We start from the raw sequence: 115,343 nt of genomic DNA, 5'->3' as shown, positions 1-115,343 counted from the left end.
CACTACGGCTACGCCCTGCCCCGCAAGGACGCCGGTACCCCCTACCCCGACGAGACCCGCGCCGTACTGCGTCACGACGGCAAGGTCCTCGCCGAAGGCCCCCGGGCGTGGGGCGTCTTCCCCGCGGGCGGGGACGACGGCCGTTACCAGTTGGACCTCGACGTGCAGCGCACCAGCCCCGAGGGCACCCTCTCGCGGGCCACCAGCACCCGCTGGTCGTTCACCGGCCCTCGCCCGGCCGAGGGCAAGCAGTCCCTGCTTCCCCTCCTCCAGCTCGACTACGACGTGGCCACCGACCTCCGGGGCTCCGCCCCCGGCTCCGGGTCCTTCGTCTTCGGAGTGAGCGCCCGCCACCAGGACGGTCTGACGGGCCGTTCCGTGAAGGGCATGGAGGTGTCCGTCTCGTACGACGACGGCGGGCACTGGCAGGCGGCGAAGACCTCCGGACGGGGCGACGGCGCCTACCGCGTCCGGGTCACCCACCCCTCGACCGCCCGCACCAGCGGGTACGTCACGCTGCGGGTCCGCGCCTGGGACGACGCGGGCAATGAGGTGAGGCAGGAGATCGAGCGGGCGTACGCGCTGAGGTAGTACGCGAGGTCCGGAAGCCGCGACCACCCCCCGGCCGCGGCTTCCGTACGTCCTAGACAGCCGTACGTCCTAAGGCAGCCGTACGTCCTAAGGCAGTGCCGGTCGCGCTACGACAGCCAGTCGCGCCGCGCCGCCTGCCACACCAGCTGCGTACGCGACGTCGCGCCCGCCCGCTGCATCAGTGCGGTGATCCGGCGCTGCACCGTGCGGTGACTGACACCCAGCTGGCTGGCGATCGACTTGTCCGCCACGCCCGCGACGACCAGCGAGAGCAGATAGCGTTCGTCGTCAGCGAGACGGGCGCCCGGTCCCATGCCGCCGGCGAAGTCGGCCAGTACGCCCTCCTCGGTGACGTGCAGCGGGGTCCCCGCCGCCCACTGGATGTCGAACAGGGCGACGAGGGCGTCCAGGAGACTGCTGCTGCGGATGACGGCGGCGGTCGGCTCGCCCCGGGCGGCGGTCGCGCCGCCCGGCATCAGCGGGCAGACGGCGACGGAACTGTCCACGATCACCATGCGCACGGGCAGTGTGCTGGTGGCGCGGGCCGCTTCACCGGCGCGGATGCCCTGGGCAACGTTGTCGACCATGCCGGGTTGCTCCAGGCAGGCCCGTTCGTAGATCGCCTCGTAGCGGATGCCCTGAGCGAGCAGCTCGAACTCCTCGTCGTTGTCCTGGGCGCGCAGTGCCACCGGATCGGCTTTGCAGAACCACCGCAGGTCACTGCGGGCCCCGTAGGCGAGTTGGCGCAACTGCTGGCGGATGGCGCCGCTGCCAGTGATCACCTCGACCAGTTGCCCGGCGTCATGGCGCCGACCGTCCGCCCGGTACTCCTCGGCGAGCTGTTCCATTCCGCGCCGCGCCCACTCCAGCGCTTCCTGGCCGCGCGCCAGCAGGGGCTGCAGCGCCACGTCCGGCGGGACGGGTACGTACCGCATGCCGCCGTCGCCCGGCAGCCGTCCGACCAGACCTTTGTCGTGCAGGGAGGACAGAAGCAACGCCGCCTCGCGTTCCCGGATGTGGAGCCGTTGGACGATCTCGTCCACGCCCGCACCCCGTACTTCCACCAAGAGGCGGTAGACCCGCTCCTCCGCCGCCCCGACCCCTGCTATCTCCAGCACGCGCCTTCTCCTCGCCACGGCCCACCCCGAGCGGACGCCCACTGTGCCACCCATGATCGAACAGGATGCCTACCAAACGATCAGAAGACCACCACGGTTCGGACGGGAGTTCTCCCGAACCGCCACACGGGTCACCCTTGTTGGGGTCTGCGGTGGCCCGTCCTGCCTCGACTGTGAGCGGAGAACGGGCTTACAGGTGAGGGGAGTTAGTGGCGGAAGGTGGGGGGTGGACTTACTAGGACGTCCAACTATATCGTCGTGGGACAAGGTCCGCGGTGCAGGGAAGCCGGTGTGAATCCGGCACGGTCCCGCCACTGTGACCGGGGAGTGTGCTGTCACCACTCGCCACTGACGAGGCCCTGAGGGGCCGGTCGGGAAGGCGGGCGGCACGCGGAGATCCGGGAGTCAGGATACCGGCCGCGGAACGTTCCGTGTTTTCCACGAGGATGGAGCAGACACGCATGGCACCGGTTTGTACCCACGACCCTGGTGATCCGGCGGGGCGCACTCAACTCACCCTGCGCTCATAGGACTTCGAAACCCGTACGAGGGACCCGCCCGCGCCTCCCCGCGCGCGCATCGCCCCGTACGCGGTCCCGTCGTCCCCTGTCCCACGGCGTCCACCGGCACCGCACGCACCCGTGCGCCCGTCGGCGGTCCGCCGTGCCCTCCCCCGGATCTCACCTGACGAGAGCAGGCACTCCATGGTCCGAGAACTCACCCACTTCGTCGGCGGCAAGCACACCGTCGGCACCTCCGGCCTCTTCGGCGACGTGTACGACCCCAACGACGGCACGGTGCAGGCGCGCGTGCCCCTCGCGGGCCGCGCCGACACCGAGGCCGCCATCACCGATGCCGTCAACGCCCAGCACGAATGGGCCGGTTGGAACCCCCAGCGGCGCGCCCGCGTCCTGCTGCGCTTCCTCCAGCTCGTCGAAGAGGAGCGCGACTCCCTCGCCCGGCTGCTGTCGTCCGAGCACGGCAAGACCGTCGCCGACGCGCACGGTGACCTCCAACGCGGCCTGGAGGTAGTGGAGTTCGCAGCCGGGATTCCCCATCTCCTCAAGGGTGAGTTCACCGACAACGCGGGCACCGGCATCGACGTCCACTCGCTGCGCTCCCCGATCGGCGTCGTCGCCGGAATCACCCCCTTCAACTTCCCCGCGATGATCCCGCTGTGGAAGGCCGCACCCGCCCTCGCCTGCGGAAACGCCTTCATCCTCAAACCCTCGGAGCGGGACCCCTCCGTACCCCTGCGGCTTGCGGAACTCTTCCTGGAGGCCGGGCTGCCGCCCGGTGTCCTCAACGTGGTCAACGGCGGCAAGGAAGCCGTCGACACCCTCCTGGAAGATCCTCGCGTCGGCGCGCTCGGCTTCGTCGGCTCCACCCCGGTCGCCGCGCACCTGTACGCCACCGCGGCCGCCCACGGCAAGCGCGCCCAGTGCTTCGGCGGTGCCAAGAACCACATGATCGTGATGCCGGACGCCGACCTCGACCAGGCCGTCGACGCCCTCGTCGGCGCGGGTTACGGATCGGCGGGGGAGCGCTGCATGGCGATCTCCGTGGCCGTGCCGGTCGGCGAGGAGACCGCGGACCGGCTCGTCGCGGCGCTCAAGGAACGTGTCGGAGCCCTCCGGATCGGACGCTCCGACGATCCCGAGGCCGACTTCGGGCCCCTCGTCAGCAAGGACGCGCAGGAGTGGGTGCGCCGCTATGTCGACATCGGGGTCGTGGAAGGGGCGGAACTCGTCGTCGACGGACGGGACTTCATGCTCCCGGGACACGAGAACGGCTTCTTCGCCGGAGCCTCCCTCTTCGACCGGGTCTCCCCGAAGATGCGCATCTACCGGGAGGAGATCTTCGGGCCCGTGCTCTGCGTCGTACGCGCCGAGAACTACGAGGAGGCGCTGCGGCTGCCCAGCGAGCACCCGTACGGAAACGGTGTCGCCATCTTCACCCGCGACGGCGACACCGCCCGCGACTTCACCCGCCGCGTCAACACCGGCATGGTCGGCGTCAACGTGCCCATCCCGGTGCCCGTCGCCTATCACACCTTCGGCGGCTGGAAGCGGTCCGGCTTCGGCGACCTCAATCAGCACGGGCCCGACGCCATCCGCTTCTACACCCGTACGAAGACCGTCACCTCGCGCTGGCCCTCCGGGGCCAAGGAGGGCGCGAGCTTCACGATCCCGACCATGGGATGAGCGCCATGACGACCTCAGCCGTACTGTCGGAGGACCAACAGGCCCTCGTGGAGACGACGTTGGACTTCGCCCAGGACCAGCTGGCCCCGTACGCCGTCCGCTGGGACCAGGACAAGCACTTCCCCGTCGACGTGCTGCGCAAGGCCGCAGGGCTCGGGCTCGGCGGGGTGTACGTCCGCGAGGACGTCGGCGGCAGCGGCCTCGGCCGCTCCGACGGAGTCCTGATCTTCGAGGCACTGGCCTCCGGCTGCCCGTCCGTCGCGGGCTACCTCTCCATCCACAACATGGTCGCCTGGATGATTGACGCGTACGGCTCCGGGGAACAGCGAGCACGTCTGCTGCCCCGGCTGTGCTCCATGGAGGACCTCGGCAGCTACTGCCTCACCGAACCGGGCGCGGGCTCCGACGCCGCTGCCCTCACCACCCGCGCGGAGCGCGACGGCGACGACTTCGTCCTCACCGGGGTGAAGCAGTTCATCTCCGGGGCGGGCGTATCGCAGGTGTACGTCGTGATGGCGCGCACCGGCGGCGAAGGGGCGGGCGGCATCTCCGCGTTCCTCGTCGACAAGGACGACCCCGGACTCTCCTTCGGGCCGAACGAGACGAAGATGGGCTGGAACGCGCAGCCCACCCGCCAAGTCGTCCTGGACGGCGTGCGCGTCCGCGCCGACCGGTTGCTCGGGCGCGTCGGCGACGGCTTCCGCATCGCCATGAACGCCCTGAACGGCGGGCGGCTCGGCATCGCCGCCTGCTCGCTGGGCGGTGCCCGCAGTGCCCTCCACCAGAGCCTCACGTACCTCGCCGACCGGAAAGCCTTCGGAGGGCGGCTGCTCGACTCCTCCGCGCTCCAGTTCCGGCTGGCGGACATGGCGACGGAACTCGCCGCCGCCCGCTCGCTGGTGCAGCAGGCGGCCGGGGCGACGGACCGGGGCGACCCGGCGGCCCCACAGCTCTGCGCGATGGCGAAACGCTTCGCCACCGACACCGGATACTCCGTCGCCGACCGCGCCCTGCAACTGCACGGCGGCTACGGCTACGTGACCGAGTACGGCGTCGAGAAGATCGTCCGTGACCTCCGGGTCCACCAGATCCTGGAAGGAACCAACGAGATCATGCGCGTCATCGTGGCCCGCGGGCTGACGGAGGCGTTCCGGTGAGCCCGGTAAGCCGGGCGGCGAGCCCCGTGGACGCCTCCGGGGACGCTGTTCTGTGCGGTCGGGAGGGGCGGGCGGCCACCTTGGTACTCAACCGCCCCCGCGCCCTGAACGCCCTGAACCACGAGATGGTACGGGCCCTCGACGCGGCGCTGACCGCAGGGGAGCGCGATCCGGCCGTCGAGACGGTGGTGCTCACGGGGGCGGGGGAGCGGGGGCTGTGCGCGGGAGGAGACATCCGCAGCATCTATGAGGACGCACGTTCCGGGGATTCCCGGGGGTCTGAGGGGGCCGGGGCGAGTGCGTCGGGCGGTACGCCGGGAAGTGCCTCTGCCGCCTTCTGGCGGGACGAGTACCGGCTCAACTCCCGGATCGCGCGCTACCCGAAGCCGTACGTCGCCCTGATGGACGGCATCGTGATGGGCGGCGGCGTTGGCGTGAGTGCGCACGGAAGTGTCCGTATCGTTTCGGAACGCTCTCGCATCGCCATGCCGGAGACCGGGATCGGCTTCGTGCCCGACGTCGGCGGCACCTACCTGCTCGCCCTGGCACCCGGCGAGCTGGGCACGCATGTGGCGCTCGCCGGGGTCCAACTGGGCGCGCGGGACGCTCTGTTGTGCGGTCTCGCCGACCACTTCGTACCGCAGGCGGATCTGCCTCGGCTGCGGCAGGACCTGGCGCTGCGGCCGGTCCGTAACGTCCTCACGTCCTTCGTCCGACAGGCACCACCCGGCGAACTCGCCGAGCACCAGCACTGGATCGACGCCTGCTACAGCGCCGACACCGTCGAGGAGATCGTGTCCCGGCTGCGCGCCCACGGCTCGCGGGCGGCGGCGGAGGCCGCGGACACGCTCGCCACCAAGTCGCCCACCGCCCTGAAGGTGACGCTCACGGCCCTGCGCGGGGCGCGTGAACTGGGCCCCCTGGAAAGGGTCCTGGAGCAGGAGTACCGGGTCTCCTGCGCCGCTCTGACGTCGTACGACCTCGTGGAGGGCATCCGCGCGCAGGTGATCGACAAGGACCGTCGCCCGCGCTGGCGGCCCGCGTCACTGAGCGAGGTCACGCAGGCGGACGTCGCGCGCTACTTCGCACCGCCGCCCGGCGGCGACCTCTCCCTGTCCTCGTCCTCCGACTCGGCCTCGCAGGAGGTGCCCTGGTGAGCACTGTCGCCTTCATCGGGCTCGGCCACATGGGCGGCCCGATGGCCGCCAACCTCGTCAGGGCGGGCCACCGGGTCCTCGGCCACGACCTGCTCCCCGACCTGCTCGCCACGGCCGCCGCAACCGGAGTGGAACCGGCCGCATCGGCGGCCGAGGCCGCCGCGGCGGCGGACGTGGTGATCACGATGCTCCCTGCCGGGCGGCACGTCCTGGCCCTCTACCGCGAGCAGGGACTGCTGGCCGCCGCCCGTCCTGGCACCCTGTTCGTCGACTGCTCGACCATCGACGTCGCCGACGCCCGTACGGCCCACGAGGCCGCGGGAGCCGCCGGGATGCGGTCCCTGGACGCCCCGGTGTCCGGGGGAGTGGTGGGCGCGGAGGCGGCCACGCTGACCTTCATGGCGGGCGGTGACACGCCGGAGTTCACCGAGGCGGAGCCGCTGCTGGCGGCCATGGGGCGCAAGGCGGTGCACTGCGGGAAGCCGGGTGCCGGTCAGGCCGCGAAGATCTGCAACAACATGATCCTGGGCGTCTCGATGATCGCCGTCAGCGAGGCGTTCGTCCTCGCCGAGAGCCTCGGCCTGTCGCACCAGGCCCTGTACGACGTGGCTTCCACGGCGTCCGGCCAGTGCTGGGCGCTCACCGCGAACTGCCCGGTGCCGGGACCCGTGCCGGGCAGTCCTGCCAACCGCGACCACCGGCCGGGCTTCGCCGCACCGCTGATGGCCAAGGACCTGGGGCTGGCGGCGAACGCGGCGCGGGCGGGCGGTGTCGACGCGGAACTGGGCCTTCGTGCAGCCGAGTTGTACGCCGCCTACGCCCAGGGGACAGGTGCCGAGAAGGACTTCTCCGGGATCGTCTCGGCGGTCAGGGAACGGTCAGCAGTGAGTGCGGAAAGGGAACTCACGGCGGTCGTAGGTACGGAAAGGGAACGCGAGCCCGTCGTAGGTACGGAAGTCGTAGGTACGGAAAGGGAACCCGCGAGGGTGTCGCGTACGGAAAGGGAACCCACCCAAGTGCACAGGGGCACGGGCGAGGAGGACGCGTGAACACGTACGAGACCATCCGTGTCGAGCGCAAGGGGCGCACCGCGCTCCTGACCCTCGACCGGCCGCAGGCGCTCAACGCGCTCAACCTCCAGGTGATGAACGAGGTCGTCGCCGCGACGGCGGACCTCGACCGGGACCCGGACATCGGCTGTGTCGTCCTCACCGGCTCGCCCAAGGCGTTCGCCGCAGGTGCCGACATCAAGGAGATGCGGCCGCGAGGCTACCCGGACATGTACCTGAACGACTGGTTCAGCGCCTGGGACCGGCTCGGTGGCCTGCGTACGCCGACGGTGGCCGCCGTCTCCGGCTACGCACTGGGAGGCGGCTGCGAGCTGGCGATGCTCTGCGACATCCTGCTCGCCTCCGACAGCGCCGTGTTCGGGCAGCCGGAGATCAAACTCGGTGTCATCCCCGGCATCGGCGGCTCGCAACGGCTGACCCGGGCGGTCGGCAAGGCCAAAGCCATGGAGATGTGCCTCACCGGCCGCACCATGGACGCCGAGGAGGCCGAACGGGCCGGGCTGGTCTCCCGCGTGGTGCCCTCGGACGCACTCCTCGCCGAGGCGTTCGCCGTCGCCGAAACGGTCGCGGGGATGTCCCTGCCGGTGGCGATGATGGCGAAGGAAGCGGTGTCCCGGGCCTTCGAGACGACCCTCGCGGAGGGCGTGCGCTTCGAACGCAGGCTCTTCCACGCCGTGTTCGCGACAGCCGACCAGAAGGAGGGAATGGCGGCCTTCGTGGAGAAGCGCCCGCCGGACTTCACGCACTCCTGACGGCTTGCGGTCCCCGCCCTCTCCCGGAGGCGTTCTTACGGCGTCGACGGGAGCGGGCGGCCCGCGCCGGTGGCGCGAATGTGCCCCATAACACCGAGCGAGGGGGCAACTGGCAGTTCCCGCAAAGTGGTTGAAGGCTCCAATGTTCTCAGTGCCCCCTGAGAACGAGGAGACCCCCCATGCTCCACAGACACGCCAAAGCGGCCTGTGCCGCTTTCGCCGCGGTCGGTGCGCTCGTGCTGGCCGGGCTGCCGGGTACCGCGTCCGCCGCCCCCACCGCGCCCGCCGCCCCCACAGCGCCATCCGCCGCGGACACCCTGGGCGTCGGCGAGGCATCCCCCGAACTGCTGCGCGCCATGCAGCGCGACCTCGGCGTCACCGCCGCACAGGCCACGGCTCGACTGGCCAACGAAGCCGACGCCGGTGCCACCGCGGGCCGCCTGCAGAACGCGCTCGGCCGGGACTTCGCCGGAGCCTGGGTCCAGGGCGCCGACTCCGCGACCCTGACCGTCGCCACCACCGACACCTCCGACGTCGCGTCCATCACGGCACAGGGCGCCCGAGCTCTCGTCGTACCGCACACCCTGAAGCAGCTCGACGCGGCCCTCGCGAAGATCGACAAGGTTGCTGTCGGGAGTGCCGCGACGGCGGTGCCCGTGCGCTTCGTGAACGTCAGGACGAACAAGGTGACGCTCCAGGCGGTCCGACCGGCCGCCGCGAAGGCGCTCGTGAAGGCCGCGGGCATCGCCCCCTCGCTCGTCCGCGTGGAGGCGTCCGTACAGCAGCCGCGTCCGCTGTACGACATACGCGGCGGCGACGCGTACTACATGAACGGCAGCGGGCGCTGCTCCGTCGGCTTCGCGATCACCCGGGGCACCCAGCAGGGCTTCGCGACAGCGGGCCACTGCGGCCGGGCCGGAACCACCACCACCGGTTACAACCAGGTCGCCCAGGGCTCCTTCCAGGCGTCCACCTTCCCCGGCCGCGACACCGCCTGGGTCGCCACCAACGCCAACTGGACGTCGACTCCGAACGTCCAGGGCAGCGGTGTCCAGGTGGCGGGCTCCACGCAGGCCGCCGTGGGCGCCTCCGTCTGCCGCTCGGGGTCCACCACCGGCTGGCACTGTGGCACCATCCAGCAGCACAACACCAGCGTCACCTACCCCGAGGGCACCATCAGTGGTGTGACACGCACCACGGTGTGCGCCGAGCCCGGTGACTCCGGCGGCTCGTTCATCTCCGGCAGCCAGGCGCAGGGCGTCACCTCCGGAGGCTCCGGCAACTGCAGCTCCGGCGGCACCACGTTCTACCAGCCGATCAACCCGCTGCTCCAGGGGTACGGCCTGACGCTCACCACCACCAAGGACCCCGGTCCAGGTCCCGGTCCGGGTCCGGGTGAACCCGGCGGGACCTGGGCCGCGGGCACCGTCTACGCCACCGGAGCCCAGGTGACGTACGGCGGAGCCACCTACCGCTGCCTCCAGGGGCACCAGGCGCAGCCGGGGTGGGAGCCCCCGAACGTGCCCGCCCTCTGGCAGCGCGCGTGACCACCTCGTAGAGGTTGCGCCGAGCACCTGGAAGAAGGTGCTGGGCATCCCCTCACCGAGGTCGCGGCACCACAGTGGTCCGGCACCGAGCGTCACGGTGCCGGGCCGCTGTGGTGCCGCGGGGTGCCCTCCGGGGCGTCCGCGCGTCGGGGGAATGTGCGGCAGATCCCGATCCGTACCGTGTCGCTGGTAGGCCGTACGGGTGAGGGGCGTCAGAATTGCCGGATGCAGATACAGCGCGTGGGTGGGGTGGTCCGGTGAGCAGGTATGACGTCACCGACGAGCAGTGGGACGGGCTCGCCCAGGTGGTACCGCTGCGCAGCCGCAACGAATGGCCGTCCAGGACCGATCACCGCACGATGCCGCAGGAGTACGAGGCGGCTGAGCGGCGGCGGATGGTCGTGCTGCGGGTGGAGGTCTTCTCGGACGCCCGGGAGGTCGCCGAGTACCTGATCGCGCAGATCCCGGTACTGCTGGACCTGACCAGCGCGGAGACCGACGTGGCCAAGCGGATCCTGGACTTCAGCAGTGGTGTGGTCTTCGGGCTCGGCAGCGGTATGCACCGGGTGGACCGGAACGTGTTCCTGCTGGCCCCGGTCGGCATGGAGGTCGAGGGCGTCGAGGCGGCGGCGGTTCCCCGTGCGTGAGGTTCCCGTGGGCAGGGCCCCCGTGCGTCATGTCCCCCGTTCGTAGGAAGGCTGTAGAGGCGTAACGGTTCGTCACTGATGCGGATGCATAACGTCCGCATCATGACTGTGCCTTCGCCCTTACGGCTGCCCGTTCCTCCCGTCCGCCCGCACCGGCCCGAAGTCACCGAGCTGCGGCTCTCCGCCTTCGGCCCGCACCGCGGAGCGGTCTTCCCGCTCGGCCCGCTGACCTTCTTCGCGGGACCGAGCGGCAGCGGCAAGACGACCGTGCTGGAGATGTACGACGCGCTGGCCCGCCTCGGCGCGGGCGACGTGCTCGACGAGGTGTTCCCCGATCCGGCGGGCCGTGTCCCGGAGCGCGCGGTCGCCGACGGCCAGGGGAGGCGCGGCTTCCGGATCGGCTGCACCGTGGACGGCCCCGCCGGACCCGTACGGCTCGATCTGGCCGTCCAGGCGGAGCCGGAACTCCGCATCGTCAGCGAACGTTTGACGTGCGAGGGGCGGGAACTGCTGACCACCGTGCTGCGCGACCCGGGGCGGCGCACGGTGCAGGCTGCCTGGCACACGGCGGGCGCGGTCCCGGTGACGCGTGCGCCGCTGCCGGACGACCGGCTCGGGACGGCGTTGCTGCCGCTGCGGCTGGCGGGCCGGACGGAGGGGGAGCGGCAGGTGCTCGCCGCCGCCGAGCAGGTACTCGTGGCGCTGCGCTCGGTGTACGTGTGCGATCCGCAGCCGCAGCGCATGCGGGTGCCGGTCCCGGTGGACGAGGGGCTGTTGCGCCGGGGCTGCGACAACCTGGCCGCGGTGCTGCGGCGCACCGGGAAGGAATGCGCGATCCGGCACGCGGTGTTCGTCGCCGCGGCGAAGGAGGGCTGCGCGGGCACCGTCGAGGACCTGACGACGGAGGAACTGGCGGGACGGACGGTGCGCGCGGTGCTCGGCCGGGGCGCGCGGGGTGCGACCCCCTTCGGACGTCTCGGCGACGGCGAACTGCGCTACCTGGCCATCGCCCTCGTCCTGTTGACCGGGCCCGGGGTGCTGGACATGGCGTACGTGGCCGAGGTGCCGGACGCGTACCAGGCGCTCGCGGTGCTGGTCGACGGGTTCGACCGGGGGCTCGACGCCCGCCAGGCGCGGGCGATCGGGGAGCTGGCCGGGAAGATGTGCGGGCGCGGGCACATCAGGCTGGTCGGTACGGTGTCGGACGGCTCGGGGGTACGAGGGGTGGACGGGGCGACGGTGGTAGACCTGGGGACGTGAGCGACGAGGCGGAAGCGGTGGCGGGCGTGGACGAAGTGGACGAAGGGGAAGGAGCGGCTGAGGTGACGGGCGCGGAGGGCAGGACCGGGGAGGTGGGGGCGGCTGACGTGATGCGTGTGGCCGGGGCGGCGGGCTCCGTGCCCGACGTGGCCGCGCTTCAGCGGCGGCTTGCCGCGTTCGCGGCGGCACGGGACTGGGGGCCGTACCACACGCCGAAGAATCTGGCTGCCGCGCTGAGCGTCGAGGTCTCCGAACTGGTCGAGATCTTCCAGTGGTTGACGCCCGAGCAGTCCGCGCGCGTGATGGAGGAGCCGGAGTCCGCGCATCGCGTCGCCGACGAGGTCGCGGACGTGCTCGCCTATCTGCTGCAGTTCTGCGAGGTGCTGGGGATCGACCCGCTGGCGGCCCTCGCGGCCAAGATTGATCGCAATGAGACCCGGTTTCCCGTTCCGGAAAACGGAGTTCGTCACTCTTCGGAGTGACGACGATGTCCACAACCCTCGCTGTGTCCACAGATTTACGTATAGCCCTGGCTTTCCGGGCCCTTTCCCCTCACTCTGGGTAGTGAACTGAGGAGTGAGTGGGACCGCGGCGGGATGACAGCGGGACGGTAACGGGGGTGGCTGATGGACGCGGTGAGACTCGTCAGGGTCAGCAGACACGCGCTGGCGCGGAGTCAGGCGTCGCTGGAGATCCTGATGGAAGCGTGGCAGGCGCAGGCGCTGACCCAGGCGATCGGCGGAATGCTGGCGGTGAAAGGGCCGCCGGAACTCCGGGGCGAGGCACAGGGCCTCTGTGAGGCGGGCGGGCGGGGCTGCGGGACGATCGACTGGCTTCCGCCGGGCGACGGCGGGCGGGAGTGGTCCGGCTTACTCGTGGGGCAACCCCCCGATCACGGGCCGCGAGCCGCCCGCCTCACGGAAGTCCCGGACGCGCGAGGCGCGTTGGACGAGTTGAGCGGACTGCTGGGGGAAGTGGGGATCGCGCTGGTCGGGGTCGCCTGTGCCGCCGACGAGGGCGGGTTCTACTGGCAGACGATCGAGGCGATCGACGCCGCCGACGAGTCGAACGACCGGGTGCGCGGCCTGCTGCGCCGGCTCACGGTGTGGGAGCACGGCAGGTTGCAGGGCGCGGCCCATGACTCGGCGGCGGGGTCGTCATGACCCTGTTCCGGTCAGTAGGACCGGCCGAGATCGCCGGGATGACGCTCGCCGGACCGGCCCTCGTCGGACCGGGCGCTTCCGTACCGGCTGTCTCCGTGCTGGCCGTCTCCGTGCTGGCTTTCGCCGTGGCGGCCGGAGACGCGTTCCTCCCGGTGTTCCTCGACGGAGGGGCCGGTGGTCGGCGGGCGGTCGCCCGTCGTCTGAAGATCGGCGTCGAGCTGCGAGAGGTCGGCGGTAAGCGCCGCCATCAGTTCCTCCATCTGCTGCAACAGACCCTTCGGGGCGGCCTGCTGGCCCGGTACGGACTGCGGTACCGGATTCGCGGACGCGGCCTGTTCGGGCACGGCTTCCTGGGACATGGCGGCCTCCTCGGCCCTGGCCCTCCCGATGGGGGAGAGCGGTGTTGCTATCAACGCCCCGGCAACGGTCGTCGGCGCGCGGGCCGGGCTGTCCGGCTCCGCCAGAGCAAACGAATGCTGGGGGCACCGGTCACTGACACGGCAGTGCGAGGACCCTCACGTGGACGAATTTTCACTCGACCGGGCAGATGGGGGACAGATGAGACCAACGGGGTTGACGGCAGTTCGAAGGTGCAGGATGAAGTCATGGATCTTCGAATCTTCACCGAGCCCCAGCAAGGGGCGAGCTACGAGAAACTGCTGACCGTCGCCAAGGCCACCGAGGACCTGGGATTCGAGGCGTTCTTCCGCTCCGACCACTATCTGGCCATGGGGTCCGCCGACGGCCTTCCCGGCCCCACCGACGCCTGGATCACGCTCGCCGGGCTGGCGCGGGAGACCAAGCGGATCCGGCTCGGGACGCTCATGACGGCGGGCACGTTCCGCCTTCCCGGCGTGCTGGCCATCCAGGTGGCGCAGGTCGACCAGATGTCGGGCGGACGCGTCGAACTGGGCCTGGGGGCAGGCTGGTTCGAGGACGAGCACAAGGCATACGGAATCCCCTTCCCCAAGGAGAAGTTCGGGAGGCTGGAGGAGCAACTGGCGATCGTGACGGGGCTGTGGGAGACGGAGGTCGGCAGGACCTTCACCTACGAGGGGAAGCACTACCGGCTCACCGATTCGCCCGCACTGCCCAAACCGGCGCAGGCCAAGGTGCCGGTGCTGATCGGCGGCCACGGAGCGGTCCGGACGCCCCGGCTGGCCGCGCAGTACGCAGACGAGTTCAACATCCCGTTCGCCTCGCTGGACGACACCGCCCGCCAGTTCGGCCGGGTCAGGGCGGCGGCAGCGGAGGCCGGACGGAAGCCGGGCGATCTGGTGTACTCCAACGCCCTGGTGGCGTGCGTGGGCAAGGACGACGCGGAAGTGGCCCGCCGGGCGGCGGCCGTCGGACGGGAGGTGGACGAACTCAAGGCCAACGGACTGGCGGGCTCGCCCGCCGAAGTGGTCGACCGGATCGGGCAGTTCGCGGAGGTCGGATCGTCCCGGGTGTATCTCCAGATGCTGGACCTGGACGACCTCGACCACCTGGATCTGATCTCCTCGCAGGTGCTGTCCCAGTTGAACTGACGCCCACCGGGCGGACGCCCGCCCGCCGCCGGTCCCGTGCACGTCGTCCAGGAGTCACCGTGAAGCCCACCCGTACGCTCGCCGCCGCGCTCGCCGAAGGGGACCTCGTCCTCGACGGCGGGCTGTCCAACCAGTTGGAGTCGCAGGGCTGCGACCTCTCCGACGCGCTCTGGTCGGCCCGGCTCCTCGCGGACGCCCCCGAGCAGGTCGAGGCGGCGCACGCGGCGTACGTACGGGCGGGCGCCCGGGTGCTGATCACCTCCAGCTACCAGGCGACCTACGAGGGGTTCGCGCAACGGGGCGTCGGCCGGGACGAGGCTTCGGGGCTGCTGCGGCGCAGCGTCGCACTGGCCCGTGCGGCGGCACAGGGCGTGGAGCATCCCGTGTGGGTGGCGGCCTCGGTCGGGCCGTACGGCGCGATGCTCGCGGACGGCAGCGAGTACCGGGGGCGGTACGGGCTGTCGGTGGGGGAGCTGGAGCGGTTCCACCGGTCGCGGATCGAGACGCTGGCCGCAGCAGGGCCCGACGTCCTGGCCCTGGAGACGGTGCCCGACGTCGACGAGGCGCAGGCGCTGCTGCGTGCGGCCGAGGGGTGCGGCGTGCCGGTCTGGCTGTCGTACAGCGTCGAGGGGGAGAAGACCCGCGCCGGTCAGCCGCTGGCCGGGGCGTTCGCCCTGGCGGCGGGGAACGACCAGGTGATCGCGGTCGGCGTGAACTGCTGCGAGCCCGGGGACGTGGACCGTGCGGTGGAGATCGCCGCCGGGGAGACCGGCAAGCCGGTCGTCGTCTATCCGAACAGCGGTGAGGAGTGGGACGCGGCCGGGCGGGGCTGGCGGGGCGACGGCACGTTCGACGCCGCCCGGGTGCGGGGGTGGCAGGCCGCCGGGGCACGCCTGGTCGGCGGCTGCTGCCGGGTCGGGCCGGAGCAGATCGCCGCGCTGGCCGCGCGGGCACGGGCCCGGGACTGAGCCGTCGGACTGCCGCGCCGACTGCGACGTGGCTCTGCCAGGTCCCGTAAAAGCCATGGTCACAGTGGGCGAACCGGGCGATACTCGGACGCGTGTTCATGACGATCAGTACCACCGGAACCCAGGAACGCCCGGCGACCGATCTCGGATTTCTGCTGCACAAGCATCCCGACCGGAAGCAGTCGTTCTCCACCTCCCACGGCACGGCGCACGTCCTCTACCCCGAGGCGAACGCCGAGCGCTGCACGGCCGCGCTGCTCCTGGAGGTCGATCCGGTGGCGCTGGTGCGGCGCGGCAAGGGCAAGGGGCGCGGCGGCTCTCCCGACCTGGCGCTCGCCCAGTACGTCAACGACCGCCCGTACGCCGCGTCGTCGCTGCTCGCGGTGGCACTGAGCACCGTGTTCAAGAGCGCCCTGCACGGGGTGTGCAACGCCCGCCCGGAGCGCGTCGAGCAGCCGATGCCGCTGCGCATCGAGGTGCCCGCGCTGCCCGCGCGCGGCGGCGCCGAGCTGGTGCGGTCGCTCTTCGCGCCGCTCGGGTGGAGCACCGTGGAGGCGGTGCCCGTGCCGCTGGACGCGCAGTTCCCGGAGTGGGGCGAATCCCGCTACGTACAGCTGACGCTGGAGGGGGAGCTGCGGCTGGCCGATGCGCTGCGGCACCTCTACGTACTGCTGCCGGTGCTCGACGACTCCAAGCACTACTGGGTCTCGCCCGACGAGGTCGACAAGCTGCTGCGAGCCGGTGAGGGCTGGCTGCCGTCGCACCCCGAGCAGAAGCTGATCACCAGCCGCTACCTGTCGCGCCGTTGGGGGCTCACCCGGCAGGCGACACAGCGCCTCGAACTGGCGCGGCTCGCCGACGCCGACGACATCGCCGTCGAGGAGCTCGACAACGCGGTGGCCGAGGAGTCCGGGCCCGCCGAGGCCGACGAGCGTCCGACGCCGCTCGCCGAGCAGCGCCGCGAGGCGATCCTCGGTGCGCTGCGGGCGGCCGGGGCCGGGCGGGTGCTGGACCTCGGGTGCGGGCAGGGGCAGTTGGTGCAGGTGCTGCTGAAGGACGTGAAGTTCACCGAGATCGTGGGTGTCGACGTGTCCGTGCGCGCACTCACCATCGCCTCGCGGCGGCTCGGGCTGGACCGGATGGGCGAGCGGCAGGCCGAGCGCGTCTCGCTGATCCAGGGGTCACTGACGTACACCGACAAGCGGCTGACCGGGTACGACGCCGCCGTGCTCAGCGAGGTCATCGAGCACCTCGACCTGCCGCGGCTGCCCGCGCTGGAGTACGCGGTCTTCGGGGCCGCGCGACCGCGCACGGTGATCGTGACGACGCCGAACGTCGAGTACAACGTCCGCTGGGAGACCCTTCCGGCCGGGCACGTGCGGCACGGTGACCACCGCTTCGAGTGGACGCGGGAGGAGTTCCGTGGCTGGGCGGGCGAGGTGGCCGAGCGGCACGGGTACGGGGTCGAGTTCGTGCCCGTCGGGCCGGACGACCCGGAGGTGGGCCCGCCCACCCAGATGGCGGTCTTCACGATGACACCGGTCCACGAGAACACCACCCCTACCACCAGCGACGAAGCGAAGAAGGAGGCGAAGGCCGCATGAGCACCACCGCCGAAGAATCACCGAGCACCACCGCACCGCGCAGGCTGCCGGTCACCGACCTGTCCCTCGTCGTGCTCGTCGGAGCCACCGGCTCCGGCAAGTCGACCTTCGCGCGCAAGCACTTCAAGCCCACCGAGGTCATCTCCTCGGACTTCTGCCGGGGCCTGGTCGCCGACGATGAGAACGACCAGAGCGCCAGCCGCGACGCCTTCGACGTCCTGCACTACATCGCGGGCAAGCGCCTGGAAGCCGGGCGGCTCACCGTCGTCGACGCCACCAGCGTCCAGGCCGAGAGCCGCAAGCAGCTCGTCCAGCTCGCCAGGAAGTACGACGTCCTGCCGATCGCCATCGTCCTCGACCTGCCCGAAGAGGTCTGCGCGGCCCGCAATGCCCAGCGCCCCGACCGGGCGGGGATGCCCCGCCACGTCATCCAGCGGCACAAGCGCGAACTGCGCCGCTCGCTGCGCGGACTGGAGCGCGAGGGCTTCCGCAAGGTGCACATCCTGCGCAGCGTCGAGGAGGTCGACGCCGCGGAGATCGTCCTGGAGAAGCGCTACAACGACCTCACTCACCTCACCGGCCCCTTCGACATCATCGGCGACATCCACGGCTGCCGCTCCGAACTGGAAACGCTGCTCGCGAAGCTGGGCTACGAGGACGGGGCGCACCCCGAGGGACGTACCGCCGTGTTCGTCGGCGACCTCGTCGACCGGGGCCCGGACAGCCCCGGTGTGCTGCGCCGCGTCATGGGAATGGTGGGTTCCGGAAACGCGCTGTGCGTGCCCGGGAACCACGAGAACAAGCTCGGACGTTGGCTCAGGGGAAGGAACGTCCAGCACACCCACGGACTCGCCGAGACCATCGAGCAGTTGGAGAAGGAGAAGGACGGCTTCAAGGAAGAGGTGAAGGACTTCATCGACGGCCTGGTCAGCCACTACGTCCTGGACGGCGGCAACCTCGTCGTCTGCCACGCCGGGCTGCCCGAGAAGTACCACGGCCGCACCTCGGGACGCGTCCGCTCCCACGCCCTGTACGGGGACACGACCGGTGAGACCGACGAGTTCGGCCTGCCGGTGCGCTACCCGTGGGCCGAGGACTACCGGGGCCGTGCGGCAGTCGTCTACGGGCACACGCCCGTTCCGAACACCTCGTGGATCAACAACACCATCTGCCTGGACACCGGCGCGGTGTTCGGCGGGAAGATGACCGCGCTGCGCTGGCCGGAGCGCGAACTCGTCGACGTACCGGCCGAGAAGGTCTGGTACGAACCGGTCAGGCCGCTGCTCACCGAGGCACCCGGCGGGCACGACGGGCGTCCGCTCGACCTCGCCGACGTCATCGGGCGGCGGGTCGTGGAGACCCGGGAGCACGCCCGGGTCGCGGTCCGCGAGGAGAACGCGGCGGCGGCGCTCGAAGTCATGAGCCGGTTCGCCGTGGACCCGCAGCTGCTGGTCTACCTGCCGCCGACGATGGCACCCACGGGCACGTCGAAGGTGGACGGCTACCTGGAGCACCCCTCGGAGGCGTTCGCGCAGTACGAGGCGGACGGCGTGGACAAGGTCGTCTGCGAGGAGAAGCACATGGGCTCGCGAGCCGTGGTCCTGGTGTGCCGCGACGCGGACGTGGCACGGACGCGGTTCGGCACGGACGGACCCACGGGCGTCGTGCACACACGGACCGGGCGGCCGTTCTTCAACGACGAGACGGTCAGTGAGCTGGTGCTCGCCAGACTGCGGACGGCCGTGGACGAGGCCGGGCTCTGGGACGAACTCGACACCGACTGGATCCTGCTGGACGCCGAGTTGATGCCGTGGTCCCTCAAGGCGTCCGGGCTGCTGCGCCAGCAGTACGCCGCCGTGGGCGCCGCGTCGGGCGCGGTGTTCCCCGGCGCGGTCGCCGCCCTGGAGGCCGCCGTGGCACGAGGCGTCGAAGGCGCCGACGAACTGCTGGTCAAGCAGCGGGAACGGGCGGCGGACGCGGGCCTGTTCACGGAGGCATACCGGCGGTACTGCTGGCCGACGCAGGGTCTGGACGGGGTGCGGCTCGCCCCGTTCCAGGTGCTGGCCGTGCAGGGGCGTTCGCTGGCGGGCGTTCCGCACGATCGCCAACTGGCATGGCTGGACCGGCTGGTGGAGCACGACCCGACCGGGTTGCTGCACACCACCCGGCGGCTGGTCGTCGAGACCGGCGACGAGTCGTCGGTGCGGGCCGGTGTCGACTGGTGGCTGGAGATGACCGGCCGGGGCGGCGAGGGCATGGTCGTCAAACCGCTCGACGCGCTGGTGCGGGACGGCAAGGGGCGGCTCGTGCAGCCGGGTGTCAAGGTGCGCGGACGCGAGTACCTGCGGATCATCTACGGTCCCGAATACACCCGGCCCGAGCAGCTGACCAGGCTGCGGGAACGGTTCCTCGGCCACAAGCGGTCACTGGCGCTGCGCGAGTACGCGCTCGGGCTTGAGGCCCTGGAGCGGCTGGCCGACGGCGAGCCGCTGTGGCGGGTCCACGAAGCGGTGTTCGCGGTGCTGGCGTTGGAGTCGGAGCCGGTGGACCCGAGGCTCTGAACCGCCGCCCTGCCCGTCTTCGCGCTTCCCACCTGCGGAAACGGGCTGTGGACGGGGCGCTGTCAGTGCTGCCTCATAAGGTGTGATCACTCGCTCGAACCGGGCGGGTGGTCACACCTCCTGTGGTTCCGCGCGGATGCGTGTGGGCCGCGTGCGGACCGCAGGGGAAGTACAACGACGCACGGGGGTGCACGTCATGGGGGAGCAGCAGGAGAGCTGGACTCCGGTCGGTGGTTACGAGGTCACGCTCGACGTGTACGCCGAGCCCGCCCCGGAGATCCGTTGCCGCAACGCCTCCGGGCGCGAGCTGAAGAAGCTGCCGCCCGCGCTGAAGAAGGAGGGCGCGGTTCTCGAACTGGCCGCGCTGGGCGACTGGCTGGCCGACCACGCGGCCGACGCCCGCACCCGGGTGGAGAACTGGATGGCCCGCTCCCTGCCCGTACCCGCGGCGCTGATCCATGCGGTATGGAGCGACCCGTACTGGCAGCGCGCCCTGCGGTACGCGGTCGTCGCCCCGTACGGCGCCGGTCCCGTGGCGGGCCCCGACCTCGCTCGCGCAGGTCTGCTCACCGGCCTCGAAACCGTGTCCGGCACGGCCCTCCACGTGGCCTCTCCCGAGGGTGAGTTCACCCTCGATGACGCCGTGCTGGCCGTTCCGCACCCGGTGCTGCTCGACCCGCGCGGAACCGGCCACCTCGACCAGTGGCTCGATCTGCTCGACACCTTCGGCGGCGAGCAGCACATCGAGCAGCTCCACCGCACGGTCTGGGTCCGTCCCGACGCCACCCCGGGACACAAGGAGCCCAAGCGGTACGGCATCGTCCCCTTCCGCTACGGCGACTATGCGAGCGGCGCCCGCTTCGAACGGGTCATCACCCCGCACGGTGGACGCATCAACGGCGAGTCCGCCCACTTCTCCGTACCCGTCGCCGGACACACGTACGGCATGCAGCTCGACCTGCGCTACCAGGGACCCGAGTCGCCCGTCTCCGTCCACTACTGCTTCTGGGACGGCGTCGACGGTCGCACGGGCCTCGGCGCGTACGACCCCGTGCCGCGCGTGGCGTGGTCCGAGGGGATGCGGGTGCTCGCCGAGGTCTACGAGAAGGCCGACAACCCGTTCGACACGCAGTCCGCCCGCGCTTCGATGCCCGCCGACTCCACCGCCGCCTACCAGGAGTTCCTGGTGGCCTGCGCCGAGTACGCGGCGACGGGTCCGGACCCGGCTCAGCCGCCCGCACCGCCCGTCGGGCCCGCAGCCGAGGGTGACCTGCTCCGTCAGGGAGCGGTCCTCGCCGGGGCGGCGGCGGTCGACACCGAGGAACGCTTGACGGCTCGCCGTTACGGCGGCGGGCAGTTCGACGACGGACACCGCCTGGTGCGGCTGGTGCCCGCCCGCGCCGGTGTCGCGGAGGACGTCGTGGCGGGCGCCCTGGGGCTGGTGCCCGAAGGCGGTGACGGAGTGACGGTGGGCCGGGTGCGCACCTTGCCGCTCGGCTTCCTGGCCCGGGTGTGCACCGCACATCCCGAGCTGGCCCGCGACGCGATGGCACTGCTCACACCACTGCGAATGTGTGCCGAACTGGCCCCCGCCAAACCGGGCAGGGCCGCCGACCAGTTCGCGAAGGCGGCGGCCAAGGCCACCGCGCACTGCCCCGGACTTCTGCCGTACGCACTGGACGAGGCGGCCCGGGTGGTCGCGGGAGCGGGCAGCGCGGCGATGGCCCGGCCCCTGTTCGCCGCAGCGCGGGCGGCCGAGCGGAAGCGGAGCGGGCGGGTGGACGAGGAGGCGCGACAGGCCCTGTTCGACGAGTTCGTGGGACTCGGAGCCGTCACCGTCAAGGAACTGACCACACACCGGCAGGAGGTCGCCGCGCGCACCTCGGCGGCACGGGCCGCCGACAGCTACCGCAGCCTCGTGCGCACCTGGTGCCGGAGCAGCAGGGAACTCCCGGACGCGTTCGCCGCCGAGCTGACCCGGGGGGCAGGCGGGGCGCTGCCCGCCGACGACATCCACACCGAGATCCTCGGAGCACTGCTGCTCGGCGGTGCCATGGACACGTGCGCCCCCGCCGTCTGGAACGCCTGGAAACCGGTACTGCGCCGACTGATGGACGAGGACCCGGGAGCGGTGGTGCCCGCGCTGCTGAAGACCGTGTCCGCGCCGCGCGGCCGGACCGCCGCCAAGCTGTCCGAGGCGGCCGGGTCGTGGCTGGCGTACCTGGGAGACCTGGGGGTCCTGCGGCGGCTCACCGGCGACGGAGCAGACGGCGGCGGTACGGGGGAGACGGGCGGCCCCGACGGTACGCGGGGCGTGGGCGGCCTCGGAGGCACGGGGGACGACGGCGGCCTCCGAGGCACGGGGGGCGTGGGCGGCCCGGAGGGGCTGGTGGCCCTTTCCGACACGCACAGGTGGCTGACCCGGTTCCTGAACGGGTACGAGGGCATGCGGCTGCCGGTGGCAGGGCTGGAACCCGTCCTCGCCGCCATCGCCGTACGGACCAGGGCCGCGGGCGAGACGCGCGACCCGTGGGACGGGGCCAGGTTGCGCGGAGCGACGCCCGGGCGTGTGGGCCTCCGGCTCGACCTGGTGGTTCTGCTGGTCCGGGCGGGCATGCCCCTCGCGGAGCCGCCGGGGACCGGGTGGCGGCGCATGCACCTCGTGGAGTGGATGGCGGACCACGGCACGGACGAGGTCGTCGTACTCCTCGGCGAACCGGTCCTCCGGGAGCGGATCCTGAACGAGCTGACGCTGCGGATCCGTGAAGACCTCAACTTCGCGGGCGGTCGGCACGAACTGGTGGTCTTCCCGGCGGCGGCCGTGCGGCTGGTGGAGTGCGCGCCGCTGAGGGAATGGGCCGAGGACCTCGTGGCGGAGCGGGTGCGGCGGCTCGGGGAGGGCGGCGGGAATGCGCTGTTCGCCTTCCAGGACCTGATGCAGCACGTGGAGCCGTTCGTGCTCGCCGGAGTGGGAGAGCCGTTCGAGGCAGGGGTGCGCGCCGCCCTGGACGTAGACCTGGCGGAGGTGCTGGCGCAGACCCTTGCCGCCCGGTGCGCGGACACCACGCACCGGACGGCGGACGGCGTGGCCCCGGCGGCCGACAGCGAGGTCCCGGTGGAGGGGCCCTGCCCGGTGCGGGAGCTCACCGCCGAGCGGGCCGGCGGACTGCTGGCCTCGGTCGGGGCGGAGCTGCGGGCGCTGTGCGCCTCCGACATCGACGCCGGGCCCGCCAAGCGCACCGGCCGCTACCTCAAGCTCGATGAGCCGCGTCTCCTGGAGCTCCTGCAGCCGCTGGCCGTGAAGCATCTCCCCGGGTTGTCCGACCGCTGGTGCCTCCAGCGTTTCGCCGGGGCTCTGACCTCGGTGGTCGCCTGCCAGACGTGGCAGCGGGGCCTGCGCATACCGGCCCCGGCCAGCGAGGAGTGACGCGGAGGGGGAGGCGTGTTCGAAGCGGAGGCGGTGTTCGACGGGTGAAGCGGGGTCCGGACGGTCAGGATTGGGCCATGGGATTCCACGTCGACTCCGAGACCGGGCGGCTGCGCCGCGTCATCCTCCACCGCCCCGACCTCGAACTGAAGCGCCTCACCCCCAGCAACAAGGACGCCCTCCTCTTCGACGACGTGCTCTGGGTCCGCCGGGCGCGGCAGGAGCACGACGGGTTCGCGGACGTACTGCGCGACCGTGGAGTGGAAGTGCACCTCTTCGGAGACCTCCTCACCGAGGCGCTGCAACTGCCGGAGGCCAGACGACGGGTACTGGACCGGGTCTTCGACGAGAAGGAGTACGGGCCGCTCGCCACCGACCACCTGCGGGCCGCCTTCGACGAACTGCCCGCCGCCGAGCTCTGCGAGGCGCTCGTCGGCGGGATGACCAAGAGGGAGTACCTGGAACGGCACCCGGAGCCGACCTCGGTGCGGTTCCACGTCATGGACCTGGACGACTTCCTGCTGGGGCCGCTGCCCAACCACCTGTTCACCCGCGACACCTCCGCCTGGATCTACGACGGGGTGTCCATCAACGCGATGCGCTGGCCCGCCAGGCAGCGCGAGACCGTGCACTTCGAGGCGATCTACAAGCACCACCCCCTGTTCACCGGGCCGCAGGCGGGCAGCTTCCACACCTGGTCGCAGGGCCAGAGCGACTACCCCTCGACCATCGAGGGCGGGGACGTCCTGGTGATCGGAAACGGTGCCGTGCTCATCGGAATGAGCGAGCGGACCACCCCGCAGGCGGTGGAGATGCTGGCCAGGGGGCTGTTCGCGGCCGGTTCCGCGCAGACCATCGTGGCGCTCGACATGCCCAAGCGGCGGGCCTTCATGCACCTCGACACCGTCATGACGATGGTCGACGGCGACACCTTCACCCAGTACGCGGGGCTCGGCATGCTCCGCTCGTACACGATCGAACCAGGGGCCGGCGAGCGCGAACTCAAGGTCACCGATCATCCGCCGGAGCACATGCACCGAGCGATCGCCGCCGCACTCGGTCTGGACTCCGTCCGGGTGCTGACCGCCACCCAGGATGTGCATGCGGCCGAGCGGGAGCAGTGGGACGACGGCTGCAACGTGCTCGCGGTGGAGCCGGGCGTCGTCGTCGCGTACGAAAGGAATGTGACCACCAACACCCACCTGCGGAAACAGGGGATCGAAGTGATCGAGATCAGGGGCAGCGAGTTGGGTAGAGGGCGGGGAGGACCGCGCTGTATGAGCTGCCCCATCGAACGTGAGGCCGTATAGTGATGCACTTCTTCGTATATGGTTTCACTGTTCGTGCAGTCAGACAGCCGTCCCCTGGAGCGTCCCCATGACGTCATTTCTCGAAGGCCGCCACTCCCTGAAGGGCCGTCACTTCCTCAAGGAGGCCGATTTCAGCGCCGCGGAGTTCCGCGGGCTGATCGACCTCGCCGCCGAGCTCAAGGCGGCGAAGAAGAACGGCACCGAAGTGCAGTGGCTGCGCGGTCGCAACATCGCGCTGATCTTCGAGAAGACGTCCACCCGCACGCGCTGCGCCTTCGAGGTCGCCGCCGCCGACCAGGGCGCATCGACCACGTACCTCGACCCCGCGGGTTCGCAGATGGGGCACAAGGAGTCGGTGAAGGACACCGCCCGCGTGCTGGGCCGGATGTTCGACGGCATCGAATACCGGGGCGACGCGCAGGCGACGGTCGAGCAGCTCGCCGAGCACGCCGAGGTACCGGTCTTCAACGGGCTCACCGACGACTGGCACCCCACCCAGATGCTCGCCGACGTGCTCACCATGACCGAGCACAGCGCCAAGCCGCTGGAGCGCGTCGCCTTCGCCTACCTCGGCGACGCCCGCTTCAACATGGGCAACTCCTACCTCGTCACCGGCGCACTCCTGGGCATGGACGTGCGGATCGTCGCCCCGCGCGCCTACTGGCCCGCCGAGGTGATCGTCGCGCGGGCCCGCGAGCTCGCCCAGGAGAGCGGCGCGCGCATCACCCTCACCGAGGAGATCGGGGAGGGCGTGCACGGCGCGGACTTCGTCGTCACCGACGTCTGGGTGTCCATGGGTGAGCCCAAGGAGGTCTGGGCCGAGCGCATCAAGGCGCTCGCGCCGTACGCCGTGACCATGGACGTGCTGCGTGCCACCGGCAACCCGGACGTGAAGTTCCTCCACTGTCTGCCCGCGTTCCATGACCTCGGCACCAAGGTCGGCCGCGAGATCCACGAGCAGTACGGCCTGACCTCCCTCGAAGTCACCGACGAGGTCTTCGAATCGGCGCACTCCGTCGTCTTCGACGAGGCCGAGAACCGGCTGCACACCATCAAGGCGGTGCTGGTCGCGACGATGGCAGATGTCGCCACTGAATAGCAATGCGCCCAATTGGGTGAATATGCAGTGCGGTGGTTACGATGGCCGTGCTTGAGGGGGTTCGGGCGCACACGCTCGGACCCCTTCCTTCATGCCCCCGCTGCTTCGACCAAGCAGCACCAGAGAGTGAGAACCACCCCCCATGCAACGCATCAAGTCACCCGACGTCCTCGTCGCCGAATCAGGCGCTGACCTGGAGGGGCATGGCCTGAAGCGCACCATGGGGCTCTTCCAGCTCGTGTGCTTCGGTGTCGGCGCCATCGTCGGCACCGGCATCTTCGTCGGGCTCTCCGACAGCGTCGCCGAAGCAGGGCCCGCCGTCGTGGTCTCGTTCATCCTGGCGGCGATCACCTGTATCTTCACCGCGTTCTCGTTCGCCGAGCTGGGCGGGGCGATCCCGGTCTCCGGCAGCTCGTACTCCTTCGCGTACGCCACCCTTGGGGAGCGCATCGCCTTCCTGGTGGGGTGGTGCCTGCTCCTGGAGTACGGCATCTCGGTCTCGGCCGTCGCCGTCGGCTGGGGCCAGTACCTGAACGAACTGCTCAACAGTCTCGTCGGCTGGCAGCTCCCCGCCGCGCTCTCCAGCCCGCCCGGCGACGGCGGCGTCGTCAACATCCCGGCGGTCGTCGTCATACTGCTCGCCGCGCTGCTGCTCGTGCGGGGCATCCGGGAGAGCGCCCGTGCCACCGCCGTGATGGCCGTCGTCAAGATCGCCGTGCTGATCCTGTTCTGCGCCATCGCCTTCACGGCGTTCGACTCCGAGAACCTCTCGCCGTTCGCCGCGCACGGCCTGATGGGCGTCACGTCCGGAGCCTCGGTCGCGTTCTTCTCGTACATCGGCTTCGACGCGATCACCACGGCCGGTGAGGAGGTCAAGAACCCGCGCAAGAACATCCCGCTCGCGATCATGATCTGCATCGGCGTGGTCACGCTGCTCTACTGCCTGGTCGCGGTCGCCGCCATCGGTGCCATGTCCGCCGCCGACGTCGCCTCCAAGCCCGCCGCGCTCTCCCTGATCGTCAACAAGGTCACCGACTCGACGCTCGGCGGCGGCATCATCGCCTTCGGCGCAGTGGTCGCCATCGCCTCCGTCGTCCTCGCCGTGATGTACGGCCAGACCCGCATCCTGATGTCGATGTCCCGCGACGGCCTCATCCCGCGCGTCTTCGAACGCATCTCGCCGAAGACCTCGACGCCGGTGGCCAACACCTGGATCGTCGCCTGCCTGTTCGCGATCCCGGCGGCCGTCGTGCCGCTCGACGTCGTCATGAACCTCACGACCATCGGCACCCTCGCCATCATGGCCGTCGTCAACATCGCGGTGATCGCCCTGCGCCGCAGCAACCCGGACCTCCAGCGGTCCTTCCGGGTGCCGCTCTTCCCGGTACTGCCGGTGCTGGGCGTGCTGTTCTGCCTGTACCTGATCTACGGAACGGGCTGGAGGACGTGGCTCCAGTTCGGCGCGTTCCTCGTCGTCGGGGCGCTGGTGTACACGCTGTACGGGCGACGGCACTCGCGGCTCGGCGCGGCGGAGGGCAAGCTTCCGGCGGACACGGCCGTCTAGCCGGCCCCGTCATTGCGGAGCGGGCAGGCGGAACCACACCGCCTTGCCCGAATCCGTACGCCGGTGCCCGCAGTCCGAGCTGAGGGTGCGGATCAGGAGCAGCCCGCGGCCGTGCTCCTGCCAGGGGTCGGGGCACTGGTCGGCCTCGGAGGACTCCAGATTGCCCGGCGGCCCGGGGTCGCCGTCGTGCACCTCGACCTGGCAGCCCGTCGGCAGCAGCTCCACCACCAGCTCGATGGGGCCGGAGCCGCTGGTGTGCTCGACGGCGTTCGCCACCAGCTCGGCGGTCAGCAGCTCGGCCGTGTCGCTGTCCGCGGCCGGAGCCTCCAGATCCGCCAGCGCCGTACGGATCAGGGCACGGGCCATCGGCACCGCGGCCGATGAGTGCGGCAGCTCGATGCGCCAGGAGGTGGGGACGGGGCCGGAAGCGGGGCTGGAGGCAGGGGGCAAGGCGAGGTCCGTTCAGGGAGCAGAGTTCCTGGTTTCAACCGTACGAAGGGGAAGCCTGTTCCCGTAGGGCCGCATGCCAGGAAGACGTGGGACCTGCGCCACAGCAGGAGAGGACCTTGGGCGCGCGCAAGCGCACTTATCGCGTACTCGTGACGGGAGTCACGGACCGGTGATAGCTTCGAAGGGCTGGCAGGGAAGGACTGACTGGCAGCGGAAGGACTGGCACCGTCACCGGGAGGCTGCGCCCATGAGCCCGTTCCTCAGTTCCGCCCAGCGCACCGAGAAGTGGCGCCACCTGCGGCTGACCCTCGACGAGGGGGTCGCGACCGTCACCCTCGCCCGCCCGGACAAGCTCAACGCACTGACCTTCGGCGCGTACGCGGACCTGCGCGACCTCCTCGCCGAGCTCGCCCGGGAGCGCTCCGTGCGCGTCCTGGTGCTGGCGGGCGAGGGCCGGGGCTTCTGCTCCGGCGGCGACGTGGACGAGATCATCGGCGCGACCCTGTCCATGGACACCGCGCAGCTCCTCGACTTCAACCGGATGACGGGGCAGGTCGTGCGGGCACTGCGCGAATGCCCGTTCCCGGTGATCGCCGCCGTGCACGGGGTGGCGGCCGGAGCGGGAGCCGTTCTCGCACTCGCGGCGGACTTCCGGATCGCCGACCCGACGGCCAAATTCGCGTTCCTCTTCACCAAGGTCGGGCTGTCCGGCGGCGACATGGGCGCCGCCTACCTGCTGCCGCGCGTCGTCGGGCTCGGCCACGCCACCCGGCTGCTCATGCTGGGCGAACCGGTGCGCGCGCCCGAGGCCGAGCGGATCGGCCTGCTCAGCGAGCTGACCGAGGAGGGAGAGGCCGACACCCGCGCCGCCGCGCTGGCCAGGAGGCTCGCCGACGGGCCCGCCCTCGCGCACGCCCAGACCAAGGCGCTGCTCACCGCGGAACTCGACATGCCGCTCGCCGCCGCCGTCGAAATGGACGCCGCCACCCAGGCACTCCTGATGAACGGCGAGGACTACGCCGAATTCCACGCCGCCTTCATGGAGAAGCGGCCCCCGAAGTGGCAGGGGCGCTGACCATGAAGAAGGCATCCGGGCCGCAGGTCACCGCATCCGGGCCGCAGGCCGCCGCGTCCGGACCGACAGCCACCACACCCGGGCCGTCGACCCCCGCAGTCGGACCCCTGCGCATCGCCGTCGTCGGCGGCGGTCCCGGCGGGCTGTACGCGGCCGTGCTGCTCAAGCGTCTCGACCCGGCCCGCGAGGTCACGGTCTGGGAGCGCGGCTCCCCCGACGACACCTTCGGCTTCGGCGTGGTCCTCTCCGACGAGACCCTCGGCGGCATCGAACACGCCGACCCCGAGGTCTACCGGGCGCTCACCGCCGAGTTCGTCCGCTGGGACGACATCGACGTCGTCCACCGAGGCCGCCGCCTCACCTCCGGCGGACACGGCTTCGCCGCCCTCGGCAGGCGCAGGCTCCTGGAGATCCTGCACGCCCGCTGCCGTTCCCTGGGCGTCGAGATCCGGATCAGGACCGAAGCCCCGCCCGCCGCCGAACTCTCCATCGCGTACGACCTGGTGATCGCCGCAGACGGGGTGCACAGCCTGACCCGGCAGGCGCACGCCGACGTGTTCGGCCCGCACATCACCTCCCACCGGTGCCGGTACATCTGGCTCGCCGCCGACTTCGCCTTCGACGCCTTCCGCTTCGAGATCGCCGAGACCGAACACGGCGTGATGCAGCTTCACGGATATCCGTACGCGAAGGACGCGTCGACGGTCATCGTCGAGATGCGCGAGGAGGTCTGGAAGGCCGCGGGGCTCGACGCCTGCGACGAGGCCGAGTCCACCGAGCGCTGCGCGAAGGTCTTCGCCGACGCCCTCGGCGGCCGCCCCCTCAAGGGCAACAACTCCTCCTGGATCGCCTTTCGAACGGTCGTCAACGACCGCTGGTCGCACGGCAACACCGTGCTCCTCGGCGACGCCGCGCACACCGCCCACTTCTCGATCGGCTCCGGTACGAAGCTGGCCGTCGAGGACGCGCTCGCGCTGGCCGCGTGCATCGAGGAGCAGCCCGACCTGCCGACCGCCCTCGTCGCGTACGAGACCGAGCGGCGTCCCGTCGTCGCGTCGACGCAGCGCGCCGCCGCCGCCAGCCTGCGCTGGTTCGAGGACCTCGCCGGTTACGTCCACCAGCCGCCGCGCCAGTTCGCCTTCAACCTCCTCACCCGCAGCCGCCGCGTCACCCACGACAACCTGCGGCTGCGCGACAGCGCCTTCACCGAGGCCGTCGCGGCGGACTTCGGCTGCCCCTCGCCCGACACCCCGCCGATGTTCACCCCCTTCCGGCTGCGCGACCTGACCCTGCGCAACCGCGTCGTCGTCTCGCCCATGGACATGTACTCCGCCGAGAACGGAGTCCCCGGCGACTTCCACCTCGTCCACCTCGGCTCCCGTGCACTCGGCGGGGCCGGACTGGTCATGACCGAGATGGTCTGCGTCAGCCCCGAGGGACGCATCACCCCCGGCTGCACCGGGCTCTACACCCCCGAACAGGCGGCGTCCTGGCGGCGCATCACCGACTTCGTGCACCAGCAGGCCCCCGGCACCGCCATCGGGGTCCAGCTCGGACACTCCGGTCGCAAGGGCTCCACCAAGCTGATGTGGGACGGCATCGACCAGCCGCTCGACGACAGCGACAGTGACAGCGAAGGGGCCGATGCGAACTGGGGTCTCGTGGCCGCCTCCCCGCTGCCCTATCGACCCGGCATCAGCCAGGTCCCCACCCAACTCGACCGGACCGGCCTCGTCGACATCCGCGAGCAGTTCGCCGCCTCCGCCTGGCGGGCCGACCGCAGTGGCTTCGACCTCCTCGAACTGCACTGTGCCCACGGCTACCTGCTCTCCGGCTTCCTCTCCCCCCTCACCAACACACGCACCGACGCCTACGGCGGAACCCTCGCCCGCCGCCTCCGCTTCCCGCTCGAAGTCTTCGACGCGGTCCGCGGCATCTGGCCCGACGACAAGCCCATGACCGTCCGCATCTCCGCCACCGACTGGGCGGAGGGCGGCACCACCGAGCAGGAGGCCGTCGAGATCGCCCGCGCCTTCGTCGCCCACGGTGCCGACGCGATCGACGTCTCCACCGGCCAGGTCGTCGCCGACGAGGCCCCCGAGTTCGGGCGCTCGTACCAGACCCCGTACGCCGACCGCATCCGCAACGCCCTCGACGTTCCGGTGATCGCGGTCGGCGCCATCTCCTCCTGGGACGACGTCAACTCGCTCCTCCTCGCAGGCCGCGCCGACCTGTGTGCCCTCGCCCGACCGCACCTCTACGACCCGCACTGGACGCTGCACGCCGCCGCCGAACAGGACTACGCCGGGCCCGGCGCACCCTGGCCACTGCCGTACCGGGCCGGCAGCCGCAAGCCGCCGACCGGCCGCACCGACGGCCCCAAACCCCGGCTCAGCCTGCGTACCACGAAGCCGTCCTGAGTCCTCGGGCCCGCCCGAACGGGTCCAGCCACGCCGCCGCAGCAGAGGCCGGAGCCCAGTGGGGATGGACCTGCTGACGACCCTGCCGTGGCGGCAAGACCTTCCCGCGCCATGCCCTCCACACGGGGTGAGACAGCGGCCATCGAGACCGGTATGCCCTCGGTGTCCTCCCACGCCCGCAGTCCGCCGTTCTTCGGATGAGCGTCGACGAACGCCTCCGCCAGGTCCCCGGGCTGACCGGTTTCGTCGGCGAACGCGCGCACCCAGTCCACCAGTAGCTCCCGGTCGGCCGTCGCCGCGAGCCACCAGCGCCCCGCCACCAGCCGAAGAGCGGTGGCTCGGCACCGTAGGTGTGCGGGCCCTCGCGGGTCAGCGTTGCGGACACCGTCAGCAGCAGCGTGTCCCGCACTGGTCTGGACGCCAGCGACTCACCCGTGGCGGCCAGGAAATCCTTGAGGTCTTCCGTGAAAGTCCAAGACATGCCTCATCATGGGCAGAACGCCGGAACCCGTGCGCGTGAGTATCCACAGGCGCGGCCTATGGTCGTACGAACTCCGCGCCCGCGTTCCGTACGAACTCCCCGCCCAGGTCCCGCAGCCTCGTGTGCAGCTGCGCGAAGACCTCCGCCGAACGGCCGCCCGGCCAGTCCTTCGGCAGCAGCTCGACCGGCAGCCCCGGATCCGCGTACGGCAGCCGACGCCAGGAGTCCAGCGCCAACAGATAGTCCCGGTAGGCCCGTTCGGCCAGCTCGGACATGCCGCTGGCCGTGCCCGACGGCCCCGACTCCCACTCCCGCAGGACTGGCTCGTGCCGCTCCAGGAACGCGTGGTGCTGTCCAGCGATCTCCGGCAGGTCCCACCAGCGCGCCACCGATTCCTCCGTCGCCGCGAACCCCAGGTGCTCGCCCCGGAACAGCTCGACGTACTCGGCCAGTTGCAGCCGCTCCAGCGTGTGCCGGGTCTCCTCGTAGAGGCCGCCCGGCGCGATCCACACCCCCGGGGCAGCGGTCCCGAAGCCCAGCCGGGCGAGCCGCGAGCGCAACACGTGCCGCTTGGCGCGTTCGGCCTCCGGCACGGAGAACACCGCCAGCACCCAGCCGTCCGCCAGCCTCGGCTCCGTACCGGCGTAGATGCGACGGTCGCCGTCGTCCAAGAGCTGACGGGCGTCGTCCGACAGGGCGTAACCGGCGGCCCCTTCGAGGGCCCGCCCCGACACCAGCAGCCCGCGCCTCTTGAGACGCGACACCGCCGACCGTACGGACGGAGCGTCGACGCCCAGTGCCGCCAGCAGCCGGATCAGCGACGCGACGGGCAACGGCACATCACCGGCACCGGCACCGATACCAGCGTTGGCGTCGGCATTGGCACCGCCCCCGACGCCCGGGTCGGCGGCACCCGAACCGGGCACGTCGCCGCGCCCGTAAGCGCCGTACAGCGTGATGATCAGTGAGCGAGGGGTGTGCAGGTCAGCCACGTGATCACTGTACGGTCCCGGAGGCATCCGGCAGCCCCGCCCCGGTCCCTCCCCCCAGCGGCTCGGGGCCGCCCGCGTTCCGCAGCCGGAAGCGCTGGAGCTTGCCGGTCGGCGTGCGCGGCAGAATGTCGAGGAAGACGATCTCGCGCGGACACTTGTACGGCACCAGCTCCGCCTTCACGAACTCCCGCAGCCGCACGATCGTTTCCTCGCTCCGCGGCACGCCCTCCCGCATCACCACGTAGGCGGCGACCACCTGCCCGCGCAGCTCGTCCGCCCGGCCGACCACCGCGGCCTCCAGCACGTCGGGGTGGCGCAGCAGCGCGTCCTCCACCTCGGGTCCCGCGATGTTGTAACCGGCGGAGACGATCATGTCGTCCGCGCGCGCCACATAGTGGAAGTACCCGTCGGCGTCGCGCACGTAGGTGTCACCGGTGAGGTTCCAGCCGTGCCGTACGTACACCTGCTGGCGCTCGTCGGCGAGGTAGCGGCAGCCCACCGGGCCGCGCACCGCGAGCAGCCCCGGCTCGCCGTCCGGCACCTCGACGCCCTGTGCGTCGACCACGCGCGCCTGCCAGCCCGGCACCGGCTTTCCGGTGGTCCCCGGGCGGATGTCGTCGTCCGCCGCCGAGATGAAGATGTGCAGCAGCTCCGTCGCGCCGATCCCGTTGACGATCCGCACTCCCGTGCGGGCGTACCAGCCCTGCCAGGTCGCCGCCGGGAGGTTCTCGCCCGCGGAGACGCAGCGGCGCAGGGCGCTCAGGTCGTGCGTGACCTTCGGGTCCGCCAGCTCGTCCAGCATGATCCGGTACGCGGTCGGCGCGGTGAACAGCACCGTGACCTGGTGCTCCGCCAGTGCGGGCAACAGGTCGCGCGGGCCCGACTGTTCGAGCAGGAGGGTCGAAGCCCCCACCCGCAGCGGGAAGATCACCAAGCCGCCGAGCCCGAAGGTGAAGCCGAGCGGCGGGCTGCCCGTGAACACGTCGTCCGGCTCGGGCTTCAGTACGTGCCGCGCGAACGTGTCCGCGATGGCGAGGACGTCGCGGTGGAAGTGCATGCACCCCTTGGGGCGGCCCGTCGTCCCCGACGTGAAAGCGATCAGCGCGACGTCGTCCGCCGCCGTGTCCACCGCCTCGAACCGCATCGGCTTGATCGCCGCCCGCCGCACCAGATCGTCCGGCGCGTCCCCGCCGAACGCCGTGATCCGCAGGCCCGGCGCCTCCGCCTTCACCAGGTCGTCCACGGCCCGTACGTCGCACAGGGCGTGGCTGACCCGCGCGATGTCGCAGATCGTCGTCAGCTCCGACGCACGCTGCTGCGCGAGCACCGTGACCGCGACCGCCCCCGCCTTCATCACGGCGAGCCAACAGGCCACCAGCCAGGGCGTGGTCGGGCCGCGCAGCAGGACGCGGTTGCCCGGCACGACCCCCAGGTCGCCGGTCAGGACGTGGGCGATCTGGTCGGTGTGCTCGCGCAGTTCGCCGTACGACCAGATGGCGCCGGTCAGTGTGCGCAGGGCGGGACGGTCCGCGCGGAATTCCGTGAGGGGGCGGTCCACGAGCTCGGCGCCGCAGTTGAGGCGGTCGGGGTACTGGAGTTCCGGCAGCTCGAAGACGAGCTCGGGCCACTGTTCGAAGGGGGGCAGATGGTCGCGCGGAAAGGTGTCGGTGTGGGCCGAGGGGTGCAGCTCCATGGCCATGACGGGTTGGCCCCCTTGCAGCGAGCAGTCCGGAAGGCGACTGACGGTCTGACGGGTGGGTGATCCTGCCGTGCGGTGGTGCGGGCGCAGTGGTGCCGTGCCGAGCCGTGCGGGTGATGCGAGCCGTGCGGTACGGGTCGTGCGAATGATGTGGGCTACGCGAGTGATGCGGGTCGTGCGAGTGGTGCGGGTTGTACGGGGGATGCGCGTGTGGCGGTCGGGCGGGTGATGAGGGGGTGCCGGTGGCGCATGTGGGGCGGCTGTACGTGTGGGGCGGGTGGTGTGGTGCGTGAGTGCGGCCGTCTGTAGTGCCGACGCTCACGAGCGTATCGTGATGGTGACGACAGTCAACGGTCCGCGATAAACGCGGGGCGAGCGAGCTGAGAGGGGCCGTAGATGCCCGGATTCGCCCTGGAACCGCAGCAACGCGAGTGGTGCGAGGAACTGCGCGCGCTCGCCGTGGAACGGTTGCGCCCGCTCGCGGAGAAGGGCGAACCGGGACGGCTCAACCGCCCGCTGGTCGCCGCCCTCGGGGAACTGGGCCTGCTGGAGCGCCTGTTCTCCTCCGGGGCTCTCGACCTCTGCCTCATGCGCGAATCCCTCGCCCACGGCTGTACGGAGGCGGAGACCGCCCTCGCGCTCCAGGGTCTCGGTGCGTCCCCGGTGGCTCGCGCGGGCACCGAGGCGCAGCGGGAACGCTGGCTTCCGGGCGTACGGGAGGGGCGCCTGGTCGCCGGATTCGCGCTGAGCGAGCCGGGCGCGGGCTCGGACGCGGCGGCCCTGGAGCTGAGCGCCGAACCGGTCGAGGACTCCGCGAGGACGCGCGGCGGCTGGCTCCTGAGCGGGAAGAAGTGCTGGATCTCCAACGCCCCGTACGCCGACTTCTACACCGTTTTCGCCCGTACGACACCGGGCGCGGGCGCGCGCGGCGTCACCGCGTTCCTGGTGCCCGCCGACCGCACCGGGCTCACCGGCACCGCGCTCGACATGCTCTCCCCGCACCCCATCGGCGCGCTCGCCTTCGACCGCGTACACGTCACGCGGGCGGACGTCATCGGCGTGCCCGACAAGGGGTTCCGGGTCGCCATGGACACCTTGAACCTCTTCCGCCCCAGCGTGGGCGCGTTCGCGGTCGGCATGGCGCAGGCCGCGCTCGACGCCACGCTCGCGCACACCGCTTCGCGCACCGCCTTCGGCGGGCCGCTCAAGAACCTCCAGTCCGTCGCACATCAGGTCGCCGAGATGGCCACCCGCACCGAGGCCGCCCGGCTGCTCGTCTACGCGGCCGCCGCCGCGTACGACAGGAACGAACCGGACGTACCGAAGAGTTCCGCCATGGCGAAGCTCTTCGCCACCGAGTCCGCCCAGTTCGTCGTGGACGCCGCGGTCCAACTGCACGGCGCACGTGCGCTCCAGCGCGGCCACCTGCTGGAACATCTCTACCGAGAGGTGCGCGCGCCCCGTATCTACGAGGGCGCCACCGAGGTCCAGCGCACGATCATCGCGAAGGAGCTGTACGCCCGATGAGCACCGAGAACCCCATCGGCACCGAGAACCCCATCGGCACCGAACACCTCACCGGCACCGAGAGCCCGACGAGCGACAAGGGCCCGACGAGCACCGAGAACCCCACCCCGCCGACGCCCTCCGCCCCCCGCCTCCAGCGCCACAACCCCGCCGAACTCTCCCCGCCCACCGGCTTCTCGCACGCCGTCAGTGTCACCGCCACCGGCTCCCGCCTGGTGTTCCTGGCCGGGCAGACCGCGCTCGACGGGGCGGGCAAGGTGGTCGGGGAGACGTTGGTCGAGCAGTTCGAGAAGGCGCTCACCAATCTGCTGGCAGCCCTCGCCGACGCCGGAGGCACCCCGGGCGACCTGGCCCGGGTCACCGTGTACGCCACGGACGTCGCCGACTACCGGGAGCACGCCCCCGAACTCGGGCGTGTCTGGCGCAGGTTGGCCGGGCGCGACTACCCCGCGATGGCCGTGATCGGGGCGGTCCGCCTGTGGGACGAGCAGGCGCTCGTGGAACTGGACGGCGTCGCCGCTCTCCCCGCGCCGGACGAGGCGGAAGGAATCAACGCGACCTGAGGGGAAGTTGAGGAGCAGGTGTCAAGGAACCCTTGGCAGCCCGAGTGTCGTGTGACATATTACTGCCGTGTTCACGAGACGCCCCTTTGATGTTGTCGTCGTCGGAGCCGGAGTGGTCGGCGCGGCCTGCGCCTTTTATGCCGCCCGGTCCGGCCTGAGCGTCGCCGTCGTCGACCGCGGTCCCGTCGCGGGCGGCACGACCGGCGCCGGCGAGGGCAACCTGCTCGTCTCCGACAAGGAGCCGGGACCTGAACTCGACCTCGCGCTGCTGTCCACAAGACTGTGGCGCGAGCTGGCCGAGGAATTCCCCGAGCAGATCGAGTACGAGCCCAAGGGCGGCCTCGTCGTCGCCGCCACGGAACCCGGGCTCGCCGCCCTGCGCGGCTTCGCCTCCGCGCAGACGGAAGCGGGCGTGACCTGCGAGGACGTCGATCACCTTCAAGAACTCGAACCGCACCTCGCCCCCGGTCTTGCCGGTGGGGTCCACTACCCCGAGGACGCCCAGGTCCAGCCCGCCCTCGCCGCCGCGCACCTGCTGAAGGCGTCCGGCGCGGAACTGCTGCTGGGCGAGGAGGTCGTGGCCGTACTGCGCGGTGCGGACGGTGCGGTACGAGGCGTACGTACCGTGCGCGGCGACGTTCTCGCGCCCGCCGTGGTCAACGCCGCCGGAACCTGGGGCGGCCAGCTCGCCGCCCTCGCCGGGGTCGAACTGCCGGTCCTGCCGAGGCGCGGATTCGTGCTGGTCACGGAGCCGCTGCCCCGTGTCGTACGGCGCAAGGTGTACGCGGCCGACTACGTCGCCGATGTGGCGAGCGGGTCTGCCGCGCTCCAGACCTCGGCGGTGGTCGAGGGCACGGCGGCCGGTCCGGTGCTGATCGGGGCGAGCCGGGAGCGGGTGGGGTTCGACCGGTCGCTGTCGGTGGAGGTGCTGCGGAGGCTGGCACGGCAGGCGGGCGAGCTGTTTCCGGTGTTGAAGGAGGTTCGGGTGATGCGGACGTATCACGGGTTCCGGCCGTATCTGCCGGACCACCTTCCGGCGATCGGGGCGGATGCGCGGGTGCCCGGGCTCTACCAGGCGTGCGGGCACGAGGGGGCGGGGGTCGGGCTGGCGCCCGCGACCGGGTTGCTCGTGGCGCGGGCGCTCACCGGGGGAGCGCCCGGTGGCGGAGCGCCGGAGCTCGGGGGTGCCTTCGACAAGGGTGCGCCGGAGCTGGCGGAGGCGTTCCGGCCGGAGCGGTTCGGGGTGGGGGCGGGGGTGGGGTGAGGCCGGGGTGGGTTGGCGGGTGCGGGTCTCCTGCGCCGCCGGGCCCCTCCCCGCCCTTCCACCGCTCCCCGGGGACTCCGCCCCGGACCCCCGTTCCTCAAACGCCGGAGAGGCTGACCATGCCCCGCACTCCCCTCGACCTCGCACGAGCCACCCCCGATCCGCCCTTCGAGATCACCCTCGACGGCCGCCCCCTCCCCGCCCTCCCCGGGCAGACCCTCGCCGCGGCGCTCTGGTCCGCCGGGATCCTCTCCTGGCGCACCAACCGGCGCGACGGGCGTCCCCGGGGGGCCTTCTGCGGGATCGGGTCCTGCTACGACTGCCTCGCCACCGTCAACTCCCGCCCCAATCAACGCGCTTGCCTCGTCCCGGCCCGGCCGGGCGACGCCGTCACCACCCAGGAAGGAACCGGGCGTGCCGACCTCGCCGTCTGACGACACCGCCCCCGATGGCACTCCGTACGACCTCGCCGTCGTCGGCGCGGGTCCCGCGGGCCTGGCCGCGGCGGTCGCCGCCGGCCGGCTCGGACTGCGCGTCGCCCTGCTGGACTCCGCCGCGCGCACGGGCGGCCAGTTCTACCGGCACCCCGCCCCCGGACTCCGCGCCCGGCGGCCCGAAGCCCTGCACCACGCCTGGCAGGCGTACCGCGACAGGGCGCAGAGGCTGGACGCCCTCGTCGCCGCCGGACGCGTCCACCACCTCGCCGAACACCACGTGTGGGCCGTCACCGGCGAGGCGGGGGAGTGGTCCGTGCACGCGGTCCTCGGTCCCGACGGCGCACAGGAGCGCCGTACCGTCCGCGCCGCCGCACTGCTCCTCGCCACCGGCGCGTACGAACGCCAACTTCCCTTTCCCGGCTGGACTTTGCCCGGTGTCGTCGGCGCGGGCGGCGCGCAGGCCATGCTCAAGGCCGGACTCGTCCTGCCCGGCCGACGCATCGTCGTCGCCGGGAGCGGCCCGCTGCTGCTCGCCGTCGCGGGGTCCCTCGCCGCCGCCGGGGCCGACGTGCCGACCGTCGTCGAAGCGAGCGGATACGCGGGATACGCCCGCCGCCCCGGGGCCCTCGTCGCCAATCCCGGCAAACTCGCCGAGGGCGCGGTGCACGCCGCCGCACTCCTCCGGCACCGCGTTCCCGTCAGAACACGCAGTGCCGTCACGGAAGTTCACGGGAAGGAGCGCGTCGAGGCCGTCACCGTCTCGCGCCTCGACCGCGACTGGCGGCCCGTTCCCGGCACCGCGACCCGCATCCCCTGCGACGCCCTCGCCGTCGGCCACGGCCTCGTCCCCCAGCTCGAACCCGCCACCGGAATCGGCTGTGCCACCCGCCTCACCCCCGACGGCACCCACGCCCTGGCCGTCGACGACCGGCAGCGCACCACCGTCCCCGGCGTCTGGTCCGCAGGAGAGACCGGAGGTGTCGGTGGAGCCGAACTCGCACTGCTGGAAGGCGAATTGGCCGCACTCGACATCGCCGGAAAGGGAGGGAAGGGGCGCGAGGACCGCGCCCGTCGCCGCGACCGGCTGCGGCGCTTCGCCGACTCCATGGCCGTCGCCCACGCCCCCCGTCCCGGCTGGACCGGCTGGCTGGGCGACGACACCGACGTCTGCCGCTGCGAGGAGGTCACCGCGGGCCAGGTGCGAGAAGCGGTCGACGGACTCGGGGCGCGCGACGCCCGTACCGTCAAGCTCCTCACCCGTGCCGGAATGGGCTGGTGCCAGGGCCGGATGTGCGGTCCCGCCGTCGCCTGCCTGGCGGGCGACGCGAGTGACACCGCCCCCCGCCGCCCGTTCGCCTGCCCCGTCACCCTCGGTCAGCTCGCTGAAGACTGACCACACTCCGTGCACCTGCCCCCTTGTCGGGGCCCATGCCTCTCAATAAAATGTCACACATCACTCTAGGGAGTTCCTCCATGAACGCGACGAGCACGAACCCGACCACGGGCACCGCCACCACCGCCCGCACCCACCCCTGGCGCGGCATCATGGTCGCCACCACCCTCCCCTTCCACGACGACCTCACCGTCGACTACGACGCCTACGCCGCCCAGGTCGCCCGCCTCCTCGAAGCGGGCTGCGACGGCGTCGTCCCCAACGGCTCCCTCGGCGAGTACCAGACCCTCACCGACGACGAGCGTACCCAGGTCGTACGGACCGCCGTCGAGGTCGCTGGCGGCGACCGCGTCATGCCCGGCGTCGCCGCGTACGGCAGTGCCGAGTCGCTGCGCTGGGCCGAGCAGGCGGCCGAGATGGGCGCCGGATCGGTGCTTCTGCTCCCGCCCAACGCCTTCCGCGCCGACGCGGGTTCGGTGCGCGCCCACTACGCGGAGGTCGCCCGCGCCGGTGTCCCCGTCGTCGCGTACAACAACCCGTTCGACACCAAGGTCGACCTCACCCCGCAGCTCCTCGCCGACCTGCACTCCGACGGCAGCATCGTCGCCGTCAAGGAGTTCAGCGGCGACGTCCGCCGGGCCTACGAGATAGCGGAACTCGCCCCGGAACTCGACCTGTTGATCGGTGCGGACGACGTGCTGCTCGAACTCGCCCTCGCCGGGGCCGTCGGCTGGATCGCCGGATATCCCAACGCCCTCCCCGCCTCCTCGGTCGCCCTCTACCGGGCCGCCGTCGCCGGTGACCTCGACACCGCGCTGCCCCTCTACCGGGCCCTGCACCCGCTGCTGCGCTGGGACTCCAAGACGGAGTTCGTGCAGTCCATCAAGCTCTCCATGGACCTCGCGGGCGAGCGCGGCGGCCCCACCCGCCCGCCGCGCTTCCCGCTCCCCGAGGAGCAGGCGTCCGTCGTGCGCGCCGTCACCGAGAAGCTCCTCGCAGACGGTCACCGCTGAGCAGACGGTCACTGCTGAGCGGTCGGTCACCGCTGGCTGCCGACCGCCGACCGCTGATCCAGGAAGTGCCCCAACCCCCCGCACCGGAGGCCCAGTTGCGCACCCGCCACGTCTTCCATGCCGTCGACTCCCACACCGAGGGCATGCCCACCCGCGTCATCACCGGCGGCGTCGGCACCATCCCCGGCGCCACCATGGCCGAGCGCCGCCTGTACTTCGCCGAGCACCGGGACGCCGTCCGCACGCTGCTCATGTACGAGCCGCGCGGCCACGCCTCCATGAGCGGGGCCATCCTCCAGCCGCCGACCCGCCCCGACGCCGACTACGGCGTTCTCTTCATCGAGGTTTCCGGGTACCTCCCGATGTGCGGCCACGGCACCATCGGCGTCGCCACCGTCCTCGTCGAGACCGGCATGGTCGAGGTCCGAGAGCCCGTCACCACCGTCCGGCTCGACACCCCGGCGGGCCTCGTCTCCGTCGACGTACAGGTGAAGGACGGAGCCGCCACCGGCGTCACCCTCACCAACGTCCCCGCCTTCAGCGTCGCCCTCGACCGCAAGATCGAGGTGCCCGAACTCGGTACGGTCACCTACGACATGGCGTACGGCGGCAACTTCTACGCCTTCGTGCCGCTCGACTCCGTGGGCCCCGACGGCATCCCGTTCGACCGTGCCCGCAAGGACGACATCCTCGCCGCCGGGCTCGCCCTGATGGCCGCCGTCAACGCCGACGAGGAGCACCGCCCGGTGCACCCCGAGGACGACCGCATCGCGGGCCTCAAGCACGTCTACTTCGCGGCCCCCGGCTCCGACGCCACCCGCTCCCGGCACGCGATGGCCATCCACCCCGGCTGGTTCGACCGCTCGCCCTGCGGCACCGGCACCTCCGCCCGGATGGCCCAGCTGCACGCCCGAGGCGAACTCCCCGTCGGCCAGGACTTCGTCAACGAGTCCTTCATCGGTACGGAGTTCACCGGCCGCCTCGTCGAGGAGACCACCGTCGGCGGCCTCCCCGCGGTCGTGCCCACGGTCACCGGACGCGCCTGGATCACCGGCACCGCACAGTACTTCCTCGACCCCACCGACCCGTTCCCCGGAGGGTTCCTCCTGTGACGAGCACCATCGCCTCCACCCGCGTCGTCTCCCACAACCCGGCGAACCCCGCCGACCAGGTCGCCGACGTCCCCAGCACCGGTACCTGGCGCACTGTCGAGGCCACCGACCGCGCCCGCGACGCCCACCGGTCCTGGTACGCGTCCGGTGCCGCCGCCCGTTCCCAGGCGCTTGGCGCCGCCGCGTACGCCATCGAGCAGGCGGGCGCCGAGCTGGCGGACCTCGCCGTACGAGAGGTGGGCAAGCCCCTCGCCGAAGCGCGCGGCGAGGTCGCGCGCACGGTCGCCATCCTCCGCTACTTTGCCCAACTCCCTTACGACGCAACGGGATCGGTACACGAGACGGCCTCTGGACCCGGCCTCCTGCTCACCCGCCGCAGGCCGTACGGCGTCGCGGGGCTCATCACCCCGTGGAACTTCCCCTTCGCCATCCCCGTCTGGAAGGCCGCACCGGCCCTCGCGGCGGGCAACGCTGTTGTCCTCAAGCCCGCACCCGAGGCCACCGCCTGCGCGATCCGCCTCACCGAGCTCCTGCAACAGGCCCTCCCCGAAGGGGTGTTCACCCTCATTCCCGGAGGTGCGCCCGAAGGCAACGCGCTCACCTCCGCCGCCGACGTGATCTCCTTCACCGGTTCCACCGTCACCGGGGGCGCCGTCGTCCGCAACGCCACCGCACGCGGCATCCCCGTCCAGGCCGAGATGGGCGGCCTCAACGCCGCACTCGTCCTCCCCGACGCCGACCCGCAGCGGGCCGCCGCGCACATCGCTGCCGCCATCGCCGGATACGCGGGCCAGAAATGCACCGCCACCAGCCGCGTCATCGCCGTGGGCGCGGCACTGGCCCCCCTCCGGGACGCCCTCGCGGACGCGCTCCGCGCGATCCCGGCCGCTGACCCCTCGGACCCCGCCACCGTGTGTGGTCCGGTGATCTCGGAGGCCGCGCGCCGCAAGGTGCTGGACGCCTCCAGCGACGTGGCCCTGCTCGCGGGAGGCAAGCCCGCACACGACGAAGGATGGTACGTGGCGCCCACCCTCGTCGAGCAAGTGCCGTCCGGGCACCAGCTGTTGAGGGAAGAGATCTTCGGCCCCGTCGCCGTCCTGCTGCACGCGACCGACCTCGACCAAGCGGTACGAATGGCCAACGCCGTGCCGCACGGGCTCGTCACCTCCGTGCACACGCGGGACCTCGACACCGCCCTGCACGGGCTCGACGCGCTCGACACGGGCATGATCCGTATCAATGCGCCATCGTCCGGTGTCGACTTCCACCTCCCCTTCGGCGGAACCAAGTCCTCCAGCCACGGCCCGCGTGAACAGGGCCGTAGTGCACTGGACTTCTACACCTCGACACGCACCTACTCGCTCCACCGGGCCACCGACCGCGCAACGTGACATTGTACGCTGGCGGTCCGCAGCAACACGGAGGACCGTCATGGGTGAACTCAAGCAGCAGCGCCACCTGATCACCGCACAGGAACGACTTCGCGACCAGGTCGCGAACGCCCTGCGCGCGGCGCTGATCGCGGGCGAACTCAGGCCGGGCTCCGTCTACTCGGCGCCCGGCCTCGCCGCCGACTTCGGCGTCTCCGCGACGCCCGTGCGCGAGGCGATGCTCGACCTGGCGCGTGAGGGCCTGGTGGAGCCCGTGCGGAACAAGGGGTTCCGGATCACCGAGGTGAGCGAGCGCGACCTCGACCAGTACACCGAGATCCGTGCCCTCATCGAGGTGCCTGTGGTCGGTCGGATCACCAGGACCGCCACCCGCGAGGAACTGGAGGCGTTGCGTCCGGTCGCGCTGGAGATCGTGGCGTCGGCCCGCAAGCACGACCTGATCGGCTATCTGGAGGCCGACCGCCGCTTCCACCTGACACTGCTGGGCCTCGCGGGCAACGAGCGACTGGTGGAGACGGTGGGAGACCTGCGCAAGCGTTCCCGCCTGTACGGCCTGACCCGGCTCGACGAGCGCAACGAGCTGCTGCCGTCGGCGGAGGAACACCTGGAACTCCTGGACCTGATGCTGACCGGAGACGCCGAGGCCGCGGAGGCGTGCATGGAGAGGCACCTGGGGCACGTGAGGTCGCTGTGGGCGCAGGGCAGGGACGAACCGGTGGAGCCGAGGCAGCCGGCGGCGCGGAAGCTGGGCGCGCGATAGCGCTGGATGTGGTGGTTGGGTAGCGGGGCAGGGGGTGGCGTACCAGGATGGGTCTTCCATCCTGGTACGCCGCCCCCTGCTTCTGCTTCCGCTGCGGGCGACGTCCCGAGCAGTGGAGGAGAACCCCATGGAATGGACCCTCGAAGTCGTCATGGTGCCGGTGGCGGACATCGACCGGGCGAAGGGCTTCTACGCGGACAAGTGCGGATTCAAGGTCGACATCGACATGCAGATCAGTGAGACGACCCGGGTCGTGCAGCTGACACCGGCGGGCTCGCGCTGCTCGATCGTACTGACGGAGGGCATGGCCCCGCCGTCGCAATGGGCCACTCCGGCGGAGCCCGGGTCGCTCCAGGGACTACAGCTGTGCGTCGTGGACATCGAGGCGGGGCGCGAGGAGCTGGCGGGGAGGGGGGTCGACATCAGCCCCGTGCTGCACCTGGGGGAGAAGGGCTGGGAGGAAGGCAAGGGCGACACCTGGAATTCCTGGGCCTACTTCCGCGACCCCGACGGCAACGGCTGGGTCATCCAGGAAGCCCCCGCCCCCCTCTCGGAGAGGTAGAGGCTTTCCGTAGGTGCGGGGAGGCTGCGAAGCATGCCTCCAGGGGCGTGGGGAACTGCGCGACCAGCCACGACGCACCCGCACGTGTACGGGACTGCCGCGCGGCGAGCGCTTTAGGTGAAGGGGCGGGGTAGGGGACTCATCCCGCCGAAGGCGGGCCGGGGTCCGGGGCAGAGCCCCCGGCAGTGACCCCGGCCCCACCCCCGAGCCCTCAGCCGAGCAACGATCCCATCCACTCCTCAACCGCATCCGCCTCGCGCGGCAACGCAGAGGACATCAGCCGCGCCCCGTCAGTCGTGATGACCAGATCGTCCTCGATCCGGACACCAATGCCCCGCAGCTCCTGCGGCAGCGTCTCGTCGTCCGGCTGAAGGTAGAGCCCCGGCTCCACGGTCAGCACCTGCCCCTCCTCCAGCACTCCGTCCAGGTACTGCGAAGCCCTCGCCTGCGCGCAGTCATGCAGGTCCAGCCCCATCATGTGCCCCGAGCTGCACAACGAGTACCGCCGGTGCAGCCCGCTCTCCGCCCGCAGCGACTCCTCCGGCGACACCCTCAGCACACCCCATTCGTGCAGCCCCTCCGCCAGCACCGCCGAGCACGCCCGGTGGAAGTCCCGGAAGCTCGCCCCCGGCTTCAGCGCCGCGATGCCCGCGTTCTGCGCGGCCAGCACCAGGTCGTACACCTGCCGCTGCACCGGCGAGAAGCGCCCCGAGAGCGGGAGCGTCCGCGTGATGTCGGAGGTGTAGAGGCTGTCCGCCTCGACTCCCGCGTCCAGCAGCAGCAGCTTGTCCCGGTCGAGGGCCCCGTCGTTGCGTATCCAGTGCAGCACGCACGCGTGCGCGCCGGACGCCGCGATCGTGTCGTACCCGGGCCCGTTGCCGTCCGCCCGCGCCCGGAGATTGAAGACTCCTTCGATCCACCGCTCCCCGCGCGGATGCGCCAGGGCCGTCGGCAGTGACCGTACGACGTCCTCGAACCCGCTCACGGTGTGGTCCACCGCCAGCTGGATCTGTCCCACCTCCCACGCGTCCTTCACGAGCCTCAACTCGCTCAGGGAGACGGTGAGTTCGGGATCGACACCCGCCACCCTCGCCCCGGCCCCCACCACCAGGTCGTCGAGGTGCGCACACCTGATCCCCGTCAGTTGCGCCGCCTCCGCCAGGTCCGGCCGCCGCCCCACCCAGAACTCGCCGTACCTGCGGTCCCGGTAGAACTCCCCGCGCCCGTCCCCGCGCGGCGAGCGCGGCCGTACGTACAGCACGGCTTCCCCGTCCGGCTGGATCACCAGTGCGTGCCCCGGCTGGTCCTCGGTCGTCAGCCCGGTCAGCCAGACGTACGCGCTGTACGGCCGGAAGCGGTAGTCGCAGTCGTTCGACCGGACCTTCAACTCACCCGCCGGAATCACCAGTTGCTCGCCGGGGAAGCGAGCGGCCAGCCGCTCCCTGCGACCCGCGAAGTGCTCGAAACCCGGTACGCGTGCGTCGGGGGCGGGCAGCGGCGAGGCCGCCCACCGCTCACCCATGTACGCATCCAGCGCGGGCGAAACCGGCAAATCGTGGCTTACGGTGCGGAGTTGCTCGGTCTGCGCGGGCTTCGAGCTGGGGTGCGAGGTCACTTTTTCGCCTCCGGAGGCAGGAGAGTCGTCTGAAGTCTTGTCAGTGCAATTTCACATTACTATGTTACGGGTCACACCTCGGGGTGCGGAACCCGACGCAACCGTCGGCACCGGCCCCTCAACTCCCCACACAGATCCGGAGACCCAGGTGTCCCACTCGCGTATGCCGCGCAGGATTCTGCTGGCCGCCACTCTCTCGACCGCCCTCGTCGTACCGGTCATCCAGTCGGCCCAGGCCGCGCCCCTTCCCTCCGCGACGAACGCCTTCTCCGACGCCGCCCGACAGCCGCAGCCCCGTGCGGCCCAGGCCGACGTCAACCCCTTCGACGAGGTCGAACGGCTCGCGACCGCACCGAAGTCGGAGAGCGCCATTCCGGCGCCCCAGGCCATCACCAAGGAAGGCCGGATACCGGGTGCCCAGACCAAGGCGCTCCCGGCCGCCGAGAGATCCTCGGCCCAGAGATCCCTGAGAGCGGCGGGCGTCCCCTGCACCCTCGACGGCATCACGCGCCTCGGCCCCGAGCAGTTCGCGGACTTCCTCGCCGACCCGGCCGTCACCGCCGACGGCTGTATGCGCGACCTGATCTGGACCTGGGACGCCCGCCTCGCGCCGGTCATGTCCGACGCCCACGTGCAGGCCGTCGCCCGGCGCATATCGAGCCTCGCCCCGAACCACGACGGCAAGAACACCACCCACCTGTACGAGATGTTCACGTACCTGCACGCGGTGGCCTACCACGACTTCTCGCGCGACGAGATCGACACCACCGACACCCCGACCGTGGAGACCGTGCGCCGCGCGATCAACGACTTCGGCACGGCGGCCCGCACCTTCGACGTCACCAAGACCAACGCCAACACCCTGCGCGAGGCGCTCTACGCCGCAGGACCCGGCCTGCGCCATTCCCAACTGGGCCTGATCCGCAAGGTCCTGGCCACCATGGACCAGTACCACAACACCCAGTACGCGGACCCGGCCTGGGGCGGCGCCGCACTGGCCGCGCTGTCGACGAACTACCTCGGCGTCTACCCCGGCAACAAGGACACGGCCTTCCACACGGTCGTCAAGGAGAACGCCGCGTACCGCGAGTCGTTCAAGAAGTTCGCCGGTTACACCCACCTCAAGGGCACGCCCAACGAGTGGGTGGTGCGCGACGCGCTCAGCGAGTACGGCCGGTTCGGCCAGATCGACGGGCTCAAGGACTCCATCGTCGCCGACCTCGGCCCCCTCCTCGCCACCACCAAGCAGAACTTCGGCGACGGCAGCGCGCCCTGGGCCAAGGTCGCCAGCTGGCTCAACACGTACGAAGCGTGCAAGCCGTACGGGGTGTGCAAGGAGGACATCGAGAAGAGGATCTTCCCGTACACCTACACCTACGACAACGGCGCCATCAAGGTCCGCACCGGCCTCGACCGCGCCACCGTCGACCAGCTCTACTACGCGTCCAAGCAGGTCAAGGCCCAGTTCCACCGGGTGATCGGCAGCACCGAGCCGATCGCGGGCGACACCAACACCACCCTCAACACCGTCCTGTACGCATCCCGCGCGGACTACGAGAACTACCACCCGCTGCTCACCGGCATGGCCACCAACAACGGCGGCGTCTACATCGAGAAGGGCGCCACCTTCTACACCTACCAGCGCCGCGTCCCCCAGGACTCCCAGCTGACCCTCGAAGAGCTCTTCCGCCACGAGTACGTCCACTACCTCAACGGCCGCTTCGCCGTGCACGGCTCCTTCGGTCAAGGTCCCTGGTACCAGAACGACCGCACCACCGCCATGGACGAGGGCACCGGCGAGTTCTTCGACGGCGCCACCCGCGAGGACGGCATCGCCGTACGCAAGTCGCTGGTCAAGAGCATCATCGCCGACACCTCGCGCGGCGGCCCGCGCATGACGGTCAATCAGCTCCTGCACGCCACCTACAACGGCGACGGCTTCCGCTTCTACCCGTACGCCGGGACCTTCTTCGAGTACCTGTGGCGCGACCACCCGGGCAAGCTCCAGGAGATGTACAAGCACCTGCGCGCCAACGACGTCGCGGCCTACGACGCCTGGCGCAAGCAGCAGGGCTCCGACGTCAACCTCCAGCGCGGCTACGACGCCTTCCTCGACCAGCAGATCGCCATCGTCGACCAGCTCTTCGTGCCCAACACCCAGTACACGCCCAACGGTTCGCTGAAGTTCGCCTCCGCCGCCGACGTCAAGGCCGCCTTCAAGACCGCCACCTACATCGACCCCGCCGCCTGCAAGGACGACGGCGGCAAGGAACTCGGCCGCTTCACCTGCACCGGCCGGATCACCGCCAACCTGAGCAACTCCGCTGATCCCAGCAAGGTGTTCAAGGACGTGTCGGAGACCGTCGACTACTACCTCCTCGACCGGTCCAAGCCCGCCGCGAACAACTTCGGCGACATGAACTGCTCCTTCGGGAAGGTCGACGTCTGGTCCACCGGCCAGGCAGGCACCACCGACTTCGTCTGCGAGGGCCCGCTGCGCCGCTGACGTCCTGATACGGCAGAGGGGCCCCGGTGAGCACCACCCGGGGCCCCGCTGCTCTTTCCGTGGTGACCTCTCGGTTACGGCAACGACCGCCGCAGGAACGCCAGATCGTGCACCATCAGCTGCTCCCGCACTCCGGCGGGGAGGATGTGCGAGACACCCGGAAGCGTCAGGACCTCGTGCTCCCGGCCCGCATCGGTCAGCGCCTCCGAGAGGCGGAAGACGTGCGTCGGGTGCACGTTGTCGTCGGCGAGCCCCTGCACCATCAGCAGCGGTCGGCTCAGTCCGGCGGCGTCCGCGCGCAGGGCCACCCGGTCGTAGACCTCGGGGTGGTCCTCGGGAAGCCCCAAGTACCGTTCCGTGTACGCCGTGTCGTACTCACGGCTGTCGGTCGGGGGTGCCCCGGCCACAGCCGCGTGGAACACGTCCGGCCGCCGCAGTACGGCGAGCGCCGCGAGGTACCCGCCGTACGACCAGCCGCGCACCGCCACCCGGCTCAGGTCCAACTCCGGGTGCAGTGCGCCCAGTTCCTGGAGGGCCGCCACCTGGTCGCCGAGCACGACGTGGGCGAAGCCCTGGTAGATGGCGTGGGCGAACGCGGGCGAGACGTTCGAGGTGCCCCGGTTGTCGACCGTCACCACGGCGAAGCCCTGGTCGGCCCACCACTGCCGGTTCTGCTGCACACGGGGGTCGCTGGTCACGGCCTGCGCGCCCGGACCGCCGTACACGTCCAGGAGCACGGGCAGACGCTCCCCGGCGGCGTGCCCGCGCGGCAGTACGACCTGGGTCGGAATCCGGTGCTCGGTGACCCGGGCGAAGCGCGGCGCGACCGTGTACGGCAGGGGCTCGGCGAGGCTCCGGAGCGTCAACTCCCGCCCGTCGGAGGTGTGTACGGTGCGCCGGACCTGCTCGCCGGGAACGGCGGAGACGAGCAGCAGCGCCCCCGAGGACACGACGACACCGTGCACCCCCGGCCCCTCGGTGAGGGCCCGCACCGTGCCGTCGGCCGGGTCGAGCAGGACGACGTGCTGGTCGGCGGGCTCGTCGAAAGCCGCCTCGACCACCAGCGAGCCGCCGAACTCGCCTGCGAAGGACCGGACCTGAAGGCCGGGTCCCGTGAGCGGCTGCCCGTCCACGAGCAGTGTCTGCGCCGCACCGCCCTCGGTCTCGCCCGGGGTGAGAATCCGACCGTCCGCCAACTGGCCGGGCGTGCCCGGAACTTGCTCGACCCACAGTGGATGCGTGGTCCGCGACAGCACCCGTGTGGCGCCGGTCGCCGGGTCGGCGGACAGCAGCAGCATCTCGCGCTGGAGCCGGTCCTGCACGGTCAGCCGGACCTCGGTGTCCGACTCCCATCCGGCGTCCGTGACGTACGGGTACGCCGCGGGGTCCCACTCCAGCCGTACGTTCCCGTCCTCGCGCAGCACCCACAGCCCCACGTCCGCGTTGGGGCCGCCCGCCAGCGGATAGGCGAACTCGCCGCCGAAGTCCAGGCGGGGCAGCGCCGACTCGTCCACCCGGGCCGACAGGAGGGTCCTGCCGTCCGGCGCCCACCAGTGCCCGCGCGAGCGGCCCAGTTCCTCGGCCGCGGCGAATTCGGCGATGCCCCAGCGGGCGCCGTCGTCGGGGGAGACCTGCGTCGATGTGCCCCGGTCGCAGTCGGCGACGTACAGCCGGTCCTCGCAGACGTACGCGATCCGCGAGCCGTCGGCGTTCGGCCGGGGGTCGAAGACCGGGCCAGGCGCGGGGATCTCCTGCGGTTCCGGCTTGCCCTGCGGGTCCGTGCCGACGCGGAACAGGCGGCCGTACAGCGCGAAGACGGCGAAGCGGCCGTCGCCGGAGAGCGAGTAGAGGCCGATCCCGGCGGCGACGAGCCGGATGCGCTCCCTCAACTGCCGTTCGACGAGCGGAGGTTCACCCCCTTCGGGGGCCAGGGCGCGGCACTCGGTGAGCTGCCGCTCCTCACCCGTGGCGGTGTCCAGGACCCAGAGGTCGTCGTACGGGTCGGTGGGCCCGGCGGAGCGCAGGAAGAAGAGCAGCTTCCCGCCGTCGGCGAAGGTCGTGGCGCGCGGGGCGCCGTAGGAGAAGCGGCCGGTTCTGGCGGAGAGGGCGAGGAAGGGGTCGCTCAAGGGTTCCAGGGACATGGACCGATCGTCTCCGGAGCGGCTGCCCGGGTCAAGCTGTAATATGTGAAATTGCACTATGGTGTCGAGTGCCCCCGGGCCCGGGTAGTGCCGGGTCGAGGCGCCCTACGGCGACCCGCCCGGGAACGCGCGCCCCGGAAGAGCGCGAAGGGCCGGGTGCCGCCGCACCCGGCCCGGGATCCGCTGGGACTACGGGGACTGCTGGGACTACTTGGCCGCCACGTCCCCGAACGTCAGCCCGGTCCCGTTCAGGCCCGCCCGGATGCCCTCCGGCTCCACCTTGATCTCCCGCAGCCGCAGCTCGCCCGGCGTCTTCGGTAGCCGGAACGACATCGACAGCTTCTCGGACAGCTCCGGCGGACGCATCGCCAGCAGCGAGGCGATCATCTTCGGGTCGATGCCCACCTTCTTCAGCAGCCACGGGTGGTCGATCACCACGTCCACCAGGTTGAGGCTCATCAACTGCCGCACGAACGTGGGCGAACCGGTCAGCCGGTGCAGCTCCTCCTCGCTGCTCAGGGCCTTCCGCACCCACTCCTTCGGCACGCCGATCCGCTCCACCACCGAGGGCACCGAGAGCAGGGACTTGATCTTCGCCCCCTCCTTGGCGAGACGGGCCGCCGCCTCCGGGTGGAGCCGCAGACCCGAGGTGGCGCGGTCCTTGCCGGGCCGGTAGGTGATCAGGCCGGGAATGTCGACACGCATGTGGTCGATGGTGGTCGACACCGCCTGGTCGCCGTCGCGCCTGATGTGCGCCTCCGCGCCGATCAGCACCTTCGTACCGGCGATCGGCAGTTCGCCGGTCACCTTGATGCGGTTCTCGCCGTCCTTCTTGAACTTGGCCTGGGACGAACCGAGTTCACGGTTCAGGTCGTCGAAGGAGAGCAGGACGTCACCGTCCACACTGCCGATGACCGCGCCCTGGATGGAGGTCGGCAGCGAGCCGACGATGCTGATGTCGCGCGCGGTCGCCCGTACCTCGGCGATCGACACCCGGTCGGCGGCCACGTCGGGAACCGCCACGTCGACCCGGTCGAGGCGCTTGTCGAAGACCTGGGTGAGGAAGGGGAAGCCGTGGATGTCGACCTCCGGCCTGGTCGCCAGGTGCAGGGTCTCCTTGAGCTTCTCCTCGGCCTTGTCCTGGGCGTACATCACTGCGAAACGGTCGCTGAGCAGCAGGAACGCGCACACGACCAGCATGGTCGCGGCCACCTTGAAGACCACGGGTATCGCGCCGAGGCGACTGCGTCCGCGGTGGTTCGGCGGCTGCCACTGGTCGTCGTCCTCGTCGTCGTCCGACTTCAGGCCGAGTCCGAGCAGGCGTTCGTCGGGCTCGTAGGCGGCGTAGTCCGGCTCGGGAGGAGCGAGGCTGGCCAGCTCGTCGTACGGATTGCGGGGGCGGCGTTCGTGGGGGTGGTCGCCGCGGGTCTGGTCTTCGTACGGTTCGTGAGGTGATTCGTGGGGATGGTCGGGATGAGCGGTCATGCGTGTGGGGGGTCGCATCGGAGCATCCCACCACGCGAACCACCCTCGAACGCAAGCTCGATGACCGTCTCCGGGTGGTTTGCACCGTATTGCCGTCGGTCGGTGGCTGCTGACGGACGGTCACGGTGGTGGCGTGACCATCGAAGAAGCCCTGCGCCCGCAGTCGTTGACGCTCACCTTCCTCGGCGATCAGCCGCCGTGCGGACCGTCAGCCTCAGACGTACAGCCGCGTCACACTCTCCAGCACGCACGCGGGCTTCGCCGACCCGTCGATCTCGATCGTCCCGGCCACGGTGATCTGCACCCCGCCCGCCACGTCCGTCACGTCGGCCAGCGTGGCGGACAGTCGCAGCCGGGAGTCCACCTTCACGGGCGCGGGGAAACGCACCTTGTTCAGGCCGTAGTTGACCTTCGTGGTGACACCCCGCACGTCGAGCAGCTCGGTGAACAGCGGGATGAAGAGGGAGAGCGTGAGGTACCCGTGCGCGATCGGCGCGCCGAACGGACCGTCCTTCGCGCGCTCCGGGTCGGTGTGGATCCACTGGTGGTCGCCGGTCGCGTCCGCGAAGCCGTCGATCCGCTCCTGCGAGACGCTGATCCAGTCGCTGATGCCCAGCTCGGTGCCCGCCAGCTTCTTGAGTTCGTCCAGGCCGTCAACGGTGATGGTGGTCATGGAATTCTTCCTCTTTCTTAAAGTTCAGGGTGATATGGGGCGTTACGCGCCGTACAAGGCGCGTACGCGGGGTTTGACGAGCTTTCCCGAGGCGGTGCGCGGCAGTTCGCGGGCCACCACCAGGGACTTGGGGATCTTGTACTTGGCGAGTCGGCCGTCCAGCGACGCGAGGATCTCCCCGGGTTCCGCCGTCGCGCCCTCCCGTACGACGACGACCGCGCGTGGCACCTCGCCCCACCGCGCGTCGCGCACGCCGATGACGGCGCACTCCACGACGTCCGGATGGCTGAGCAGGGCGTCTTCGACCTCGGCGGGGTACACGTTCTCGCCGCCCGAGATGATCATGTCCTTGAGGCGGTCGACGATGGTGACGAAGCCGTCCGCGTCCACCCGTGCCATGTCTCCGGTACGGAACCATCCGTCGCGGAACGCCTCGGCGCTCTCGGCGGGCAGCCCCCAGTAGCCCGGCATCACGTGCGGCCCGCGCACCTGGACCTCGCCGGTCTCCCCGGCGGCCACCGGCGCGAGGTCGGGCCCGACGACGGCGACGTCGCTGAAGAAGTGCGGCACGCCCGCCGAGCCCGCCTTCTCGACGGAGTGCTCGGCGTCGAGGAAGAGCGTGCCCGGCGCGGCCTCCGTCATCCCGTAACCCTGCTGGAAGGTGAGACCACGGCGCTGGTACGTCTCGATGAGGCCGGTCGGCACCGGGGCGCCGCCGCAGTTCAGGTGCCGCATCGAGGAGAGGTCGGCGGTGGGCCAGCGGGGGTGGCCGGCCATCCGCTCGTACATGGTGGGAACGCCGAACATGAAGGTGATGCGGTGTTCCTCGATCAGGTCGAAGGTGGTCTCCGGGGCGAAGGACTCGACGAGGACGCAGGTGCCGCCCTTGAGGAGCACCGGCAGGGTCAGCATGTTGAGCCCGGCGGTGTGGAAGAGCGGGGCGGAGACCAGGGCGCGTTCGTCGGCACGGAGGTCCTGGTCGACCAGGACGTTGACCGCGTTCCAGACGAGGTTGGCGTGGGTGAGCATGGCGCCCTTGGGACGGCCGGTGGTGCCCGAGGTGTACATGATGATGCAGACATCGTCCGGGGAGACCGGCTCGTCAATGGGGTCGGACGGGGCTTCGGCCAGCGCCCGTTCATAGTCCTGGCCGACTTCCAGCAGGTCAGGGGCGGTTGTGGGGCCGTTGTCAGTGGTGCCGGGCACACTGGGGTGGTGGATCAGGATGCGGGCTCCCGAATCCGCGAGCTGGTAGGCGATCTCGGGCATCGCCAGCCGGGTGTTGAGAGGAACGAAGACGGCGCCGAGGAGACCGGAGGCGAAGAGGGTCTCCAGGAAGGAGGGGTGATTGGGGCCGAGATGAGCGATCCGGTCGCCGCGCCGGACGCCCCGGGCGCGCAGGACGTGCGCGAGGCGGGTGCTGCGGTCGTGGAGATCGGCGTAGCTGAACGCGTGCTGCCGGTCGGCGAGTTGGTGGATCAGTGCGGTGCGGTGCGGGGTCTTGCGGGCGCGGCGTGCGGGCCAGGACCCGATTCCCTCGTTGCGCATCGTTGCGTGCCCCTTCGGAGGTGGCGGATCACGGGGAGGCGGGCGGCTGGGAGCCGAGGCCGAGCAGCCGGACGGCGTTCTCCTTCAGGATCTTCGGACGGACCTCGTCCTTGATGCCCAGCTTGTCGAAGTCGGCGAGCCAGCGGTCCGGGGTGAGGACCGGATAGTCGGAGCCGAACAGGACCTTGTCCTGGAGGAGGGTGTTGGCGTACTGGACGAGCTGCGGCGGGAAGTACTTCGGCGACCAGCCGGACAGGTCGATGTGGACGCCCGGTTTGTGGGTGGCGACCGCGAGGGCCTCGTCCTGCCAGGGGAAGGAGGGATGAGCCAGGATGATCTTCAAGTGCGGGAAGTCGGCGGCGACGTCGTCGACGTGCATCGGGTTGGAGTACTTCAGCCGAATACCTCCGCCGCCCGGCACCCCGGCCCCGATGCCGGTCTGCCCGGTGTGGAAGAGCGCGACGGCACCGGCTTCCTCGATCACCTCGTACAGGCCGTAGGCGAGGCGGTCGTCGGGGAAGAAGCCCTGGATGTTCGGGTGGAACTTGAAGCCCCTGACGCCGTACTCCTCCACCAGGCGGCGTGCCTGCCGCACCCCCGCCCTGCCCCGGAACGGGTCGATCGAGGCGAACGGGATCAACACGTCCGCGTTGGCGGCGGCGGCCTCGGCGACCTCGTCGTTGGGGACGGGTGCGGTGCCGGTGGCGTGCTCGGCGTCGACGGTGAACACCACGGCGGCCATGCGCCGCTCGCGGTAGTACGCGGCGATCTCGGGGAGCGTGGGCTTGCGGTTGCGGCCCTCCAGCTTGAAGTAGGCGCTGGAGGCGTCGGCCAGGTCGTCGCCGAGGGAGGCGTTGCCCTGGGCGGAGACCTCGGCGTGGGTGTGGACGTCGACGGCGACGAGGTCGGCGACGTTCATCGCGGGTGCTGCGGTCGTCGCGGGTGTTGCGTTCGTCGTGCTCACGGGGTCACGCCTCCGGGCTCGACGGGGTTGTCGGGATCGACGGGCTCGACGGGATCGTCGGGGCCGGGATGCCGACGGTCTGCGGTTCGGCGCCCACCGACGTGTGCCAGGAAGCGGCGATCGTCTCCGGGCTCCAGCCGCCGTCCGCGTAGGCGACCGACACCTCCTGCGGGTGCGACCACAGCGCCAGCCTGTCGCCACCGATGCCGATGCACTGGCCGGTGACCCCGCGCGCCGCCTCCGACGCGAGGAAGGGCACGAGCGCCGCGCAGTCCTCGGCGGTGCCGAAGCCCTCGCCCTTGCGCAGGAAGTCCGGCAGCGGTTCGCCGCCGCGCAGCGCCTCGACGTACGGGGCGAAGGCCGGGATGGTCTCGGTCATCGCGGTGGCCGCCACCGGCACGATCGCGTTGACGGTGATCTTCGCCCGGCCCAGCTCCATCGACCAGGTGCGGGCCATCGCCGCGACACCGGCCTTGGCGGCGGCGTAGTTGGTCTGGCCGAAGTTGCCGCGCTGACCGGCGGGGGAGCCGACCAGGATCAGACTGCCGCCCTCGCCCTGTTCCCGCATCCGTACGGCGGCGGCCCGCGCGCAGGCGAAAGTGCCGCGCAGATGCACGCCGATGACGGTGTCGAAGTCCTCGTCGGACATCTTCCACAGCACCTTGTCGCGCAGTACGCCCGCATTGGTGACCAGCACGTCCAGGCGGCCGAACGCGGAAACCGCCCGCGCCACCAGGCGCTCCGCCGCCTCGGTCGTGCCCACGGCCACCACCTCGGCGACCGCGGTGCCGCCCGCCTCGCGGATCGTCCTGACGGCCTGTTCGGCGACGGCCTCGTCCAGGTCGTTGACGACGACGTACGCACCGGCGGCGGCGAGCGCCCGGGCGTAGGCGAGTCCGAGGCCGCGTCCGCTGCCGGTGACGACGGCGACTTTGCCGGTCAGATCGACTTTGCCGGTCAGATCGACCGTGCCGGTCAGCTCGGGAGAAGGCACAGAAGTGTCCTTACGCAGAGGGTGAGTTGGAGGAGGAGCCGGGGATGCGGGTTCCGGCCGCACTGCCTGAATCGAAGCTAAGGACAATCATTGTTGACGTCAATGGTTGTTGGAACATTCGATCTGCGTCATGCTGTGGGCCGTACCCCGTACGCGCCGACCAGGGAGCCCGCCATCAGCAAGCCCGGCACGCCCTCGCCCGAAGAGTCCATCGACGCGCAGGAGCCCTGGATGCTCGGCCTGCACGCCGACACCGGCTACCTCCTCTACCGCCTCGGCCTGCGCTCCGGCCAGCTCTTCAACACCTCGCTCCAGGAGTCCGGCCTGCGCCTGCGCCACTACGCGCTGCTCCGCTTCCTCGCCGGTTCCGAGGGCGCGCTCCAGCGCGAGCTGAGCGCCCGCCTCGGCTACGACCCGAGCGCCATCGTCGGCCTCGTCGACGATCTCGAACGCCTCGGCCTCGCCGAACGCCGCCCCGCCCCGGGGGATCGCCGCAGCCGTGTCGTGGTCCTCGCCGAAGCGGGCCGGGAGTTCCTGAAGAGCACCGAAGCCGCAGGTGAGCGCGTCACCGATGACCTGCTCGCCCCGCTGGCCCCGGCCGAGCGCGACACCCTGCACGCGCTCCTGCGTCGCGTCGCGGAAGCCGGTCTCGGCTGATCAAGGTGGTGCGGAAACTGACGGCGACAAGCGGGAGTGCCCCACTTCGCGGTGACATGGGCCCGGTCCCAGGGAGCCCGACGGGCAGCCACCCGTCCTTCTCGCGGGGCGGCAGATGACGGCCGGGTCCCGCCCCGCTCCTCCCGTGCTCCTACAGCCCGTACCTGCGGGCCGACTCCTCCTCCTGCGCCAGCCGGTGCAGTGCCTCCAGCACCGGCTGGAACAGTATTGCCGCCGCGACCGCGGTCTCGACCTTCTCCGCCTCCGAAGGGTGCGTCTCCACGAAGTCGAGATCGCGTCGCGCGGCCTGGTGCATCAACTCCGCGTACGGGGCCATGAGTTCCGCGTCCCAGCGGTATCCCAGACGTATCAGCGCCGCCACCGCCACCACCAACGACCGGTGTACGGGCGACAGTTCGCCTATCTCGCGGGCGGTGTTCCAGCCGACCGCCTCCAGTAGCCGGTCGACCTCGACCTTGGCCGCCGCAGTGGCCTCGTCCTTGTCGTCGTCCGGGTCGGGGCCGTGCGGCAACTCCCAGAGCGCGGCGCCCATCCGGATCGTGCGGCCGAGGGACGCGTCGTCGACGTGTCCGAGCACCTTGCGCGCCGTCGCCACCGGCAGCTTGCCGACCTGGAGCAGGGCGCGTATCAACCGCAGCCGTCGCAGGTGGCTCTCGTCGTACTCGGCGGTGGTCGCGCTGACCCGGACGCCGGGCGCCAACAGCCCTTGCCGCAGGTAGTACTTGATGGTCGCGGGGGAGACTCCGCTCCGCTCACTCAATTCGGCCAGCCGCACCCTTGTACCTCTCGTTGGTGAGTGTCACTATCCAACCACGCGGGACTTGGATAGTCGTGTTGTCCAACCGAGGGAAAAGTGACCGACCGAGGGGTGGGCGAGATGTCCGGCAAGGTGAGCATGGGGCGTACCACCGCGGCCGTCGAGGGCGACGCGGTCGTCCTGCTGATCGGCATGCGGATCAACCACTTCTGGGCGGTGCACCATTGGCTGCCCGTGATGCTGTCGATGTTCCGGATGCTGGGCGAACTGAAGAAGGACCGCAGCAAGGGCCTGCTCGGTCACGTCCTGCTCACCGGCTCCCCGCGTACGTACTACGTGGTCCAGTACTGGGAGTCCAAGGAGAAGCTCTACGGCTACGCGGCCTCGCCCGAGATGTTCCACCACCGGGTGTGGAAGTACATCAACCGCAAGGAGAAGGCGGGCAAGGTCCGGGGTCACGTCGGCCTCTGGCACGAGTCGTACATCTCGCCCGAGGGCTCCTACGAGTCCATCTACGCCTACATGCCCCCGTACGGCCTCGCGGAGGCGACCGGCGTCCTCCCGGTCGAGCGGCGGGGCCGCACCGCCAAGGACCGCCTCACCCACCGCTCCCCGGAGCCGGACGGCCTCCAGGAGGCCGCCGAACCCGTCCAGGCGGAGGCTCCCAGCTCCTGACGAGCCTGCGGGAGCCTCCTCCGCCGGGACCTAGATGTCCCGGAAGAGAGCAGTCGCTCAGCTGACCTGCAGGAACGCTCGACCATCAGCCTCTGACCTGGGCAAATGGCCTTTCGGTTGTTTCACGCTTGTGCCCCTTGATGCGGCCGAAAGTCCCAGGAAAGTCCCAGAGGGCTCCCGAGGAGACCAGGCGTTCTTTCCAGGTCATGCGGGCTGTGCCGCGCGGCGTTTGCCGGTGTGGCGGCCGCGGCAGCGGGGCGCAGCAGACAGCGGCGGCAGGAAGACCTGCCGGAGATTCGTTTTTCCCGCGCCGCGGTCCGCTGAGCGGAACACAAGCGTCGCGCCCCTGTCGAGCGAGTCACATGATGACTCCCTCGTCGCTCCGGCCTCTCAGGAAGTTCAGCACGATCCGCTGTTGGGCAGCGCATTTCCTGCCTGACGAACCGCCTCGTTCGAGCACCCCTTTGCCAGCTGTTCCCGCTTGAGCTGTTCTCGCCTCAGCTCCAGTCGGACGAGGCCGACCCTTCTCCCACTCGACGGCGGCCGTGCTCGGTTCGGCACACAGGCCGCGATAGAGCCTTCGCACCCCTTGAGGAGTTCGCATGGCAACACACATCAGCCGTCGCACCATCCTGGCCGCCGGCGCCGGCGCCGGTGCCGGCATGCTGTCTTTGCCCGGCGTCGCCGCGTACGCCGTCGACCGTGCGCCCACCAGCGTGAGATTCACCCTGAACGCCCAGGTGCTCGATGGTGGCGAACAAGTCACCTCGATCACCCTCGAGACCGCCCGGCTCGGCCCGATCGACCCGGCCGGTCTGACCGCCGGCACGTTCGGCGTGCACGCCAAGGCCACCCGCCCGTTCGCCCTCACCCCCGACGACAGCAGGCTCGCGTACGACCTCGACCGCACGGTGACCGCTGTGCGGCTCGACCGCGAGGGCAACCTCGTGCTCGAACTGGCTCATGGCGAAGGCCAGTCAGGGGCGAGCACGCTCGGCTACCTCGCGACCGAGGGCCGCAACGTGATGCTCGACCTCGTCTACACCCTCACGCAACGGGCCCCGATCGCCCTGCGCAATCACCGGTCGATCACCATCGGCACCTTCGTGCAGAACCCTCAGCTCTCGGACCCCGAAGTGGACGCGTTCAGCTCCCACATATCCGGCTCGGGGATGAAGTACCGGCTGTACTCGCCCGCCGATTCCCGCTACTCGCGACGCGGCAAGCGCCCGCTGATCGTCTGGCTGCACGGCGGAGGTGAGGGCGCCTCACTGCCGAACGACTACTACGACAACGAAGTCACGCTGCGAGCCAACCGCGGCGCCCTGGGCTTCGCCACCCCCGAGGCACAGCGCATCTTCGACGGCGCCTATGTCGTCGCCCCGCAAAGCACCTCCTACTGGATGGAGGACGGTCCCCGCTTCGCCCCTCTCATTCACGAGATCATCAGCGACGTCACGCGCGGGAACCACATCGACCGCGACCGGATCTACGTTGCCGGCTGCAGCAACGGTGGCTACATGAGCATGAAGATGACCACCGTCTATCCCCATCTGTTCGCCGCCTCCGTGCCGATCTGCGGCATCGTCACGGCCTTCCCGCCCGGGAGCGCACCTCTGCTCCCCGACAGCGAGCTGGCGCAGATCACCACGCCCAGCTGGCTTGTCGCCTCCAACGACGACCCCACCGTGGACCCGCAGGCCAACACCGCCCACGCGCACGATGTGATCCCCGGCTCGCTGATGACGCTCTACGACCACGTCGACTGGAACGGCTACCGGTTCGTCGGCCACTGGTCGTGGATCTACGTCGCCCGCAATGACCCCAGTACCAAGGGAACCCACATCTGGCAGTGGATGGCCGCCCAGCGTCGGCACTGAAGGCGGACCTCCCCGGGCAGAACCACCGCCGGCCGGCACCATGCATGGAGGTATCGATGAGCGAAAGTAGATGATCCGGTTACTTTCCGGGCGTCATCGTCGCGGGATCCTCGCTCTCTGCGGGCGTCGCCGGATCGGCGCTGCTGATCACCCGGGAACTGCTCGCGACGCCCGCCGCCGCGGCCACGGAGCCCTGAGGGCCCACGGCACGGCTTCCCTCGCTCCTTCGCGCACGCGTCGCTGGTGCTCCGGGGCCGCCGCCATGGGGGCGACGACCCTCGCGATCAGCAGGCCTGCGGGGAAATGCGGCGTCCCCTCCGATGGGGCGCGCTCGTCCTGCCGGGTCAGCCGCGGCCGGCCCACTCCAGGACGGTAGCGGCGAACTCCTGCGGCACCTGCTCCGGCGCCGCCGCGTGTCCTGCGGACAGCACTCGGGTCGGACAGCCGATCGCCGCCGCGAACTTCGCCAGGGATGGCATGGAGTACCCGTCGTCGGGGGCGCAGACCGCGAGCGTGCGCGCGGTGATCTTCGGCAGGCGGGGTTCCATGGCGTAGCGGCGTACCGCCTGGTGGCCCTCCTCGACACGGTCGAGGACGGTCAGCGCGTCGATGACGTACCGGCCCAGGGCCGCCTCCTCGCCCGGCTGGTAGAAGCCGCGCCGGTTGTCCCACAGCTGCCGCAGGTGCGTGCCGTCCGGCGCGGGGTCGACATGGTCGACGCGCCCGCGGGAGCCCCGCTTCTCGTCGTCGACGAACGACGTCGCCGAAAGGAGGAGGCTTGCCACGCGGTCCTGGAATCGGGCTGCCACCTCGACGGCGACCACCCCGCCGGTGTGGTGCCCGACCAGGTGGAAGTGATGCAGGCCGAGCGCCTCGATCAGGTCGCCGACGCCGTCCGCGAAGCGTTCGATGGTGTGCTGCCCCTCGGGCTTCGCGGACGCTCCGTAGCCCAGGGTGTCCATCGCGATCGCCCGGTACCGGGCACCGACCAGGGGGAGCACGTCGAGGTACTCCGTCCAGGAGCGGGGCGTCTGGTGGAGCAGCAGTACGGGCTCGCCGTCGCCGGTCTCCACGTAATGCAACTGGCCGAAGCGGCTGGGCACATAGCCCTTCCGCAGCGTGTTCGTGTCCGTCATGCGGGAGTCGCTTTCGTCACAGGGCCGGCAGCACCGAGGCGCCGACGGATTCGATGAGGTCGGTGGGCGGGGCGTACGAGCCGACGTGCTGCAGGAACACCCCCTGCACGCGCGCCGTCGGCGTGCAGGGGGACGGTCCGCTCCCGGCTGCGCGACCCGCAGCCCGCGGTGCCGCTGCACACGGTGGCGAGCGGGCCACGCAACCTCCGGCTCGCCGGTGAGGCGACCGATGGCGTGATCCTGCGCCGGACCCGTGAACGCGCACTCGTCACCGTTCATGAGCGCACGCAGCACCGTAAGGCCCTCGCGCAGCGCGGCGGTCATGCTCCGTAGCAGGCCGGCCCGACCACGCGCTGTCGAAGCCGAGCGCCTCCGCCCTGCGCACCGTCGCCACGATCCTTGTCGGCGCGGTCGCAGGGCGGGATACGGATGTCGGCCTTCAACCGGGTTGCCGACCAGCTCACTTGGCGTCGCGCGCCGTCAGGTCGAGCGCGATGTCCGTGATCATGTCCTCCTGGCCGCCCACCATGCCGCGGCGGCCGACCTCGACGAGGATGGTGCGGGTGTCCAGGCCGTAGCGGGCGGCTGCCGCCTCCGCGTGGCGCAGGAAACTGGAGTAGACGCCCGCGTAGCCGAGGCTCAGCGTCTCGCGGTCCACGCGCACTTCGCGGTCCTGGAGGGGGCGGACGAGGTCGTCTGCTGCATCCATCAGGGGGAAGAGGTCGCAGTGGTGCTTCCAGCCAAGGAGGTCCGCGACCGCGACGAAGGCTTCGAGGGGGCAGTTGCCCGCGCCCGCGCCCTGGCCGGCGAGGGAGGCGTCGACGCGGGTGACGCCCTCCTCCACGGCCACGACCGTGTTGGCGACACCGAGGGCGAGGTTGTGGTGGGCGTGGATGCCCAGCTCGGTGGCGGGGTCGAGGACTTCGCGGTAGGCGCGGAACCGGTCGCGTACACCGTCCATGGTGAGGCGGCCGCCGGAGTCGGTGACGTAGACGCAGTGCGCGCCGTAGGACTCCATCAGCTTGGCTTGGCGGGCGAGCTCGGTGGGCTCGGCCATGTGGGACATCATCAGGAATCCGGCGACGTCCATGCCCAGCTCCCGCGCGGCGGCGATGTGCTGGGCGGCGATGTCGGCCTCGGTGCAGTGCGTGGCGACGCGCACCGAGCGGATGCCGAGCGCGTGGGCCTGCTTGAGGTCGTGGATGGTGCCGATGCCGGGGAGGAGGAGCGTGGTGGGGACGGCGGTGTTGGTGGCGTCGACGACGGCCTCGATCCACTCCCAGTCGGTGTGCGCGCCGACGCCGTAGTTGACGCTGGAGCCCGCGAGGCCGTCGCCGTGCGCGATCTCGATGGCGGCGATCCCGGCGGCGTCGAGGGCGGCCGCGATGGAGCGTGCCTGGTCGGTGGTGTAGCGGTGGCGGACGGCGTGCATGCCGTCCCGCAGGGTGACGTCCTGGACGTAGAGACTGGTCACTTGGCGGCCTCCGTCGCGTGGTGCGCGGCCATGCGCTCGGCAGTGCGCAGCGCGGCCGACGTCATGATGTCGAGGTTCCCGGCGTAGGCGGGCAGGTAGTGTGCGGCGCCCTCGACTTCGAGGAAGACGGACACCTTCAGCGCCTCGCCGGTGCCGGAGGGGGCGAGGGAATGCAGTGGGTCGCCGGGGCGGACCGTCTCGTATTGAACCTTCTGCTTGAGGCGGTAGCCGGGCACGTACGCCTGGACGCGGCCGACCATCTCCTCGACCGACGCCGTGACGGCCTCCTCGGCGCAGGCGGAGACGACACAGTGCACGGTGTCCCGCATGATCAGCGGGGGCTCGGCCGGGTTGAGGACGATGATCGCCTTGCCGCGGGCGGCGCCGCCGACCTGCTCGATGGCGGAGGAGGTCGTCTCCGTGAACTCGTCGATGTTGGCGCGGGTGCCGGGGCCGGCCGAGCGCGAGGAGATCGAGGCGACGATCTCGCCGTAGTGGACCGGGGTGACCGCGTCGACCGCGGCGACGACGGGGATGGTCGCCTGGCCGCCGCAGGTGACCATGTTGACGTTCGGGGCAGCCAGGTGAGCGTCGCCGTTCACCGATGGGACGACGTACGGGCCGACGGCCGCCGGGGTCAGGTCGATGAGGGTGCGGCCGAGGGGGCGCAGGACGTCCTCGTGGTGGCGGTGGGCCCCGGCGGAGGTAGCGTCGAAGACGTACTCCACGTCCGCGAACTCCGCCATCTTCACCAGGCCCTCGACGCCCTCGTGCGTGGTGGCGACCTTCAGACGGCGGGCGCGGGCCAGACCGTCGGAGTCCGGGTCGATGCCGGCCATCGCCGCGATCTCCAGCGTCTCGGACAGCCGGAGGATCTTGATCATCAGGTCGGTTCCGATGTTTCCGGAGCCGATGACGGCGGCCCTGGTGCGGGTACTCATGCGGTGTGTCCCTCCTTTGCGAACTGCGCGCTGATACGGCCCAGTTGACTGATCCGGGCCTCGAAACGGTCGCCGGGCGAGGCGGCGGCCATCGGGCCGAGCGCCCCGGTGAGCACGACGTCACCGGCCCGCAGCGGGTCGCCCGCCGCGGCCAGCGTCGAGGCGAGCCAGGCGGCGGCGTTGAGCGGGGAGCCGAGGCAGTCCGCGCCCGTGCCCGTGGAGACCGGTTCCGCGGCGCCCTCGCGCGTCATCGTCATCCGTACGGCGCGCAGGTCCAGGCCCGACAGCGGCACGGGGGTGCCCCCGAGCACGTACAGGCCGCTGGAGGCGTTGTCAGCGACGGTGTCGACGATGGTGATGTCCCAGTCGGCGTTGCGGCTGTCGACGATCTCCAGGGCGGCGAGTGCGAAGTCGGTCGCCCGGATCACGTCCGCCACCGTGCACTCCCGGTGCGGCAGGTCCGCTTTGAGTACGAGAGCGACCTCCGCCTCGACCTTGGGCTGGATGAGTCGCCCGGCCGCGACGGTGCCGCCGTCGGGTACGGCCATGTCGGCGAAGAGCGTTCCGAAGTCCGGCTGGTCCACGCCGAGCTGTGCCTGCACGGCGGGGGAGGTCAGTCCGATCTTGCGTCCGGCGATGCGACGGCCCGCTGCCAGGCCGCGCTCGACGTTGAGGCGCTGAACGCCGTACGCGCTGTCGATGTCGCCCCGGGGGAGCAGGGACCGTACGGGAGTGCAGGGCTCACCCGTGCGCTCGGCTGCCAGCAGGGCGTCGGCTGCCTTCGCCACGATCGCGGCGCTCATCGGGCGCTCACCAGCGGTGTGTCGACGCCCACAGGACCGAGTGGCGTCGCTCCGCCTGGGGAGCCGAGGGCGCTGTCGCGGCCGGGGAGGATCTCCGTGAAGAAGCGCCTGTTGTCCTCGCGGAAGTCGGGATCGGCCTTGCGGTCCACCGTGATCGCCTGTTCGGGGCAGGCGACTTCGCAGGCGCCGCAGTCGATGCACTCCACCGGGTTGATGTAGAGCTTGCGCTCGCCCTCGTAGATGCAGTCGACCGGGCACTCCTCCATGCAGGACCGGTCCATGATGTCGACGCAGGACGCGCCGATGACGTACGCCATGGTGTGTTCAGTGCTCCTTCTCGGTGGAGTGGCCGGGGAACAGGGCAGCTCCCGGGTCGATGACGGTGGCCGCGTTGTTGACGGCGGTGGCGGCTTCGCCGAAGCCGACCGAGATGAGGCGGACCTTGCCGGGGTAGTCGGTGATGTCGCCCGCCGCGAAGACCCGTGGCAGGTTGGTCGCCATGTGGGTGTCGACGGCGATCTTCCGCGCCTGGAGGTCGAGTCCCCAGTGCTGCAGCGGGCCGAGGTCGGCGAGGAAGCCGAGCGCGGCGACGACGGTGCCGGCCGGGACGAGGCGGATCTCCTTGCTAGTGCGGTGCCGGATCTCGGCCTGTTCCACCCGGTCGGTGCCGGTGAGCCGGCTCACCTCGCTGTCGGTGACGATCTCCACGCCGAGTGTGCGGACCTTCTCGACGGACGCCGCGTGGGCGCGGAAGCGGGCGGTGCGGTGCACGAGGGTGACCGAACGGGCGATCGGTGCGAGGAGGGCCGCCCAGTCGAAGGCGCTGTCACCGCCACCCACGACCACCACGTCCCGGTCCGCGTGAACGGAGGGGTCCGGCACGAAGTACTCCAGTCCGCGGCCGAGGAATTCCTCTCCGGCGGGCAGCGCACGCGGAGTGAACGTTCCCACTCCACCGGTGATGACGACGGCCCTGGCCCGTACCGTCGCCCCTTGGTCGCTGCGCACGACCGGCATGCCGTGGGCGTCGTGCGTCAGCTCGGTGGCTCGGTGGCCCAGGAGGTAGCGGGGGGAGTAGGGCTCGGCCTGGCCCACGAGAGCGTCCACCAGGTCGCGGCCGCGAACGGACGGGAAGCCGGCGATGTCGAAGATCGGCTTCTCGGGGTACATCGCGCTGATCTGCCCGCCGAGCTGCGGCAGGACGTCCATCACGGTCACCGTCAGGCCGCGGAAGCCGGCGTAGTAGGCGCCGTACAGACCCGCCGGACCGGCGCCGATGATCAGGACGTCGGTGCTCAGGACGCCGGTTTCGTCGGTGAGTTGGCTCATGTCGGTGAGCCTAGGAACGAGGGGCGGTTCTCCCTACGGAGTCGTTCCGGTGAGCAGGACGCGGCTGGTCAGGGGGGTACGGCGAAGGCGTCGCGGCACCAGAACACGGCGAGGGGCCCGCCGTCCGGCGGGCCCCTTCGTGCTCGTGCGAGGTGGCGCGGTCTCATGCTCGTGCGAGTGGCGCGGCTAGGCCAGTGAACGGCCGATGCCCAGCGCAGCAGTCCGTAGTGCGGTCGCGTGCCCCGCCGCGTCCATCCGGTAGGTGGGTGCGGTGATGGACAGCGCGCCCACCAACGTGGTGCCCCCGGCGAACACCGGGACGGCCAGGCTCGCGTACCCGAGCCGGATCTCCTCGGACTCCAGAGCGATCCCTTCCTGGCGGATGACGTCGAGCTGGGCGCGGAGCCGCCCCGGTGAGATCACGGTATGCCGGGTGAGCGGCTTGAGGCCGCTGCGGATCACGTCGACGAACAACGACGGCGGTGAGTGCGCAAGGATCGCCTTCCCGGTGCCCGTGCAGTACAGGGGAAGCCGTCCCGCCACCCGTGACTCGGCGTTCAGCCCGCGGTGCGGGAAGATCTTGTCCAGGTAGACGACGTCCAGGCTGTCGTGGATGGCGAAGTGAATCGTCTCCCGTGTGATCAGGAGAAGGTCCTCCATGTACGGCTGAACGGCTTCGCGCAGAATGCGCTGGCGATGCACCCGCTGCCCGAGCTCGAACAGGCGCAGACCGAGCCGGTAGTCGCACCCCTCCCGCTCCAGAAGCCCCCAGGTGACGAGCTCCTGGGCCAGCCGGTGCACCGTGGCCTTGGCCGCCCCCGACCGGCGCACCAGCTCGGCGAGCGAGAGAGCGGCGTCGTCGGAGGTGAAAGCCTCCAGGATCGGACGGACCTTGCCCAGGACGGAGTTCATGGGGTCGGCACCGGCCGCCGCGGCGGCCGCGTCCGAAGCGGCCTCGGATTCCAGCGCCGCTGGGCGCGCGGAGAACGAGCAGGCGTGGGGCGCTGGTCCGGCGAGGAAGCGCTGACCCGACATCGCCACGTCGGCCGGCGCCTTCATGCCGGCTGCTCCGGGTCCGCGTCCACCGGGTCGATGACCGCGACGCCCATCCCGGTGAGCCACTCGGGCATCGGCTCGTACGCAAGACGCCGTGCGGGCGCATGGCCGAGGGCCGCGGCCATCAGCAGCCACGTCCGCAGTTCCTGTGCGCCGTTGCCCGCGGCCTTCTCCAGTTCCTCGCTCGTGAAGTCGGTGATCCGGTGGGCCTCGCCGCGTTCGAGAAGGGTCAGGAACTCGTTGTCGAACTCCGGGGTGAGGGAAGCCTCGGCGGCCCGGATGATCTCGCGGCGACGGGCGTCGTAGTCCTGCCAGTTCTCGCGGCCGTTGAGCCATGCGCCGACCATGAACTCCTCGTCCGCGCCGTGCGGTTCGCGCCAGTTCGGCCAGGGCAGACGGTGGGAGAGCCCACCCGAGCCGACCACGGCGACGCGCCGGTCGCCGGGGAAGGCGAGTACGGCGTCACGAATGGCGCGCCCCAACTGGTCGCACCGCTCCAGGGTCGGCAGCGGATGGGCGAAGACGTTCACCACCAACGGAACGATCTTCACGTCCAGCCCGTCCAGCAGGTACTGGATGGCGTGGGATTGTCCGTGATCGATCTGGAGCCGGGCGGAGAACGCCGGATCGAACCGCCCGCTCTCCACCAGTGAGTCGGCGATGTGCTGAGCCAGGGGCACGTCCACCGGCTGGGGCCCCTTCGGAGTGCCGGACTCACCACTGGCGATGCATTCCCCCACGCCCAGCGTGAACGGCGGGATCAGATCGAGCCAAAAACCGCGGAAGTGGTTCGAGCCGATGAGGACAACTGTGTCGGGACGGGTCCGGGCCAGTTCGTCGCGGGCCGCGCGGAGCGCGTCACGGAAGCGTTCGGCGCGGTCCTTGTGGAGGGTTTCCTCCCAGTGCGTGTTCATCAGCGTGCTGTGGGAGGCCCCCACGCCGAGCACGATCTCGCTCATGCCGATACTCCTTCCGGCTCCACGGCGGGCCCGGACTCCACGGCGGAGTCGCACTCCGCGTGTGAACGGGTGACGGTGTCGACCGCCGTGCGGATCAGATGGCGGGTCAGTTTCTGCATCTCCCGTACGGAGACGGTGTTCATACCGCGGGCGAAGTCGATGTCGAAGGGCGCCTCGGTGACCTTCGGCATGCCGACGCGGACAGTCGGGATGCCGCGCCCGCGGAGGATGTTGGCGTCGGTCGCGCCGCTGTTGCCGTTCACCACCTCGTGCGGGCGCCCTTCGAGGGCTTCCCATCCGGCGACCGCGCTGCGGAAGATCCAGCTCTCCCGGCTGGTGGTGGTCCCCGGGATGGCCAGGATCATCTCGACCGTGGCGTCGAGCCCCGGCATCGCGCGCTTCAGGTCCGCTACGGCCGCGATGAACTCACGCTTCGCCTGCACGGGCGTCGTCTCCGGGGTGATCCGCAGGTCGACCCGCAGGGTGCAGGCCGCCGTGGTCACCGCGGCCGTACGTGGCCAGCCGCCCCGCACCGACGACACGATGCCCTGCGGGGCGACCGTGCCAGTGGTGTGCCGCTCCGCGTACTCGGCGAACCACCGCTCCAGGTGCCGTACGACGTCGCCGGCGCGGCTGATCGCGTTGTCGTACGGGAGCCGGTGGCGCGAGCCCACGTAGGTGTGGGTGCCGTGTACCGTCACGTCGAACCAGACCAGCCCGACCTCTTCCCACGACACGGTCCACCCCGGCTTGGCGATGACCGCGTAGTCGGTGTGGAGGCCCTGCTCGAGCAGGAACGAACAGCCCACTCCCTGACCGGTGTTGAGCCGGTCGCTCCCCGGCCGGGCGTTGGTCGGCATGCCGCCGGCGCCGAACGCGGCCACCAGGTCCCCGGTCAACGGTACTCCGGCCAGCGCGATCGCTTCTGCGGCCATCATCACGCAGGCCGCGTGTCCCTTGGGGTTGGAGGCGCCGAGGCCGGTCACCAGGTCGTCGTAGACGGTGGCCTCGGAGCGCATGTCCTCCCGCAGCGCCGGCCCGATCCACGGCACGTCCTCGCTCTCCTCGCCCACCGTGAGGGTGTCGATGGGCGCGTACAGCATCAGATCGGGCCCGGTGCCGTCGCCTTCGAGTCGCGCCCAGGAGCTCGCCTGCCGTGCGTCGATCGGCTGGCAGGCTGCTCGCAGACCCACCGATGCGAGGCTTTTCGTGATGTGTTGGGCCAGGGGGCGTTCGTCGCCCGTGGGGCTCGAGACGCCGACCAGGCCGACGACCAGCTCACGCAGCCGCTCTTCGGTGACATGTCGCCATGCCTCCGTCACCCAGCCGCGGCGCCGGTCGGTGAGCCCCGAGAGCCCGTCGGGCTCGTTGTCGCCGCTCACTGGTTGACCCGGTGGACCTGGGTCATCGTCGTCCGGGCGAAGCGCCTCTTCGCGCGGGGGAGTGCCACCGCGACGGCGACACCGAGGAGGATCTTGAACAGAGTGCGGACCATGATCAGGCTTCCCTTTCCGTGGTGTCCATGGCGGGGCCGGTGACGCCGGCGGCAGCGAGCTTCTTGCCGTACTCCTCCTCGCTGAGGTTGCGCCACGAAGTCAGCGACACGTCCGGGCGGTAGAGCTTCTCCGGAGGGGCGTCGGTCACGTCGACCATCCAGGCGTCCTGACCGGAGAACTGGCCGTGGAACAGCCAGCGGACGGCTCCCAGGTACTTGGCGTAGAAGCGGAGCGTGTCCCAGCCCTGCGTGAAGTTGACCATCACGCCGACGTACTGGTGGTTTTCCGCGTCGACCGGAACGTAGAACTCGTAGTGGATGAACTTGGGGTACGCGATCCGCAGCACGCCCGGCATCGACAGGGATGCGAAGCCGGGGAACTCCTGGGCCTCGATCACCGGGTCGACGGCGTCGGTCTTGCCGGTGTTGCCGAGGTTGAACGTCTCCTCCGGCGGCCGCTTCTTCCACCACCGCTTGTTGGACCAGCGGCCCACGCCCGGGAAGTCGGCCTCCCAGTAGACCTCGTCCTGGACCCGGTAGATCCAGCGGTCCTTCGGCACGATCCGGGTGATGTTCCACGTGGGCATCGGCTTGAACAGCCGCCACAGGGCCGTCCGGTGGAGATACTTGGCGTGTCCCTCATCGAAGCCGTTCTCGCAGGCGAAGCGCCAGTTGCCGCCACGCGGCTCGATGCGGCCGCCCATCACGAAGGCGTTCGACACCAGCTCCTCGGGAAGCTGCTCGTCGATCGGGTGCGGTTCCTCCTCGGCGACCGGCATGTACACCCAGACCATGCCGAGGCGCTCCTCGACGGCGTACGTGCGCACACCCAGCTTGCCCGTGAGACGGCAGCCGGGACCATCGGTGATGACCGCGGACAGTTTGCCCGTGGGCAGGTCGAACGTCCAGCCGTGATAGGGGCAGCTGACAGTGCCGGGAAACTGCTGGTTGCCCTCGGACAGCGGGACGCCGCGATGCGGGCAGCGATTGTGCAGCGCGTACACTTTTCCGCTGTCACGGATCAGCGTGATCTTCTCGCCGCAGAGCGTGAAGGGCTTGGGGTCGCCGGTGATGTGGCTCGCCCAGGTGACCGGGTACCAGTAGCCGCGGAAGCCTGACGCCGCCTTGTCGTAGTGGGGCCAGGACGACCAGTCCTGGCGGCCGATCTTGTCGGCGGATCCGCGGCGCGCCGGGGTGGACTCTCTCGCGGCGGTCTTCTTCACCGCGGGGGGACGTTCGCTCGTCGTCATCTCGTCGTGACCTCCAGCTCCAGTGGGTCTGCGGCACGAGCATCCGGCGAGACGCTGCGCCTGCCTATGAACCTGTTCCGGTGAGCGGACCGTGGCGGCGGCGGACCGGTCAGCGAACCACTGCTCTTGATCATCCGAAGGCAGGCGAACAGCATCCGTTCATGAACCGCATGACAATTCCCGGCCTGGTCGACGCGGCGGCCGCAGACCACGGCGAGCGGGCCTTCCTCACCGTCGACGGCGTCCGTCGCACCTACGCGCAGACGCGAACGGCCGCAGCCACGATGGCCGGCGCGCTGGCGGACCGAGGCTGTGGGCCGGGGGACCGGGTCGCCACGCTGCTCTCCAATCGCGTCGAACTCGTCGATGTGGTGCTCGGATGCGCCTGGCTCGGTGCGGTCGTGGTCCCGCTCAACACGGCACTGCATGGCCGGCTGCTGCGGCACGCACTGGACGAGTCGGAAGCGCGGTTCCTTTACGTTGAGGAGGACCTGGCCGCGCGTGTGGGCGAGGTGGGATACGCGGGACAGGTATGGGTGGCGGGTTCGTCGTCGGCGCCCGTCCACGGCGTCGCGCGTGCGCTCGACCCCTACCCCTCCCGTCCCGGTGACACGGCCGCCATCCTCTTCACCTCCGGCACCACCGGTCCCTCTCGCGGCGTGCGCTGCCCGCACGCCCAGTTCGTCTGGTGGGGCCGGAACGTGGCCGACTCACTGCGGCTGAACCCCGACGACACCCTTTACACATGCCTGCCCCTGTTCCACACCAACGCGCTTCACGCGCTGGCACAGGCGATGACCGTGGGGGCCTCGGTGGTCGTGGATCGCCGGTTCTCCGCGTCCAGGTACTGGGCGCGTGCCGCCGGGGCTCGGGCCACCTGCGTGTATGTGCTGGGCGCCATGGTGCCGATGCTGCTCGCGCAGCCGCCCGGGCCCGACGACCGGGCGCACCGGGCCTGGCGCGGGCTCGGCCCCGGCACGCCCGGCGCGCTGTGGGACGTGTTCCGAGAGCGGTTCGGCGTGACCCTCGTCGACGGGTTCGGTTCCACGGAGACCAACCTGGTCATCGGCTCCGTACCCGAGGACTGCCGCCCCGGTTACATGGGCACGGTGCGCGAAGGCTTCGAGGCACGGGTCGTCGACGCGGAGCTCTCGTGCGTGCCGGACGGAACGCCGGGGGAACTCGTCGTCCGCACCGACCAGGAACATGCCTTCGCCACGGGCTACCTGGGCTATGCGGCCCCGGCTCCGGGCGCGTGGCGCCGCACCGGGGACCGCGTGGTGCGCGAGCCCGACGGCTGGTTCCGCTTCGTCGACCGCGTCAAGGACTGCATCCGGCGCCGTGGTGAGAACATCTCGTCCTACGAAGTCGAGATCGCGCTGCGGGCACATCCCGACATCGCCGAGGCAGCCGCGTTCCCGGTCCCGTCCGGACTCGCCGAGGACGAGGTGATGGTGGCGGTCGTCCCGCGCACCGGCCGTGTGCTCGACCCGGCGCAGGTGGCGAGACACTGCGCGACGGAGCTCCCCGCGTTCGCGGTGCCACGGTATGTGGACGTGGTCGCGGCGTTGCCGCTCACCGAGACGGGAAAGGTACGCAAGTCCGTGCTGCGGGGGCGGGGGGTGACCGGGGAGACGTGGGACCGGTGCGGGTAGAGCGCGTACCGGCAGGGCGCGGGGCATGGGCATGTTTCGGGGGCGTGGGAACCCCGACCGGCTCCCACGCCCCCTCACCCGGGCGACGACGTACAGCCCCAAGCTTTCACCCGGGCAACAACACCGCCCGCCCCCGCACCCGCCCGCCGCGCAGGGCGTCGAGTGCCGTGGAAGCGTCTGCCAGCCCGAACTCCTGGACAGTCAAGTGCAGTTCACCCTCAGCGAGCCGCCGGACCAGGTCACCGGAAACCTCGCGGGCCCGGCGCTCCTGGCGGATCATGTTCACCGGCACCAGTGCCACCTCGTCGAGCAGCCAGCTCGGCAGATCGAGCTCCACGCCCGAGCCCGCCACATACCCGATGACCACGGCGCGTCCGCCCTGCCGCACCCACCGGCTGCGGCCGACAAGGCCGGCGCCGCCGAGCGTGTCGACGAGCAGCGAGGCCGACCGGTCCCGGGCGAGACCCGCCGCGTCCTCCAGCGTCACGGCCTCCGCGCCCTTCGGCACGTCGGCCAGCTGGTCCTCCCGGCCGACCACACCGGTCACCCGCGCGCCCGCGGCCAGCGCCTGCTGCGCCACCATCGCGCCTACCGCGCCGGCGGCGCCGACCACGACTACGTCCTCGTCCGGGCCGATCCGGGCGACGTCGTGCAGAGCCACGTACGCGGTCGTGGCGGGGACGAAGAAGCTCGCTGCCACAGCGGGGGCGAGTGGAGCCGCGAGCGGGGTGACGGCCTTGCGCTTGACGCTGACGCGCTCCGCCCACGTGCCGTCGCGCAGGAGGCCCAGGCCGCCACCGCGCAGCACGACCTGCGTGCCCGGTGTGAGGCCGGAGTCGGCGTCGGCCTCCAGGACCGTGCCCGCCCCCTCGACACCGCCGACGTACGGCAGTGCGGGCTTCAGCTCGAAGTCGCCGGTGGCGACGGTGGCGTCGAGGTGCGAGACGCCGCCCGCCGTGACCTGGACGAGGACCTCGCCCGGTGCGCGAACGGGCTCCGGGACCTCGTCGAGGACCGGAGCGGCGCCCCACGCGTGGAACCGTACGGCCCGCATCAGCCGGCCGCCTTGGCGATGAATTCGAGGCTGATGGGGTTGTAACGTTCGGCCTGCTCGTGCTGCGGCCAGTGCCCGCAGTCCTCGAACAGTTCAAGGCGTGAACCGCGGATGCCCTCGTGCAGCGCTGTCGCCTCGGGGGTGTCGCCGAACGGGTTCTGCCGTCCCCACACCACCAGCGTCGGCTGGGTGATCCGGGCCAGGTGCTCGGGGCGCAGCAGGTTGCGCTGACGGCGTTCCATGTCCTGGAGGGAGAGGAGGTTGTCGACGCCCGCGACGAACTCCGGCGTGTGGTAGATCGCGTGCCGGACCTCGACCAGTTCCTCGGTCGCGGAGGCGTCGTCGGCCATGAGCAGCCGCATCCGCTTGCGGGTCAGGTCGATGTCGTCGGAGGTGACGGCCTTCTTGGTGCTGGTGCGGATGCGGTCCATGACCTCCGGGTTGGCCACGGTGCCGCCCGAGCAGAGGAGCTGGAGGCTGCGAATCCGCTCGGGGTGTTCGATGGCGGCGCGGGCGCCGACCCAGCCGCCCAGAGACTCGCCGACGACGTGCACGCTGTCGACACCGACGGCGTCCAGGTAGTCGAGGAGGTGAGTGACGTAGTCGCCGATCTCGTACGGCTTGTCGGGCTTGCCGGTGTAGCCGTGGCCGAGCATGTCGATGGCGTGCAGGTCGTAGGCGGCGTGCGCGGTGATGTTGCGCGCGAACGCCTCCAGGTGGCCGCTGGTGCCGTGCAGGAAGACGACGGCCTGGGCGTCCGGGTCGCCGGCGCGCAGGGTGCGGGTGGGGACACCACCTGCGTCGACGTACTCGACGCGGAAGGGGGTGGGGCTGATCTCGGTCCAGATGGACATGTGCACTCCGTAAGACGGTCGGGGAGGGTGGGAAAGCTTCAGTTCCAGGAATCGAGGAAGCCGCTGACCACCGAGTGGTACGCCTCGGGGCGTTCCTCCTGGAGGTGATGGGAGGCGTGGTCCATCACGTGGAGGTTCCCGCCGGGCACCATGCGGGCGAGCATCAGCGGGTAGTCCGGGGTGAGGAACGCGTCCTGCATGCCCCACATGAACAGCGTCGGAGCCTGGATCCGGCCCAGCTCCTCGGTGAGGTCCTGCCAGTCGCCTCGCGGCGAGTCGGACATGGCCGCGAGCGCGCGCTCGCCTTCGTCGAGGCTCTGCTCGTAGCGCAGCGTCAGCGTCTCCTCGGGGAGCTTCGCGCCGTCGTACCACTCCAGCTTCGTGATGAGCTGGCGCATCTTCTCGCGGGTCGGGCCCTCGCCGCCGTAGTAGACGTCCCGGGCCGTGCGGCCGCGGTGGCCGTTCTCGGGAAGCGGGGCGAGCGGGCCGTAGAAGACGGGCATGCTGCCGGTGATGACGAGGGACCGGACCCTGTCCGGGTACTTCGCCGCGAGATTGAGGGCGATGGTGCCGCCCCACGAGTTGCACACGAAGTCCGCGCGGTCGACGCCGAGCGTGTCGAGGAGACCGACCGTCTTCGTCGCGTGGTGGTCCCACATCGGGCCCTCGATGCGGGACTTCTCCGATTTGCCGTACTGGTGGATGTCGACGAGCAGACAGCGCCGGTCAGCCGCGAACAGAGGCGCGACGGGCCCGAAATCGCTCCAGGCGGTGCATCCGGGTCCGCCACCGTGGAGGAACACCGTGTCGGGCCCCGATCCGAGGTCGTGGTAGTGGTAGCGGATGCCCGCGCCGTCCGCGTAGCGGCTCTCCGGTGCAGGTGACATGCGAGTCCTTCCGTACGAATGCGGGGGTACGGTGTCGAGCCCATCACCGCGCCGGGCGTGGGCCCAGCTCCTCGGTCCGCTCAGTGAACCCCTCCCGCTGGGCGGCTCACTGGGCGGTGTATCCGCCGTCCACGTGCACCACCGCACCGGTGGTGAAGGATGATCCGGCGGCGAGCAGGGGGAGTACCGCGTGCGCGACGTCCTCGGGTCTGCCCCAGCGGCCCAGCGGCACCTTGGTGGTGAAGGCGGCCTGGGCGGCGGCATCGCTGGAGGTGTCGCCCTCGTTCATGGGCGTACGCACGGGGCCGGGGGCAACGCAGTTCACGGTGACGCCGGTTCCGGCGACCTCCAGGGCCACCGACCGGGTGAGCGCGGCGACCGCGCCCTTGGTGGCGGCGTATCCGCCACGCTCGGGGGCGCCGGTCGAACCGAGCACGGAGCCGATCGTGACGATGCGCCCGTGACCGGCGTCGAGCATGCCGGGCAGGACCGCGCGGATCGCCAGCCACGTCCCCATGACGTTGGTGTCGAGAGCGGCTCGGAAGTCGTCAGGCGTCAGGGCGAGCACCGAGCCGCGGGCCAGGCGTCCGGCTGCCGTCACCAGGCCGGTGACCGGCCCCCAACGGTCCGTCGCCAGGCCCACGGCCTCGGCCAGCGCCTCCGGCTCCGTGGTGTCCGCGACGAGCGAGAGGTGCGTGTTCCCGTGAGTGCGCCCGAGCCGGTGCCCCGCCGTGCGGCACCGTTCCGCTGAACGCCCGGTGACCACGACGGGCCTCCCGGCGCGGGCTACGGCTTCGGCCACCGCGAGGCCAATGCCGCTGGTGCCGCCCGTGACGAGTACGGGCCCGGCCTGTACGGCTTCCTCGATGTGATGTGTGGAGATCATCCGGCGAGCATGCGGACCGGCCGGGGGCGCGCCAACACGGGCGGTCCGGCTACCGGACCGCCCGTGTCGCGCCTGTCGTCACCGCCCGGTGAACACAGGCGCCCGCTTGTCGAGGAATGCCTGAAGCCCCTCCGCCGCGTCGGCCGTGCCGGTCAGGTCGAAGACGCCCCTCTCCTCGCGTTCCAGTGCCTGTTCAACGGGTAGCCCGTATCCCTCGTCGACGACCCGTTTGAGCAGCCCGATGGCGGCCGTGGGCTGCGCGGCGAGCCGACGGGCCCGTTCGGCCACCACCGCGTCGAACTCGGCCTGCTCCACCACGAGATCGACGAGTCCAAGCTCCAGGGCGCGCTGCGGCGTCAGGCCCTCCCCCTCGATCATCAGCCGCTTCGCCATGTGCGGGCCGACCAGCCGGGGCAGGCGCTGACTGCCGCCGGCCCCGGGAAACAGCCCGAGCCGCATCTCCGGAAAGCCGAACGTTGCCTCCGACGACAGGACCCGCAGATCGCAGGCGAGTGACAACTCGGCTCCTCCCCCGAGCGCGTGACCGTTCATCGCCGCCACGACCGGCTTGGGCGCCTGCTCGATCATCCTCTGGACGTCGATCCAGCGGCGCATCTTCGCCTGGTTCGCCACGGAGAGGTCCCGCATCACGGCGATGTCGGCGCCCGCGATGAAGAATCGGCCCGTGCCGGTGATGACGAGACAGCGCACTTCAGGGTCGGCGGCGAGCGGCCGCAGGAGGGTAAGGAACTCCTCGATCATGGCCGGGTTCACGGCGTTCGCCTTGGGCCGGTTCACGCGGATCGTAGCGACGGCGCCGTCACGCGTCACGTGCAGTACGGAGCGCTTCTCCTCAGACATCCTGGCCTCGCTCATTCGGTCACTCCCTCGGCGGCCAGCGCCACCAGCTGTTCATCGTTCAGGCCCAGCAGTTCGCGCAGCACCTCGTGCGTGTGCTCGCCGAGGAGAGGCGCGGGACGGTCGAGCTCGCCGGGTGTCTCGGCAAGCCGCGCGACGATGCCCTCGTGCCGGACCGGGCCGGTCAGGGGGTGGTCCAGTACGGGATAGAAGCCGCGGGCGGCCAGTTGTTCGTCGGCCTCGACAAGGTCCTGCCCGGTCGCCACGACTGCTGCCCCCACCCCCTCGGCCTGGAGCAGCTCGGCCAGCTCGTGACCGTCCTGCCGACTCGTCCACGCGGCGAGGGCCGCGTCGATCTCGTCCTCGTGCGTGCGCCTGACATCCACATCGCCTTCGGCGCAAGGGAGACCGGCGAGGTGCGCCAAGGTGCGCCACTGCGCTTCGTCCGTCACCGACACCGCCACCCATCGGTCGTCCCCGATCACCGGATACACGCCGTGTGGCACCGCATGGGGTGAACGGTTCGGGTGTGCAGGGGTCCGGGGATCGGGCGCGCCCGTGCCGAGGACGGGTTCCAGGGCCGCCGGGCCCATCGTCGCGGCCATCGCCTCCAGCTGTGACAGGTCCACGTGTCCGCCGGCGCCCCGGGCCAGCAGGTCGAGCGTGGCGAGCACCGCGGAATTGGCCGCGATCATGTCGCCGAGCCCGAACGTCAGGCCCTGTGGCGGGCCTCCCGGATCGCGGGTCTCACTGGACAGGCCCGACATGGCGGCGAGCGTGTCGGCGAACGTCACGGCGTTGCGCCAGGGCCCGGTCTGCCCGACTCCCGCCATCGACACCAGGATGACGTCCTCGTTCAGTGCGCGCAGCGAGGCGTAGTCCATGCCCCATCGGGCGAGCACGCCCGGGCTGAAGTTCTCCACGACGACGTCGCAGTGCGGGACCAGCTCGCGCAGCAGCCGGCGGCCCTCCTCGGTCCGCAAGTTCAGGGCGACGCCGCGCTTGTTGCGGTTGAAGTTGAGGAAGTAGCCACTGTCGTCGGGGTCGGAGCCCGGCCGTAGATGCATCGACGGCGCGAAGCGCGTGGGGTCCTGGCGGTGCCGCGACTCGATCTTGACGATGTCCGCACCGTGCTCTCCGAGCTGCTTGGTCACGTAGGGTCCGGCAAGCACCCAGGTGAGATCGAGGACCCTGACCCCTGCCAGAGCCTTGGACCGCGGCCCCCCGTCACGGCCGCGCGCCTTTCCCGGCCCCGACGTGGGCCATGGGGCTTCGCCCGGAGCGACCTGCCGGAGCGCGGACAGAGTAACCGGCCGGGGCAGCGCCGCCCACGGAAACCCGGCGTCCTCGACGCCGCCGTCCGGCAGCCCCGCACCGGTGATGGTGACGAGAGACGCGCGATCGCGCAGTTGCGGGTTGGCCGTAAGCCGCTCGGGCGGTGCCACCTCCGCCCATGGCAGGGCACGCTCCCTTGCCTCGGCGGCGAGCGCCGCCGCCGGGCGCCGCGCCGCGAACCGCTGCACGACAGCGTCCACGTGGGCGCGCTGCCGCCATCGGAACGCGGCGTCCTGCCAGTGCTCGTCGAGAAGGTCGTCCGCTTCTCCCCCCTCGGCCATCCATGCCAGCAGGCCCGTCCACATCCGGTCGCTGCCCGAGTAACCCCCGGCCACGTACCCGTCCGCGGCGTCGAAGATCCGGTGGGCGACGTGCTCGTACACCCCTCCGTTGCGTACGGGAAATCGTCCGGCGTGGATCCACGCGAGCGCGGCGGTCTCCAGCGTGGCGGCGGTGGCCTCCTGCACGGAGACGTCCACCAGCTGAGGGGTGCCCGACACCACGGCCAGCAGTGCCCCGATCGCCGCGTGCGCCCCGGCGGTTTGCAGTGCCTGCTCACGCGGTGGCGGCTTGGGCTGCCCGTCAGGGCGCCCTCCGAGCCAGGTCATGCCGCCGGCCGAGGCCAGGATCAGATCGTCACCGACCCAGTCGCGGCGCGGTCCGGTCAGCCCGAAGGGTGTCACTACCACGTGCACGGCGTGCGGCCAGCGGGAGGAGCCGTCCCGTCGCAGTCCGCGCAGCCGTGCCACGGGTCCGCTCTCCAGAACTATGTCGGCAGCCGCCGCAAGCGCGTCCAGTTCCGCCGCGTCGCGTACCGGCGTCCAGCGCTTGCCCGCGTGCCAGTGGGCACGGGCCGCCGGGCCGAGACCCGCGCCCGAATCGGTCCGCACGACGTGGGCTCCGATCCCCACGAGCAGCCGGGCACCCTGGAGGGCGAGCTCATCGGTCAGATCGAGCACGCGCAGCGGCGTCGCATCCGGTTCCGTTACCACCACGGCTTCTCCTCCCATGTCCGCAGCCTTTGCGGCACCTCACGATCACCGTGGGAGGAGAAGCGGGCCACCACCTTGTTCCGCTGGCCGGACCGGGTCCGCTGCCGTGTGCCGTCAGCTCGCGACGGCCCGCACAGCGGTCGGCCGGCGTTTCGGTGTCCGCGCCGCGCGAGCGGGGTCGTACGACGTCTTCTGCGCGACACCGCGCCCGATGCTCTCCGCCGTGGCCTGCACCGCCGCGAGGTATCGGTCCACCGACACCTGCGCGACCGGCCCGGTGACCGAGAGTGCCGCGTACTGCGACCCGGGCAGCGCCACCGGTACGGCGAGACTGGCGTACCCGGCCCTGACTCCCCCGATCTCCAGCGCGTATCCCTGGCGTGCCGCCGTGGCCAGTCGCTGGGCCAGCACCCCGGGGTCCGTCACGGAGCGGGCGGCCAGCACCGGGAACCCGGCACGGGCGATGTCCGCGACCCGCTCCGGCCCGTCCGGGGCCAGGGCGAGCAGCAGCTGACCGGTGGCCGTGCAGGATGCGGGCAGCCTGCCGCCGACGTACGAGTGTGTGAGCACGTTGGCCTCACCGGCGATCTTCTCCAGGAAGAGCACATGGGTGCCGTCGAGGATCGCCAGGTGCACGGCCGTGCGGGTCCGGGTGAACAGGTCGGTCATCAGGGGGCGGGCCACGCTGCGCAGGACGGCGGACGCGGGTACGCGCTGTCCGAGATGGAAAAGCCTGATGCCGAGTTCGTACGTGTCACCGTGCCGGTCGAGCAGCCCCCATTGCACCAGTTCCTGGGCGAGGCGGTACGCCGAAGCCTTGGGCACGCCGGACCGGCGGCTCAGCTCGCTCAGCCTCAGCCGGCCTGCCCCCGACTCGAACGCGGCGAGGAGCAGCTGAGCCTTGCCCAGGACGGAATTCGGAGGCAGGACGTCCTCGTCGTCGTACGACTCCATCAGCATCCCCTTAATTCGTCGCATGGCGGTACAGGCCATTTGACGTGCAGCAACGCCATGTTGCATAGAGGGGAAGATAACCATCGGGCAACGGACGTCGTGACGTTCTCCTTCCGGGGCCGGTCGGCGCCCTGGGCGCACCGCCCCGGGTCGTTCGAGATGTGTGCGAAGAGCAGCGACTCCAGTCCGACGAGCGCCATCCCACGGTCAGCAGCGCAACCGGCAGGAAGTGCTCGGTGGCGGCCACCAGCGCCGTCGCCACCACCGGCGCTCGTGGCTCAGCGTCGCCTGATGTACCTCCGAGGAGTAGGCATGAGTGCTCCTCGCCGCTCGCCTGCGACAGGTGGAGCGTGCGAAGCGGCACATGCTGCCTCGACCATGCGGTCCGCCAGGTGGGACACCGTGCTTTCCGTCGGCCTTCCGGGATGTCAGGTTTCCGCCACCTCGACATCACTTCGACCCGGAGGTCGTTTCCGATGTTCCGTCTCCACCGCACGACCGGGCGCTTGGCGGCCGCCGGGCTCCACTCGCTCGTACTCCTCCTCGCCACCGCCTGCGGCGCCGGTACCACCGATTCGGCGGGTTCCACGGGCGGCGGGAGCCCGACCGTCCGAATCGCCCTCGGCGTCGACGCCTCGTACGCCCCGCTGTATCTCGCCGCCGAGCGTGGCATGTTCAAAAAGGCCGGCCTCGACGTACAACTGATGAAGGTGGAGGGCGGACCCGCCGCCGCCCAGGCGGTCACGGCCGGTTCCGCACAGATCTCCGCCAACGCCGACTCCACCGCACTGCCGCAGATGGTGAGCAACCCGCGTCTGCGTGCCTTGGGCGTCTTCCAGTCGTCGGGCCGCTACCTCAAGGTCGTTCTACGCGAAGGCATCACCGCACCGCGCCAGATCAAGACCATGGGCTCGATCCAGGGCCTCGGCTTGTACGCGACGCACGAGTACCTGCGGCACCACAGCGTCGACCCCGACTCCGTGAAGATCCAGCAGAGCGCGCCGCAGGAGATCCCCACCATGCTCCAGCGTGGCGACATCGACGGCTATATCCTCTTCGACCCCTGGGTGAGCAAGGGCGTCGAGGCGGGGGGACACATCGCCGGCTCCATCGGCGACTTCGGCGTGACGTACAGGCAGTGGCTTCTCGCGGACGACAAGTGGCTGAAGGACAACCAGGTACTCGCCGGGAGGGTCTTCAAGGTGGTCGCCGAGGCCGACCGGCTGGTGGCGAAGGACCCGCACGCGGCAGCCCTGGCAGCGCACGAGCAGGCCCAGCTGCCGGTCGCGGGAACAGAGAAGGCGCTCGGCGAGATCTCGTTCGAGTCCCGGGCTCTGACGACGGCCGATGTCGCGTCCTCGCGCCGGATCGTGGACTTCCTCCTGGAGCAGCACCTCATCAGAAGCGCTCCTGAACTCGACACGGTACTTCTGCGCGGTTGGTACGACAGGTATGCCGGATGACCGGCTCAGACGAATCATTCCCCGGCCGGTCCGCTGAGCGGACCGCCGTGCATGCACCTGCCCTCCGACCGGCAGTAGCGTGCGCCAACTCCCCAGCCAGTAACCCGATGACCTGCCGAAAAGCGTCCCGATCCGAGGTGGCCATGAAGACCGCGTCTCACCCGAACACCCGCCCGACAGGGCGCATCACCGGCTCCGCTCTCCTGACCGCCGCACTGTTCGCGGCAACCGCGTGCGGCGCGGGCACCACCGACGCGGGGGCCGGTTCGGGCTCCGGCGGGGCGGGTGAGCACCTTCGCATCGCGGTCGGTGTCGACGCCTCGTACGCGCCGTTCTTCGTCGCCGGTGCCGAGGGTCTGTGGGCCAAGCACGGGGTGGATGTCGACCTCGTACAGTTCGCCAAAGGCGGGGAAGGCGTCGACGCCCTCAATGCCGGACAGGTCCAGATGGCGGGGAACTCCGACGCCACCACCATCGGGCTGCTCGGACAGAGCCCGGACCTGCGCTCACTCCTCGTGTACGAGGACTCCGGGCGTTACCTCAAAGTCGTTCTGGCGCCCGAGGTGAAGTCACCGTCCGAGATTCGCAAGATGGCCGTGGTGCCGGGCCTGTCCGAACTGGCCGCCACGCGTTTCCTGGAATCGAAGGGCATCAAGCCGGGCTCGGTCGAATTCGTCACGGCCGACCCCGCCGAGATACCGGCCCTCACCAAGAAGGGCGATGTGGACGCTTACGTCCTGTGGGAGCCGTGGCCGGCCAAGGGAGCGGAACTGGGCTTGCGAATCCAGGAGACCACGGGCGACTACGGCCTCAGCTACCAGCACTGGCTGCTCTCGACCTCTTCCTGGCTCGAGGACCACAAGGACGTCGCCGCCAAGGTGGCCGCGGCCCTCGCGGAAGCGGCCCGGAAGACCGAGAGCGATCCACAGGCCGCCGCACAGGCCACCCAGGACGCCGCGAAGATCCCCACCGCTCAGACCGTGAACGCGGTGAAGGAGATCGACTTCGCCGTCCGCGACTTCACGGCCGAGGACCTGAAGGGCTATGAGGACACCGCCCGCTTCTACTCGGACACCGGCAAACTCAAGGCCCGCCCCGACGTGACCCGCGCCATCCAGCGAGGCTGGCTTTCCGACAACACAGAGGTGTCCCGATGACCGAGGCGACCAAGGGGATCGAGAAGGAGACGGCACCGGCAACCGACGTCGGAGCCACCACCGGGACCGGTCCGCGCAGTGAAGCGGCGGCCGGACGGGGCGCGGCTCTGCGCGTCGAAGGAGCGGGCATCTCCTTCGGTGACTTCCGGGCCGTCCAGGGGATCGACCTGGACATTCCAGCCGGCGAGTTCCTCTGCCTGCTCGGTCCGAGCGGCTGCGGCAAGTCGACGCTGCTGTCTTCCATGGCCGGCTTCGTCCAGCTCAGCGACGGGTCGCTCACCGCGAACGGCGTCCCCGTCAACGGCCCCGACCCCGAACTCGGCATGGTCTTCCAGAGCAGCGAGGCCCTCTTCGACTGGATGACGGTGCACCAGAACGTCGCTTTCGGGCCTCGCATGCGCGGCCGCAGCCGCACCGAACAGAACCGGGTGGCCGACGAGTTCCTCGGACTGGTCGGCCTGCGCCACTGCGCGGACCGCTATCCCGGCCAGCTCAGCGGCGGTATGCGCCAGCGCGTCCAGATCGCACGAGTCCTCGCGAACGAACCGGGTGTCGTCCTCATGGACGAGCCCTTCGGCGCGCTCGACGCGCAGACCCGGCAGGTACTGCAACAGGAGACGGCTCGCATCTGGCGGGCGTCCGGCTGCACCGTCGTCTTCGTCACCCACGACATCGACGAGGCGATACTCCTCGCCGACCGGGTTGCCGTCATGACAGCGGGCCCAGCGGCCTCGATCAAGTCCCTGTACACGGTCGACCTGCCGCGTCCGCGTGACGAGTCCGGCCCCGCGGCCCGGCGCCTGCGCGACCGGTTGCGGGAAGACATCGGAGAAGAGGTCCGCAAGGCCATGCGCGATCAAGGACTCGACGACCGTTTCGACCGAGAGGCGAAGGGCGCATGACGATCACCACAACCGAGGCTTCGGCCCCGCCCCGCACACGCACCCGCGCGCGCCGTACCCCTGGGGTGAGTGGCGGACAGGGGCTGCGCACCCTCGGCCTGTACGGCTTCGCCGTCCTCGTCGGCCTGGGTGTCTGGCAACTCGTGGCCATGAAGTACGGCCCTTCCCTCGTCGCCTCCCCGAGGGAGACCCTGTCGGCGGCCAAGGAACTGGCGTCCGACGGCACTCTGGGCAATTCGGTCATCGCCTCCAGTCGCCGCATCCTGATCGGCTGGGGCTTCGGCGTCGTGGTGGGCGCCCCGGTCGGCCTGCTCATCGGCCAGATCAGGATCGTCCGCCAGCTCCTGGAGCCGTACATCGAGTTCTTCCGCTTCATCCCGCCGGTCGCCTTCGTGACCCTGGCCGTGGTGTGGCTAGGCATCGGTGAGACGTCGAAGGTGGTACTGATCTTCTACACGGCCGTCTTCATCGTCACCCTGAACACCAGCGCGGGCGTGATGGCCGTCAACGAGTCCAAGCTGCGGGCGGCGGCCAGCCTCGGAGCGAGCCGCCGCCAGATTCTGCAGCGCGTCGTGCTGCCGTCCACCGTTCCCTACATCCTCACGGGCGCTCGCCTGGCCATGGGTAACAGCTTCCTGACGATCGTCTCCGCCGAGATCGTCGCCGCCCAGGTGGGCCTCGGTTCCCTGATCTGGACCTCTCGCAATTACGGCCGCATCGACTGGGTCTTCGTCGGCATCATCACCCTCGGAATCCTGGGCCTCGTCTACGACCGTGTGCTGCGCCTGGTCGCGATGCGTGTACTGCGCAAGTATGGCGTTAACGTGTAAAGGGGGAATGGTGATCAATAGGGGAGGCGCAGTGACCAACGGGGGAAGATCGGAGAACACAGCACGTGAGCACTTCCTCGACCACATCGCGCACGCTGGTCCTTGAGCAGTTCGGTACCCTGCCGCGGCTCGAGGAGCGGGCCGTGCCCGAGCCGCAGCCCCGGCACACCCTCGTCCGGGTGGCGGCGGCCACCGTGGCCCACCTGGACCTGAACATCCTCGACGGCCGGTTCGGCATCCTGCCCGAGTTGCCGTTCGTCCCCGGCACCCAGGGCAGCGGCTACGTAGTCGCGTCGGACACGCACCCCGTGGGCGCCCTGGTACGGCTGCGCGGTGAAGGGCTCGGGCTCAGCCGGGACGGCGCCTGGGGCGAGCACGCGCTCGTCCCCGACGCCGCCGTGGAGCCCATGCCCGAGGGCACTGACCCCGCCCTGGCCTGCATCTACTTCTCGCCGGTCGGCACCGCCTGGGCGACCGTCCACTCGATTGCCCGGGTACGGCCGGGGGAGCGGGTGCTGGTCACCGGCGCGTCCGGTGCGGTCGGCGCCATGGCCGTGCAGCTGGCGGCGCGTGCCGGTGCGGACGTGATCGGCGCTGTCGGCCGCCCCGCGAAGCTGCCGCACGTACCCGGGGTCGCCAAGGCGCTGCTGGCCTCCGACCTGTCCGAGGCAGCCATCGGTGGCAACGTCGACGTACTGATCGATACGGTCGGCGGCTGGATTCTGCGGGACGCCCTCACTCTGGTCCGCCCACGCGGCCGAGCCGCTCTCCTCGGCTATACGGCCGGCCGCGAGCTCACCCTGGACCTCGCGGACTTCTTCCTCGCCGACGTCTCATTGCTGCCGGTGAACATGATCTCCCGCGGGGCGGAGGTCGCCCCCGACGTGTTGCGCCTGCTGCCCGACCTGTCGACGGGCGCGTTGTCGCTGCCCTACGAGAGCTACGCGATGGATGCCCTCGGTGAGGCGGTGGAGCGGCTGCGCACGGGTGCGGCGGTCGGGAAGATCGTGCTCCGGATGGGGAACGCCGGACACTGAATTCCCCCCCCAGCGGGAGGGTGCGCGGCGCGCACGGGGCCCGGCCGGTGAACTCCGGCCGGGCCTCGTGCGTTCGGCGCCGGCTGGGTCCCCGGTTTCCCGTGCTCATGGGCCCCCTCACGCACCCGGGTTTCAGTGGTCGTCGCAACACCCCAGAGGAAGGATGCGATGGACTTGCGAGATCCGGAGGCACCGGAAGCCGCAGGGACGGCAGGAGCCGACCCGCGAGCGGGCGGCATACTTCCAGCTCATGCAACAGGGCTGCCGCAGCAGGCAAGGCTGTCGGATCGCCTCAACGGCCACCCACGCAAAACGCTCGGCTGGGAAACCCCAGCCGAGCGCCTGCCTGAATTCCTCGCGGCCTGATCAACACGGCCACGTGTTGCGACGATCCCAAAAACCGCCCGTGAGGCGGGCCCCGTGGCGCTGCCGGTCTCAGGACTGGGAAACGCCGGCCTGCGCGGCGAGTTGGTCCGGGTTGACGGGAAGCCAGTCGTAGCCGAGGGCGTTCCAGAAGGCGCACTGGCGACGCGCCTCGAAGACATTGGTCTTCAGTGCCCGGCTGGCGCCACCCGGCAGCAGGGACATGTACTTCCCGGCCCGCAACGAAGGCCAGGCGGCGAGTCCCGGAGCTGCGGGATTCCCGTGCTTCACGAACGAGCCCCAGTAGCGCACCATCTCCCTCGACAGCTGCTGCTGCCCGGGAGACAGCAGCTTCGAGGCCGCCGAGGGCAGCAGGTACGGCATCTCGCTGGCATGCGAGGCCCCGGGGTCGAAGCCCGGCGGCAGGGTGCCGAGGACGGGCGGGTGCGGGTCGTCGAACTCGTAGAAGTACGTGCGTGGTTGCAGACCGGCGAACTGACCCGCGAGATGCTGGTACTGGCAGCCGCCGAGCCCGTAGAAGACGCTGCTGTCGCCCCAGAGCGCGGCGAAGGCGTAAGTCCCGGTGTACGCGTCACCGTAGGCGTCGAACGGGTAGTGCGCGAGTACGGTGGGGGCCTTGGCCCCGAACTCGATGCGGACCGCCTGCTCGTACTGTGCCTTCGTGGCGTGCGCGAACGGCAGCGCCCATGGGCGCACTTCGTCACGCGTGCTTCCGATGAGAAGGGGGACGTTCGCGGCTCTGCCAGTGCGCACGGCCTCGCTCGGCGGGAGGGGAAGTTCGGGCCCTCCGGACACGGGCAGCGGTCCGCTCAGGACGCCGCCCACGAAACCACCGCTGGTGGCCAGCAGTTCTCCGGCCGGCTTGGCCCGCAGGCAGGAGAGGGGGGCCGGGGAGGCGGAGCAGCCGGCTGCCGCAGCGTACTTGTTGCCGCGGGCGACTGCCTGGGCGGCGGTGTGGCTGGGGCAGCCGCCGCTCTGGATGATCGCTCCCGAGAAGAGACCGCGGGCCGGCGGCGAGGCGAGGAGTGCGCAGACGGAGTGGCCGCCGGCGGATTCACCAGCGATGGTCACGCGGCTCGCGTCCCCGCCGAAGGCGCCGATATTGCGCTGCGTCCACCGCAGGGCCGCCTCCTGGTCGAGCAGACCGTAGTTGCCCGCGCCCTGCCTGCTCAGCCCGGGCAGGTCGAGGAATCCGAACACGCCGAGGCGGTAGTTGATCGTGACAACCACGACGTCGTTGGCCTCGGCGATCTGCGAGCCGTCCTCGGAGTTGCCCGAACCGAAGGAGAAGCCGCCGCCGTGGATCCAGAACATGACCGGCAGTGGCCGCGCTGTCCGGTGGGCCGGGGTGTACACGTTCAGGTACAGGCAGTCCTCACTCATCACCGGACCGCCGTCACCGCCGAACTGCAGGCAGCGGGGGCCGCTGGTCATCGCAGGCCGGGTGCCTGTCCAGGAGGAGGCGGGAGCGGGAGGCTGCCAGCGTCCGGGGCCGACCGGTGGCGCGGCGTACGGGATACCGAGGAAGCGGTCGACTTCCTCGGCCGACGTCCCTGCCACCGCTCCCCTGTCGGTGGAGATGGTCAAGGAGTGTGGGAGGGCTGACGCGGGGACAGCCGCTATGAACGTCAGCAGGGCGAACAGGCTTGTCAAGCCGGCCAGCCCTCTTCGAACAGTAGCGCGCACGGAGTCTCCTGAGATGCTGGAGCAATGGGGCAGCCATGATGGGGCTCGTGCAGCAGGTGGACGACGTTCCCGTTCCGTTCAACGGACCCTCGGCGGTCGCCGCCGGTGCTTCTGCTGTCGGAAGTCGCGGGGCGACCTGGGCGGCGCGGCCAGAAGGACGGGATCGGGGCTCCGCGGCTCGGGCGCCGACGGGGAGCGAGCGCTACCTCAGGACCCGGGCCGCTGGAGCGCATCTCCACGTTGACCCTTTCCCGGCGCCGTCCGGCCATGACGCTCCGGGCCCCGAGGTGTCACACCCCGATCGGAAAGAATGCCCTGACCAGCGGTTCCTGCTGGCCCGCTCCCCGCGACGTCTTTTCGATGACTCATCGCGTGAAGATCGCGGTGCACGGAAGTCGTCGCTCCTGGTCCAAAGTCCCAGAAAAGTCCCAGGGACTCCGCCACACCCCGCCTCAACTCGCATTTGTGCAGGTCAGAAGGGGTGTGACGGTGCCATTTTTGCGGGCTTTCAGATGTCCCGGAAGATCTCGATCTGCGCGCCCACCGAGTTGAGGCGCTCCGCGAGGTCCTCGTAGCCTCGGTTGATCACGTACACGTTCCGCAGTACGGACGTGCCCTCGGCCGCCATCATCGCGAGGAGGACGACCACCGCCGGGCGCAGGGCGGGCGGGCACATCATTTCGGCCGCGCGCCAGCGGGTCGGGCCCTCGACCAGTACCCGGTGCGGGTCCAGGAGTTGGAGGCGGCCGCCGAGGCGGTTGAGGTCCGTGAGGTAGATCGCACGGTTGTCGTAGACCCAGTCGTGGATGAGGGTCTGGCCCTGGGCCGTGGCGGCGATGGCCGCGAAGAAGGGGACGTTGTCGATGTTGAGGCCCGGGAAGGGCATCGGGTGGATCTTGTCGATCGGCGCTTCGAGCTTCGAGGGGCGGACCGTCAGGTCGACGAGACGGGTGCGTCCGTTGTCCGCGCTGTACTCGGGGGAGCGGTCGTGGTCGAGGCCCATCTCCTCCAGGACCGCGAGTTCGATTTCGAGGAACTCGATCGGGACCCGGCGGATGGTCAGCTCGGACTCCGTGACCACGGCAGCGGCCAGCAGGCTCATCGCCTCGACCGGGTCCTCGGAGGGGGAGTAGTCGACGTCGACGTCGATGTCCGGCACACCGTGCACGGTCAGGGTGGTGGTGCCGACCCCGTCGACCCGTACGCCCAGCGCTTCGAGGAAGAAGCACAGGTCCTGGACCATGTAGTTGGAGGACGCGTTGCGGATGACGGTCGTGCCGTCGTGGCGGGCGGCGGCCAGCAGCGCGTTCTCGGTCACGGTGTCGCCGCGCTCGGTCAGGACGATCGGGCGGTCGGGACCGGCCGACTTCTCGACCTCGGCGTGGTAGATGCCCTCGGTGGCCGTGATGTCCAGGCCGAACCGGCGCAGCGCGATCATGTGCGGCTCGATCGTGCGCGTACCGAGGTCGCAGCCTCCCGCGTACGGCAGCTTGAAGCGGTCCATGCGGTGCAGCAGCGGGCCGAGGAACATGATGATCGAGCGGGTCCTGCGGGCGGCGTCGGCGTCCATCGCCGCCATGTCCAGCTCGGCGGGCGGGACGATCTCCAGGTCCTTGCCGTCGTTGATCCAGCGGGTGCGGACGCCGATCGAGCTCAGTACCTCCAGAAGGCGGTACACCTCCTCGATCCGGGCGACCTTGCGCAGGACCGTGCGCCCCTTGTTGAGGAGGGTGGCGCAGAGCAGGGCGACACAGGCGTTCTTGCTGGTCTTGACGTCGATCGAGCCGGAGAGGCGACGGCCGCCCACCACGCGCAGATGCATCGGGCCCGAGTACCCGAGCGACACGATTTCACTGTCGAGGGCTTCACCGATTCGGGCGATCATCTCAAGGCTGATGTTTTGATTGCCGCGCTCGATCCGGTTCACCGCGCTCTGGCTGGTGCCGAGTGCGTCCGCGAGCTGCGTCTGCGTCCAGCCACGGTGCTGACGGGCGTCACGGATGAGCTTGCCGATGCGTACGAGGTAGTCGTCTGCCATGGGCGGAAGGCTATCTCAGATATGAGATGACAACTCACCCGGCTGGACCAGGGGGGTGACCCGGGGGCGGCGGACCTGCCATCCCGTCAGATCCGCCCGCGCCCGTTCAGTCCGTCGCCGGAACGATGTTGCGGTTGTGCCGGAAGAGGTTGCCGGGGTCCAGGCGGCCCTTCAGTCGCGCCAGCCGCTCGTAGTCCGCCGCCTCGTAACCGCTCCTGGTCTGCGCCTCCGTGGCCCGCTCGCCGTCCCCGAACGTGAACGGCAGCGCGGAGCCCAGCGTCCGCCCGGCGAGCGTGCCGTGCAGGCCGTCCTGTACCGAACGGGCGACGGGGAGGGAATCGTTCCCTTCGATCGGTGTGATGAGCTGCACAAGGTACGAGGCGTTCCGGTGCCCGATCGCGCCGCCGTCACCGCCCCCGGGCGTCCGCGTCAGCGCACCCCCGAGGTGCCGCACATTGAGCACGCACATGATGTCCGCTTCGGGCCCGCCCGCCTTGATCACGGAGGCGAGCGCGTCCTCGTCGATCCCGTCGAGCAGGACGTTCGTCGAGCTGTACGCGTGCGGGAAGGGCGGGTCGCTGTAGATCCGGGCGCTGTCCGTGTACGGCAGCTCGCGGACGCCGTCCTTCAGCGGCGTCGCGACCGCCCGCAGTGGGGCCACGAGGCGCTCGCCCTCCTCCGCCGTACCGCTGAAGGCGACCGACACCGTGGCGACGTACCGTCCGCGCAGCTCGTCCGGGAGCACCGGCAGGTCCGGGTACGCGACGAACCCGATCCCCGAGGTCAGCTTCTCCGGCACCGTCCGTGTCCACGCGGCCCAGGTCCGCATCAGCTTCTCGGCGTGCTCCCCGTCGAAGACCAACTGCCCGCCGTACACCCGCGTCACCGGCACGAGCCCGATCTCGATCGCGGTCACCACGCCGAAGTTGTGCCCGGCCCCACGCAGCGCCCAGAACAACTCCGGGTCGCTCGCGGCGTCCACCGTCCTCAACTCCCCGTCGGGCGTGACCAGTTCGGCGGACTTCAGGTGGTCCGACGCGTACCCGAACTCCCGGGCCAGCACCCCGATGCCACCACCGAGGGTGTACGACGCCGCGCCCACGCCCGGGAAGGATCCGCTGAGCGGCGCGAGCCCGAACCGCGCCGCCTCCTCGATCACCCTGCCCCACTGGACACCCGCGCCGATCCGCGCCGTACGCGCGTCGGCGTCGATGTGCACGGCGTCCAGCGCGCGGGTGCTGACGACCACGCCGCCCTCGTTCACGACCGACAGCCCGTGCCCGGTGGCCTGCACGGCGACGCTCAGGCCGTGCGCACGGGCGTACGACACCGTGGCGCGCACGTCCTCGGCGCTGCGGGCCGCCACGACCACGGCGGGCCGGTGCGGGGAGGCGGTGTTGAACCCGGCGAGCTCCCTGCCGTACCCGTCGTCCCCGGGGACGTACACGGAGCCTTCGACGGTCGGGAAGTCGGTCGGGAAGTCCTTGCCCACCACTGTGCCGCTCCTCACCACTGTGCCGCTCCTCAACTCGGGATGTCCGGCGCGGTGTTGCGCCGTCGCCGAGGAGTCTGCCCCGGATACATGACAGGTGCCGTCATGTATCCGGGGCGCGTTGTCAGCGGGCCTCGATCCGTCCGAGCGCACCCGACTCCAGCGCCGTCCACAGCACTCCGTCCGGCCCCAGCGCGATCCCGTGCGGTTCCGAGGAGCCCGAGGGGATGTCGTACGCGTCGATCTGTGAGCCGTCCACCGTGATGCGGCCGATCCGGTTGGCGCCCCACTCGGTGAACCACATCGCTCCGTCCGCCCCCGCGGCCAGCGCGTGCGGGCGCGCGGCGCGGTCGGGGAGGGAGAACTCCGTGATGGTCCCCGCCGCGTCGATCCGGCCGACCTGCCCCGCCATGATCTCGACGAACCACATCGCCCCGTCGGGCCCCGCCGCGAGCCCCACCGGACCGGCGGCCTCGGTGGGCAGCGGGTACACCCGCACCTCCCCGGAAAGGTCGATCGAGGCGATCGCGTTGCCCTGATTGAGCGTGAACCACAGCCTCCGCCCGTCAGGACCCGCCGCGATCGCGGACGGGAAGCCGCCCTCGACGGGCACCGTGAACTCTGTCAGGTCGCCCTCCGGGCTGATCCGGCCGATCCTGTCGGTGTGCATCTCCGTGAACCACATCGCGCCGTCGGGGCCCGCCGCGATGCCGTACGGTCCCGCACCCGGCCGCTCGTACGCGGTGATCTCGCCGTCGACGGTGATCCGGCCGACCCGGTTCCCCTTGTACTCGGTGAACCACAGCGCACCGTCGGGACCCGGTGTGATCACGGTGGGGCCGCCGTCCCCGTCCGGCAGCGCGTACGAGGTGATCTCCCCGTCGAGGCCGAGCCGCCCGACCGCTCCCTCGTGGACCGTGGTGAACCACATCGCGCCGTCGGGGCCCGCCGCGACCCCGTACGGGCCTGCCTTCTCGTCGGACACGGGCACGGCGGTGATGGATGTGTGGTGGGGCACGTGCGAACTCTCCTCGACCGGGATGAACGGGCATGCGGAAGCGCCCGCCACGGGCCGGGGCCGACGGGGAGGGGCAGCCGGGCATGACCGTACTGCGGCCATGTACTAGAGTTATCTCGACATCGAGATATCTGCCCAGCGCGCCGCAGTCGCCACTTCTCGGTAAGGGTTACCTAACTAAGCCTTACCTTAGCGGGTCGGCCCGGAGTCGTGGCGGCAGGATTGCTGTATTGCGGTAGAACGCGCACTTTTTTGACTGAAGGAGACTGTCGTGTCGGCGAACAGCTTCGACGCCCGCAGCACGCTGCGCGTGGGTGACGAGTCGTACGAGATCTTCAAGCTGGACAAGGTCGAGGGCTCCGCGCGCCTCCCTTACAGCCTGAAGGTGCTGCTGGAGAACCTGCTCCGCACGGAGGACGGCGCGAACATCACCGCCGACCACATCCGCGCGATCGGCAACTGGGACTCCCAGGCGCAGCCCAGCCAGGAGATCCAGTTCACGCCGGCCCGCGTGATCATGCAGGACTTCACCGGCGTGCCCTGCGTCGTGGACCTGGCGACCATGCGTGAGGCCGTGAAGGAGCTGGGCGGCGACCCGGCGAAGATCAACCCGCTCGCCCCGGCCGAGCTGGTCATCGACCACTCCGTCATCGCCGACAAGTTCGGCACCGCGGGCGCCTTCCAGCAGAACGTGGAGCTGGAGTACGGCCGCAACAAGGAGCGCTACCAGTTCCTGCGCTGGGGCCAGACCGCCTTCGACGAGTTCAAGGTCGTCCCGCCGGGCACCGGCATCGTCCACCAGGTCAACATCGAGCACCTCGCTCGTACGGTCATGGTGCGCAACGGTCAGGCGTACCCCGACACCCTCGTCGGCACCGACTCGCACACCACCATGGTCAACGGCCTGGGTGTGCTGGGCTGGGGCGTCGGCGGCATCGAGGCCGAGGCCGCGATGCTCGGCCAGCCGGTCTCCATGCTGATCCCGCGCGTCGTCGGCTTCAAGCTGACCGGCGAGCTCCCGGCCGGCACGACCGCCACCGACCTGGTGCTGACCATCACCGAGATGCTGCGCAAGCACGGCGTCGTCGGCAAGTTCGTCGAGTTCTACGGCGAGGGTGTGGCCGCGACGTCGCTGGCCAACCGCGCCACCATCGGCAACATGTCGCCGGAGTTCGGCTCCACCGCCGCGATCTTCCCGATCGACGACGAGACGCTGAAGTACCTGCGTCTGACCGGCCGCGACGCCCAGCAGGTCGCGCTCGTCGAGGCGTACGCCAAGGAGCAGGGTCTGTGGCTGGACCCGGCCGCCGAGCCCGACTTCTCCGAGAAGCTCGAACTCGACATGTCGACGGTCGTTCCCTCGATCGCCGGTCCGAAGCGCCCGCAGGACCGCATCGTCCTCGCCAACGCCTCGCAGCAGTTCGCGCTGGACGTCCGCAACTACGTCGCCGACGACGAGGAGGCGGGCAAGGAGTCCTTCCCGGCCTCCGACGCCCCGGCCTCCACCAACGGCGTGCCGTCCAACCCGGTCACCGTGACCGCCGCCGACGGGTCGACGTACGAGCTGGACCACGGTGCGGTGACGGTCGCGGCCATCACCTCCTGCACCAACACCTCGAACCCGTACGTGATGGTCGCCGCCGCGCTCGTCGCGAAGAAGGCCGTCGAGAAGGGCCTGACCCGCAAGCCGTGGGTCAAGACCACCCTCGCCCCGGGCTCCAAGGTCGTCACCGACTACTTCGACAAGGCCGGGCTCACCCCCTACCTCGACAAGGTCGGCTTCAACCTGGTCGGCTACGGCTGCACCACCTGCATCGGCAACTCGGGCCCGCTGCCCGAGGAGGTCTCCAAGGCCGTCAACGACCACGACCTGGCCGTGACGTCGGTGCTCTCGGGCAACCGCAACTTCGAGGGCCGCATCAACCCCGACGTCAAGATGAACTACCTGGCCTCCCCGCCGCTGGTCGTCGCGTACGCCATCGCCGGTTCGATGAAGGTCGACATCACCAAGGACGCCCTGGGCATCGACCAGGACGGCAAGCCGGTCTTCCTCGCCGACATCTGGCCGACCGAGGCCGAGGTCAACGACGTCGTCGCCAACTCCATCGGCGAGGACATGTTCAACAAGTCCTACCAGGACGTCTTCGCGGGTGACGCCCAGTGGCAGGCGCTGTCGATCCCGACCGGCAACACCTTCGAGTGGGACAACGAGTCCACCTACGTGCGCAAGCCCCCGTACTTCGAGGGCATGACGATGGAGACGACCCCGGTCGAGGACATCGCCGGTGCGCGCGTGCTGGCCAAGCTGGGCGACTCGGTCACCACCGACCACATCTCCCCGGCCGGTGCGATCAAGGCCGACACCCCGGCCGGTCAGTACCTCACGGAGCACGGCGTCGAGCGTCGCGAGTTCAACTCGTACGGCTCGCGTCGCGGCAACCACGAGGTCATGATCCGCGGCACCTTCGCCAACATCCGCCTGCGCAACCAGATCGCGCCGGGCACCGAGGGCGGCTTCACGCGTGACTTCACGCAGGCCGACGCCCCCGTGTCGTACATCTATGACGCCTCGCAGAACTACCAGGCCGCGGGCACCCCGCTGGTCATCCTGGCGGGCAAGGAGTACGGCTCGGGCTCGTCCCGCGACTGGGCGGCCAAGGGCACCGCGCTCCTCGGCGTCAAGGCCGTCATCGCCGAGTCGTACGAGCGCATCCACCGCTCGAACCTGATCGGCATGGGCGTCCTCCCGCTCCAGTACCCGGAGGGCGCTTCGGCCGCCTCCCTGGGCCTGACCGGCGAGGAGACCTTCTCCATCACGGGCGTCACCGGCCTCAACGACGGTGGCATCCCGGAGACGCTCCACGTGGTGGCGGGCGACGTCGAGTTCGACGCGAAGCTGCGCATCGACACCCCCGGCGAGGCGGACTACTACCGCAACGGCGGCATCCTTCAGTACGTGCTGCGCTCGCTGATCCGCAGCTAGTGGCGCGGTAGGCACAGGGCACACAAGGGCCGCACTCCCGGAAGGGGGTGCGGCCCTCGTGCTGTGAGCTTCCCGGAACCGCGTGAGCTTCCCGGAATTGTGTGAGCTTCCCGGTACTAGAAGAGGAACCGGTACTTGTTCCAGCCACCGGTACCGATCTTCACGCGGGCCTTGTACGGGGCCTTCGCGTCCCCGGCACCCGAGTAGCGCCACAGCGTGCCGTCGTTGCCACGGGCCACGAGGTCCGCGATGCCGTCGCCGTCGAGGTCGCCCGCGCCCACGAGCGTGTTGTACGTGTTCCAGCCCGCGCCCACCTTCACGCGGGCCTTGAACGGCGCGGCCGTGCTGCCGGTTCCCTGGTAGAGCCAGAGAGTGCCGGACCCGTCGCGGGCCACGATGTCGGACTTGCCGTCGCCGCTGATGTCACCGGTGCCGGCGATCTGGGTGTACTGGCCCCAGCCGCTGCCGATCCGGTAGCGCTTGGTGACGTCGCCGTTGGCGTAGCCGAGGTAGAGCCACAGCACGCCCGCGCCGTCGCGGGCGAGGAGGTCGTAGCCCTGTGCTCCCGCCAGGTCGCCCGGGGAGAAGACGCGGTTGTAGGTGTTCCAGCCGCCACCCACGTGGCGGCTCGGTTCCTCCTGGAGGAAGTACAGGTGACCGTCCTTGGCGATCGCCCACGCGGCTTCCGCGATGCCGTCGCCGTTCTGGTCGGCCTGGGTGGCGGCCTTGAGGTCGCCCCACGTGTCGGTGGCGAACTGGGCGGACCCGTAACCCCCCTTCCAGTTCGGGTCGTAGAAGTACAGGTTGTCGCCCGCGACGCCCATCAGCGGCTGGAGGACGGCCGCGGCGGCCAGGGGTGCGGCGGCGGCGCGGGTCTTCTGCGGTGCGGCGGCCTTGCCCTGGACGCCGTCCTGGGCACCGGCGATGGAGCCGGTCGGCTTCGGGGCGTCCCCGGCCTGGGCCACGCCGGCCGTGGTGCCGATGAGGGCCGCGGCGAGCGTGGCGACGGTCAGGCGGGACAGGAAGCGCCCGGGCGTGCGGGAGGTGTTTTTCGCCATGCGGTTCTCCGGAGGCAGGAAGGAGCCGTGGCGCGGAACGGCTGACACGCGCCACAAGTTCGGCAGGAATTGGTCACGGTATCTTCACACGCCAACTATGCGGATGCCAGGGGTTATTGAGGCCCGTGGGAGGGATGGGACGGGCGCTTCGGCGTGATGTGTGGCGGTCCGTCCGCTCCTCCGGTGATCCAGCGTCAAAGCTCTTAGGTTAGCCTTACCTGGGCTTTTCGAGTGAGGCGGCACATGCGGAGGAACACAGCGGGGGCGACGGCCCTCCCGGGACGAACGGTCCTGTCAGGACGCGACGTACTGAGACGCTCCTTTCGCGGGCAGCGGCGCGAGCTCGCGCTCGGCAGCGTCCTCGGGGCCTCCCACCAGGCGGCCGAAGCGCTCGTGCCCGTCGTCATCGGCCTCGTCGTCGACCGCGCCGTCGGACAGAGCGACGGCGGCCTGCTGCTGTGGTGGCTGGCCGCGCTCGCCGTCCTGTACGTCGTGCTGTCCTACAGCTTCCGTTACGGGGCCCGCGCCTGGGAGCGCTCCGCCGAGAAGGCCGCGCACAAGCTGCGGATCCAGCTCGTCGAGCGCGTCGTCGACCCGCGCGGCGGCGCTGACGAAGGGCGCCTGCCCGGCGCTCTGACCAGCATCGCCACCGAGGACGCCCGACGGGTCGGGCTGGTCAGCATGGCGTCGATCGTGGGGGTGTCCGCGTTCACCGCCGTCCTCGTGAGTGCGGTCGTGCTCGTACGGATATCCCTTCCGCTCGGCCTCGTCGTCCTGCTGGGGACGCCGCTGCTGCTGTGGCTCGGGCAGCTGCTCGGCAAGCCCCTGGAGCGGCGCAGCCACGGCGAGCAGGAGAGCGCGGCGGACGCCTCGGGCACCGCCGCCGACCTGGTCGCGGGGCTGCGCGTCCTCAAGGGCATCGGCGCGGAGTCCGCCGCGCTCGCCCGCTACCGGGGCACCAGCCGCGACGCGCTCGCCGCGACGCTGCGGGCGGCGCGGGCGCAGGCGTGGCAGGGCGCGGTCATCCTGATGCTCACCGGAGCCTTCATCGCGCTCGTCGCGTACGTCGGCGGGCGGCTCGCCGCTTCCGGTGACATCAGCATCGGCGAACTCGTCTCGGCGGTCGGCCTCGCGCTCTTCCTGCTCGGACCGCTCTCCGGGATGTCGTGGATCGCCGCGAAGTTCGCCCAGGGACGCGCCTCGGCGACCCGGATCGCGGAGCTGCTGGGGGCGGAGCCCGCCGTACTCGTCGCGGACCACGACCCCGGCCTCTTCGAGGGCACCCCCGTCTTCGCCGGGCGGATACGGCTGGAGCGGGTCAGCCACGGCACCCTCCACGCCGTCGACCTCTCCGCCGAGCCCGGCGAACTCCTCGGCGTCGTCGCACCCGACCCCGCCGACGCCGCCGCCCTGCTCAGCTGCCTCGGCCGCCGGGGCGACCCCGAGAGCGGCTCCGTCGTACTGGACGGTACGGCGTACACGGAACTCGACCCGGCCCGCATACGTACCGCCGTACTCGTCGCGGACCACGACGCCGACCTCTTCGAGGGCACCCTCGCCGAGAACATCGCCGCCGCCGCACCCACGGGCCGCGACCTCGGCCCCGCGCTCGCCGCGTCCGGCGCCGACGAGGTCGCCGAGACCCTGCCCGAGGGCACCGCCACCCCCGTCACCGAACGCGGGCGCTCCCTCTCCGGCGGCCAGCGCCAGCGCGTCGCCCTGGCCCGCGCGCTCGCCGCCGACCCGCCCGTGCTCGTCCTGCACGACCCGACCACCGCCGTCGACGCGGTCACCGAGGCCAGGATCGCCGCCGGGGTGCGGGACATCAGGCAGGGACGTACGACCCTCGTCGTCGCCACCAGCCCGGCCCTGCTCGCCGTCACCGACCGGGTCCTCTTCCTCGAAGACGGACGCGTGACGGACACGGCGGCACACGCCGAACTCCTCGACCGCTACGACACCTACCGCACGGCGGTGCTCTCATGACCCGTACGTCCGCGACCAGCCCTGCCGTCGAGGCCGAGACCCAGGCCGAGACCCAGGCCGAGGCACAGGACTCCGTTCTGCTGCCCATCGCCACCTCCGCCCGCACCCGGGCCGCCGTACGGGAACTCGCCCGGCCGCACCGGCTGCTCGCCCTCGGCGGCTTCGGCACGCTCGTCGTCGCGACCGCCGTGGGGCTCTTCACACAGCCGCTGCTGGGCCGGATCGTCGACGTCGCGGCGGGAGAAGGAGGCGGCGTCGACGCGATCACCGTCGTCGTCCTGCTGCTCGTCGCCGTCGCCGTCGTTCAGGGCGTGCTCACCGGCATCGGCGTCTCGCGCATCGCCGAACTCGGCGAGACCGTCCTCGCCCGGCTGCGGGAACGATTCGTCGAGCGCGTGCTCGGGCTGCCGCTGGAACGGGTCGAGAAGGCGGGGTCCGGCGACCTCACCGTCCGCGTCACCGGAGACGTCTCGCTCGTCGCGGACGCCGTCCGCTCCGCGCTGCCGGAACTGGCGCGCTCCGTCGTCGCCATCGTGCTGACGCTCGGCGCGATGGCCATCCTCGACTGGCGGTTCCTGGTGGCCGCGCTGCTCGCCGTGCCCGTGCAGGCGTACACCGCACGCTGGTACGTGCGCGGGGCCGTCCCCCTGTACGCGGAGCAGCGCGTGGTCACCGGCAAGCTCCAGCAGCAGCTCCTCGCCACCATCGGCGGGGCCACCACCGTGCGTTCGCTGCGTCTGGAGAAGGACCACACCGAGCGCGTCACCACCCGCTCCCGGGCGGCCGTCGACATCACCATGCGGGGCGTGAAGCTGGTCCTGAGCTTCTACTGCCGACTGCACGTCGGCGAGTTCATCGGGCTCGCCGCCGTCCTCGGCGTCGGGTACTGGCTGGTCCGTGACGGCTCCGCCTCGCTGGGCACCGCGACCGCCGCCGCCCTGTACTTCCACAGCCTCTTCGGGCCGATCAACGCGGCCCTGGTCCTCCTCGACGACGCGCAGAAGGCCACCGCGGGACTCTCCCGCCTCGTCGGCGTCGCCGACCTCCCGCTCCCCGAGGAACCGAAGCGCCCGGCCTCGGCCCAGGACGCGTCCGTGACGGTCACCGGACTCTCGCACGCGTACCAGAACGGCCACCCCGTCCTGCACGGCATCGACCTGACCCTCGCCCCCGGCGAGAAGGTCGCCCTCGTCGGCGCGAGCGGCGCGGGCAAGACCACCCTGGCCAAGCTGATCGCGGGCATCCACCGGCCCACGGCGGGAACGATCCGCCTCGGCGGCGCGGACCTCGCCGACCTCGGCCCGGCCGCCGTCCGCCGGGCCGTCGCCCTGGTCACCCAGGAGACCCACGTCTTCTCCGGCCCCCTCGCCGAGGACCTGCGCCTGGCCCGCCCCGGCGCGAGCGACGGCGAACTGCGCGAGGCCCTCGCCCGCGTCGACGCCCTGACCTGGGCCGAAGCGCTTCCCGAAGGGCTCGCCACGGTCGTCGGCGACGGCGGCCACCGGCTCACCAGCGCCCAGACCCAGTCCCTGGCACTGGCCCGCCTGGTCCTCGCCGACCCCCCGGTCGCCATCCTCGACGAGGCCACGGCGGAGGCGGGCAGCACCGGGGCGCGCGCCCTGGAGAAGGCGGCGGCCCGCGCGGTCGAAGGCCGTACGGCACTCATCGTGGCGCACCGCCTCACCCAGGCGGCCACCGCCGACCGCGTGGTCGTCCTGGACGCGGGCCGCGTCGTCGAGACCGGCACGCACGACGGACTCCGGGCGGCGGGGGGCCGTTACGCGGCCCTCTGGGAGGCGTGGGCGGGCACCCGCCGGAGCGGCGGCAGCGTGCACGCGGAAGGCCCCCGCTCCTAGGAACGGGGGCCCCGGGGGTCTCGTACGACCGGGAGGTTGCGTACGACCGGGTCCTCAGGCCCCGACCCGGTAGGACCGCAGCCGCGCCTGCGCGTCCAGCACCGCCACCGTCGCCCGTCCCTGCGCGTCGAAGGCGACCGAGGGCTGGTGCGTGACGGGACCACTCCCGAACGGCACCCACTTGCCACCGAACTCGCTTCCGTCCAACGGCTGCTGACTCCACGTCAGGGACCCGTCGTCACGACGCTGAACGAGCACGACCGACCCCTTGTCGGGGTGTACGGCCGCCGCCACGGGGCCGAACCCCGGTGCGATGTCGAGGAGTTCGGGCTGCGTGTTCCAGGTACCGCCCGCCTCGTGCTGCCGAGTGGCCAGCAGCCAGCCCGTGTTGGGCTGCCGGGACACCATCAGCAGGCGGCCGTCGGTCTGCTCCAGCAGGGTCACCCGGGCGGCGGGGCGGTGCAGCAGCGTCCCGTAGTCCCGGCTGAGGGGAGCCCCAGGACGCGCCTGGTGCCAGCGGAGCATGCTGGTCCCGGTGGTGGCGTACACCTCGGTGACGCCCCGGCTCAGGGTGATCGCGGCGGCGCCGTCCAGCGAGCCCCCGGCCAGGTCGCGCCAGGCGCCCCAGCCGTCGGCGGAGGCGTTGCGGGCGCTGAGGCCGGTGCCGAAGTTCCGTACCATGATCATCGGACGCCCCGACGAGGTGACGACGGCGACGGGCATGCCGAGCGAGCGCCGCCGGTCGGCGTTGTGCGCGCCGTGCGGACTGCCCAGGTTGTTCCACGCGCCGAACTCGCCGTCCGTGCCGGTCTGCTGGGCGTGCACGACCTCCCGCCGGTGGTCGTCCCCGCTCGGGCCGAGAGCGGCCCGCAGCGCGAAGGCGTGCAGGAGGCCCTGCCCGTCCCGTACGACCTCGATCCGGGGCAGGCAGCGGCCCTCGACGTCCTCGGCGGGCCAGCTGCCCAGCGGCTGCGGACCGTCCCATTCCGTGCCGCCCGGCGCGTTCTGCGTCCAGGTCACGGGCCGCCCCCCGAGCACGCCGAACGCGGCGAGGCGGCCGTCGCCCCGCAGGTGCAGCCAGTCGGTGCCGGGGCTCCAGCGGTGGGTGGTGCTCTGCCCGTAGTAGCGGTTGTACGCGCGGTTGCCGAGCGGCCGGTCGCCGCACGCCCCCGGCTCCTCGCGGCACTCGTGCCCGTCCTCGCCGCCGTACACCGCGAGGTGGTGGAACTTCTCGGCCAGGGCGTCGGCGCTCAGATTGTTCGGCAGGAGCTTGTTGCAGTAGCCCGAGTAGCTCTCGACGGCGGGCCGGTGCGCCGGGTTCTCGTTCTCGTACCGGCGCAGGGCGGCCAGCGCGAAGAAGGCCGCGGCCGTGTGGTCGCTGTTGTCGCAGTGCGAGACGGAGTCGGTGGCCTTGTCGTACGAGGCACGCGCCGGGTCGGGGTTCATCACCCGCACCACGGCGGGCGCGTACGTGCCCAGCAGGTCCGCCAGGGTGCCGATGAGGCCGTCCCGGGTGAGCGGCCGGAGCTCGGCGGGCAGCGGACTGCCGGAAGGACGCAGCGCGCCCAGCTCCGTGAGCTCCTCCGACCAGAGGCGCAGGAGCTTCTGGTCCGGGAGCGCCACACAGGTGCGCAGATTGAGGAAGACCAGGGTGATCGGACCCCGCCCCGGCACCGTCAGGGTGCTGACCTCGGCCGTGCCGCCGTCCCGCACCGGCAGGGTGCCGCGCACCCAGTCGGCCCGCCGGTCGCCGGTCGCCATGGAGGCGTAGGCGGCCCGGATGCCGTGCTGCCGGGCGGCGGTGTAACCGGCGTAGTCGGGCGCGGCGGTCTTCCGCGCCGGATCGTCCATCGCGTAGTTCAGTCCGTCGGCCTCGCCGGTCGTCAGGTACACGCTGACGACGGGTATGCCCGCCCGGACGGTGTGCAGCAGGTCCGGCGACATGAAGTACAGGTCGTCGTCGGTGTGCGCGCAGACGTGCAGGTGGGGAGCCGTACCGGTGGCAGAGGAAGCGGTGTTCCCGACAGCGACGGAGTCGGTGGAGCCACGCGCAGCGAAACGCCGGAAGAGGGACATGACAGCGCCTTCACGGAATCGGGGGCGGCCCACTGGTCAGGTCGGCCGTCCGTCGAAGAAGACGGCCGCCGGGGTTCGGCGGCCGTCGCAGGATGCAAAGATTACGTGGAGGAATTCAGAAGATCGACGTCAGGAGGCCGGATCCGCGGCCCGCACCTGCGCAGCCGCCTTCCGCATGCCCTGCGTGAGCAGCCGCCCCACCGGCCTCTCCACCAGCCGGTGCACCAACCACGACGCCACCAGCAGCGAACCGATCGCCGCACCCAGCACCGCGTACGGGGAGAGCGACGATTCCAGCGCCTGGATGATCTGCCGCCCGATGTTCTGGTGCAGCAGGTAGAGCGGGTACGTCAGGGCTCCCGCGTACGGCAGCCAACGCCACTGGATCCACGTCAGCCGCCCCGTCGCGACGAGCGCCATCACCGCGAAGCACCCGGCGAGGATCAGCACGACCGGCCAGAACGGCACCTGGTGCCCGATGTACTTGTGGATGTTCCCCCAGGCGGAGTGCACGAAGGGCAGGGACGCACAGAAGCACACCAGCACCAGCCCCGTGAGCAGCAGGTTCGGCCCGAACCTGTGGATCAGGTAGAAGGCGATGCCCGCGATGAAGTACCAGCTGTAGTCAGGCATCACCAGCAGCCGCAGCGGTCCGTCGTCGTAGTTCGCGAAGACGGCACTCGCCACCACCCACGCCCAGCAGAAGCCGAGCACCCGGCGGTACGTCAGCCCCCACCAGGTCAGCAGGGCGAACAGCAGGTAGAAGCGCAGCTCCGCGAAGAGGGTCCAGTACACCCCGTCGACGTGCTCCACGCCAAACGCTTCTTGCAGCATGGTGAAGTTGGTGAGGATGTCGCCCCACGAGGGCAGTGCCTTGCGTCCGACGGTCAGCAGGAGGACCACCGTGGTGGCGATGACCGCGAACCAGTAGGCGGGGAACAGCCGCACCACCCGTGAGGTGAAGAAGTCGCCGACCGACTTCCCCCAGCAGCTCATGCAGATGACGAACCCGCTGATCAGGAAGAAGAGCTGCACTCCGAGCCAGCCGTACGCCGTCACGGGGAACAGTGCGGGGAAGAGCCCCTTGGCATCCGCCGACCAGGCGCCCTCGCGGTTGACGAAGTGGTACGCCACCACCGCGAGCGCGGCGAACAGCCGCAGCCCGTCCAGCGCGGCGATGCGCGGGCGACGGGGGGTGGGTATGGCTGGCGGCTCCGGATCGGCGGGAACCTGCGGACTCATGGCCGGGGCCACCGTGCTTGTGATGCTCACTGCCGTAGGGCTCATTTCCTCTTCGGGATCACCGAACACACCATCCGGGAATCTACCGAGCTTTCACGGACGGGATGGTTCCGCTGTCGGCTCCATCCCGTCCGTGAGCTGTGTTTCAGCAGGTCAGGATAGTAGTTCCAGCTCTGCCACCGCCGATGTGCCCTTCGTCACCAGCCGGTAGTGCCGGTACGTTCCCGGGGACGACACCGTGAAGACCCGCGTCTGCCGGTCCCAGGCGAAGGTCTCGTCCGTGCGGCGGTCCAGGGCCTTCCACGTGGTGCCGTTCTCGGAGCCCTCCAGGGTCCAGCCGGTCGGGGCCTTCGTGCGGTCCGACGAGGTCAGCGTGTACTGGAGGGCGCGGGTGGGGGCGGTCACCGGCAGGGTCGTCTCCGGGGGCAGTGGGGCCTCCGTCACCGAGGAGTCGTCGAAGAGGGGGCCCGTGGCCCCGGTCAGGGCGTCCGTGCGGGGTGTCGGGACCTTGTCGTCGCGGGTGATCGAGACGGGAGCCGCGCCCCGGCCCGAGCCCCAGGCGGACGGGCGGTCGCCCATCGCGAAGTCCAGCGTGCCGCCCCGGGCGAGGAGGTCGTGGGGGAGCGCGGTGGAGTTCCAGGCGCGGCCGTTGACCTTCAGGGACTGGACGTAGACGTTCTTCGCGTTGTTCTTCGGGGCGCGCACGGTCAGGGTGCGGCCGTTCTCCAGGCGGACGGTGGCCCTGGTGAAGAGCGGGGAGCCGACGGCGTACTCGCCGCTGCCCATGACCAAGGGGTAGAAGCCGAGCGCCGAGAAGAGGTACCAGGCCGACTGCTCGCCGTTGTCCTCGTCGCCGTGGTAGCCCTGGCCGATCTCGCTGCCCGTGTAGAGACGGGAGAGGACCTCGCGGACCTTGGACTGCGTCTTCCAGGGCTGCGAGGCCGCGTTGTACATGTAGGTGGCGTGGTGGGCGACCTGGTTGGAGTGGCCGTACATGCCCATCCGGACGTCGCGCGCCTCGGTCATCTCGTGGATGACGCTGCCGTATGAACCCGCGAACTCGGGCGACGCCGTCTCCGGGGTGGTGAAGTACGCGTCGAGCTTCCCGGCCAGGCCCGAGCGCCCGCCGTACAGGTTGGCGAGGCCCCGGCTGTCCTGCGGGGCGGTGAAGGCGTAGCCCCAGCCGTTGGTCTCGGTGTAGTCGTGGCCCCAGATCCGGGGGTCGTACGAAGCGGAGGGGACGCGCCAGTCGCCCTTGAGGTCGCGGCCCTGGAAGAAGCCCGCCGTGGAGTCGAACAGCTTCACGTAGTTCTGGGCCCTGTTGAGGAAGTAGGCGGATTCCTCGCGGTAGCGGGGCTTCTTCGTCTTCTCGTAGAGGGCCTCGCCCATCTTCGCGAGGCCGTAGTCGTTGAGGTAGCCCTCCAGGGACCAGGAGAGGCCCTCGTGGGTCTTGGTCGAGGCGTAGCCCCGGAACGGGGAGGTGTCCATGCCCTTGCGGCCGACGCCGGAGAAGGGCGGCAGGACGGTGGCGTTCTTCAGAGCCGCTTCGTACGCCGAGGAAGCGTCGAAGTCGACGCCCTTGACGTACGCGTCGGCGAAGGCGACGTCCGACGAGGTGCCGGTCATCAGGTCCGCGTAGCCGGGGGAGGACCAGCGCGAGATCCAGCCGCCGTCCTTGTACTGCTGCACGAAGCCGTCGACCAGGCGGCCCGCCGTCTTCGGAGTGAGGAAGGAGTACGCGGGCCAGGTCGTGCGGTAGGTGTCCCAGAAGCCGTTGTTGACGAAGACCTCACCGTCGACGATCTTCGCGCCCGTGCGGGTGGGGGTGTCCGGGCCGGTCTGCGGGGAGAAGGGGCTGGCGTACTGGGTCTTCCCGTTCACCTTCTCGTGGCCGGAGTTGGGATAGAGGTACAGCCGGTACAGGCTGGAGTAGAGGGTGGTCAGCTGGTCGTGGCTCGCGCCCTCGACCTCGACGCGGCCCAGGATGCGGTCCCAGGCGTCCTGGGCGCGGTCGCGGATCCGCTCGAAGCGGGAGCCCGCAGGGATCTCCGAGGCCAGGTTCTGCTTCGCCTGGTCGACGCTGATGAGGGAGGTGGCGAGGCGGAGGGTGACTTGCTTCTGCGCGGAGGGTTTGAAGCGGAGGTAGCCCGTCACGTCGTCGCCTCCGCCGCCGCTCAGCTTCCCGCTCGCCGTCACGGGAGCGTCGAAGACGCCGTGCACGAAGAGGCGGGTCGCGCCCGTCGACAGGCCGCTCTTCACGTCGGAGAAGCCGGTGAAGGAGCTGGTCGCGGGGTCGAGGGTGAGTCCGCCGTCGTTGGAGACGTTGTCGAAGATGACGCTGGCGTCGTCGCCGGGGAAGGTGAAGCGCATCATCGCGGCGTGGTCGGTCGGCGTCATCTCGGTGCGCAGACCGTTCTCGAAGGTCACGCCGTAGTAGTGCGGCTTCGCGGTCTCGTTCTCGTGGCGGAAGGGGAGCGCGCGGGTGGTACGGGTGGCGTCCGGGGTGCCGGACACCGCCGAGGGCATCACCTGGAAGGTCTGCCGGTCGCCCATCCAGGGGCTCGGCTCGTGGCTCGCGCTGAAAGCCTGCAACTGCGGCAGGTTGTCGGCGTTGTTGCCGCGCGCGTAGTCGTACAGCCAGCTCGTGGAGCCCGCGTTCGTGACCGGCGTCCAGAAGTTGAAGCCGTGCGGGACCGCCGTCGCCGGGATGTTGTTGCCGCGCGAGTACGAGCCGCTGGACTGGGTGCCGCGCGTGGTGAGCGCGTAGTCCGAGAGCCGGTCGAGCCGCTTCTCGGGCGCCTTCTCCGCGATCCGTACGTCGTCCACCCAGCCCCGGAACTCCGCCGGGCCCTTCGGGTTGTCGTAGCCGACCAGGATGCGGTCGATCGTCTTGCCCGCCGCGACCGAGCCGATCCGGGACGCCTTGTGGTTCCACTGGTTGGCGTACAGGGTCTTGGAAGCACCCTGGCCCTGCGGGGAGAGGACCGCGCCGTGCTGGTCGAGGGCGCGCAGGTCGCTCAGGTACGTACCGTCGGTGAAGGCGAGGTCCAGGGCGACGTTCGTCGCGGGGTAGTTGAGGTCCGCGCCCTTCTCGCCCGCCGGGAGCTGGGGGAAGACGCGGTAGGACAGCTCGGTGTCCCGGCCGACGCGCGTGTTCACGTCGAAGACCTTGTTGTACGAGTACGCCCGCCCGCCCGGCTTGTGCGTGCCCGCGTAGCGCAGCGCCCGCTTGCCCGTGAAGCCGGCGCCCGACTTGGCGGTGGGGGAGCCGGAGGGGCCTCGGTCCACCTGACTGCGCATGTCCTCGGGCGTCGGCGTCGAGGTGTCCCCGTTCGAGAACTGGACGTCCGCGAGCTGAAGGATCGGTGCGCCGCCGTTCGCGGTGATGTTCAGCCGGTAGTGCTGGTACGCGGTGTCGTTCGTGACGTCGTACGTCTTGGTCTGGAAGCGGGAGGCGAAGGTCTCGCCCTTCCGCGTGTCCAGCGTCGTCCACGCCTTGCCGTCGGCCGAGCCCTGGAGCTCCCAGTCCTTCGGGTCGCGTTCGGCGTGGTCGTTGGCCGAGGTGAGCGCGTACGTCACCACCTTGGTCGGCGCGTCGAGGTCGAACTCCACCCATCCGGTGGACACGAACGCCAGCCACTTGCTGCCGGGCGTGACGTCGATCAGGTTCTCCTTGACCTCGCCGCCCGCCGCGTTCTCGGCACTGGCCCGCAGGTCGGTGACCCGGTCGGTGACGTTGCCCGGGATGCCGGGGGACTCGCCGCCGTCGACGCCGGAGGACTTCTTGCGGCCCCGGGAGTCGGTCTCGACGGTGTCCCGCCACGCGGGGGCGGGTTCGCCCGCCTCGAAGGAGGAGCTGAACGTCCGGTCCGCGGGCGCGGGTCGCCCCGGCTTCCCGGGGTCGGCGGCGGCGGACGGGGCCAGCAGGGTCACCGACAGGGCACTCGCGGCGAGGCACGCGAGGGCCGCCGTGGTTCCTCTGTGACGTCTGGTTCCCGTGCGTCTGGGTCTGGGCTGCATCCTGGTGCTTCCTTCGCTTAGACAACGTTGTCACATGCTCAAGCGCTCTCAGTGGTGAGCCAAGTATCCAGTGATGTCAAGGATGTTGGGGAGGCGTCAGTTGGACAAATGTGCGCGCGGATATCCAAGAGGTCTCAACTCGGGAAAGATGCCCGGTCAACCTTGCTTTGGATCTTGCCCAGTTGACGGGAACTGGACTATACCTATCGGCGTCCGCAGGGACGGGAAACCGGATGCGGGGTCATTCGCCGGGCGCGACGGGTCTGTCCAAGAGCTGTGTCCAAGAGTTGCGCCTCAGAGTTGCGCCCCGAGAGTCGCGTCCACGAGTTTCGTCCACGAGTTCCGTCCAAGAGTTCAAGAGTTAAGTCCAAGAGTCATTCAAGTCATCTGACCGCGGTGGCGGGGCCCTTCGCCGTAGGCGAATTCCTTACGGGGGCGTACCGGTACACCGCCTGAGTCCTGGAGAAGGCGAGGACTTGAGCATGGGACCCACCAACGTCAATCGTCGTGATGTGCTGAAGCGGACCGCGGGCGTGAGCCTGCTGGCGCTGCCCGGAATCGGCGCCCTGAGTTCCTGTGCCGCCGGTGGCGGCGGCGGCGAGAAGGACAAGGGCGGCGAGAAGGGCGAGAAGTCCGCCAAGAACCCGCTCGGGGTGAAGGAGGACGCCGCCCTCGCGGTGTACATCTTCAACGGCGGCTACAAGGACAAGTACGCCAAGTTCGTCAGCGACATGTACGCCAAGAACCACCCCAAGGCGAAGGTCGACCAGAAGGCCACGGAGAAGATCGCCACCCAGCTCCAGCCGAAGATCGTCCGGGGCAACCCGGCGGCGGACGTCATCAACAACTCCGGCGCCGACCAGATGAACATCGGCAAGCTGGTGACCAACAAGCAGGTCGCCGACTTCACCGAGATGCTGGACGCGCCCTCCTGGGACGACCCCAAGGTCACTGTCCGCGACAGTCTCTACCCGGCGATGCAGGCCATGGGCGCCTTCGGCACCAAGGGCTGCTACCAGCTCAACATCGCCATGACGGTCTACGGCAACTGGTACTCCAAGCGCATGCTGGAGGAGACCCTGGAGGCCCAGTACCCCAAGACCTGGGACGAGATGCTCGCGGTCTGCAAGAAGGCCAAGGACAAGGGCATCCACGGCTGGAGCTACCCGGGCGGCCACCCGCGCTACATGCTCTTCTCGATGTACGCGATGTTCGCGCAGGTCGGCGGCCGTGAGGCGGTCGAGGCGATGGACTACCTGGAGCCGAACGCCTGGAAGAGCGACGCCGTGAAGTCCGTCTTCGAGGCGTTCGAGGAGCTCGTCGCCAAGAAGTACGTGCTGACCGGCTTCGACGGCCCGCAGGGCCACACCGAGATGCAGACCGCCTGGACCAAGGGCAAGTGCGTCTTCGTGCCCAACGGCTCCTGGGTGGAGAACGAGGCCAAGGACACCACCCCGCAGGGCTTCGGCATGACCGTCGGCGCGACCCCGTCGCTCTCCTCCGGCGACAAGCTGCCCTTCGGCACGCTGTACTCGCCGCCCGGCGAGCCCTTCATCGTCCCGGCCAAGGCCGCGAACGTACAGGGCGGTCTGGAGTGGATGCGGATGATGTACAGCAAGGAGGCGTCGGTCAACCTCTTCAAGGAGACCGGCGGCATCCCCGCGCTCAAGGGCGCCATCGACGGCATGCAGCTGCCGCCGGGCACCGACAGCTCCCAGAAGGCCATCACCGCCGCCGGGGACAACATCGTCATCCCCATGTGGAAGGAGTGGTACGCCGAACTGTTCACGGCGGACTTCGACAAGGTGATGGGCGCCTTCATGATGGGCCGCATGACGACCAAGGAAGCCCTGGAGACCATGCAGAAGGCTGCGGACCGGGTGGCGGCCGACCCCGACATCACGAAGATCAAGAAGTCCTGAACAAAAGCTGGTTGAGCACGACGGGTGGAATCGGAGCGGCATGAGTACTGAGAAGCGGGCGGCGAAGCCTCCCAACCGGCTGTTGTTCTACGCGGCGGTACTTCTGCCGCCCCGATTCACCCCCATGAGCGTCCGCTACGACCGGCGATACCGGACGCTCGACAAATACCGCTTCGTCGCGGGATTCCTGGCGATTCCCCTCGCCTTCTACGCGATATTCGTCATCTCGCCCTTCGTGCAGGCGATTTACTACTCGCTGACCGACTGGTCCGGCGGGCCGGTGGCCAACTTCATCGGTTTCGACAACTTCGTCAAAATGTGGAACGACGAACGCTTCTGGGACTCCACGACCACCAGCCTGACCCTCCTGGTGGTCGCCCCGGTCGTCACGCTCGTCCTCGGCATCTTCTTCGCGTACATGATCACGGCGGGCGGCAGGCACCGTAAGGGCCAGGCCATCTCCGGCGTCGCGGGCTCCTCGCTCTACAAGATCGTGTACTTCTTCCCGCAGGTCCTCTCCGTCGCCATCATCGCGGTGGTCTGGGGCCGGGTCTTCAACACCAACGCAGGGCTGGTCAACGGCGGCCTCGACCTCTTCGGCATCAAGGGCCCCGCCTGGCTCGGCGGCGAGTACGGCCTCGCCCTCATCGCCGTACTCACCGTCATCTGCTGGAGCTTCGTCGGCTTCTACGTGGTGCTGTTCTCGGCGGCGATGGGCGGGATCCCCAAGGACATCTACGAGGCGGCGCTCCTCGACGGCGCGGGCCGGGGCACCACCTTCTTCAAGGTGACCCTCCCGCTGATCTGGGACACCGTGCGCACGGGCTGGGTCTACATGGGCATCCAGGCCCTGGACTCCTTCGCGATCGTGCTCGTGATGATGCCCTCGCACGCCATGAAGGTGACCCCGGTCTTCCTCTACGAGCGGTTCCGCGAGGGCCAGTTCGGCTACGCGACCGCCATCGGTGTCGTACTCCTCCTGCTCAGCGTGGTGTTCTCCCTGATCATCATGCGGCTCGGGAACCGCGACCGGATCGAATACTGAGAGCGGGAGAGACCACCGTCATGAGCACCATCACCAAGGGCCGTCAGGACCGTCTGTCCAGGGCCGACCAGGTCAAGGTCAAGGAGGGCGGCGGCACCCTCAACGTCTTCTCGCACGCCTTCCTGGTGCTGTGGACCCTGATGGCGGCGGGCCCGCTGATCTGGGTCGCGATCACCGCGTTCCGCACCTCGGTCGACATCCTCAACGACCCGATGGGACTGCCCTCCTCCTTCCATTGGGCGAACTTCGCGAACGCGTGGACACAGGCACACATCGGGCAGTACGCCGTCAACTCGCTGATCATCCTGGCGGGTTCGCTGACCGGCACCATGCTGCTGGGCTCGATGGCGGCGTACGTCATCGCCCGCTTCACCTTCCCCGGCAACAAGTTCGTCTTCCTGCTGTTCGCGGGCGGCATGATGTTCCCCGTCATCCTGGCGCTCGTACCGCTCTTCGCGGTCATGGAGAACTTCCAGCTCCTGGACACGCGGGCCGGGCTGATCATCGCGTACATCGCCTACTCGCTGCCCTTCACCACCTTCTTCCTGACCTCCTTCTTCCGCACGCTGCCCACCGGCGTGCAGGAGGCGGCCATGGTGGACGGCGCGTCCCACACCCGGACGTTCTTCCAGATCATGCTGCCGATGGCCAAGCCGGGCCTGGTGAGCATCGGCATCTTCAACTTCCTCGGCCAGTGGAACCAGTACCTGCTGCCGCTGCTGCTCAACAACGAGAACGAGTCCAGCTACGTACTCCCTCAGGGGCTCGCCTCGTTGGCCATCGCGCAGGGTTACCGGGGCGACTGGGGCGCGCTGTTCGCGGGGCTGACCATCGCGATGGTCCCCGTGCTCGTCGTGTACGCGGTCTTCCAGCGGCAGGTGCAGGCGGGGCTCACCGCGGGAGCGCTCAAGTAGGCGCTTTGGTCGGAGCGCCCAAGTAGCCGGATCGTCAGCAAGGCTGTGACCGTACGTAGACCCGAAGTGACTTGTGAAGGAACCCTGTTGAAGCTTGATTTCGGCTTGGACACGAAAGTGGTCTAAACCTGTTGCGCCTTCGCGCGGCGTGAGTAGTGTCCGTGCCACGGCGCTGCGGGGAGATCTTCGCCCGGCCGGTGGTCCGGGGGCAGACCCCCGGTCAATGCAGCAAGTCGACGCTGAGGTCGAAGGGTTGGAAGCATGAGGAATCGGGTTATCGCCACCGGTGCGGCAACGCTCGTGATGGCACTGGGGCTGAGTGCCTGCGGTGGAGACGGTGACGGGGGCGGCGGCGGGGACGACGCCAAGGGCAAGACCATCAAGGTCGTCGCCGCCGACTACGGCACGAGCGCGGCCGACGCCTCGAAGCCGTTCTGGGAGAAGGTCGCCAAGGACTTCGAGGCCGCCAACGCCGGGTACAAGGTCGAGCTCCAGGTCATCAACTGGAACGACATCGACAAGACCGTGAAGACCATGATCGCGGCGGGCAACGAGCCCGACATCCTCCAGACCGGCGGTTACGCCGACAAGGTCGCCGACGACCTGCTCTACAAGGTCGACGACGTCATGTCGCCCGCCACCAAGGCCAACCTCTCGCCCGGGTTCGCCGAGGCGGGCAAGGTCAAGGGTGCCGCCTACGGCATCCCGTGGGTGGCCTCCACCCGTACGTTCTTCTACAACAAGAAGGCGTTCGCGACCGCGGGCATCACCAAGCCCCCGACCACCTGGGCCGAGGTCGCCGACGCGGCGAAGAAGCTCAAGGAGAAGAAGGCCGCGGAGATCCCGTACGCCCTCCCGCTCGGTCCCGAGGAGACCCAGGGCGAGACCCTGATGTGGGAGATGGGCAACGGCGGCGGCTACAAGGACGACGCCGGCAAGTACACGCTCAACAGCGCCCAGAACGTCGAGACCTTCAAGTGGCTCCAGGACAACCTGGTCAAGCCCGGCCTCACCTACCCCAACCCCGCCACCACGGACCGCAAGACGGCCTTCGCCGACTTCGCGGCGGGCAAGGTCGGCATGATGAACGGCCACCCGAGCGTCGTCAAGATGGCCGAGGACGGCAAGGTCGAATACGGGATGGCGAGCATCCCCGGCAAGTCGGGCCCGCTGGACTCCACCCTCGGCGTCGGTGACTGGACGATGGCCTTCAAGGACGGCAAGGGCAGCAAGGAAGCCATCAAGAAGTTCCTCGACTTCACCTACACCAAGGACAACCTGGTGAAGTTCTCGGGGATGTACAACTTCATCCCCGTCACCACGGACGCGGCGGCCGCGATGCAGGCCGACCCGAAGAACGCCAAGCTGAAGGACTTCTTCGCGGCGCTCCCGAAGGCCAAGTTCTACCCGGTCAGCGACACCTCGTGGGACGTCGTCTCCGCCGAGATCAAGAAGACCGGCGGCAAGGCGGCCAGCGAGGACCCGAAGGCCGTCCTGGACGACCTCCAGAAGAAGGCAGAGGAAGCGGCGAAGACCGCAAAGTAACGCGCCGCAAGGGCCCGTTCACCTTCGTACCTCGCTCCCTCTCCCAGGAGAAACCGTGTCACTCAAGGCCCCTCCGTCCCCCGCCGAGACCGGCGGGGGACGGGGCGGGCGCGACCCCAGGCCGGTGAGTCGCCGCAGCGGACTGGCCAGGCTCGGCCCGCTGCCCTGGATTGCGCCCGTCATCCTGCTGATCCTCTTCGTCGTCGTCTGGCCGGTCGTCGAGCTGATCCGCACCTCCTTCCTCAACATCTCCATCTCCGGCAAGGTGCGCGGCAGCGCCGGAACCGACAAGTACAAGAAGCTGTTCGAGGAGACCGACCTCGGCTCCGTCCTGATCTGGACGGTCCTCTGGACGGTCGTCGTCGTGGCCTTCACGATGCTGATCTCGCTGGCCCTCGCCCAGCTGTTCAACCAGAAGTTCCCCGGCCGTACGATCACCCGCTGGGCGCTCATCGCCCCCTGGGCCGCGTCCGTGCTGATGACGGCCATCGGCTTCAAGTGGATGCTCAACCAGACCGCGGGCGTGCTCAACACGCTGATGATGGACCTCGGTCTCATCGACGGGCCCCAGGACTGGCTGGGCGACGCGTCCACCGCGTGGCCGTGGATGATGGCCGTCGCCGTCTTCGTGTCGCTGCCCTTCACCACGTACACGCTGCTGGCGGGTCTTCAGACCATCCCCGGCGAGGTGTACGAAGCCTCGCGCATCGACGGCGCCGGGACCTGGCAGACGTACCGGTTCATCACCCTGCCGATGCTGCGTCCGGCGTTCCTGATCGGCATCGTCATCAACCTGATCAACGTCTTCAACTCCTTCCCGATCATCTGGGCCATGACCCAGGGCGGCCCGGGCTACGACACGTCCACCTCGATGGTGTTCATGTACAAGCTGAAGGAGACCGACATCGGCGAGTCGGCGGCCATGTCGGTCGTCAACTTCGTGCTGGTCGTGGTGCTCGTACTGATCTTCCTGAAGGTCAGCCGCTGGAACGAGGAGGACTGATGGCCACCGCTACGGCCGACCGGCCGAAGACGCAGGGCCCCTCGGTCAAGCCCCCGAAGCGGCCCTTCCGGCCGCGCACCCTGGTCATCGCCGTGGTGGCCTGGGGACTCGCGGCGCTCTTCCTCGCCCCGTACCTCGAAATGATCGTCACGGCGCTGCGGCCGAAGTCGGAGCTGCGCGACCGCTCCTACCTGCCGAGCAGCTTCGAGTGGTCGAACTTCATCGAGGTCTGGAAGCAGTCCGAGCTCGGCCAGAACCTCCAGGTGACGCTGCTGGTCGCGGGCGGGGCGACGGTGCTGGTGCTGCTGGTGGCGCTGCCCGCCGCGTACTACACGGCGCGGATGAAGTTCCGCGGCCGGAAGTTCTTCCTGCTGCTCGTGCTGGTCACCCAGATGTTCCAGCCGACGGCGCTGCTGATCGGTCTGTACCGCGAGTTCTACCAGTTGGGCATGCTCAACTCGGTCTGGACGCTGATCATCACCAACGCGGCCTTCAACCTGGCCTTCGCGGTGTGGATCCTGACCGCCTACATCGGCTCCATTCCGGCGGAGCTGGAGGAGGCGGCGATGGTGGACGGCACCAGCCGCTTCGGCGCGATGATCCGGGTGACGCTGCCGCTGGCGCTGCCCGGCGTGGTGACCGCGCTCATCTTCACGTTCATCACGACCTGGAACGAGTTCGCGATGGGCCTGACCCTCACCACCGACCCGGCCAGCCAGCCGCTCACGGTCGGCATCAACAACTTCATCGGGGCCTACACGGTGGAGTGGAACTACCTCTTCGCCGCGTCGGTGGTCGCGATCATTCCGGTGATCATCCTGTTCGCGTTCATCGAGCGGCACGTGGTGTCCGGACTGACCGCCGGTTCCGTGAAGTAGTCGTTTCCCTACGTTTTCGGTGTCACTCGCAGCGCCCGTCGGCCCCGGTCGGCGGGCGCTGTGGCGTGTTCTCGCCCCTCTTCGGTCCAGCTCTTGACGGGAGCGGGCGCTGAAGACTCTGCTTAGGGTTCACATGTTGGAAGAACAGCGGGGCCCCACAGCCGTGGCCCCGGAGCGGGCGGCCGTCGTGCCGCCCGACAGGATCGGGAGTGGATGAGTCGATGGAGACTCCGGGATCGCAGACGTCTCTGCACCGGGCCAATCTGGAGCGGGTCGTGCGCGCGGTGCGCATGGCGGGCTCGCTGACCCAGGCCGAGATCGCGAGAAGCACCGGGCTCTCCGCCGCCACGGTCTCCAACATCGTGCGCGAGCTGAAGGAAAGCGGAACGGTCGAGGTCACGCCCACCTCGGCGGGCGGCCGCAGGGCCCGCAGCGTCTCGCTCAGCGGTGACGCGGGCGTCGTCATCGGCGTCGACTTCGGCCACACCCACCTGCGGGTGGCCGTCGGCAACCTGGCCCACCAGGTGCTCGCCGAGGAGTCCGAGCCGCTGGACGTCGACGCCTCCGCCGCGCAGGGCTTCGACCGCGCCGAACAGCTGGTGAAGCGGCTGATCGAGGCCACCGGCATCAGCCAGGACAAGGTCATCGGCGTCGGCCTCGGCGTGCCGGGCCCCATCGACGTGGAGTCAGGACTTCTCGGCTCCACCGCGATCCTGCCGGGCTGGCAGGGCATCAACCCCAGCGAGGAGCTCGCGGCCCGTCTCGGGGTTCCGGTGTACGTCGACAACGACGCGAACCTCGGGGCGCTCGGCGAACTCGTCTGGGGCGCGGGGCGCGGCGTGCGCGACCTCGCGTACATCAAGGTGGCCAGCGGCGTCGGTGCGGGTCTGGTGATAGACGGCCGCGTCTACCGGGGCCCCGGCGGCACCGCGGGGGAGATCGGCCACATCACGCTCGACGAGTCTGGCCCGGTCTGCCGGTGCGGCAATCGGGGCTGCCTGGAGACCTTCACGGCGGCCCGGTACGTCCTGCCGCTGCTGATGCCCTCGCACGGCCCGGACCTGACCATGGAGCGCGTCGTGCAGCTCGCCCGCGAGGGCGACCCGG

At 70.4% G+C, this 115,343-nt stretch carries 89 protein-coding genes, 1 pseudogene and 1 riboswitch (2 of these 91 running past the window's edge); of the genes and pseudogenes, 51 read left to right on the top strand and 39 right to left on the bottom strand.

Features of this window, described 5'->3' with window-relative positions:
• Positions 1-591, top strand: the 3' end of a protein-coding gene (locus OG897_RS19455) for a S8 family serine peptidase (RefSeq protein ID WP_266658463.1). 3,219 nt of this gene lie to the left of the window's left edge; only the last 591 of its 3,810 coding nucleotides appear in the window; the start codon falls outside the window, past its left edge; the stop codon is at positions 589-591.
• 107 nt (positions 592-698) lie between these two features.
• Here OG897_RS19455 and OG897_RS19450 read toward each other — a convergent pair whose 3' ends face one another.
• Positions 699-1,709: a helix-turn-helix transcriptional regulator gene (locus OG897_RS19450; RefSeq protein WP_266658462.1), complete on the bottom strand. Its 1,011-nt coding sequence runs from the start codon at positions 1,707-1,709 to the stop codon at positions 699-701.
• A 249-nt stretch (positions 1,710-1,958) separates the two neighbouring features.
• Positions 1,959-2,146, top strand: a riboswitch (cobalamin riboswitch).
• 267 nt (positions 2,147-2,413) lie between these two features.
• On the opposite strand from OG897_RS19450, the gene OG897_RS19445 reads away from it, so the two are divergent.
• The 10 genes from OG897_RS19445 (at position 2,414) to OG897_RS19400 (ending at position 12,666) form a co-directional block, all read left to right on the top strand.
• Entirely contained in the window at positions 2,414-3,913 is a 1,500-nt protein-coding gene (locus tag OG897_RS19445; RefSeq protein ID WP_266658461.1) for a CoA-acylating methylmalonate-semialdehyde dehydrogenase, read from the top strand.
• Positions 3,910-5,070 (top strand): acyl-CoA dehydrogenase family protein, encoded by a 1,161-nt coding sequence (locus OG897_RS19440; RefSeq protein WP_266658460.1) that lies wholly within the window; start codon positions 3,910-3,912, stop codon positions 5,068-5,070. Before OG897_RS19445 ends, OG897_RS19440 begins: the two co-directional genes overlap by 4 nt.
• A gap of 26 nt (positions 5,071-5,096) precedes the next feature.
• Positions 5,097-6,227, top strand: a complete 1,131-nt coding sequence (locus OG897_RS19435; RefSeq protein WP_266660329.1) for an enoyl-CoA hydratase/isomerase family protein — start codon at positions 5,097-5,099, stop codon at positions 6,225-6,227.
• Complete coding sequence (gene mmsB / locus OG897_RS19430) at positions 6,221-7,276, top strand: 3-hydroxyisobutyrate dehydrogenase (protein WP_266660327.1); 1,056 nt, start codon at positions 6,221-6,223, stop codon at positions 7,274-7,276. Before OG897_RS19435 ends, mmsB begins: the two co-directional genes overlap by 7 nt.
• Positions 7,273-8,049 carry an enoyl-CoA hydratase gene (locus OG897_RS19425; RefSeq protein ID WP_266658459.1) on the top strand — a complete coding sequence of 259 codons (777 nt, stop codon included), beginning with the start codon at positions 7,273-7,275 and terminating at the stop codon, positions 8,047-8,049. The genes mmsB and OG897_RS19425 overlap by 4 nt, the downstream gene beginning before the upstream one ends.
• Before the next feature lie 179 nt (positions 8,050-8,228).
• Positions 8,229-9,596: a carbohydrate-binding protein gene (locus OG897_RS19420; protein ID WP_266658458.1), complete on the top strand. Its 1,368-nt coding sequence runs from the start codon at positions 8,229-8,231 to the stop codon at positions 9,594-9,596.
• A gap of 257 nt (positions 9,597-9,853) precedes the next feature.
• Positions 9,854-10,243 carry a cell division protein SepF gene (locus OG897_RS19415; protein WP_266658457.1) on the top strand — a complete coding sequence of 130 codons (390 nt, stop codon included), beginning with the start codon at positions 9,854-9,856 and terminating at the stop codon, positions 10,241-10,243.
• Between the two features lie 102 nt (positions 10,244-10,345).
• Positions 10,346-11,503 carry an AAA family ATPase gene (locus tag OG897_RS19410; protein ID WP_266658456.1) on the top strand — a complete coding sequence of 386 codons (1,158 nt, stop codon included), beginning with the start codon at positions 10,346-10,348 and terminating at the stop codon, positions 11,501-11,503.
• A 110-nt stretch (positions 11,504-11,613) separates the two neighbouring features.
• Positions 11,614-11,985, top strand: a complete 372-nt coding sequence (locus OG897_RS19405) for a nucleotide pyrophosphohydrolase (RefSeq protein ID WP_266660325.1) — start codon at positions 11,614-11,616, stop codon at positions 11,983-11,985.
• A gap of 144 nt (positions 11,986-12,129) precedes the next feature.
• Positions 12,130-12,666, top strand: coding sequence for a DUF6099 family protein (locus OG897_RS19400; protein WP_266658455.1), 537 nt, complete (start codon positions 12,130-12,132; stop codon positions 12,664-12,666).
• Between the two features lie 11 nt (positions 12,667-12,677).
• Here OG897_RS19400 and OG897_RS19395 read toward each other — a convergent pair whose 3' ends face one another.
• Complete coding sequence (locus OG897_RS19395) at positions 12,678-13,025, bottom strand: hypothetical protein (RefSeq protein ID WP_266660540.1); 348 nt, start codon at positions 13,023-13,025, stop codon at positions 12,678-12,680.
• A gap of 246 nt (positions 13,026-13,271) precedes the next feature.
• On the opposite strand from OG897_RS19395, the gene OG897_RS19390 reads away from it, so the two are divergent.
• The 8 genes from OG897_RS19390 to OG897_RS19355 all read left to right on the top strand — a co-directional run bounded on the left by OG897_RS19390 (position 13,272) and on the right by OG897_RS19355 (position 26,728).
• A complete protein-coding gene (locus tag OG897_RS19390; protein WP_266658454.1) occupies positions 13,272-14,195 on the top strand; it encodes an LLM class F420-dependent oxidoreductase in 924 nt (307 codons plus the stop codon).
• A 59-nt stretch (positions 14,196-14,254) separates the two neighbouring features.
• Positions 14,255-15,163, top strand: coding sequence for a homocysteine S-methyltransferase (gene mmuM / locus OG897_RS19385; protein WP_266658453.1), 909 nt, complete (start codon positions 14,255-14,257; stop codon positions 15,161-15,163).
• Between the two features lie 92 nt (positions 15,164-15,255).
• Positions 15,256-16,767 (top strand): 3' terminal RNA ribose 2'-O-methyltransferase Hen1, encoded by a 1,512-nt coding sequence (locus OG897_RS19380; RefSeq protein ID WP_266658452.1) that lies wholly within the window; start codon positions 15,256-15,258, stop codon positions 16,765-16,767.
• Positions 16,764-19,328: a polynucleotide kinase-phosphatase gene (locus OG897_RS19375; protein ID WP_266658451.1), complete on the top strand. Its 2,565-nt coding sequence runs from the start codon at positions 16,764-16,766 to the stop codon at positions 19,326-19,328. Before OG897_RS19380 ends, OG897_RS19375 begins: the two co-directional genes overlap by 4 nt.
• Before the next feature lie 196 nt (positions 19,329-19,524).
• Positions 19,525-22,755 (top strand): DUF4132 domain-containing protein, encoded by a 3,231-nt coding sequence (locus OG897_RS19370; RefSeq protein WP_266658450.1) that lies wholly within the window; start codon positions 19,525-19,527, stop codon positions 22,753-22,755.
• Between the two features lie 77 nt (positions 22,756-22,832).
• Positions 22,833-24,065 (top strand): arginine deiminase, encoded by a 1,233-nt coding sequence (locus OG897_RS19365; RefSeq protein ID WP_266658449.1) that lies wholly within the window; start codon positions 22,833-22,835, stop codon positions 24,063-24,065.
• 67 nt (positions 24,066-24,132) lie between these two features.
• Positions 24,133-25,164, top strand: coding sequence for an ornithine carbamoyltransferase (argF, locus tag OG897_RS19360; protein ID WP_266658448.1), 1,032 nt, complete (start codon positions 24,133-24,135; stop codon positions 25,162-25,164).
• A 142-nt stretch (positions 25,165-25,306) separates the two neighbouring features.
• The gene (locus OG897_RS19355; protein ID WP_266658447.1) at positions 25,307-26,728 is read left to right on the top strand and encodes an amino acid permease; all 1,422 of its coding nucleotides are present in this window, start codon (positions 25,307-25,309) and stop codon (positions 26,726-26,728) included.
• Between the two features lie 9 nt (positions 26,729-26,737).
• On the opposite strand, the gene OG897_RS19350 is transcribed toward OG897_RS19355, so the two are convergent.
• Complete coding sequence (locus OG897_RS19350; RefSeq protein WP_266658446.1) at positions 26,738-27,178, bottom strand: ATP-binding protein; 441 nt, start codon at positions 27,176-27,178, stop codon at positions 26,738-26,740.
• A 247-nt stretch (positions 27,179-27,425) separates the two neighbouring features.
• Between OG897_RS19350 and OG897_RS19345 the strand changes: the two genes are divergently transcribed.
• Both OG897_RS19345 and OG897_RS19340 read left to right on the top strand, forming a co-directional pair.
• On the top strand, positions 27,426-28,253 hold the full coding sequence (locus OG897_RS19345) for an enoyl-CoA hydratase family protein (RefSeq protein ID WP_266658445.1): 828 nt from the start codon (positions 27,426-27,428) through the stop codon (positions 28,251-28,253).
• A 2-nt stretch (positions 28,254-28,255) separates the two neighbouring features.
• Positions 28,256-30,673: a bifunctional salicylyl-CoA 5-hydroxylase/oxidoreductase gene (locus tag OG897_RS19340; protein WP_266658444.1), complete on the top strand. Its 2,418-nt coding sequence runs from the start codon at positions 28,256-28,258 to the stop codon at positions 30,671-30,673.
• 537 nt (positions 30,674-31,210) lie between these two features.
• Here OG897_RS19340 and OG897_RS19335 read toward each other — a convergent pair.
• Both OG897_RS19335 and OG897_RS19330 read right to left on the bottom strand, forming a co-directional pair.
• A complete protein-coding gene (locus OG897_RS19335; RefSeq protein WP_266658443.1) occupies positions 31,211-32,146 on the bottom strand; it encodes a PaaX family transcriptional regulator C-terminal domain-containing protein in 936 nt (311 codons plus the stop codon).
• Between the two features lie 4 nt (positions 32,147-32,150).
• A complete protein-coding gene (locus OG897_RS19330) occupies positions 32,151-33,839 on the bottom strand; it encodes an AMP-binding protein (protein ID WP_266660323.1) in 1,689 nt (562 codons plus the stop codon).
• Positions 33,840-34,241: 402 nt separating this feature from the next.
• On the opposite strand from OG897_RS19330, the gene OG897_RS19325 reads away from it, so the two are divergent.
• The 10 genes and pseudogenes from OG897_RS19325 to OG897_RS19280 all read left to right on the top strand — a co-directional run bounded on the left by OG897_RS19325 (position 34,242) and on the right by OG897_RS19280 (position 43,867).
• Complete coding sequence (locus tag OG897_RS19325; protein WP_266658442.1) at positions 34,242-35,372, top strand: acyl-CoA dehydrogenase family protein; 1,131 nt, start codon at positions 34,242-34,244, stop codon at positions 35,370-35,372.
• A gap of 131 nt (positions 35,373-35,503) precedes the next feature.
• Positions 35,504-35,935: pseudogene (locus OG897_RS19320) on the top strand (RidA family protein); the annotation flags it as partial.
• Positions 35,936-36,002: 67 nt separating this feature from the next.
• Complete coding sequence (locus OG897_RS19315) at positions 36,003-37,199, top strand: FAD-binding oxidoreductase (RefSeq protein ID WP_266658441.1); 1,197 nt, start codon at positions 36,003-36,005, stop codon at positions 37,197-37,199.
• A gap of 119 nt (positions 37,200-37,318) precedes the next feature.
• Complete coding sequence (locus OG897_RS19310) at positions 37,319-37,633, top strand: (2Fe-2S)-binding protein (protein WP_266658440.1); 315 nt, start codon at positions 37,319-37,321, stop codon at positions 37,631-37,633.
• Positions 37,614-39,029 carry an NAD(P)/FAD-dependent oxidoreductase gene (locus OG897_RS19305; RefSeq protein ID WP_266658439.1) on the top strand — a complete coding sequence of 472 codons (1,416 nt, stop codon included), beginning with the start codon at positions 37,614-37,616 and terminating at the stop codon, positions 39,027-39,029. Before OG897_RS19310 ends, OG897_RS19305 begins: the two co-directional genes overlap by 20 nt.
• Positions 39,030-39,109: 80 nt before the next feature.
• On the top strand, positions 39,110-40,042 hold the full coding sequence (locus OG897_RS19300) for a dihydrodipicolinate synthase family protein (protein ID WP_266658438.1): 933 nt from the start codon (positions 39,110-39,112) through the stop codon (positions 40,040-40,042).
• A 95-nt stretch (positions 40,043-40,137) separates the two neighbouring features.
• The gene (locus tag OG897_RS19295; RefSeq protein WP_266660321.1) at positions 40,138-41,154 is read left to right on the top strand and encodes a proline racemase family protein; all 1,017 of its coding nucleotides are present in this window, start codon (positions 40,138-40,140) and stop codon (positions 41,152-41,154) included.
• On the top strand, positions 41,151-42,545 hold the full coding sequence (locus OG897_RS19290) for an aldehyde dehydrogenase (protein ID WP_266658437.1): 1,395 nt from the start codon (positions 41,151-41,153) through the stop codon (positions 42,543-42,545). The genes OG897_RS19295 and OG897_RS19290 overlap by 4 nt, the downstream gene beginning before the upstream one ends.
• A gap of 40 nt (positions 42,546-42,585) precedes the next feature.
• Positions 42,586-43,305 (top strand): GntR family transcriptional regulator, encoded by a 720-nt coding sequence (locus OG897_RS19285; RefSeq protein ID WP_266658436.1) that lies wholly within the window; start codon positions 42,586-42,588, stop codon positions 43,303-43,305.
• A gap of 127 nt (positions 43,306-43,432) precedes the next feature.
• Positions 43,433-43,867 carry a VOC family protein gene (locus OG897_RS19280; protein ID WP_266658435.1) on the top strand — a complete coding sequence of 145 codons (435 nt, stop codon included), beginning with the start codon at positions 43,433-43,435 and terminating at the stop codon, positions 43,865-43,867.
• Between the two features lie 211 nt (positions 43,868-44,078).
• Here OG897_RS19280 and OG897_RS19275 read toward each other — a convergent pair whose 3' ends face one another.
• Complete coding sequence (locus OG897_RS19275) at positions 44,079-45,482, bottom strand: aminopeptidase P family protein (RefSeq protein WP_266658434.1); 1,404 nt, start codon at positions 45,480-45,482, stop codon at positions 44,079-44,081.
• 163 nt (positions 45,483-45,645) lie between these two features.
• On the opposite strand from OG897_RS19275, the gene OG897_RS19270 reads away from it, so the two are divergent.
• Positions 45,646-47,988: a collagenase gene (locus tag OG897_RS19270; protein ID WP_266660319.1), complete on the top strand. Its 2,343-nt coding sequence runs from the start codon at positions 45,646-45,648 to the stop codon at positions 47,986-47,988.
• 74 nt (positions 47,989-48,062) lie between these two features.
• Here the strand turns inward: OG897_RS19270 and OG897_RS19265 are convergent, their stop codons facing one another.
• From OG897_RS19265 to OG897_RS19240, 6 genes are all read right to left on the bottom strand, one after another.
• Positions 48,063-50,129 (bottom strand): prolyl oligopeptidase family serine peptidase, encoded by a 2,067-nt coding sequence (locus tag OG897_RS19265; RefSeq protein ID WP_266658433.1) that lies wholly within the window; start codon positions 50,127-50,129, stop codon positions 48,063-48,065.
• A 207-nt stretch (positions 50,130-50,336) separates the two neighbouring features.
• A complete protein-coding gene (locus tag OG897_RS19260; RefSeq protein ID WP_266658432.1) occupies positions 50,337-51,614 on the bottom strand; it encodes a DUF2993 domain-containing protein in 1,278 nt (425 codons plus the stop codon).
• Positions 51,615-51,828: 214 nt separating this feature from the next.
• A complete protein-coding gene (locus OG897_RS19255; RefSeq protein WP_266658431.1) occupies positions 51,829-52,287 on the bottom strand; it encodes a MaoC family dehydratase in 459 nt (152 codons plus the stop codon).
• A 42-nt stretch (positions 52,288-52,329) separates the two neighbouring features.
• The gene (locus OG897_RS19250; protein WP_266658430.1) at positions 52,330-53,835 is read right to left on the bottom strand and encodes a long-chain fatty acid--CoA ligase; all 1,506 of its coding nucleotides are present in this window, start codon (positions 53,833-53,835) and stop codon (positions 52,330-52,332) included.
• A 28-nt stretch (positions 53,836-53,863) separates the two neighbouring features.
• Positions 53,864-54,754, bottom strand: coding sequence for an amidohydrolase family protein (locus OG897_RS19245; protein WP_266660317.1), 891 nt, complete (start codon positions 54,752-54,754; stop codon positions 53,864-53,866).
• Between the two features lie 49 nt (positions 54,755-54,803).
• The gene (locus OG897_RS19240) at positions 54,804-55,793 is read right to left on the bottom strand and encodes an SDR family NAD(P)-dependent oxidoreductase (protein WP_323188082.1); all 990 of its coding nucleotides are present in this window, start codon (positions 55,791-55,793) and stop codon (positions 54,804-54,806) included.
• Between the two features lie 231 nt (positions 55,794-56,024).
• On the opposite strand from OG897_RS19240, the gene OG897_RS19235 reads away from it, so the two are divergent.
• The gene (locus OG897_RS19235; protein WP_266660313.1) at positions 56,025-56,450 is read left to right on the top strand and encodes a MarR family winged helix-turn-helix transcriptional regulator; all 426 of its coding nucleotides are present in this window, start codon (positions 56,025-56,027) and stop codon (positions 56,448-56,450) included.
• 151 nt (positions 56,451-56,601) lie between these two features.
• Here OG897_RS19235 and OG897_RS19230 read toward each other — a convergent pair whose 3' ends face one another.
• Entirely contained in the window at positions 56,602-57,246 is a 645-nt protein-coding gene (locus OG897_RS19230; RefSeq protein ID WP_266658429.1) for a MerR family transcriptional regulator, read from the bottom strand.
• 102 nt (positions 57,247-57,348) lie between these two features.
• On the opposite strand from OG897_RS19230, the gene OG897_RS19225 reads away from it, so the two are divergent.
• Together OG897_RS19225 and OG897_RS19220 are read left to right on the top strand one after the other, a co-directional pair.
• Positions 57,349-57,903, top strand: coding sequence for a DUF4188 domain-containing protein (locus tag OG897_RS19225; protein ID WP_266660311.1), 555 nt, complete (start codon positions 57,349-57,351; stop codon positions 57,901-57,903).
• Between the two features lie 602 nt (positions 57,904-58,505).
• Complete coding sequence (locus OG897_RS19220; RefSeq protein WP_266658428.1) at positions 58,506-59,783, top strand: PHB depolymerase family esterase; 1,278 nt, start codon at positions 58,506-58,508, stop codon at positions 59,781-59,783.
• Between the two features lie 79 nt (positions 59,784-59,862).
• On the opposite strand, the gene OG897_RS19215 is transcribed toward OG897_RS19220, so the two are convergent.
• From OG897_RS19215 to OG897_RS19165, 11 genes are all read right to left on the bottom strand, one after another.
• A complete protein-coding gene (locus OG897_RS19215) occupies positions 59,863-59,988 on the bottom strand; it encodes a hypothetical protein (protein WP_266658427.1) in 126 nt (41 codons plus the stop codon).
• A gap of 139 nt (positions 59,989-60,127) precedes the next feature.
• Entirely contained in the window at positions 60,128-60,919 is a 792-nt protein-coding gene (locus tag OG897_RS19210; RefSeq protein ID WP_086672930.1) for an alpha/beta fold hydrolase, read from the bottom strand.
• A 460-nt stretch (positions 60,920-61,379) separates the two neighbouring features.
• Positions 61,380-62,393: a 4-hydroxy-2-oxovalerate aldolase gene (dmpG, locus tag OG897_RS19205; RefSeq protein WP_203183079.1), complete on the bottom strand. Its 1,014-nt coding sequence runs from the start codon at positions 62,391-62,393 to the stop codon at positions 61,380-61,382.
• Positions 62,390-63,334, bottom strand: a complete 945-nt coding sequence (locus OG897_RS19200) for an acetaldehyde dehydrogenase (acetylating) (RefSeq protein WP_203183080.1) — start codon at positions 63,332-63,334, stop codon at positions 62,390-62,392. The genes dmpG and OG897_RS19200 overlap by 4 nt, the downstream gene beginning before the upstream one ends.
• Complete coding sequence (locus tag OG897_RS19195; RefSeq protein ID WP_266658422.1) at positions 63,331-64,137, bottom strand: 2-keto-4-pentenoate hydratase; 807 nt, start codon at positions 64,135-64,137, stop codon at positions 63,331-63,333. The genes OG897_RS19200 and OG897_RS19195 overlap by 4 nt, the downstream gene beginning before the upstream one ends.
• The gene (gene fdxA, locus OG897_RS19190) at positions 64,134-64,454 is read right to left on the bottom strand and encodes a ferredoxin (RefSeq protein ID WP_069737871.1); all 321 of its coding nucleotides are present in this window, start codon (positions 64,452-64,454) and stop codon (positions 64,134-64,136) included. The genes OG897_RS19195 and fdxA overlap by 4 nt, the downstream gene beginning before the upstream one ends.
• A gap of 7 nt (positions 64,455-64,461) precedes the next feature.
• Positions 64,462-65,466 (bottom strand): NAD(P)/FAD-dependent oxidoreductase, encoded by a 1,005-nt coding sequence (locus OG897_RS19185; RefSeq protein ID WP_266658418.1) that lies wholly within the window; start codon positions 65,464-65,466, stop codon positions 64,462-64,464.
• A 186-nt stretch (positions 65,467-65,652) separates the two neighbouring features.
• Entirely contained in the window at positions 65,653-66,525 is an 873-nt protein-coding gene (locus OG897_RS19180) for an IclR family transcriptional regulator (RefSeq protein ID WP_237667212.1), read from the bottom strand.
• Complete coding sequence (locus tag OG897_RS19175; protein WP_069737873.1) at positions 66,522-67,481, bottom strand: catechol 1,2-dioxygenase; 960 nt, start codon at positions 67,479-67,481, stop codon at positions 66,522-66,524. The genes OG897_RS19180 and OG897_RS19175 overlap by 4 nt, the downstream gene beginning before the upstream one ends.
• Complete coding sequence (locus OG897_RS19170) at positions 67,478-68,863, bottom strand: peptidase dimerization domain-containing protein (RefSeq protein WP_266658410.1); 1,386 nt, start codon at positions 68,861-68,863, stop codon at positions 67,478-67,480. The genes OG897_RS19175 and OG897_RS19170 overlap by 4 nt, the downstream gene beginning before the upstream one ends.
• A 115-nt stretch (positions 68,864-68,978) precedes the next feature.
• Positions 68,979-70,226: a Rieske 2Fe-2S domain-containing protein gene (locus tag OG897_RS19165; protein ID WP_203183084.1), complete on the bottom strand. Its 1,248-nt coding sequence runs from the start codon at positions 70,224-70,226 to the stop codon at positions 68,979-68,981.
• 161 nt (positions 70,227-70,387) lie between these two features.
• Between OG897_RS19165 and OG897_RS19160 the strand changes: the two genes are divergently transcribed.
• On the top strand, positions 70,388-71,881 hold the full coding sequence (locus tag OG897_RS19160; RefSeq protein WP_266658407.1) for an AMP-binding protein: 1,494 nt from the start codon (positions 70,388-70,390) through the stop codon (positions 71,879-71,881).
• A gap of 106 nt (positions 71,882-71,987) precedes the next feature.
• Here OG897_RS19160 and OG897_RS19155 read toward each other — a convergent pair whose 3' ends face one another.
• From OG897_RS19155 to OG897_RS19125, 7 genes are all read right to left on the bottom strand, one after another.
• Positions 71,988-72,935: a zinc-binding dehydrogenase gene (locus OG897_RS19155; protein ID WP_266658405.1), complete on the bottom strand. Its 948-nt coding sequence runs from the start codon at positions 72,933-72,935 to the stop codon at positions 71,988-71,990.
• Positions 72,935-73,789, bottom strand: a complete 855-nt coding sequence (locus OG897_RS19150; protein WP_203183087.1) for an alpha/beta fold hydrolase — start codon at positions 73,787-73,789, stop codon at positions 72,935-72,937. The genes OG897_RS19155 and OG897_RS19150 overlap by 1 nt, the downstream gene beginning before the upstream one ends.
• A gap of 38 nt (positions 73,790-73,827) precedes the next feature.
• Complete coding sequence (locus OG897_RS19145) at positions 73,828-74,676, bottom strand: alpha/beta fold hydrolase (RefSeq protein WP_069737879.1); 849 nt, start codon at positions 74,674-74,676, stop codon at positions 73,828-73,830.
• A 106-nt stretch (positions 74,677-74,782) separates the two neighbouring features.
• Positions 74,783-75,562, bottom strand: coding sequence for an SDR family NAD(P)-dependent oxidoreductase (locus OG897_RS19140; protein ID WP_266658398.1), 780 nt, complete (start codon positions 75,560-75,562; stop codon positions 74,783-74,785).
• 78 nt (positions 75,563-75,640) lie between these two features.
• Positions 75,641-76,423, bottom strand: coding sequence for an enoyl-CoA hydratase/isomerase family protein (locus OG897_RS19135; protein WP_266658396.1), 783 nt, complete (start codon positions 76,421-76,423; stop codon positions 75,641-75,643).
• Positions 76,424-76,434: 11 nt separating this feature from the next.
• A complete protein-coding gene (locus tag OG897_RS19130; protein WP_266658394.1) occupies positions 76,435-78,750 on the bottom strand; it encodes a CoA transferase in 2,316 nt (771 codons plus the stop codon).
• Positions 78,751-78,861: 111 nt separating this feature from the next.
• Positions 78,862-79,725, bottom strand: coding sequence for an IclR family transcriptional regulator (locus OG897_RS19125; RefSeq protein ID WP_266658393.1), 864 nt, complete (start codon positions 79,723-79,725; stop codon positions 78,862-78,864).
• A 452-nt stretch (positions 79,726-80,177) separates the two neighbouring features.
• Between OG897_RS19125 and OG897_RS19120 the strand changes: the two genes are divergently transcribed.
• The 5 genes from OG897_RS19120 to OG897_RS19100 all read left to right on the top strand — a co-directional run bounded on the left by OG897_RS19120 (position 80,178) and on the right by OG897_RS19100 (position 85,090).
• On the top strand, positions 80,178-81,164 hold the full coding sequence (locus tag OG897_RS19120; protein WP_203183093.1) for an ABC transporter substrate-binding protein: 987 nt from the start codon (positions 80,178-80,180) through the stop codon (positions 81,162-81,164).
• 143 nt (positions 81,165-81,307) lie between these two features.
• The gene (locus OG897_RS19115) at positions 81,308-82,321 is read left to right on the top strand and encodes an ABC transporter substrate-binding protein (protein ID WP_203183094.1); all 1,014 of its coding nucleotides are present in this window, start codon (positions 81,308-81,310) and stop codon (positions 82,319-82,321) included.
• Positions 82,318-83,223, top strand: coding sequence for an ABC transporter ATP-binding protein (locus OG897_RS19110; RefSeq protein WP_203183095.1), 906 nt, complete (start codon positions 82,318-82,320; stop codon positions 83,221-83,223). The genes OG897_RS19115 and OG897_RS19110 overlap by 4 nt, the downstream gene beginning before the upstream one ends.
• Entirely contained in the window at positions 83,220-84,053 is an 834-nt protein-coding gene (locus OG897_RS19105; protein WP_266658389.1) for an ABC transporter permease, read from the top strand. The genes OG897_RS19110 and OG897_RS19105 overlap by 4 nt, the downstream gene beginning before the upstream one ends.
• Positions 84,054-84,196: 143 nt before the next feature.
• The gene (locus tag OG897_RS19100) at positions 84,197-85,090 is read left to right on the top strand and encodes a zinc-binding alcohol dehydrogenase family protein (protein ID WP_266658387.1); all 894 of its coding nucleotides are present in this window, start codon (positions 84,197-84,199) and stop codon (positions 85,088-85,090) included.
• Between the two features lie 435 nt (positions 85,091-85,525).
• On the opposite strand, the gene OG897_RS19095 is transcribed toward OG897_RS19100, so the two are convergent.
• The 4 genes from OG897_RS19095 to OG897_RS19080 all read right to left on the bottom strand — a co-directional run bounded on the left by OG897_RS19095 (position 85,526) and on the right by OG897_RS19080 (position 91,708).
• A complete protein-coding gene (locus OG897_RS19095) occupies positions 85,526-87,061 on the bottom strand; it encodes a carboxylesterase/lipase family protein (protein ID WP_266658385.1) in 1,536 nt (511 codons plus the stop codon).
• Positions 87,062-87,668: 607 nt separating this feature from the next.
• Entirely contained in the window at positions 87,669-89,198 is a 1,530-nt protein-coding gene (locus tag OG897_RS19090; protein ID WP_266658383.1) for a UDP-N-acetylglucosamine 1-carboxyvinyltransferase, read from the bottom strand.
• A 106-nt stretch (positions 89,199-89,304) separates the two neighbouring features.
• A complete protein-coding gene (locus OG897_RS19085; protein WP_266658381.1) occupies positions 89,305-90,708 on the bottom strand; it encodes an FAD-binding oxidoreductase in 1,404 nt (467 codons plus the stop codon).
• 106 nt (positions 90,709-90,814) lie between these two features.
• The gene (locus OG897_RS19080) at positions 90,815-91,708 is read right to left on the bottom strand and encodes a virginiamycin B lyase (protein ID WP_266658379.1); all 894 of its coding nucleotides are present in this window, start codon (positions 91,706-91,708) and stop codon (positions 90,815-90,817) included.
• Positions 91,709-91,979: 271 nt separating this feature from the next.
• Here OG897_RS19080 and acnA point away from each other — a divergent pair, with 271 nt between their 5' ends.
• The gene (gene acnA / locus OG897_RS19075) at positions 91,980-94,691 is read left to right on the top strand and encodes an aconitate hydratase AcnA (protein ID WP_266658378.1); all 2,712 of its coding nucleotides are present in this window, start codon (positions 91,980-91,982) and stop codon (positions 94,689-94,691) included.
• 116 nt (positions 94,692-94,807) lie between these two features.
• On the opposite strand, the gene OG897_RS19070 is transcribed toward acnA, so the two are convergent.
• Complete coding sequence (locus tag OG897_RS19070) at positions 94,808-95,749, bottom strand: VCBS repeat-containing protein (RefSeq protein ID WP_266658376.1); 942 nt, start codon at positions 95,747-95,749, stop codon at positions 94,808-94,810.
• A 243-nt stretch (positions 95,750-95,992) separates the two neighbouring features.
• On the opposite strand from OG897_RS19070, the gene OG897_RS19065 reads away from it, so the two are divergent.
• Together OG897_RS19065 and OG897_RS19060 are read left to right on the top strand one after the other, a co-directional pair.
• Positions 95,993-97,735 (top strand): ABC transporter ATP-binding protein, encoded by a 1,743-nt coding sequence (locus OG897_RS19065; protein WP_266658374.1) that lies wholly within the window; start codon positions 95,993-95,995, stop codon positions 97,733-97,735.
• A complete protein-coding gene (locus OG897_RS19060) occupies positions 97,732-99,591 on the top strand; it encodes an ABC transporter ATP-binding protein (RefSeq protein WP_266658372.1) in 1,860 nt (619 codons plus the stop codon). The genes OG897_RS19065 and OG897_RS19060 overlap by 4 nt, the downstream gene beginning before the upstream one ends.
• 54 nt (positions 99,592-99,645) lie before the next feature.
• Here the strand turns inward: OG897_RS19060 and OG897_RS19055 are convergent, their stop codons facing one another.
• The 3 genes from OG897_RS19055 to OG897_RS19045 all read right to left on the bottom strand — a co-directional run bounded on the left by OG897_RS19055 (position 99,646) and on the right by OG897_RS19045 (position 106,929).
• A complete protein-coding gene (locus OG897_RS19055) occupies positions 99,646-101,667 on the bottom strand; it encodes a PIG-L family deacetylase (protein ID WP_266658370.1) in 2,022 nt (673 codons plus the stop codon).
• Between the two features lie 129 nt (positions 101,668-101,796).
• A complete protein-coding gene (locus OG897_RS19050) occupies positions 101,797-102,939 on the bottom strand; it encodes an acyltransferase (protein WP_266658368.1) in 1,143 nt (380 codons plus the stop codon).
• Positions 102,940-103,062: 123 nt separating this feature from the next.
• The gene (locus OG897_RS19045; protein WP_266658366.1) at positions 103,063-106,929 is read right to left on the bottom strand and encodes a GH92 family glycosyl hydrolase; all 3,867 of its coding nucleotides are present in this window, start codon (positions 106,927-106,929) and stop codon (positions 103,063-103,065) included.
• A 482-nt stretch (positions 106,930-107,411) separates the two neighbouring features.
• On the opposite strand from OG897_RS19045, the gene ngcE reads away from it, so the two are divergent.
• From ngcE to OG897_RS19010, 7 genes are all read left to right on the top strand, one after another.
• Entirely contained in the window at positions 107,412-108,851 is a 1,440-nt protein-coding gene (gene ngcE / locus OG897_RS19040) for an N-acetylglucosamine/diacetylchitobiose ABC transporter substrate-binding protein (protein ID WP_266658364.1), read from the top strand.
• Between the two features lie 124 nt (positions 108,852-108,975).
• Positions 108,976-109,896 (top strand): carbohydrate ABC transporter permease, encoded by a 921-nt coding sequence (locus OG897_RS19035; RefSeq protein WP_266660309.1) that lies wholly within the window; start codon positions 108,976-108,978, stop codon positions 109,894-109,896.
• A gap of 20 nt (positions 109,897-109,916) precedes the next feature.
• On the top strand, positions 109,917-110,810 hold the full coding sequence (locus OG897_RS19030; protein WP_266658362.1) for a carbohydrate ABC transporter permease: 894 nt from the start codon (positions 109,917-109,919) through the stop codon (positions 110,808-110,810).
• A 261-nt stretch (positions 110,811-111,071) separates the two neighbouring features.
• The gene (locus OG897_RS19025; RefSeq protein WP_266658360.1) at positions 111,072-112,355 is read left to right on the top strand and encodes an extracellular solute-binding protein; all 1,284 of its coding nucleotides are present in this window, start codon (positions 111,072-111,074) and stop codon (positions 112,353-112,355) included.
• 55 nt (positions 112,356-112,410) lie between these two features.
• Entirely contained in the window at positions 112,411-113,358 is a 948-nt protein-coding gene (locus OG897_RS19020) for a carbohydrate ABC transporter permease (protein WP_266658358.1), read from the top strand.
• On the top strand, positions 113,358-114,236 hold the full coding sequence (locus OG897_RS19015; RefSeq protein WP_266658355.1) for a carbohydrate ABC transporter permease: 879 nt from the start codon (positions 113,358-113,360) through the stop codon (positions 114,234-114,236). The genes OG897_RS19020 and OG897_RS19015 overlap by 1 nt, the downstream gene beginning before the upstream one ends.
• 221 nt (positions 114,237-114,457) lie before the next feature.
• Positions 114,458-115,343: the 5' portion of an ROK family transcriptional regulator gene (locus OG897_RS19010; RefSeq protein ID WP_266658353.1), read on the top strand. The gene runs 419 nt beyond the window's last position; the window shows 886 of its 1,305 coding nt (coding positions 1-886); its start codon is at positions 114,458-114,460; its stop codon lies beyond the right edge, outside the window.

The sequence above is a fragment of the Streptomyces sp. NBC_00237 genome, from assembly GCF_026342435.1.
Taxonomy (GTDB): Bacteria; Actinomycetota; Actinomycetes; order Streptomycetales; family Streptomycetaceae; genus Streptomyces.
Note: the sequence above shows the minus strand (reverse complement) of the source record. Positions and strands in the feature narration are given on the sequence as shown.

What these genes read in the sequence shown, in the direction of transcription:
- OG897_RS19235 (WP_266660313.1), top strand. Translation starts at nt 56,025, where the DNA reads ATGCTCGGCCTGCACGCCGACACCGGCTACCTCCTCTACCGCCTCGGC.
- OG897_RS19340 (WP_266658444.1), top strand. Translation starts at nt 28,256, where the DNA reads ATGAAGAAGGCATCCGGGCCGCAGGTCACCGCATCCGGGCCGCAGGCC.
- OG897_RS19200 (WP_203183080.1), bottom strand. Translation starts at nt 63,334, where the DNA reads ATGAGTACCCGCACCAGGGCCGCCGTCATCGGCTCCGGAAACATCGGA.
- OG897_RS19265 (WP_266658433.1), bottom strand. Translation starts at nt 50,129, where the DNA reads ATGTCCCTGGAACCCTTGAGCGACCCCTTCCTCGCCCTCTCCGCCAGA.
- OG897_RS19150 (WP_203183087.1), bottom strand. Translation starts at nt 73,789, where the DNA reads ATGTCCATCTGGACCGAGATCAGCCCCACCCCCTTCCGCGTCGAGTAC.
- OG897_RS19160 (WP_266658407.1), top strand. Translation starts at nt 70,388, where the DNA reads ATGAACCGCATGACAATTCCCGGCCTGGTCGACGCGGCGGCCGCAGAC.
- OG897_RS19110 (WP_203183095.1), top strand. Translation starts at nt 82,318, where the DNA reads ATGACCGAGGCGACCAAGGGGATCGAGAAGGAGACGGCACCGGCAACC.
- OG897_RS19390 (WP_266658454.1), top strand. Translation starts at nt 13,272, where the DNA reads ATGGATCTTCGAATCTTCACCGAGCCCCAGCAAGGGGCGAGCTACGAG.
- OG897_RS19375 (WP_266658451.1), top strand. Translation starts at nt 16,764, where the DNA reads ATGAGCACCACCGCCGAAGAATCACCGAGCACCACCGCACCGCGCAGG.
- OG897_RS19400 (WP_266658455.1), top strand. Translation starts at nt 12,130, where the DNA reads ATGGACGCGGTGAGACTCGTCAGGGTCAGCAGACACGCGCTGGCGCGG.
- fdxA (WP_069737871.1), bottom strand. Translation starts at nt 64,454, where the DNA reads ATGGCGTACGTCATCGGCGCGTCCTGCGTCGACATCATGGACCGGTCC.
- OG897_RS19035 (WP_266660309.1), top strand. Translation starts at nt 108,976, where the DNA reads ATGAGCGTCCGCTACGACCGGCGATACCGGACGCTCGACAAATACCGC.
- OG897_RS19370 (WP_266658450.1), top strand. Translation starts at nt 19,525, where the DNA reads ATGGGGGAGCAGCAGGAGAGCTGGACTCCGGTCGGTGGTTACGAGGTC.
- OG897_RS19125 (WP_266658393.1), bottom strand. Translation starts at nt 79,725, where the DNA reads ATGCGACGAATTAAGGGGATGCTGATGGAGTCGTACGACGACGAGGAC.
- OG897_RS19070 (WP_266658376.1), bottom strand. Translation starts at nt 95,749, where the DNA reads ATGGCGAAAAACACCTCCCGCACGCCCGGGCGCTTCCTGTCCCGCCTG.
- OG897_RS19345 (WP_266658445.1), top strand. Translation starts at nt 27,426, where the DNA reads ATGAGCCCGTTCCTCAGTTCCGCCCAGCGCACCGAGAAGTGGCGCCAC.
- OG897_RS19195 (WP_266658422.1), bottom strand. Translation starts at nt 64,137, where the DNA reads ATGAGCGCCGCGATCGTGGCGAAGGCAGCCGACGCCCTGCTGGCAGCC.
- OG897_RS19165 (WP_203183084.1), bottom strand. Translation starts at nt 70,226, where the DNA reads ATGACGACGAGCGAACGTCCCCCCGCGGTGAAGAAGACCGCCGCGAGA.
- OG897_RS19045 (WP_266658366.1), bottom strand. Translation starts at nt 106,929, where the DNA reads ATGCAGCCCAGACCCAGACGCACGGGAACCAGACGTCACAGAGGAACC.
- OG897_RS19220 (WP_266658428.1), top strand. Translation starts at nt 58,506, where the DNA reads ATGGCAACACACATCAGCCGTCGCACCATCCTGGCCGCCGGCGCCGGC.
- OG897_RS19410 (WP_266658456.1), top strand. Translation starts at nt 10,346, where the DNA reads ATGACTGTGCCTTCGCCCTTACGGCTGCCCGTTCCTCCCGTCCGCCCG.
- OG897_RS19180 (WP_237667212.1), bottom strand. Translation starts at nt 66,525, where the DNA reads ATGAAGGCGCCGGCCGACGTGGCGATGTCGGGTCAGCGCTTCCTCGCC.
- OG897_RS19145 (WP_069737879.1), bottom strand. Translation starts at nt 74,676, where the DNA reads ATGTCACCTGCACCGGAGAGCCGCTACGCGGACGGCGCGGGCATCCGC.
- OG897_RS19120 (WP_203183093.1), top strand. Translation starts at nt 80,178, where the DNA reads ATGTTCCGTCTCCACCGCACGACCGGGCGCTTGGCGGCCGCCGGGCTC.
- OG897_RS19135 (WP_266658396.1), bottom strand. Translation starts at nt 76,423, where the DNA reads ATGTCTGAGGAGAAGCGCTCCGTACTGCACGTGACGCGTGACGGCGCC.
- OG897_RS19365 (WP_266658449.1), top strand. Translation starts at nt 22,833, where the DNA reads ATGGGATTCCACGTCGACTCCGAGACCGGGCGGCTGCGCCGCGTCATC.
- OG897_RS19055 (WP_266658370.1), bottom strand. Translation starts at nt 101,667, where the DNA reads ATGTCCCTCTTCCGGCGTTTCGCTGCGCGTGGCTCCACCGACTCCGTC.
- OG897_RS19440 (WP_266658460.1), top strand. Translation starts at nt 3,910, where the DNA reads ATGAGCGCCATGACGACCTCAGCCGTACTGTCGGAGGACCAACAGGCC.
- OG897_RS19185 (WP_266658418.1), bottom strand. Translation starts at nt 65,466, where the DNA reads ATGAGCCAACTCACCGACGAAACCGGCGTCCTGAGCACCGACGTCCTG.
- OG897_RS19355 (WP_266658447.1), top strand. Translation starts at nt 25,307, where the DNA reads ATGCAACGCATCAAGTCACCCGACGTCCTCGTCGCCGAATCAGGCGCT.
- OG897_RS19060 (WP_266658372.1), top strand. Translation starts at nt 97,732, where the DNA reads ATGACCCGTACGTCCGCGACCAGCCCTGCCGTCGAGGCCGAGACCCAG.
- OG897_RS19225 (WP_266660311.1), top strand. Translation starts at nt 57,349, where the DNA reads ATGTCCGGCAAGGTGAGCATGGGGCGTACCACCGCGGCCGTCGAGGGC.
- OG897_RS19405 (WP_266660325.1), top strand. Translation starts at nt 11,614, where the DNA reads ATGCGTGTGGCCGGGGCGGCGGGCTCCGTGCCCGACGTGGCCGCGCTT.
- OG897_RS19420 (WP_266658458.1), top strand. Translation starts at nt 8,229, where the DNA reads ATGCTCCACAGACACGCCAAAGCGGCCTGTGCCGCTTTCGCCGCGGTC.
- OG897_RS19030 (WP_266658362.1), top strand. Translation starts at nt 109,917, where the DNA reads ATGAGCACCATCACCAAGGGCCGTCAGGACCGTCTGTCCAGGGCCGAC.
- OG897_RS19115 (WP_203183094.1), top strand. Translation starts at nt 81,308, where the DNA reads ATGAAGACCGCGTCTCACCCGAACACCCGCCCGACAGGGCGCATCACC.
- argF (WP_266658448.1), top strand. Translation starts at nt 24,133, where the DNA reads ATGACGTCATTTCTCGAAGGCCGCCACTCCCTGAAGGGCCGTCACTTC.
- OG897_RS19175 (WP_069737873.1), bottom strand. Translation starts at nt 67,481, where the DNA reads ATGAGCGAGATCGTGCTCGGCGTGGGGGCCTCCCACAGCACGCTGATG.
- OG897_RS19445 (WP_266658461.1), top strand. Translation starts at nt 2,414, where the DNA reads ATGGTCCGAGAACTCACCCACTTCGTCGGCGGCAAGCACACCGTCGGC.
- OG897_RS19025 (WP_266658360.1), top strand. Translation starts at nt 111,072, where the DNA reads ATGAGGAATCGGGTTATCGCCACCGGTGCGGCAACGCTCGTGATGGCA.
- OG897_RS19280 (WP_266658435.1), top strand. Translation starts at nt 43,433, where the DNA reads ATGGAATGGACCCTCGAAGTCGTCATGGTGCCGGTGGCGGACATCGAC.
- OG897_RS19245 (WP_266660317.1), bottom strand. Translation starts at nt 54,754, where the DNA reads ATGAACGTCGCCGACCTCGTCGCCGTCGACGTCCACACCCACGCCGAG.
- OG897_RS19325 (WP_266658442.1), top strand. Translation starts at nt 34,242, where the DNA reads ATGCCCGGATTCGCCCTGGAACCGCAGCAACGCGAGTGGTGCGAGGAA.
- OG897_RS19285 (WP_266658436.1), top strand. Translation starts at nt 42,586, where the DNA reads ATGGGTGAACTCAAGCAGCAGCGCCACCTGATCACCGCACAGGAACGA.
- OG897_RS19105 (WP_266658389.1), top strand. Translation starts at nt 83,220, where the DNA reads ATGACGATCACCACAACCGAGGCTTCGGCCCCGCCCCGCACACGCACC.
- OG897_RS19260 (WP_266658432.1), bottom strand. Translation starts at nt 51,614, where the DNA reads ATGACCGCTCATCCCGACCATCCCCACGAATCACCTCACGAACCGTAC.
- OG897_RS19310 (WP_266658440.1), top strand. Translation starts at nt 37,319, where the DNA reads ATGCCCCGCACTCCCCTCGACCTCGCACGAGCCACCCCCGATCCGCCC.
- ngcE (WP_266658364.1), top strand. Translation starts at nt 107,412, where the DNA reads ATGGGACCCACCAACGTCAATCGTCGTGATGTGCTGAAGCGGACCGCG.
- OG897_RS19140 (WP_266658398.1), bottom strand. Translation starts at nt 75,562, where the DNA reads ATGATCTCCACACATCACATCGAGGAAGCCGTACAGGCCGGGCCCGTA.
- OG897_RS19015 (WP_266658355.1), top strand. Translation starts at nt 113,358, where the DNA reads ATGGCCACCGCTACGGCCGACCGGCCGAAGACGCAGGGCCCCTCGGTC.
- OG897_RS19065 (WP_266658374.1), top strand. Translation starts at nt 95,993, where the DNA reads ATGCGGAGGAACACAGCGGGGGCGACGGCCCTCCCGGGACGAACGGTC.
- OG897_RS19090 (WP_266658383.1), bottom strand. Translation starts at nt 89,198, where the DNA reads ATGGCAGACGACTACCTCGTACGCATCGGCAAGCTCATCCGTGACGCC.
- OG897_RS19155 (WP_266658405.1), bottom strand. Translation starts at nt 72,935, where the DNA reads ATGCGGGCCGTACGGTTCCACGCGTGGGGCGCCGCTCCGGTCCTCGAC.
- OG897_RS19270 (WP_266660319.1), top strand. Translation starts at nt 45,646, where the DNA reads ATGCCGCGCAGGATTCTGCTGGCCGCCACTCTCTCGACCGCCCTCGTC.
- OG897_RS19395 (WP_266660540.1), bottom strand. Translation starts at nt 13,025, where the DNA reads ATGTCCCAGGAAGCCGTGCCCGAACAGGCCGCGTCCGCGAATCCGGTA.
- OG897_RS19330 (WP_266660323.1), bottom strand. Translation starts at nt 33,839, where the DNA reads ATGGAGCTGCACCCCTCGGCCCACACCGACACCTTTCCGCGCGACCAT.
- OG897_RS19255 (WP_266658431.1), bottom strand. Translation starts at nt 52,287, where the DNA reads ATGACCACCATCACCGTTGACGGCCTGGACGAACTCAAGAAGCTGGCG.
- OG897_RS19250 (WP_266658430.1), bottom strand. Translation starts at nt 53,835, where the DNA reads ATGCGCAACGAGGGAATCGGGTCCTGGCCCGCACGCCGCGCCCGCAAG.
- OG897_RS19210 (WP_086672930.1), bottom strand. Translation starts at nt 60,919, where the DNA reads ATGACGGACACGAACACGCTGCGGAAGGGCTATGTGCCCAGCCGCTTC.
- OG897_RS19300 (WP_266658438.1), top strand. Translation starts at nt 39,110, where the DNA reads ATGAACGCGACGAGCACGAACCCGACCACGGGCACCGCCACCACCGCC.